A 112,830-nucleotide genomic window follows, 5' to 3' on the forward strand; every position below is an offset into this window, starting at 1 on the left:
CAATGTCGTGGGCGTAGCTGACCTTTTTGCGTGCTTTTGCCAGCGATAACCATTCGAGCGAGGAGATTTCGCCGTTGGGGGTGAACTTGGCGCGCTCAAGAATGTGGTCGTTCACTTCGGCAGCCCAGTAGTGCACATACTTGTCGCGGCCGTTGGCGAGCGTGTAATGCACGTTGCCGAGTGGCACCCCGAGATCGACGCTCAACCCGGTCTCTTCTAAGATCTCGCGCACAGCGGTCTCCGGCAGCATCTCACCAGGGTCGAGTTTGCCCTTGGGCAGCGAGACGTCCTTATGAACGGTGCGATGCACGAGCAACACTCGCGGTTTGCCGTCGACGACGCGCCAGCAGACTATGCCTGCGGCGAGGACCGGAGTGTTCGCGGCGCTCACCGGCGAGACCCTCCTCGTTTGCGCTGCGTTATTCGCTTCATAAGAACATTCTGCATGTCATTGAGGGGTTCACCGGTCTCTGAGCGGCCGTGGCGCACCCAATCGCCTGCCGCATCGAGCCACCACGAGGAGGTCTCTTCGTCGACGGCGAGGTCGAACATGTACTCGAGTTCCGCGATGTCGTCGGGTTCGACGATGCGCACAAGGGCTTCAACGCGACGGTCGAGGTTGCGGTGCATCATGTCAGAACTGCCGATGTACACCTGAGGGTCTCCGCTGTTGTGGAACGCAAATACTCGCGAGTGCTCCAAGTAGCGACCGAGGACCGAGCGCACCCGAATGTTTTCGCTGAGGCCGGGAACTCCCGCCCGCAGGGAACAAATCCCGCGCACCACGATGTCGATCGGAACGCCAGCATTGCTCGCCCGGTAGAGCGCGTCAATGATCGCCTCATCCACCATCGAGTTCAATTTGATGCGGATGCCTGATGGCAGGCCTTCGCGAGCGTTGGCGGCTTCGTTCTCAATCTGCTTGATGAGGCCCTTGCGCAGATGGCGCGGAGCCACCAGAAGCCGCTTGAACTTCTTCTCGATCGCGTAGCCCGAGAGCTCGTTGAAGAGTCTCGTGAGGTCTTTTCCGACTTGATCGTCGGCCGTGAGCAGCCCCAGGTCTTCATAGAGGCGGCTGGTCTTCGGGTTGTAGTTTCCCGTGCCGATGTGGGCGTAGTGACGAAGCTTGCCCTCTTCTTGGCGCACCACGAGCGCGAGCTTGCAGTGGGTTTTGAGGCCGACGAGTCCGTACACGACGTGCACTCCGGCTTTCTCTAGCTTGCGAGCCCACGAGATGTTCGCGGTCTCGTCGAAGCGCGCCTTGATCTCGACAAGCGCCAGAACCGCTTTCCCGGCCTCCGCAGCGTCAATGAGCGCCTCGACGATGGGGCTGTCACCACTGGTGCGATACAACGTCTGCTTGATGGCCAGCACGTTGGGGTCAGCGGCAGCCTGCTCGAGAAACGCCTGAACACTCGTGGAGAACGACTCGTAGGGGTGGTGCAGCAGGATGTCTTTGCGTGCGATCGCCCGGAAGATGTCCGCCCGCTCATTGCCCTCGGTCGGCATGAGGCTGCGACTCGTGATCGGCACGTGGCGCGGATACTTCAGCTTGGGGCGGTCGATGCCGGCGAGCTGAAAGAGTCCGCTGAGATTCAGTGGTGCCGGAAGGCGATAGACCTCTTGCTCGGTGATCTTGAGCTCGCGAACGAGCAAGCCGAGCGTGACGTCATCCATGTCGTCGGTGATTTCGAGCCGGATGGGCGGCCCAAAGCGACGGTTGAGAATCTGCTTCTCGAGCGACTTGATGAGATTCTCCGACTCATCTTCGTCAACGTTGACATCTTCGTTGCGGGTAACGCGAAACTCGTGGTGCGCCAGAATCTCCATACCGGGGAACAGGGCGCCCAGGTGATTGGAGATCAGATCTTCGAGCGGGATGTAGCGCAGCTGGTCGCTGCCATCATCCGGCAATTGGATGAAGCGCGGCAGAACGCTCGGCACTTTCAGGCGCGCGAACTCTTCTTTTTGGGTCTTCGGGTTACGCACTCGAATCGACAGGTTGAGCGAGAGCCCCGAAATGTAGGGGAACGGATGCGCGGGGTCGACCGCCAGCGGCATCAGCACGGGAAAAATCTGATTGGAGAAGATGTCGTGAACGCGCTCGCGGTCTTCCGGCCCGAGATCGGCCCACGTTTCGATATGGATGCCCTCGGAATCCAGTGCAGGCTTCACACTGTTGCGAAACTCGGCAGCGTGGCGCTCTTGCAGGGCGTGGGCGGCAGCACTCAGTTCTTCGAGAACCTCTGCCGGCGCCCGGCCGGTGTTGCTTGGCACGGCAAGCCCCGTGTCGATACGGCGCTTGAGGCCAGCAACGCGCACCATGAAAAACTCATCGAGGTTGCTCGCAAAGATGGCCAAGAAGTTGGCGCGTTCGAGCAGGGGCAGAGACTCGTCTTCGGCTAGTTCGAGCACGCGCTGGTTGAAGGCTAGCCAGCTCAATTCCCGATCAAGGTAGCGATCGTAAATCAGCGTTCCATCATCAACACTCGACGACTCGTCATTGTCGTACTCGTCAAGCGAGTCCGTTGCAGAGCTCGGGTCGACGATCGCGGTCTCGTTGTCCATCCCCTCATCCTGCCACTGAGTGATGAACAACTGATTAACTCCGCCCACACTGGGAGGCAGTTGATAGCGCTTTGCTAGACAGCGATACTTTGCTGATCGATGTCGGCGGTGGAACTAGTTACTACATCTACGGCGGGGGCTTTTTCTATCTCTTCCGCGATATTGAAGCAGTAACCAACGTTGCGTACGGTGCCGATGAGCGATTCGAGATCCCCGAGCTTGGCGCGCAAGCGACGCACGTGCACGTCTACCGTGCGGGTTCCACCGAAGTAGTCGTAACCCCAAACTTCGCTCAAGAGCTGCTCACGCGTGAAAACATGCGAGGGGTGTGAGGCCAAGAAGCGCAGCAATTCGAACTCTTTGAAGGTGAGGTCGAGAGAGCGGTCGCGCGCCTTCGCCGAGTAGCTGGCTTCGTCGATGACGATTCCGGATGCGCGAATCTTCGAGGCGGAACTCTCACCTTCGCGGCGGGCCAGTGCCAACCGGATGCGAGCATCCACTTCGGCTGGTCCGGCGCCTGCAACGAGGAAGTCGTCGATATGCCACTGGTGATTGACGGCCGCCAGGCCGCCGTCGGTGACAATGGCGAACAACGGAACTGCAATCCCGCTGGAGTTGAGCACGTTGCACAGCCCTTTGGCTGCCGCAAGATTTGTGGTCGCGTCGACCATGATGAGGTCTGTCGTTGGGGCGGCAACAAGAGTTGCAGGCGCAGCAACGACCACCTCCACCGTATGGCTGAGCAATCCCAGGGCTGGGAGTGGTTCAACGTCGGGCGCAGAGCTAAGCATCAAGATGTGTGCCATATGGCCTCCCCACTGCGTGAAAGGAATTCTACCGCGTGCTTGCGCTCTCCCCTGACGGGGCCCGGCTTCGCACATTCGTCGATACGATGGGGAGCATGACTTGGCAAAAGTGGAGCGTCGTGCCCGTATGGGCGTTAAGCCTTATTGGTGCCGTCATTGTTGGTGTCTTCGAGGCACCGGAGCTGCGAGTGACGTGGCTGGCGATTGTGCTGGCGGCCTGCGTAATCCTTACTTTCGTTATCCAGTTGATAATTCACCGTAAAGAGGGATTCGTGGCGCGAGCCACCGCCAGCATGGTTGGCGCGCTTGGCATCGTCGCGGCCTCTACCGCGATTTTCGCTCTGATTTAGTGCGGTTCGGCTGCACAGGGATAGGATTAGTACATGCTTCTCGCACTTGAGCTCTTCTTCGTTGGCCTTCTTGGTCTCGCGACGCTGTCAATCGGCTACGTGTCGGTTGTCGTTGTCTACAACCTCTTTCGCGGCCAGCGCTAACCGCGCCGCATCGTGATTGAGCTAGACACCTCCGGCCCCGCTGAACTCGCGCCACTTTCGTGGCTCGTTGGACTGTGGGAAGGCACTGGCATCGTCGACTATAAGTTCGGCGAAGAGTCACGCAGCGTCGAATTTGGGCAGCGCATCAGCTTCACTCACGACGGTCTTCCGCACCTCAACTACAACTCGTACACGTGGTTGCTTGACGACAAGCAAACTCCGCACGTCACCGAAACCGGGTACTGGCGACTTCGCCGTCCCGCCACCGAGGGAGACCCCGGTCCCGGCCTGTTGCCCGCGATCGGCGAACGACCCTACGGCACGGCTGACGACGTCGAAACGCTGCGCACAGCCGACGGCGGCTTTGAAATCGAAGTATCGATCGTGCATCCAAGTGGCATCAACGAGTTTTATATCGGCGAAGTGAAAGGGCCACGCATCGATCTGGCTACCGACGCCGTGATGCGCACCGAAAGCGCCAAAGAGTACACGGCAGCTACTCGCATGTACGGCCTCGTGGAAGGCCACTTGCTCTGGGCGTGGGATATTGCCGCGCTCGGCCAAGATCTCCGCACGCACGCTTCAGGAAGACTCGCTCGTGTCGAATAATTCCTTTGCGGCTCGGCCCGGTGCGGTCGGAACCCCTCCCGAGCATTACGGAAACCCGTTTGGCGAGCAACGCGCTCTTGTCGAGGGGCGTTCCATTGTCGAGCTTGCCGACCGCGCAGTCATCACGATCACCGGTCCCGACCGGCTCACGTGGCTCGATTCTCTGACGACACAGTCGCTCAAGGGGCTTCAGCCCGGAGAGAGCGCCGAAACGCTGTTGTTGAACCCCAACGGTCGCGTTGAGCACGCCATGCGCCTTGTTGACGATGGCGAGACCGTCTGGTTGCTTGTCGATGGCTCGCAACGCGAGGCGCTCGCCGCCTGGTTCGATCGCATGCGCTTCATGCTGCGCGTCGAAATTGCCGACCGCAGCGTCGACTTCATGACGATTGGCAGTTTCGGCACCTCGCTTGAGCTTCCCGTTGCCGTCTCGCGCGACACCGCACTTGACTGGCACGATCCGTGGGCAACCGTGACTCGTGGCGGGCACCAGTACTCCACAACTGATGCGCACCCGGCTGCCACCTGGAACTACCGTGAATCACTCGTCGCAGCCGACGCCGACCTCAGCGGTTTCGCCGCCGCAGGATCGCTCGCCGTCGACGCACTCCGCATTGCTGCCTGGCGCCCGGGCTACAGCTCCGAAGTCGACGACCGTACTATCCCGCACGAACTCGACTGGATGCGCTCCGCCGTGCACCTCAACAAGGGTTGCTACCGCGGGCAAGAGACAGTGGCCAAGGTGCACAACCTTGGGCACCCGCCTCGTCGCCTTGTGATGCTGCACCTCGACGGCTCTGAGGGCGCACTGCCCGAAGCGGGTGCCGAAGTGAAACTGGGCGAAAAGACTGTCGGCAGCGTCACCGCTTCCGCACGACACTTTGAGCTGGGACCCATCGCTCTCGCCGTGATCAAACGGGGAGTGAATGCCGCGGAGACTCTGGCTGTTGCCTCCGACATCGGTGAGATCGCCGCAGCGCAAGAAGTGATCGTTCCGCCTGACGCGGGTGCCGAAGCCAACGTGCCGCGCCTGCCTCGGCTCGGAGCCGTCACTCGCGGCTAGCACCATCCATTCGCTGTCCACAGTCCAGGCGACTCTGAACGTTCATTGCGAGTGACCTGTCATGGATGCACGTAACGTCGCTGTTCTCGGTACTCTTGAGATATGACTCACACCCTGATTTTGTTGCGCCACGGCAACTCCGAATGGAACCAAAAGAACCTCTTCACCGGATGGGTGGATGTCGGGCTCACCGATCAAGGCCGCACCGAAGCGAACCGCGCAGGCGAGCTCATCGCCGCGTTCGACAAGCAGCCTGACGTTCAGTACACCTCGCTGTTGAAGCGTGCGATCCACACCGCAAACATCGCGTTGCAGGTTGCTGACCTCGACTGGCTGCCCGTGAAGCGCTCATGGCGACTCAATGAACGCCACTACGGCGCTCTGCAAGGCAAAGACAAGGCGCAGACTCTCGAAGAGTTTGGCGAAGAGAAGTTCATGACCTGGCGCCGTAGCTTTGATGTACCGCCGCCCCCGCTCGACGACGATGCTGAGTACAGCCAGGTTCACGACCGCCGCTACGTCGGCATCGACGGCGAGATCCCTCGCACCGAGAGCCTCAAGCTCGTGATCGACCGCATGTTGCCCTACTGGGAGTCGGACATCACCAAGGACCTCGCCGCCGGCAAGACCGTGCTCGTCACTGCCCACGGCAACTCGCTGCGCGCGCTCGTGAAGCACCTCGATGGCATCTCGGATGACGACATCGCGAGCCTCAACATCCCGACCGGTATCCCGTTGGTGTACGAACTCGACGACAACTTCATGCCGATCAAGCCGGCCTACTACCTCGACCCCGAAGCAGCAGCAGCCGGTGCTGCCGCTGTTGCGTCGCAGGGCAAAAAGTAGCCTTCAGCCCACGCACGCTTAACGCACAAAGCCCCGACGAGAACGAATCTCGTCGGGGCTTTGTCGCGGAGTGACGGGGTTAGTCGTCTGTCGGAACCCAGTCGCCGGTAGCAAGGTACTGAACCTTCTTGGCGATGGAGACCGCGTGGTCTGCGAAGCGCTCGTGGTAGCGAGACGCCAGAGTGGCATCGACGGTATCAACCGCTGCGCCCTTCCACGTCTCACCGAGCACCTTGTCGAAGACGCTCAAGTGCAGCGCGTCGATCCTGTCGTCGTCGTTGCGAATCTCTTCAGCAACGCGCACGTCTTCATGCTTGAGCAGCTCGACCAGCTTGTTGGCAACCGCGACATCGAGTGCACCGAGTTCTGCGAAGGTTCCTCGCAGCGACTTCGGCACAACCTTGTCGGGGAAGCGGTAACGCGCAAGCTGAGCAATGTGCTCAGCCATGTCACCCATGCGCTCGAGTGAAGCGCTGATGCGCAGGGCGCTCACTACAATCCTCAAGTCGCGGGCGACTGGTTGTTGACGAGCGAGGATATTGATCGCAAGCTCATCGAGTTCGGCTGCCGCCGCATCAATCTGGTCGTCGTCTGCGATCACTGCTTCTGCCAGTGATACATCCGACTCATTAAATGCTTTTGTGGCGTTGTCGATCGACACCGCCACCAGGCTGGCAATTTCCACGAGGCGATCTTGCACCTCGCGTAGTTCTTGTTGAAATACTTCGCGCACGCTATCTACGTCCCTTCGATACGGGCATGACGAAGCCCGCACGGCTTAGGCCACCCTGCCCGCGTTAGGTTAACAGCAGGTGTTGGCGGCCTGAACTTTATCTGAAGTGAGCCCCCGTCGCGAACTTGCGGCAAGTGAACGCCTCAGATGTAACTAACCTAGTGGCTATGGACTCTGCGTGGCTCGTGCCGGCCGCCCTCGCTTTCGGGGTATTTCTTGGCAGCGGTATGTCCTTCATCATTTATGCGGCAGCTAAACGCGGTCAGCGGGCTGCCCACGTGGTGTCTTCTGCGGTGCCGGATGGCGTCGATCAGGTCATCGATGCGCTCGAATCCGCGGGTATCGTGCTCGATCCGTCGAACAACATCATGAAGGCGTCTAATGCGGCGCTGACCTACGGTCTCGTGTGGAATCACGCGCTCGTTCATCCCGAGCTCGTGGAGTTCGTCGACCAGGTTCGCCGCACTGGGGTGCCCATTGCGCAAGAAGTTCACCTTTCTCGTGGCCCCTTCGGCGACGCGAACATTTATCTTTTTGTTCGTGTTGCTCGCTTGGGCACGCGATACGTTTTACTGTTGGCCGAAGATCGAACCGAGTCGTACCGGCTGGACGACGTACGGCGCGACTTCGTTGCGAACATCAGCCACGAGCTGAAGACACCAATCGGCGCTGTTGGATTGCTGGCAGAAGCGCTCGTGAGCGCTTCTGATGAACCGGATCAAGTGAAGCGATTCGCAAAACGGCTCACCAAGGAGTCACATCGTCTCGCTCGCATCACGCAAGAGATCATCGAACTCTCACGACTGCAGTCTGCTGACGGGCTTGCCGAGGCGGCTCCTGTCGACATCGACACCGTCGTGTCAATCGCGATTGATCAGAACCGTGCGGTGGCGGAGTTCAACAAGGTCACGCTCGTGAGCGGCGGGCTGACCGGGTTCGAGACGTTCGGCGATGAAACCCTTCTTGTGCTCGCCCTTGACAACCTCATCTCCAATGCCGTGCAGTACTCGCCCGAGAACACTCGAGTCGGCATTGGGGTACGGCACCGTGATGGTGCCGTGGAAATTTCCGTCACTGACCAGGGTGTCGGAATTCCGGAAGAGGAACTCGACCGTGTCTTCGAACGCTTCTATCGCAGTGACCCCGCCCGCAGCAGGCACACGGGCGGTAGTGGACTTGGTCTCAGCATCGCTAAACACGTTGTGCAAAACCACGGTGGCGACATCCGTGTGTGGTCTCAGCTTGGCCACGGTTCAACTTTCACGATTCGACTGCCCGAGATCGATCCCGACGTAATCAACGCACCAGGAGAAAAACAATGACTCGCATTTTGATCGTCGAAGACGAACCGTCGTTGAGCGAGCCCCTTGCGTTTCTTCTTGAGCGCGAAGGCTACGAAACAACCATCGCCGAAGATGGACTTGCCGGCCTCGCGGAATTCGACCGCAATGGTGCCGATCTGATCCTGCTCGACCTCATGTTGCCTGGACTTGCCGGCACTGAGGTTTGTCGCGAGATTCGCACGCGTTCCAGCGTTCCGATCATCATGCTCACGGCCAAAGACAGCGAAGTGGATATCGTGGTCGGTCTCGAGCTGGGAGCGGACGACTACGTAACGAAGCCGTATTCGAGCCGCGAGCTCTTGGCCCGCATCCGTGCCGTTTCTCGCCGTCGTGCGGAAGACATCGACGACACCGATTCGGTTCTCGAAGCCGGCGGAGTGCGCATGGATGTCGAGCGCCACACGGTGTCGGTGGATGGCAAAGATGTCACTATGCCCCTGAAGGAATTTGAGCTGCTTGAGCTCTTGTTGCGCAACGGTGGACGCGTACTGACGCGTGGCCAGTTGATCGATCGAGTGTGGGGTGCTGATTACTTCGGCGACACGAAGACCCTTGATGTGCACATTAAGCGCATCCGCTCGAAGATCGAGACGACGCCATCGCAGCCGACGATGCTCGTGACGGTTCGAGGTCTCGGGTACCGCTTCGAAGACTAGAGATCAGCGGGGGTGCATGCCGGGCACGCTGAGCCGGTGTGCGCAGCTAGCTGCCCCTCTGTGTCGCTGGGGTGAACGAACGCTAGTGCGGGTTATTCGCCGAGCGCGCTTGCCGGAGCGAGGTCGCTGTAGATCGGGTTGTCGCCGGAGATGACCGGAACGAGAAGTTCTTGGCCGCCCTCGTCGCCGAACTGCATGTAGATCGGGAACAGCGCGCCAGCCTTGACGCCGGCATCGGTGATGACGATCGTGTCGCCGTCTACCTCGGTGCCGTAGGTTTTGACTGCGTTGGAGGTGATCGGCTTCGAGATGTCGATGCGCTCACCGTCGGCCGATTCGTACTGAAGGCGCAGGCTGCCGCTCGTGGTGGTCGTGTTGACGACCGTGATCATGAGGCTTACAGCGCTGTTGTCGTCGTTGCTGATGGCAAGAACGTTGCGCACCTTGACCTCGCCAACCTCGGCTCCGATGCCGTCGCTGGGGTCATAGTGGTTCAATGTCGCCGTAGGCGTGATGAACGAACAACCGGCGGTGCCCACTAAAAGAGCGCCGGCAATAAGGGCGGAGGCTGCAGCGCGTGCTGCGCGAGTGCGTACTGTCACAGATCCATACTATAGATAGCCGAGCCGAGGGGTTTACTTAGGCAAGCCTTACCATGTGTTTACTGTGATAAACTGGGTTTTCTTCGAGAGGACCACTATTCATGTTGTTTGAGGTCGGCGAGACAGTCGTTTATCCCCACCACGGTGCTGCAACCATCACCGAGGTTAAGAAGCGCACCATCAAGGGTGAAGAGAAAGTTTATTTAAAGCTCAATGTAACCCAGGGTGATCTCACCATCGAAGTGCCTGCAGAGAATGTTGATCTCGTGGGTGTTCGCGACGTTATCGGTCGCGAGGGACTCGACGCAGTATTCGAGGTGCTCCGCGCGCCGTTTACTGAAGAGCCCACTAACTGGTCGCGCCGCTATAAGGCCAACCTGGAGAAGCTTGCTTCTGGCGATGTCATCAAGGTTTCCGAAGTTGTTCGCGACTTGTGGCGCCGTGACCAAGACCGCGGGCTTTCAGCCGGCGAGAAGCGCATGCTTGCCAAGGCACGTCAGATTCTTATCTCCGAGCTCGCTCTTGCTGAGAAGACTGACGAAGACAAGGCATCGCTGGTTCTCGACGAGGTTCTGGCTTCCTAAGCCTCGAATAGCTGGCCGTATTCACAGGTGAGCATGGGTAGGCTGATTCGCTACGTCTTTCTGGCGGAGGAGTATTTCCTCGCCCATCGATTTGGAGATACCCGCCCCCTATGAGTCAACAGAATGCTCCGCGCATTGCAGTAATCCTGCTCGGCGCCGGAAACGGTACCCGCCTCGGCCGCAACGAGCCAAAAGCTTTCGTTCATCTCGCTGGCCGTCCGACCCTGAGCCGTGCTCTTGAATCCGTGTTCGCAATGGTCGATCCGATTCAAGTCATCATTACGGTGCCTAAGTCGTACGCTCCCATCGCCAAGCAGCTTGCGCGCTCGGTTCCGGGTGGTCGCGACCACGAGCCAACGATTATTGTCGGTGGCGCTACTCGCCAAGAGTCCGTGGCAGCCGCGCTCGACTTCCTTGAGCCCAGCGTCGACGTTGTTCTTGTGCACGATGCCGCGCGCCCGCTAACCCCGAGCGTTGTCTTCGACTCTGTTGCTGCTGAAGTTCGCAGCTCCGGCGCTGGCGTTGTTCCCGGCCTCCCGGTTGCCGACACCATCAAACGCACGGATGACAGCGGCCTGATTGTTGAGACCGTTGATCGCTCGGTGCTCATGGCCGTCCAGACCCCGCAGGGCTTTCCCCGCGACCAGCTCGTCGCGTCGCACGCCGCTGCTCAAGAAGAGCACACCGATGATTCCGCGCTGGTAGCCGCCGCTGGCTATCCCGTCTCGATCATTGCTGGCGACCCTCTCGCGTTCAAGATCACCACGGCATGGGAGCTTCGTCGCGCCGAACAGTTGTTCACCGAGTCCGCGGCCACCGGCATCCGGGTCGGCACGGGCACCGATGTGCACGCCTACGATGAAACCAAGCCGCTCTGGCTTGCGGGTCTTCACTGGCCAGACGAGGTCGGCCTTCGCGGTCACAGCGATGGTGACGTCGTTGCGCACGCAATCTGCGACGCAATGTTGTCCGCAGCGAAGCTCGGTGACCTCGGCAGCGTCTTCGGCACGAGCGATCCCAAATTCGAAGACGCTCACGGTGATGTGTTCCTGCGTGAAACTCTCTTCCTCCTTCGGGATGCGGGTTTCGAGGTTGGCAACGTTTCCGTTCAGCTCATCGGCAATCATCCGATGGTGTCGCGCCGGCGCGTTGAGGCAGAGGAGTTCCTCAGCGGAATCCTTGGTGCTTCGGTGAGTATCGCGGGCACGACATCCGATGCTCTCGGCTTTACGGGCCGCGGCGAAGGAATGGCGGCGATCGCTACAGCGCTCGTGCACGTGCGCACTGTCGCCGAAGCGGCGCACAGCAAGGGGTAGCTTCCCGCGTCGCCCCTGGCGCTGGAGTTTTTCTGGTTCCCGTCGCTTGGTCGTCGTTTTCCGAGCCTCGTTTCGCGAGTTCTAGCGGTGTGGGGCGCTCTGTCGCGCCCCGAACAAAATCTGAGTACTACTTTTTTTCGGTTCTGCCTTGGTTCAATGCTTGTCGGACTGCTATACCTGTTATTACACGACTGTGAGCCCAATGCTCACATATGTGCAAATGCAGTACCAGGGTCGATGGGGACACGCACCTCACGTCTACGCCGCCGGCCCTGACAGGCGCCGACAACGAAGTTGCGGCTGGAGAAAGGTGTGAGATGCAATCTGTTCTGGACACGATAATCTGGGCGGCTGATTCGCCGCCAGTGCCGGCCAGCGATAACCCGTTCATTCAGGCCCTGACCTGGGGTGCTACGCACTTCATCGGCCTCTTCAACGCCTCGGGTGAAGCCCTTGTTGGTTTGGCTACCGGCATCCTGCCGACACTGATCGTGCTCCTCACGTTCATGTACGCAATCACCACCTGGGTGGGCGAAGCGCGCATGACTCGTGCGGTGCAGTGGTCAGCTCGTTGGGCCATCACTCGCTACACGCTTATGCCCATCATCGCGGTCATTGTGTTGACCAACCCGATGGCGTACTCCTTCGGCATCTATCTACCCGAACGACAGAAGCCGGCGTTCTACGACTCAGCAGTATCGTTCGTGCACCCCGTTACGGCTTTCTTCCCGCACGCTAACGCCGGCGAGATCTTCGTCTGGGCTGGTGTCTCGGCTGGAGTGCTCTCCATCGCTCCTGAAAAGTACCCGCTGCTCGCGCTGCTGTACTTCGGAACCGGCATCGTCGTTATCTTCATTCGTGGCATCGTCACCGAATGGATCACGAACCTGCTCATCCGTCGCCAGGGTCTGACCGCCGTCTTTGACGAGTACGACCGCGAATTTGCTTTGGCCAGTGAACGCTTCATCGAGGCAAAGTCGACCAAGAAAACCGGATCCTCGGTTGCCACTGAAGGGACGGTGTGATCATGACTGAGAACACCTACAACAAAGTATTCGTCAAGCCTGGTAACGGCGGCTGGGGCAAGGGCCTCCTGCTCGAGCCCAGCGAGACCAAGAACGTCGTTCTCTCGGTTACCGGTGGTGGAATCCACCCGGTTGCCGCTCGCATCGCTGAACTGACTGGCGCAGAAGCTGTGGATGGCTTCACCAACAGCATTCCCGAAGAGCGCGTTGTCGCTGTCGTGATCAACTGTGGTGGAACCGCTCGCATCGGCGTTTACCCCAAGAAGCGCATGATGACAGTGGATGTCTTCCCGGGGGAGCCATCGGGCCCCCTCGCGAAGTACATCACCGACGATGTCTTCGTCTCCGCAGTGGGAACCGAAGATGTTGAACTGGCCGGAGGCTCAGCAGCGTTCGCAACTCACGCCGCTGAGGCATCCGCTGCATCCGAAGCTGCCATTGGTAGCCCGGCACCCTCGGGAGCCTTCGGTACGAGCAACGTTCAGCACTTCACGGCTCAGACCACAACCGGTGGCGGTTTCATCGGTTTCTTCTCGAACATCGCGACGCGCTTCGGTTCGGTCATCGGAAACATCATCAACACGCTTCTGTCGTCTGGTCGCCAGACTGTTCAGCTCGTGCTGCAGACGATCCTCCCGTTCATGGCGTACGTGAGCCTCTTGATCGGTTTCGTCACCTACTCCGGGCTGTCGGACCTGATTGCGCAAGCCGTCACGCCGCTGGCCTCGAACCCGATCGGCCTGATCCTGCTTGGTGTGATCACGGGACTACCGTTCCTGTCGCCCATCCTGGGGCCGGGTGCGGCTATCGCTCAGGTCGTCGGTGTACTCATGGGTACACAGATCGCCGCTGGCGCTCTGCCCGTGCAGTACGCACTGCCGACGCTGTTCGCCATCAACGGTCAGGTTGGTTGTGACTTCGTTCCCGTGGGTCTTGCCCTCGGAGAAGCCAAGCCGGAGACGGTCGCAGTGGGTGTTCCCGCTGTACTCTTCTCTCGCCTGATCACATCGCCGCTGGCAGTCTTGATCGCGTGGGGCGCAAGCTTCGCACTGATCTAACCAGCACAACCACCACACGTAACAGCAGAGAAAAGCGAGACAGCAATGACTACCTACTACCGCAGCGAGGTCACGTCCATCGGAACGGACGCCACCGAAATGTTCGAAGGAGGAGTGGTGATCTTCTTCGGAGAACCCTGCCCCACTGAACTGGCTGAGGTAAGCGTGGTCCACACTGTCGCGCACCACCACCCGCAGCGCGACCCCCAGCCGGGAGACGTGCTGCGGGTGGGGGACTCTGAAGTCACCATTACGGAGGTCGGCGAAATTGCCGGACACAATCTCCGCACGCTTGGCCACTTCGTGGTCTACAGCGACCCAGAAGACAGCCAGAAAGTTCTCCCCGGCGCCATTCACGCGAAGGGCACACTCTCGTTGCCCAACGCAGGCGTCACCATTGAGCTCATCGAAGGTAGTTGACATGGACACCGGCTTCGCATTGCTGCTGATGGCAGCGCTCGTTCTGAGCGTTGTATTCAGCCTTCTTCAACAGCGCACGTACTCGCGTGCAACCAAGCGCCTGGGAACCAGCTTCCTCGGCGTCAAAGATCACTTCCTCGTCTCCGGACGAGGCAAGAACTTCCTCCGGGGAGCGATCGTGCTTCTCGTCGTCGACGCATCAACGTCGCGCATCGTGGCCGCTGAGGCCATGGTGGGCAGCACCGTGATGGCGCACTTCAAGCCGCGGCCCGAGCTGATCGGTGATCTCGATACCGCCGTGCTTCGCACGAAGGAAAAGATGATGACCGCAGCCGTGGACTACGCGACCAAGCAGTACTGGGTCACGTACAAGCGCAACGTCGCAGCGGCAGCCCGCAAGTAGCGACCGTGCATGCTCGGGTGCTTCGGCATCCGGCATTGCATCGTCGTTCCTATCGGGGCATACTAAATACACATACTTGATTAACTAACGCACATAAGTGCATACAACGTGGTTTCAAAGGGGTAGTCATGGGTTACACAAACAAACTGCTTGCGCGTCAGCGTGAGGTCGGTCGTCCCGTCCGCATCGGACTCGTGGGAGCAGGCCAGATGGGCTCCGGCTTCATCGCCCAGATCGCACGTCAAAAGGGCGTCGATATCACTGCCGTCGCCGACATCGCGATCGACCGTGCCGTAGGCGCTCTCGCCAACGCCGGCATCACCGACGTCGACCAGTCGTCCGATCTTGACACTCTCGCCGCCACGATCGAAGCGGGCGGCCACGTTGTCGTCAACGACGCTCTTACGCTCCCCAAACTCCCCATCGACATGGTTATCGAGTGCTCGGGCGTTCCCGAGATCGCAGCCAAGGTCGCGCTGGCATCGCTGCTCGGCGGCAAGGACGTCGCCCTCATGACGGTGGAAGCAGACGTCACCGTCGGTCTCCTCCTGGCTCGCATCGCCGCCCAGACCGGCAACATCTACACGGTCTGCCGCGGCGACGAGCCTGTTGAGTGCCTCAAGCTCGTCGAGTACGTCGAAGACATCGGTCTCGACGTTGTTCTCGCCGGTAAGGGCAAGAACAACCCGCTCAACGAAACCGCTACCCCCAGCAGCCTCGAAGCAGAAGCAAAAGCCAAGGGCATGAACCCGCGGATGCTGTGCAGCTTCGTCGACGGAACCAAGACGATGATCGAGATGGCTGCCCTCGCTAACGCGGCAGACCTCGAGCTCACGAAGCGTTCGATGCACGGGCCGGCCGCAACAGTGCCGACCCTGCAGGACATCTTCAAGCCCATCGAAGACGGCGGAATTCTCGACCGCAGCGGTGTTGTTGACTACGCCACTGGCCCGGTTGCTCCCGGGGTGTTCGTCGTGGCCAAGGCAACCGACCCCGTTGTTCATGAGGAACTCAGCTACCTCAAGCTCGGTGAAGGCCCCTACTTCGCGTTCTACCGCCCGTACCACCTCGCCAGCGTCGAGGCAGTGCTGTCGATCGGCGAGGTCATGATCGACCGCCAGCCGTCGCTTGCTCCGATCGCCTGGAACGCAGATGTTTCGGCCATGGCTAAGCGCGACCTCAAGGTCGGCGAAAAGATCGACGGAATCGGTGGCGAGCACGTTTACGGTGACGCTGTTCCGGCAGCCGAGGCCAAGGCTGGGCGCGAACTGCCCATCGGTCTCGCATCGGCGGGCACGCTCATCCGTGACGTTGCCCAGGGCACCGCGGTGACCTACGACGACGTTCAGCTCGACGAAACAAAAACCATTGTCATCTTGCGCAAGCTGCAGGATGCCCTTCTCGCCGATGGCCAGTTGCAGGTTCCTGCACTCGCGTCGTTGCTCTCCGCCTAAGAAAGGTGACCTCTATGAACACGCAGATCGTTGCGGACCGCGAACTCGCGGCAGCCAGCCTCGCCACCATGTGGAAGATCCGCCGCTTTGAAGAAGCAGTGGAAGACCTCTACGGCCGTGGGCTCATGCACGGCACCATGCACCTGTCGATCGGCCAAGAGGCCGTACCGACCGGTGCCTGCCTCGCTCTCAACAAGGACGACTACATCACCTCGACGCACCGTGGCCACGGTCACTGCATCGCCAAGGGCGCCGACATGGAGCGCATGATGGCCGAACTTCTCGCCAAGGAAACCGGCTACTGCCGCGGACGTGGCGGCTCGATGCACATTGCGGATACCGAAACCGGAAACCTCGGTGCTAACGGCATCGTTGCCGGTGGAATCCCGATCGCGACCGGCGCAGCGCTGTCGGCAAAGATGCGCGGCACCAAGCAGGTTGCGGTGAGCTTCCACGGCGACGGCGCGATGGGCGAAGGCGCCTGGCACGAGGGCGTTGTGCTCGCGGCCATGTGGCAGCTTCCCGTTGTGTTCCTGTGCGAAAACAACCTCTACGGAATGTCGATGTCGTCAGAGAAGGCCTTCAATCTCGACCAGCTTTCTGACCGCGCCAAGGGCTACGGCATCCCCGGAGTCACCGTTGACGGTAACGACGTTCAGGCTGTCTACGATGCCACGAAGGAAGCGGTTGACCGCGCTCGTGCCGGCGGCGGACCGACCTTCATCGAAGCTAAGACGTACCGCTGGCGCGGACACTCGAAGTCAGATAAGAACCTGTACCGCACGCGCGACGAGATCGATGAGTGGCGCGGCAAGGACCCGATCCCTCACTTCGAAGCTCTTGCTCTCGCCGCCGGTGGCCTCACGCAGGCTGACATCGACGCTGTGCGCGACAACGTGCGCACCGAGCTGCGCAGTGCCGTTCAGCGCGCCAACGCTGCGCCGGACGCCACTGCTGACGATCTTCTTTCCGCCGTCTACGCAAGGTAACAACGATGACTATTGAGACGACCGCGGCCCAGCCCGCAGCGGCCCCCGCAACGGCCGAGACAGTGACAATGACCTACTCTGAGGCCATTCGCGACGCTATGCGCATCGCCATGGCTAAGGACCCCGCCGTCTTCATCATGGGTGAAGACGTCGGAACCTACGGTGGCGCCTTCGGAGTGACCGGCGAGCTGATCAACGAGATCGGCCCCGACCGCATCCGCGACACCACCATCAGCGAGCTCGGCATCATGGGTGCCGGTGTCGGTGCAGCGATGACGGGCATGCGCCCGATCGTGGAAATCCAGTTCTCCGACTTCACGGCTCAGGCCATGGACCAGATCGCGAACCAGGCAGCGAAGATCCACTTCATGCTCGGCGGCGCGGTGAGCGTGCCGATGGTTATTCGCGCTCCCGGCGGTTCGGGAACGGGTGCTGCCGCGCAGCACTCGCAGAGCCTCGAAGCGTGGTTCGTGCACATTCCTGGACTCAAAGTTGTCATGCCAGCGACGGCGGATGACGCCAAGGGCCTGCTGCTGTCGGCCATCGACGACCCCAACCCGGTCATGGTTATCGAGCACAAGCTGCTCTACAAGACCTCGGGAGAGGTGCGCACGGGAGACATCCGCACTCCGCTCGGTGTCGCTGCTGTTCCTCGCGAGGGCAAGGATCTCACGATCATCGCCACCGGTGTCGAGGTGAGCCGCGCGCTCGAGGCTGCCGAGATTCTCGCCGCCGACGGTATCGAAGCAACCGTGGTCGACCCGCGCACACTCAAGCCGCTCGACAGCGACACCATCCTGCGCACCGTCAAGGCCACCGGTCGTGTCCTGCTTGTGCAAGAGGCTGTGCGTACACTCGGCTTCATGTCCGAAGTGTCTGCGATCATCTCCGAGTCGGATGCCTTCGGCTACCTTCGTGCGCCGATCAAGCGTCTTGCTGGCCTCGACATTCCCATCCCGTACGCACCCAAGCTCGAACGCGCTTCGGTTCCTCAGGTTGAAGACATCGTCGCGGCAGCCACTGATCTCGTTCGGAAGTGGTGACATGTCTGAGCTGCCACTGACAATGCCCAAAATGTCCATGACCATGGAAGAGGGCACGATGGTCGCGTGGCTCAAGCAGGAAGGTGACTCGGTTCGATCCGGGGAACCGATCTGTGAGGTCGCGACCGACAAAGTTGACATGGAGGTGGAGTCGCCGTTCGATGGCGTTCTGGCTCGCATCATTGGCCAGCCCGACGAGGTGTTCGCCGTGGGCGACACCATCGCGTTCATTACGACCGAGGCCGATGACCTGCTCGGCGGACTCTTCGATGAGCCCGCCATTGACGCTCCTGCTGCTGCTCCGGCTGCGGCGGAAGTAGCTCCGGCTGCCGTACCCGCCCCCATCGCAACCGGATGGATCCCTGCCGTTCCTGCCGCCCGGGGCGCAGCAGACGCCGCCGGAATTAACATCGCGACAGTCACCCCGACGGGCCCGGATAACACTGTGCGCCTCGCGGATGTTGAAGCGGCTGTTGCGGGAACGTCGACCGCGCTGGCTGCCGCCGCGCCCATCGGGGCTCCTGTTGCGCCGGTTGTGCCCGCAACCCCCGCTCCCGTCGCTGCGCCTGCTGCAGCTGCTGCACCGGTAGCGGCACCCGCTGTCGCGCAGGCCGCTCCTGCCGCTCCCGCCGCTCCTGCCGCTGCGGTGGACCCGGTAGAAGCTCGCCGTCTGCGCACCCGCAAGCAAGTTGCCAAGGTGATGTCGGCATCCGCTCTCGTTCCGCAGTTCACTGCCTACGTTGATCTCGATTTGTCAGCTTTGGCTGCCGTGCGCAAAACCACGCTCGGCGGCGCAAGCTGGACTGCACTCTTCGTGCGGGCTCAAGCAATCGCTCTGGCCGAGAACGCTGCGCTCAACGGCACCTGGACTGATGGGGGAGTCGCTGCCAACGAGCACATCGGAATCGCGCTCGCGATTGACTCACCATCGGGGCTCATCGCGCCGGTGCTGACGAACTCGCACGAGGGAACGCTCGCTGAGCTGGTAGCCGAAATCGCCACCGTCGTAGACGAGACGCGTAACGGCACACTACCGCCAGCGCGCCTCGGCGGCGGAACAAGCGTATTCTCGAACCTGGGGGGATTCGGCGTGGAATCGTTCAACGCACTACTGACACCACCGCAGTCGACGGCTCTGTCGTCGGGGGCCGTCAAGCCACGCATGCGCGTGTTCGCTGATGGAACCTTCGGTGTTCGTTTGAGCTGCACGATCGGCCTCACCGTCGATCACCGTGTAGCTGATGGTGCGGATGCCGCACGCATGCTCGCGACCATCACCAACCTCGTCGCGACCCCGGAGCGCTTGCTCTAGAGCCGCAACCCGCTCGCGGGTTCCACCCCAGCGCTCCGTACGGGCGCTGTCCACCACGTTTCGAAATAGGTACACCATGTCAGAACGCACAGCCACAATCGTTTCGCCGTCCGGACTTCACGCCCGCCCCGCTGCACTGTTCACGCAGGCCGTCAGCAAGAGCGGTTTCAAGATCACCGTCGCTAAGGGTGAGAAGGCTGTCAACGCAGCTAGCATCCTCGCCGTTATCTCGCTCGGTGTCTCGCAGGGCGAAACCGTCACGATTGCCTCCGATGATGAGGGCGCTGACAGCGTTCTCGACCAGCTCGTAGAACTGCTCTCCACCGTCGAATAGCAACTAACGCAGAAGGCCCGCACCGGCATGGTGCGGGCCTTCTGTGCGTTAAGAGCCGGTTCGACGGTGGGCGATTCTCTTTCAGGGCCGCCAGGGCCGTCTAGGGCCGACTAGTGCCGTCTAGTGCGCGCACAAAAGCCCCGCTCCTTCCTGGGGGAGCGGGGCTTTCGGCGGCGAGGCCAGGCCTAATTAGGCCTTGGCTGCTTCTTCGTCGGATGCTGCAACAGCATCCGCTTCGACCTGAGCACGAACGATGTCGCGCTTCTTTTCGAGGCGGCTCACCCAGTAGGCGAATCCGAGGGAGAGAACGGCGAGGACCGCAATGGTCCAGCCGCCGAGGTTAGCTACTCCGAAGAACAGGCCGGTCAGAGGGTTAGCTCCGTCGACGAGCGACGAGATGAGCTGTGATCCCTGGTTGTCGCTAAAGCCGGACGCTTCGGCGATGGCCGTGAACTGCGGTGCCGTTGCGGTGGCGATGAACAGGCCGATCGCAATAACGATGGCGCCACCGATGACGGAGCGCACGATGTTGCCACGGAAGATCGGAACCATCATGGCCACGATGAACGGCAGGGTCGCAAGGTCAACGAGCGGCAGCACCTGGTTGCCCAGGGGAGCAAGCGCAATAGCGATCAACACGGTAACCGGCACGAGCACGAGCGACGTCGCGAGCACAGCAGGCTGGCCTACCGCGATTGCGGTGTCGAGTCCGATGTAGAACTTACGGCCGGGGAAACGCTTCTGCACGAACTCGCGAGCGGAGTCGGAGACGGGGATGAGGCCTTCCATGAGGATCGACACCATGCGCGGCAGTAGCAGCAGAACGGCAGCGAGGCTGATGGCGAGAACGAGAATTGCGATCGAGTCTTCACGCGGGTCGTCGAAGCCGAAGCCAGCGAGCCCGATGATGATTCCGAGCACGAGACCGAGGATCATCGATTCGCCGAAGACACCGAAACGCTTCTCGATGGACTGCGGGTCCGCCTTCAGGTTGCGGAAGCCGGGGATGCGGTCGAAGATCCAGTTGAAGGGGATCGCGAACAGAATGTACGGCGCGCTGGTGCCGTGCGGGAACGAGATGTCGGGGAAGTTGAAGTACTTCTGAATCAGCGGCGCAGAGAGGTCGGCAAGGGCCAGAACGATCACCATGTGCACGGCGGCCGCGGCGATACCGATCCAGAAGTTGTCGGTGACGGCACCGACGAGAGCGCCGACGAGGGCGAAGTGCCAGAAGTTCCACAGGTCGATGTTGAACGTGCGGGTAAGGCCTGACCACAGCAGCAGCATGTTGACGAGGATGCCGACAGGGATAATCACCGCCCCGATGGTTGATCCGAAGGCGATGGCGGCACTTGCGGGCCAGCCAACGTCGAGAACGGTGAGGTTCACGCCGAGGTTCACGGCGAGAGCCTGCGCGGCGGGGCCAACGGTGCCGGCCATGAGGCCGATGACGAGGTTGATTCCGATGAAGCCGATACCGATGAGGACACCGGCGCGGAGGGCTTGGCTAAACTTTTGGCCAAGAATCATGCCGAAGATGGTGATGAGGATCGGCAGGGTGACCGCGGCACCGAGTGCCGTGAGATAGCTGGTGATATTCGTCAGAATATCTTCAATGATGTTCAACGTTGAACGTCCATTTCTCTGTCTGAAGTGAGTGGTGTGGGTGCGCTAGAGCGCGCTGTAATGCACCGCAATGGTTAACTGCGGTGCGCGACGTAGGGGTGAATTAGGCGAACTGCTTCTCGATTTCGGCATACACCTTGTCGAGGCCCATTCCGGTAAGGAACGGGAGTCCGGCGATAACGGGGATTCCGACCGAGTCGGGCACTTGGGTAGTGGCGACGATGAAGTCTGCAGCGAGGTCGCCGCGCAGAGTGTCGGTTACTTTGCCTTGCGAGATTGTGGCGTCGAGGCCCTTGGAGGCGCAGAAATCCTTAATCTTGGTTGCAACCACGGTGGATGTTGCTACTCCGGTGCCGCAGATCACGAGGATGCGTTTTGAGGCCAATTTCGATACTCCAATGTATTCGCGAAGGACTGTTGTGACACAATTATGCACGTTTGATGTACAAATGTGTACAAGTGGTTCTTGTTTTGACTATGACAGTCGCCAAGAGCCCGACAGGCACGAGACTTAACCACCGCCAATGAAGGATGAGGGTTCATGAGCGACACGACCAACGCAGCTGCGGCAGACACCAACCACGACGGCGCGACCGCGGCCGTGGTGCCCCGCGCCGATCTCAGTTTTGTGGGGCTGCGCGCCAATTCGAGCGCGGAAGTTCTCACGGCTTTCGCGACCCAGGCACTCGCCGTCGGAGCCGTGCATCCCACCTATGAGGTGGCACTTCTCGAACGCGAAAGCGCGTACCCCACCGGGCTGCCGACCGTCATCCCTGTCGCTATCCCGCACGCGGATGTCGAGCATGCCATCGAATCAGGCCTCGGGATTGCGATGCTGGCAGAGCCAGTTCACTTCGGCGAGATGGGCGGAGCTGACTCCACTGTCGCAGCCAGAGTCGCGGTGCTCATTTTGGTCACCGAGCCGCACGTGCAAACGGAGATGCTCACGCAACTCATCGCCGTGTTTCAACTCGATGGCTGGCACGAGGCTCTGAGCGCCGCCACGACTCCCGAGGAACTCGCCTCAGCGTTCGCGGGCCTGCTGGCCTCAACCGCCGCTCAATAACGACGAAGGGCCGCACCATCACGGTGCGGCCCGACTGTCGTGTCGGCTCCTACTTCATTCCGCTGAGGGCGACGCCTTTCACGAGGAAACGCTGAAGAGTGACAAACAGAATGATCGTCGGGATCATGCTGATCATCGTTGCGGCATTGATGAGGTTCCACTGGTTGAATTCTGATCCCGCGAAGTTCACGAGCCCTACTGTCACCGTGTACATCGCTTCGTCTTGAGCGACGAGCAGTGGCCAGAGGAACGTGTTCCAGGTGAACATGAACTTGATGATCACGAAAACTACGATCGCGGGAGCGACCATGGGCGTGATGACGCGAGTGAGAATGCGAAGCTCGCTTGCGCCATCCACTCTGGCAGCTTCGACGTAGCTGAAGGGGATCCCCTCCATGAACTGCCGGAGCAAGTAGACGCCGAGAACAGTGAAGAGGTCGGGTAGCGCCATGCCGATGTAGGTGTTGGTGAGTCCCGCTTCAGAGACCATGAGGAACATCGGGATGACGAGGGCCTCTTGGGGCACCATGAACAGTGCGAGCACTAAGAGAAAGATGGGCTCTTTGAACGGGAACTGGTAGTACGCGAAGGCATACGCCGCCAGCAGGGCGATGACCAAGCTCGTGACGATACCGATGCCGGTCACGATAAAAGAGTTCGCGATGTATTGCCCGAAGTTGTACTGAGCGAAGAGCTGCACATAGTTGTCAAAATTGAAGAAGTTGTCTGGCAGCCAGCGCACAGGAACTTCGAGAATTTCTGACGGTTTCTTGAGTGACGACAGCGCTACCCAGACCAGTGGCAGCGTCATGAGGATGCCGCCAAGAGCCAGAGCAGTAAAGATTCCTGCTTGCTTCAGATTATGAAGCGAGCGCCACGACCTCTTGCGAGCGCGCACTGGTGCGGGGCGCACAGCCGGGGATGAGTCGGCAGCGGTCGACGGGCGGTCCTTGATCGATGACGTACTCATTCTGAGATGTCCTTTGTAAAGATTTTGCGGATAACGGCGGTGATCGCTACTAAGAACACGAAGAAGATTACGACGTAGACAGCCGCTTCGCCCCATCGGTCAAGGCGGAATGCCAGCTCGTAAATTTCCATCACCATCGAGCGGCTTGATCCCACCGGCCCGCCCTTGGTGGCGACGAAGGGGAGCTCGAAGAGCTTGAACGCATTCATGACTTCGACGCTGATGACGAGTACTAGTTGCTTATTGAGCAGCGGCAGGGTGATCGACCACAGCATGCGAAGCGGCCCGGCACCATCGAGACGGGCCGCTTCGTAGTAGGAACGATCAATTCCATTGAGCCCTGCCACCAGAATGATCACATTGAATCCGAGACGTGCCCAGATGTACATGATCGCGAGCGAGGGAATCACTTGCCCATCGCTCGTGAGCCAGTCCTGCCCAGGGATGCCAAAGAATCCGAGGATGCTATTGGCAAGCCCATAGGCAGGATTGAAGATCCACAGCCATACAAATGCCACCGCGGTGAGCGAGGCGACGACGGGCGCAAAATACAGCGCCCGTATCAGTCCAGATCCACGTTTCCACAGCAGGGCATTGAATCCGAGCGCGACGATCAACGAGAGGACCACACCGATTGGCACTCCGAGGAGTGTGAAGTACAGGGTGTTGCCTGCGGCGTTGATGAAACGTTCGCTGGTTACTACAGACACGTAGTTGTCAATGCCGATGAACTCGCGTCGTCCGATAACGGACCAGTCAAAGAAACTGATGACGATGTTGTAACCCAAGGGAATGAGGAACAACAGAATGACGAAGAACAGCGCGGGGGCGAGGAAGAGGAACGCTCGAATGGTGGTGCGCCGAGAGAACGTCTTCTGGGGCCCGAGAGTGGGGACTGTCATGGTGTGAAGCCTTTCGAACTAGCTGCGGTGGTTACTTGCCTCGTTCGAGCAATTCGTTGACTTCGGTTACCGCACCGTCGAGTGACTCGCGGACGTCGGCGCCTTGGAGCGCGCTTTCGATTGCGGCACCGACGGCAGTTGCGATCTGATTGGTGTACGGCGCGTTGTAAACCGGGCCTGCACCTTCATTGAGTTGCTTCTCAACAGCGACGTAGTCGGTGCGGTCGAGAACATAGGGATCTTCGAAGTTCTCGCTCCATACCGGCATGTAGCCCTCGAGCTGGGCGAGTTCGAGATCGAGTTCGGGGTCAGAAATCGCCCGCATCCAATCCCAGGCGAGGTCACTGTTTTCGCTGTTGGCATTGACCATCCAAGCCCAGTTGAATAGCAGGCTCACTTTGGGGTAGCCGGCGTCACCAGTCGGATAAGGAACGACTCCGAAATTGACGTCGGGGGCGTTTTGCTTGAGCCAGCCCTCGTACCAGCCCTCACGGAAGGTCATCGAGGAGAGTCCCTGCGCAAAGGTGTCATCAGGGGTGCCAAGCTGCAAGCTTGAAACGCCGTCGGTCACCATGTCTTGCATGTACTGAATCCCCGCCACCGTTTCGTCGCTGTTGAGGTAGCCATCGGCGGTTGAGTTGTCTTCTGCATAGAGGCGGCCGCCGAAAGCGTGGATGTAGGGAAGCGCCTTGTCGACGATGCCAGTGGGGTTGCCCGAGTAACGAAGTGCCATTCCGTTGCGGGTGACGGTGCCCGATGAATCCTGTGTCGCGAGAAGGTCGGCGTATTCGCGAAGTTCTTCGAAGGTCTCGGGCGGGCTGTCGGGGTCAAGGCCAACCTCGACGAACTGGTCGATGTTGTAGAAGAGTTCCATGCCCAGGTCAGAGCTGACCGGGTAGCCGCTCCATTCGCCATCGACCTTGAAGTTGCCGGCAGTGAGAGGAGTCAGGTTCTCTTCCCACAATTCCTGCAGGTCATCCGGAGCCTGGTCGGCGACGCCAAGCGCGCCGCCGTAGTAGGAGACTTGACCCATGAAGATATCGGGAGCGTCGCTCTTGCTCGCGAACCCTGCGGTGTAGCGGGCTTCGTACTGGCCGTAAGGAATGTCGACGTACTTGACGGTGACGTTGGGGTGTTCTTTTTCGAAGTCTGCGATCTTGTCTTTGTAAAAATCTGTTGTTTGGCGCCAGTTGTCCTGGGGGTTCCAAATCGTCAACGTCGCCTCCCTGTCGGGATCGGTCGATGCCGTCGAACATGACGACAAACTGACCGCGGCCACTACTGCGAGTGCCAGCGTTCGCCTAATGCTGTGTTTCATTCGGTCCTCCTTGACTGATGAGCATTTCCGCGCCGTTTGCTTGTGCAACATACGCACGCATTGTGCATCTTATGGGCGCCCCGCGAGGGCTGTCAAGCGAAAAACAAGTTCTCTGATATACCAATATCTGTGCGTAGAATGCACAGTGTGTGCGCTGTGTGTGACATTCATCTTCGGGTGATGCCGTGCTGCGCAGCACTCTAACGAGAAGGAAGAGGGCACGAAATGGGAAACACTTTGCAGGGTGCATCCGCGCTGGTCACGGGAGGCGGCGTAGGAATCGGACGAGCGATTGCTGCTGGATTGGTGGCAGAGGGCGCGCGCGTTGCCCTCACCTATCGTTCGCACGCGCCGGAGGACAGTTTCTTGAGCGAGCTCGAGAGAGTGTCAGGGCACAGGCCGCTGGCTATTCAGCTCGACGCCACGAACGAGGCTGAGGTCGAATCCGCGACCGCGCAGGTCGCTGCAAAGTTCGGTGCGATCAATATTCTTGTCAACAACGTTGGTGGGCTCGTTGAGCGGTCACCGATCGCAGAGATGAGTGCCAGCCTCTGGGATCACGTTGTCGCGGTGAATCTCGATAGCCTTTTTTTGGCCACCAGATACGCACTGCCATTCCTAGCGGCGGATGGCGGCAGAATCATTAACATCGCGTCACTGGCCGGTCGCAATGGCGGCCATGCGGGCGCGACCGCCTACGCCACTACAAAAGCCGGCATCTTTGGGTTCACTCGCGGGCTGGCGAAAGAGCTGGGGCCGACCGGAACGACGGTGAATGCAATTGCCCCAGGATTCATCGAAGCAACACCATTTCACGACCGGTTCACCTCGGCCGCTTCCAAAGCAGCAACCATCGAGACCATTCCGGTTGGTCGCGCCGGCACCCCAGAAGACGTCGCCTCGGCGGCGACGTGGTTGGCCAGCCCCTCAGCCAGCTTCGTCAGCGGCATCGTTCTCGATGTCAACGGCGCACAGTACTTCGGCTAGCGCGTGATTACAGCACCGATCATTCATCCACCTATTCTGGGCGCGCTCGCTGCTGCGGGACATAAGTCCACCATCATGATTGCGGATGCGCACTTCGCTGCAGCGACGACGTCGGGCAGCCGGGCAACGGTGGCTTATTTGAACTTCACGGCGGGCACCCCGCTCACCACTGATGTGCTCGCCACTCTGGCACAAATGGTTCCGTTCGAGCGCTACACGAGCATGCTGACGCCAGAGGCGATCGAGAGCCCGGTCTGCGACGAGGTCAAACAGATTCTGGATGCCGACGTGCCCCATGACGTGTTGGAGCGAGAAGCTTTCTACGATCTCATTCGCAGCGACAATCTCATCTTGTGCATCGTGACCGGTGATACTCGGCGATTCGCCAACATCCTGGTCACCGTTGGGGTGAATACTCAAACGGCGGTATCGTGACAGAACTAGTCAAACCACTGCACAGGGTGTGCGGATGATGCAACGGAGTGAACCATGTCACAGACTGTGAGCAGGGCGATCGACATCCTCGAGTACTGCAGCGAGCACCCTCGTGAACTTCGGGAGATCGCCGCCGAGCTTGGCGTGCATCGAACGACAGCTCTCAGGATTCTGCAAACGATGTCGGCGGCAGGGTTCGTTCGCAAAGATGACTTCGGCCGCTACGGAGTGGGATTTCGCCTCGCTGGGCTTGCGCAGTCCGCCATCAATCAGTTCGATTTGCGCACCGTGGTTCATCCCTACATTGTTCGACTCTCTGAAGCAACGAATCACACGATCCAGTTCGCTGTTCCCCAAGAGGGACATATTGTTTATGTCGATAAGATCGAGCCGGTTCAAAGCATCAGTCTTAACACCACAATCGGGGGATTCGTGGTGCTGCACACCGCCGGCGTCAGCAAGGCGATTCTTGCAAACCTTGATATCCCGGCCCGCGATCACATCTTGGCTAATGCAACCTTCACGAGCTACACGCCGAACACCATCACGACTAAGCGCGAGTTTCTCGAACGACTAACCACCGTCAAAGAGCGCGGTTGGGCGACTGATGAGGGAGAATTCGATGTCGTTTCGAATTGCATCGCGGCGCCGGTGTGGGATCACAACGAGCGCGTCACTGGTGCTATCTCGATCACATCTTTCCGAGAGAAGGCCGATATCACTGAACTCGTCAAGAACATTGACGACCTCTTGGACACGACCACCGCGATCTCGCGGGAACTCGGGTGGCGCCCACGAAACGAAGACGCCACCACTGAGGCCTAGTGCGCGCTTAGCGCTGGCCGAGCAGTGCAAGAGCCAATTCGGAGTCGACCACCAGCACATCGAAGAGCCCGCCCGTGAGCGCCGCTTGGGTGCCCTCGAGCTTCTGCGCTCCAGCGGCGACGCCGACGACGGTGGGAATGTTGCCGAGCTCTTCGAGGTCGATCGCGATGACGCGGTCATTGACGACTGACTCGACGGTTTTTCCGTCGCTGTCGAAGAAGCGTGTGCAACAGTCACCAACGGCTCCGGATGCCGCGAACTCAGCGCGCTCAGTCTTACTGAGGTTCATTGACTCGATGATGGCGCCAGAAGCTCCAACACCGACGTTGCCGACACCAACGATCGCGATCTTGGCCCGCTTGGATGCGTTCAATACACCGGTGATGGACGGTTCGCGCAGGAATGCTTCGCGGGATTCGCGGGACTCGACGACGGCGGGTGCGTAAAGGCGGCGGTGTTGCGCTCCCAGTTTGGTGGCGAGCAGGCGCACGAGAACGTTGCCGTCGCGAGCGGAGTCCACGATGGAAAGCCCGCCGACGAGGGGGAGCACTTCGATGTTTTCGTGGGAGGAGTCATCCGGAATTTCATCGACAACGGCCTGCACGCTTGAACCCCAGGAAAGGGCGATGCCGCCGTCGCGGGGCAGATTGTCGATGAGCCATTGGGCGCCGAGTGCCCCCACGCGAGTGAGTTGGTTGTCGGCGCCGGTGCTAGGCGCGACGCGGCATTCGCGGAGTCCGTAGCGGGCGACGAGCTGGGCTTCGAGGTCTTGAGCGCGACCGAAAGGATCGTTGATGCGGATCTCGACGATGCCGTTCTTGCGGGCGTCAGCAAGAACGCGCGAGACGTTCGATCGCGAGACGCCAATCTCTTGGGCGACTTCGGCTTGTGATTTGCCCTCGAGGTAATAGAGAGTGGCTGCCTTCACAAGCATGGCCTGATTGCGTGGACTGGGTATCGGTCCATTCCTCTCTCATGCTTCATTGCTGATTTGCACTGATTCTACTTCGGTCTTCACACCCGTGCGCGTGATTTGCAGGGTTCTGCTAGCTAGAAGTGTCGAAGGCGTGCAGTCCAACGCGCTTGTCTCCACAGGAAACATCCGAGATTTATGCGGTCCAAACCCGGCTGGCTCACTTCTGGGGCACAGCCTAGGTTCAGGCGATCGGGAGTAAATTGGGAGGATCGGATCAGGTTACAAACCGAAGAGAAGAGAACACAATGACAAACATTCAGCGTGTAACGGTTCTAGGCACTGGAGTGCTCGGATCGCAGATCGCCTACCAAACCGCGTTCAGTGGATTTGAGGTCGTGGCATACGACATCAACGACGAGGTGCTAGAGAAGGCTCGCACTCGTTTCGACGGACTCGCGAAAACGTACGTTGAAGACAGCGTCGCTGGCGCGGCAGACGGCAAGGCACAAGAAGCTCTCGGACGCGTACGATTCTCGTCCGACCTCGCCGACGCCGTCAAGGATGCTGACCTCGTCATCGAGGCCATCCCCGAGATTTTAGACCTCAAGAAGACCACGTACGCCGAGCTGGGAAAGCTCGCTCCCGAACACACGATTTTCGCCACGAACTCGTCGACTCTGTTGCCGAGCGACATGAAGGACTCCACCGGTCGTCCTGACAAGTTCTTGGCGCTGCACTTTGCCAACCAGATCTGGAAGTTCAACACTGCCGAGATCATGGGCACGAGCGACACCGATCCCGCAGTCTTCACTGCAGTGGTCGAATTCGCTTCGTCCATCGGAATGGTTCCCATTCCGATCCACAAGGAGAAGGCCGGCTACGTTCTCAACTCCTTGCTCGTTCCGTTCCTTAACGCTGCGGCAGAGCTCGCGGCCGATGGTTACGCAGAGCCTGCTGACGTTGACAACACGTGGCGGATTGCCACCGGCGCCCCCATGGGACCGTTCCAGATCCTTGACGTTATTGGGCTCACGACTCCGTACAACATCATGTCCCACGGCGACGAGAACACGAAGCGGTTTGCCGAGTGGATGAAGGCCGAATACATCGACAAGGGCTACCTCGGTATTTCCACCGGTCGAGGCTTCTACACCTACACGAAGTAGTGCTGAGAGGCACGGGGGTGCTCACCTTCCCCCGTGCTCTCTACCCGACCGTGTAACGTCCAGCGTTGGTCGCTAAACTTGCTTAGTGACTATTCGCCTTTATGACACTCGCAGTGCCAGCCTTCTCGACCTCGATCCCCGTGAGCCGGGCAAGGTAGGCATCTACGTGTGCGGCCCCACCGTGCAGTCATCCCCGCATATCGGCCACCTGCGTTCAGCGCTCGTGTACGACATTTGGCGTCGTTGGCTCACCTATCGGGGGCTCGATGTCACGCTCGTGCGCAACGTCACCGACATCGACGACAAGATTTTGACCCGAGCAGCGGATGCCGCAGCCGAAGGCTCGACCGAACAGTGGTGGGCCTTGGCCTACCGTGTCGAACTCGAGTTCACCGCGGGCTACAACGAGCTCGGCATTCTGCCGCCGACCTACGAGCCCCGCGCCACTGGCAACATCGGTGAGATGCGCGAGTTGATCGCCACCCTTATCGAGCGTGGCCATGCTTATGCCGCAAGCGACGACTCCGGCGACGTCTACTTCGACACCCAGTCGTGGCCCTCCTACGGTGAACTCACTCGCCAAAAGCTCGACGACATGGTCGCCGCAGCCGATGCCGACCCTCGTTCCAAGCGTGACCCCCGCGACTTTGCCCTCTGGAAGGGCAGCAAGCCGACCGAGCCTGAGTCGGCGTCATGGTCATCGCCTTGGGGCAATGGGCGTCCAGGGTGGCACATTGAGTGCTCTGCCATGTCTCGCCGCTATCTGGGTGGGGCCTTCGACATCCACGGTGGCGGCCTCGATCTGCGGTTCCCTCACCACGAGAACGAACTCGCTCAATCGACTGCGGCTGGCGACGAGTTCGCTCGCCACTGGGTGCACAACGGTATGGTCAACGTCAACGGGCAGAAGATGTCGAAATCACTCGGCAACTCGGTGTTCGCTCGCGACCTTTTGGACGCCGCTCGGCCCATCGTGGTGCGCTATTTATTGGGAGCGGCCCATTACCGCTCCACAATCGACTACACTGACACGTCACTTGCTGAAGCGGAAGCAGCCTTTGAACGCCTCGAGGTGTTCATTGAGCGGGCCTCGCGTCGACTGCGAGACACTCGCTTCGACGTCGCGAACACCACAGAGGTGCCCGAGGCATTCGGCGAGGCTATGGATGACGACCTCGCAGTGCCTCAGGCGCTCGCGGTCGTGCACGAGACGATTCGTTCGGGCAACGCTGCCCTCGACGACGGAGATCTTGCGGCGGTTGCCACCGCGCGGTCACACGTGATCGCTATGGCACAGGTTTTGGGTATCAACCCACTTGATCCACGATGGGGTTCTGAGCGTTCAGAGCCAGCCGTTGCTGCTTTGTCAGTACTGGTTGAACAGCTCATTGAGGATCGCAATACGGCCCGCGCAGCAAAGGATTTTGCTGCCGCAGACCGAATCCGTGATGAACTATCAGCGGCGGGCATCGCACTAGAAGATGACTCGACCGGATCGCATTGGAGCTTGCCGTGACTGATCGGCGCTTCCGACAGGAGCAACACTCGTGAAAAACCCAGGTAACACACCCCGCGCAGGAGCGGTACGCAAGGGCCGCAAGGGCCCCCAGGTCGGCTCGGGAGGCCAGGGGCGTCAGGCTCTCGAAGGTCGCAAGCCCACCCCTAAGGCAGAAGACCGCCCGTACCACCCCGCGGGCAAGCGCAAGGCTGCTGCCGAGCGCTACGAAGCAGCCGGTGGAACTCGCCGCAACGGTGGCAAGCCCTCCGAGGGTGGCCAGCGTCCGAACCAGCCCAGCCGGTCACGGGTAGCGAAGTCTGCCGACGAGTCCGAAATGGTCACCGGCCGTAACTCGGTGCTCGAGGCTCTTCGCGCCAAGATCCCCGCCCACACTCTCTACATGGCTGCACGCATCGAATACGATGACCGCGTCAAGGAGATCCTCAAGCTCGCGACCTCGCGCGGCATTGCCGTGCTCGAAGTGATGCGTCCAGAACTTGACCGCCTTGCTGGTTTCGACTCCGTGCACCAGGGCTTCGCCCTCAAGGTGCCGCCGTACGAGTACGCGCATCCCATGGAACTGCTCGACAAGGTAGAAGCACGCGGCCAGGTTCCGCTGCTCGTTGCTCTTGACGGCATCACCGACCCGCGCAACCTTGGCGCCATCGTGCGCTCGGTTGCCGCGTTTGGTGGACAGGGTGTCATCGTTCCGCAGCGTCGCTCAGTCGGCATGACGGCATCCGCGTGGAAGACCTCCGCCGGTGCTGCCGCCCGCACGCCCGTTGCTATGGCTAACAACCTCACGCAGATGATCAAGGAATACAAGAAGCGCGGTGTCTTCGTGCTCGGACTTGATGGGGATGGCGACGTGTCGCTTCCCTCCTTGCCGCTGGCGAAAGAGCCCGTGCTGATCGTTGTCGGTAGCGAAGGCAAGGGCCTCTCTCGACTCGTTACCGAAAACTGTGACGCCATCGTCTCGATCCCGATCAGCGCATCGACCGAGTCGCTCAACGCCGGTATCGCCGCGAGTGTCACGCTCTACGAAATCTCGAAGCTGCGTTCAGCAGCTCGCAAAAAGAAGTAGCGTGCCGCAGGAGTGATCCTGCGCCGCAACGCAGAGAGCCGCTGCCCCGAGGGGACAGCGGCTCTCTGCGTTTAAGGCTGCTGTTAGCTGGCGCTGACCGCGTCAAGCGCAGCCGTGATGTCGTTCATGAGGTCATCGACGTGCTCGAGCCCGACCGAGACGCGCACAATTCCCGCTCCGGGCTTCGCTTCCGACGCAACCGGGCGGTGCGTGAGTGATGCCGGATGCTGCACGAGGGTGTCGATTCCGCCGAGCGATACCGCGTGCGTGATGAGCTTTACCGACTCCGTGAACTTCGCTGCAGCGTCGTAGCCACCGGCGAGGTCAAGGGCGATGAGCGAGCCGGCACCGTCGGATTGCGTGCCGATGAGGCCTGACGGGTCCTGGCCGGGAAGGCCGGGGTAGAGCACGCGAGCGAGTGCGGGGTGGCCGTCGAGGCGACGAGCAAGCTCCCCAGCGGTCTCCTGCTGGGCGCGTACGCGCAGGGGAAGTGTGCGAAGTCCGCGGTGCAGCAGGTAGGCCGCAAAGGGGTGCAGAACGCCACCGGTAAGGGCGCGAACGTTGCGCAGGGCCTTGGCGTGCTCTTCGCTTGTCGCGATAACGCCGCCCATGACATCCCCGTGGCCGCCGAGGTACTTGGTGGCGCTGTGCAGCACCATGGCTGCACCGAGTTCGATGGGGCGCTGCAGAACGGGGGTCGCGAAGGTATTGTCCACGAGAACGGGCACGGTGCCGGCGGCTTCGACGACCTTCTTGATGTCGACGAGTTCGAGAGTGGGGTTCGCGGGCGACTCAATGATGACGAGGCCCGTGTTGGGCTGAATAGCGTTGACGATCGAGTCGGCATCCGCCCAGGTCACAGTCGTGCCGAGCAGTCCGTTGTCGAGCACGTGGTCGGTTCCGCCGTAGAGCGGGCGAACGCCCACAACGTGCGGGCGGCCGGCGGAAGCGATAGCGATGAGCACCGCGGAGAGTGCTGCCATGCCGCTGGCGTAAGCGACGGCTGCTTCAGCGCCTTCGAGGGCCGCGAGGCTGTCTTCGAAGCGAGCAACTCCGGGCTGCCACAAACGCTGGTACACCGCAGAGTGGCCATCGATGAGGGGATTTCCCGTGGCGAGGTTCTCGTAGGAGTCGCCACCCACTTCGACGCTGGGCAGCGGATTGGTCGTGGAGAGGTCAATAGAGGGAACGTGTTGACCAGATTCCTGCACGCCCTCCATTCCCGCGTGAACAGCAAGGGTTTCGAGATGGATGTCGTGAGGCAGCATTACTTGATAACAGCAGAAACTTCGACGCTAATCAACTCTCCTGCAGAATCTTCACGAATTGTGTCGTTTTTCGCATAAGCTGCGACGCAGGAGGCGACCGTGAGAGAGAACACTAGTTTGCCGATCGACTCAATCGATCAAAAAATCTTAGCGAGCTTGGCCGGCAATGCTCGGATGTCCGGATCGGCGCTCTCTGCAGCAGCGGGAGTTTCCGAGTCAACAGTCTCCCAACGTCTTCGCCGGCTGCATGATGAAGGCTATTTGCGAGGCTTTCACGCTGATATCGATGTTGCCAAGCTCGGCGTGAGCGTGCAAGCTCTCATCTCGATCAAGCTCGTCAAGCACGTGCGCGAGGACGTGGACGCCTTCCGAACCGCCGCTCCCCACTGGCCTGGGGTGCTGGCCTTCTTCCACACCGGCGGTGGCGACGACTATCTCCTCCACGTTGCGGCTCACACTGCGGCAGAGCTCAGAGACTTCGTGCTCACCTATTTGGCCGGTCATCCGGCCGTGGCGCACTCCGAGACCAATCTGGTCTTTGAGCATGTGACCGGGCGCGGACTCGAGCAGCTCTTGTCGTAGCGCCTGAGGCGGCGCTAGACCTTGAGGCGCCAGTCCTCTTCGTCATCGCCACCGTCATCCGCCGCGGCTAGCTCGCCCTGAATCGAGATGGGCATCGTGAACGAGCCCGTTGGCGGGTTGATCATCGTTGCCTCATCGCGCCGGAACTGCAGAACGTTTTCTACATAGCTGCCAACCGCTTCAGCCAACGGGATGTCGTGACCGGAATCCTGCGCGAGCTGACGACGGTGATCCAACAGCTGGTGGAATGCCTCAGCAGGTTCAAGCTTGCCGCGCATCTCTTTCGGTATCGCGCGAATGACAGGTTCGAAGACGCGTGCTGCCCACTCGTGGGCAAGCATCTCTTCGTCCATGTCTTGCTTGTCGAACGCGGCGCGGTAGGAATCCATGTCATTGAGCAAGCGGCGAGCTTGGTTTTCTTGAGCATCGAGACCGGTCAACCGCAGCAGACGACGTGAGTGGTGTCCAGCATCCACAACCTTCGGCTGAATGCGCACGCGGGTGCCCGAGTCTTCCGTCTTGATGGCGAGTTCTTCGATGTCAAAGCCGAGAGCGTTGAGACGCTCAACGCGCTGGTTGATGCGCCAGCGTTCTGACTGGTCGAAGCGTTCGGAACCCGTGAGTTCCTGCCACAGCGTGCGGTACTGGGCGACGATGCCATTGCTGATCTCGACGGGGTCAATGTCTTGTTCGAGTCGTCCGCCGGCCTGCAGGTCGAGCAGTTCGCCCGCAATGTTGACGCGACCGATTTCAAGGTCGTTCTCGCGTTGACCATTCGACAGCCGGTCATACAACTGCCCGGTCTCGGCATCCACGAGGTAGGCCGCGAACGCGCCGGCGTCACGGCGGAAAAGAGTGTTGGAGAGCGAAACATCGCCCCAGAAAAAGCCGACAATGTGCAGACGAACCAGCAGCACCGCCAGAGCATCGACGAGGCGGCGAGCGGTCTCTGGACGAAGGCTCTGGGAGTACACGGCCCGGTAGGGGAGTGAGAAGCGCAAGTGTCGGGTAACAAGAACCGACTTCAGTTCTTCGCCATCGGCCGCCGTGCGGTTCGTGATGATCGCGAGCGGGTCAACACAGGGCACGTCGAGTTTCTGCAGCGTGCGCAGCATCTCGTACTCGCGCTTGGCGAGCTCGCTCGAGGTCTCTTTGATCGCCACGACGTAGCCGCTGAGATTGGCAAAGCGCACAAGGTGTCGCGAAATACCCTTCGGCAGGATCGCGATGGAATCATCGGGCCACAGCTCAAGCGGCAACTCCCACGGCAGATCCAGCAGGGCCGGATCGACGGTGGCGGCGGTGATGTTGACAGAACCAGTCATTCACGTGTCCTTGAAAATAGAACGAGCCCGCCAAACATCCGAACTGGGTTCGACGTCGACGGGCTCGATCGTAAAGCGGAAGTTAGCTTGCGACTACAGGCTTCTTGGTGAGGCGCAGGCCCGACTCGGTGTCGAACACGTGCACGTGGTGAGGCTCAGGGGTCAAGAAGACCTTGTCGCCAGCGTTCGGGTGCGAGCGGCCATCAACGCGAGCAACGATGTCAACACGCTCACCCTTGATTTCTGCGTGACCGTAGAGGTAACCGTCAGCACCGAGTTCTTCAACCAGGTCAACATCAACGGGAAGGCCGTTGCCCGTCGTCGAAACAATGACGTCTTCAGGACGGATGCCGATGGTGACGGTCTTAGCGTCGGTTTCGCCGAGGGTCTCAGCGTCAACCGCAACAACTGCGTCGCCGAACTGCAAGCCACCGTCGACAATGTCAACGCTGAAGAGGTTCATGGCGGGGCTGCCGATGAAGCCAGCAACGAAGATGTTCTGCGGTGCTTCGTAAAGGTCGCGAGGAGTGCCAACCTGCTGGAGAATGCCATCCTTGAGCACAGCGATGCGGTCACCCATGGTGAGCGCTTCGGTCTGGTCGTGAGTCACGTAAACCGTGGTGACTCCGAGGCGACGCTGCAGGCTAGCGATCTGCGTACGAGTCTGAACGCGAAGCTTGGCGTCCAAGTTCGACAGCGGCTCATCCATGAGGAAGACCTGAGGCTGGCGAACGATGGCGCGACCCATGGCAACGCGCTGACGCTGACCACCCGAGAGTGCCTTGGGCTTGCGGCTCAAGTAGGGCTCGAGGTCAAGAAGCTTCGCTGCTTCGAGTACGCGAGCGGCGCGCTCTTCCTTGTTGATGCCAGCGATCTTGAGCGCGAAGCCCATGTTCTCGGCAACCGTCATGTGCGGGTAAAGCGCGTAGTTCTGAAAGACCATGGCGATGTCGCGGTCTTTCGGCGGAACGTCGGTGACGTCGCGGTCGCCGATGAGGATGCTGCCATCGTTGACCTCTTCAAGGCCAGCGAGCATGCGAAGGCTGGTGGACTTACCGCAACCCGATGGGCCGACAAGTACGAGGAATTCGCCGTCTTCTACGTGAAGATTCAGCTTGTCTACAGCGGGGATCGTTGATCCCGGGTAGAGACGTGTTGCATTGTCAAAAGTTACAGACGCCATTGTTCTAGTTTTCTCCTTCACCGGCAGGTACGTGCCGGACGATCCGTTGTGATGGACAGCGATCGAAATCGCGTTTCGTCATTATTGCACTCTTTTGGGGGGTGGATGACAGAGTGGTCCACCCTAGAACAGTGCGCATCTTAGGATTCGGTTGGGCATTTCCCAGAGATTTCTCCTAGGATTCGAGAGGTGCGCCGTCATTTCTGGGCGCCCCACACAGCGATATACACGGCAGATGAGGTTCGATTGAGCAACGGCAACCCCGGCGACAGCCGACTCAGCAAGAATGAGCGTCGCGAAGCAGCGCGCGAAAAGGCTCGCATTCAGCGTGACGAACAGAAGAAGAAAGATCGCCGCACGAAGTGGATTCTTCAGGGCAGCGTTGGCCTCGCGCTCGTCGCCATCGTCGCAGTAATCGCGCTCGTACTCGTGAACTCGAACCAGCCAGCAGGCCCAGGCCCGCAGAACTTTGCTAGCGACGGAATCCAGCTCAATCAAGGCTTCATCGCGACGACATCCGACGCTCAAGCAGCAGACGCTGAGCCCATCGCGAACGATCGCGACGAGGAATCCGGTGTTCTCGACATCCAGATGTATGTCGACTACCTGTGCCCGATTTGTGGCTCTTTCGAGCAGACTAACGGTGCCTACATCGAGAGCCTCGTTGCCAACGGTGCGGCAACTCTCGAAGTGCACCCGATCACGATTCTCGACCGTCTGTCACAGGGTCAGCGTTACTCGTCACGCGCGGTCAACGCCGTTGCGTGTGTTGCAGACACTTCGCCGAACGACTTCTACGCGTACCACTCGCTGCTTCTCACCGAAGAGGTGCAGCCTGAAGAGAACACGAGCGGTCTCAGCAACGAAGAGCTCATTGAACTCTTGGGTGTCGCCGGTGTCGAAAGCACCGACGCGATCGCCGAGTGCATCACTGATGAGAGCTTCGAGTCGTGGGTGAGCAACTCAACTGCGCGCGCTCTTTCGGACCCCATCCCCAACTCTGACGTCGGAGCGGTCACGGGAACCCCGACCGTTCTCGTCAACGGAATCAAGTACGAGGGTGCAGTAAACGACCTCGTCAGCTTCCAGGCATTCGTTACTCAAGCTGCCGGTGACGACTTCATCGAAAGCTCAACACCGACGCCTACGCCGACACCTACTCCGTAGCTCGCGCCAGCGCACGAAACAGGCCCCCGATCCGGTTGGATCGGGGGCCCCTTTCGTTGTGCAGAGGAATCCTGGTTAACCGAACGTGTACGATTACGCTTCGACGGGAAGCTGTAGATATTGGTGCCCGATGAACACTTCTCGTGGCCGCCATAGTTCACGAACGAGCTTTTCGGTGGTCTGGTAGCTATCTTCACCGAACTTGATGTGACGGCCAACGACCTCAGCGCCAGCCTTGACGTTGGCCGGAACCTTCTCAAGGCGTACTTGGGGGAGTGGGCGTCGTTGACGTTTAGGCCGAGGTCCTTGTTCTGCACTCTGTGCTGAATTGCTGAACTGGTCTTTCAGTGCGCTCGGGTATTCGGGAACGAGGCCGAGAGCGAGAGCGTTCACACCGCAAACGCAACCGTTTACCTCATCGATGGTGTCCTCACCCCCGGTGCGTAATTTGTAGCAAACTTCACGGGGATCCGCGCCTAGCGCGGGTCCCCGTTTTGTGCGTTAAGGCCCGTAGTTGCAGGGTTTCTGGCGCACCGCCACGGGGTAGACGCAGGGCTCTAGGGGCGTGAGGGCGATGCGCTTTCGTTACCTCGAGGCTTGACTTTCTCCCTTCGACGGAGTTATTTTCTCTAAGTGAGCAATGAAGCCGTAAGCCGATTCGATGAGGCGACCTCCGTACGTGCGCAGGTCTTGACCATGCTGCGCGACAGCGGACCGTTGCCCCGAATTGAACTCGCCCGCCGCGCTCACCTCAGCCCCACCACCATCACCCGCGCCGTCAGCCAGCTCGTTGACGAAGGCGTGATCGTCGAGGGCAACTCGATCTCACCGACCAAGCTCGGTCGGCCCGCCACCGAGATTTCGATCGTCCGCGACGCGTTCGTCGTCGTCGGCGTTCAAGTGGGCGTCGGCTTCGTTCAGCTCGGTCTTATCGACCTGCTGGGCGGCACTGTGGCATCCGGCTCGCTCAGCTACGACATTGAGACCCCCGCCACGGAGGTCATGGTGGAGGCCGCGACCGCGATTAATGAACTTATAGCGGCATCGGAATATGACCAGTCGATGGTCATCGGCGTTGGAGTGGCCGTTCCTGGTCCCGTGGATGTCGCGGGCCGAAGAATCCTGCTCCCCATCAACCTGGACTGGCGCGATGTTCCCGTCGCCGACATCCTCGAACCGCTCACCGGGCTTCCTGTCACCGTCGAGCACAACGTTCGCTCGATGGCGCTCGCCGAAGCCCGCTTCGGTGTCGCCAAAGACCTCGGCAGCGTTGCGTTCATCTACTTGCGCACCGGCCTCGGCGCCGGCCTCGTCGTTGAGGGGCAGCCCTTCGCTGGCGGCGTGCGTGGGGCCATTGAACTCGGTCACTTGCACGTTATCGACAACGGCATCGACTGCGTCTGCGGCGGAAACGGATGCCTCGAAACGATCGTGAGCGAAGGTGCCCTGCAGCGCCAGCTCGCCGAAGCCGGGCTCTCGAGCAACGGCGGGGGAGCGCTCACCGCGCTGTACGCCGCGGCGGACACGAACGAGACGGCGCGAGCATCCATCGACTCGATCATCACCCAGTTGGCTACCGCAACATCGGCCATCGTCAACCTACTCAACCCCGACGTGATTCTGCTGGGGGGCGCGCTCGCCGAGGTGCCCGAGGCTTTCTTCGAGCGCCTGACCGAACAGACCCGCCAGCAAGTGTTTCCGCTCATCCGCCCTCTCGTTCGCATCGAGCCATCGTCGCTCGGCATGTACGCGGGAGTGCTCGGAGGCGGAACCGCTGCGCTTGAACGCTATTTCTACATCTAAACCACAACTTCTCCATCGAACCAAGAGGACCGGACAATGACGTCGAACAGGAACGTGACATGACAGATCGAAAGGCCGAACCAGAGGCCCTGACCATGGCAACACCGACAGCTATCGCTGAGGACACCGAAAAGGGCGAGCGTTCCCTCAAAGGGCTGTACGTCATCACGTTCTTCCTGGGCATTGGAATCTGGACGCTGAGCGCCGTACTCTCGCGCAACGCGCTCATCCCGACGCCCATCGATGTAGTTGCCAGCTTTGCGGAGCTCATCGCCAACGGAACCCTGTGGGGCCATACCGTGACGAGCCTCAGCCGAGTTACGACTGGCTTCCTGCTCGGAGTGGCTTTGGCGATTCCGGCCGGCTTCCTCATGGGCTGGTACTGGCTCGCGCGTGGATTGCTCGAGCCGTGGATTCAGTTCTTCCGCACCATCCCGCCGCTCGCGCTCATCCCGCTGGTCATCGTGATCCTCGGAATCGGTGAGACCGCGAAGATCTTCGTGATCTTTCTCGCCGCCTTCCTCTCCTGCGTGCTTGCGACCTTCCAGGGCGTGCGCAACGTGGACATCACGCTCATCAACGCAGCGAGAGTGCTCGGCGCTAAAGACTTCACGATCTTCACCCGGGTAGTTATTCCGGCATCCACCCCGTTCATTTTCGTCGGAATGCGCGTCGCACTCGGTGCCTCGTGGGCGACCCTCGTGGCCTCGGAGCTGATCGCCGCCCCCACGGGTCTTGGACGGATGATGCAGCAAGCCGCCCAGTTCTTGCAGACCGATCGCATCGTTGTCGGCATCATCATGATCGGTGCGCTCGGCTTCATCATGGACCGTCTGCTTCTTCTCGCCGAACGGCGACTTACTCGCTGGCAGGAGACTCGCTAATGCCCCTCATCTCGATCAAAGACGTCACCAAGATTTACAACACGGAGCGCGGCCGCACGGTCAGCCTCGATAACGTGAGCCTCGACGTAGAGCAGGGCGAGTTCATCACTCTCGTCGGGCCAAGTGGCTGCGGCAAGTCCACGATGCTGAACCTCGTCGGCGGCTTACTCATGCCGACCTCTGGCCAAGTGCTCGTTAACGACGAACCCGTCAAGGGCCCCGGCCCCGACCGCGGAGTGATTTTTCAGCAGTACGCGCTGTTCCCATGGCTCACCGCTCAAGAAAACGTTGAGTTTGGGCTTCGCTTACAGAAGGTGCCCAAGAAGGAGCGGGCCGAGCGGGCCATGCACTACTTGAGCCTCGTTGGTCTACAGGACTTCGCCAACGCTCTGCCCAAGGAACTCTCGGGCGGAATGAAGCAGCGTGCGGCAATCGCGCGGGCCTACGCCGTGCATCCATCAGTACTGCTCATGGACGAGCCGTTCGGTGCCCTCGATGCCCTCACCCGGGTGCAGATGCAAGACGATCTGCTCGAGACCTGGGAAAAAGAAAAGCGCACCGTCGTGTTCATCACCCACGACGTTGACGAGGCCGTGTACCTCGCCAGCCGCGTAGTGGTCATGAGCCCACGCCCCGGTCGCATCAGCGAAATTATCGACGTTCCCCTCGCGTATCCACGCGGGGAGGAGATTCGGCTCTCTCCCGAGTTTGCCGAGATCCGCGCCAGAGTGTGGCGCGGAGTGCACCACCACGAATGACCCAACCACGAATGACCCAACCAATCATCTCCAATCACAGGCAAGGACGCCCCATGAAGAAGAAAATGCTCGGCGCGGCAGCAGTCGCCGCAACATTTGCTCTCGCATTGACCGGTTGCACGACGGATGCCGGTAGCAACGAGAGCGGCGAAGAACTCGTCGCCATCAACGTCGGTTACATCGACACCAGCATCAACGGTGTGGGCATTATCGCCGTCGCCAACGAACAGGACCTGTGGACCAAGGCTGGCCTCGACGTCAACCTCGTTCCCTTCACCAACGGTCCGACCCAGATTCAGGCCATGGCCAGTGGATCGCTCGACGTTGGTTACATCGGTGGCGGCGCCATGTGGATGCCCGCCTCAGGACAGGGCACCGTGATCACGCCCAACGAGAGCACCTTTGGTGACTTCCTCATTGCTTCGCCCGAGTCGGGCGCAACCGAAATGGCCGACCTCAAGGGACTCAAGATTGGTGTTCCGGATGGCGGATCGGGCGAAATGATTCTCGCGCTCGCCCTTGAAGAAGCTGGCCTCACCGAAGCTGACATCGAGCGCATCCCGCTGGACCCGCCGAGCGTCGTTTCGGCGTTCGTTGCCGGCCAGATCGATGTCGCAGCAATCTTCTCGCCGCTGAGCGACCAGATCTTCGAGTCGGTTCCTGACGCTCAGGTCATTGCTAACAACGTCGACTTCCCCGAAACCGAGTTCCTCGGCGCCTGGGTTGCCTCGAACGACGCGATTGCCGACAAGAGCGAAGCGCTTACCCGCTTCCTCGAGGTATTCATCGAAGCGAATGACTACCGCATCTCCGACACCGAAGACACCGTCGCTCTCTCTGCTGCGCTCTCGGGTGCTCCCGCAGAACAGCTCCAGAGCCAGGCCGATGGCCTCGAATGGTGGACGTCTGACCAGATCTTGGCTGACAATGCCGACGGATCAACCTACGAGCGTTTCGGTTCCTTCACGCAGCTGTTCCTTGATGTCGGTCGTCTGACGGCAGATGAAGCTGCAGCACCAGAGGACTTCATCAACGTCGACCTCTTCGCCGCAGCAAAAGACAACCTCAAGTGACCGGTCGGCTAGGGACCGGTGCTCCGGTCCGAATAGGGATCGTGGGCGCCGGCTTCGTAGCCGACTTCTACCTTCGAGCACTCGGCAGCATCCGCGGGCATGACGTAACGGTTGTTGCTGCACGCTCGGCGGAGTCGGGGGCAGCATTCGCGGAACGCTTTGGCATTCCGGTTGTCGTCTCCACTGTCGCTGAGCTCGTGGAGCGCGACGATGTCGATATCGTCATCGTCGCGCTCCCTCAAGACCAACACGTGGCGGTTGTTGCCGCAGCGGCGGCAGCAGGCAAGGGCATCATTTGCACCAAGCCGCTCGGCCGCAACTCTGCCGAAGCAGCGGAATGCTTGCGCCTCGTGCGCGAAGCCGGCGTCTGGCACGCCTACGCCGAAACCGAAGTATTTGCTCCGGGCCTCGTGAAAGCGAAAGAACTCGTGGATGCCGGGGCCGTTGGCCGAGTGACCTCGGTTCGGGCGCGGGAATCTCACGGGCATCCGCACAAGCACGCTCGCGATGTATCGCGTTCGGGCGGCGGACCACTGCGGGCTCTCGGCTGCCACTGCGTAGCCATCGGCCGCTGGTTCATCGGCTACGAGACTGCTCCCAAAGAGGTCTTCGCGTGGGGTGCACGACTCTCGCGCGACGACGTTGACACGGAAGACACCGCTGTGGCGCTCATCCGTTTCGAGGACGACCGTATGGCTCAGGTCGAAGTGAGCTGGGGCCACATTGCAGGATTGGATGTGCGCAACGAGATTCACGGCACCGCGGGCTGGATCGGCACCGATGAAACTGGCGAGACGGGCATTCGTGCCTTCGCCGGAAACCCCGCTGACTATGTCGTCGAAAAAGCAGGAGCCGCAACCGGCTGGATCACTCCTGTGCCCGACGAGCCCTGGGTGTATGGCTACCACGGAGAACTCACCCACTTTGTGGAGTGCTACCGCGCTGGCACCACGCCGCGCCAAACCTTTGTTGATGGCTACATCGACAACGCAATCATTGATGCCGCGTATCGCTCCATGGAGGTCGGAACCTGGGTTCCGATCGACATGTCCGCGGTCTAACGCAGCACGCTGAACGACGAAAGAACACTAATGACTGAGAACGCTAAGCGCCGCCCCAACATCGTGATGATCCTCACCGATGATCACGCCTCGCACGCCATCGGTGCGTATGGGTCGGTAGTGAACCAGACTCCGCGCATCGACGAGATCGCGCAGCGGGGATGGAAGCTCGACAACTGCTTCGCGACCAACTCACTGTGTTCGCCGAGTCGGGCATCCATTCTCACCGGGACATATAGTCACATCAACGGTGTCAGCACCCTTGTGACGCCGATCGATGCGAGCCAGCCGACCTTCGTCTCTCAGCTGAAAGAGGCCGGCTACCGCACCGCCATCGTCGGCAAGTGGCACATGGGCGATGGCGGAGAAGCTGACCCCCAGAACTTTGACTACTGGGATGTGCTCATTGAGCAGGGCGAGTACCACGATCCAAAATTCTTGAACCCGGATGGGCTGCGCACCGTTCCCGGTTATGCGACTGACATCATCACCGACCTGTCGCTCAAGTGGGTCGATGAGCTCGAGGGTGACGACCCGTGGTGCGTTCTGATTTACCACAAGGCACCGCACCGCCCGTGGGAGCCCGACGAAAAGCACGCCGGAATGTACTCCGACCCCATCCCGGTGCCGGCGACGTTCACCGATGACTACGAAACCCGCACGTCGTCGGCTCGCCGGGCCGCGATGCGCATCGCCGAAAATCTCAACGAAGACGACCTCAAGCAGACACCACCTGAGGGACTCAGCTATGACGAACTCGCGCTGTGGAAGTACCAGCGCTTCATGGAGGACTACCTTGCCTGCGTCGCCTCGGTCGACGACAACGTTGGCCGCGTCACCGACTGGCTCACAGAGCGCGGCGACTTCGACGACACCCTTCTCATGTACAGCTCAGACCAAGGCTTCTTCTTGGGCGACCACGGTTGGTTCGACAAGCGCTTCATGTACGAAGAATCGTTGCGGATGCCGTTCGTGCTCAGCTATCCAGCTCAGCTGGCGGCCGGCAAGTCGTACGAGGGCATCGTGACCAATGTTGACCTCGCGCAGACGATTCTCGACGCCGCCGGGGTCGAACACCACCCGCGGATGCAGGGCCGCAGCCTCTGGCCCGACCTCATCGAAACTCCGGATGTCGAACCCGCCGAGGGCATGTACTACCGCTACTGGGAGAACGACGATGTCTTCCATCGCGCGCCCGCCCACTATGGCTACCGCACCGACCGTTACAAGCTGATCTTCTTCTACAACGACGGATTGGGTGTGCCAGGAACTGGGCCGTTCTCGTACCCCTCCGAGTGGGAAATGTACGACCTCGAAACCGATCCCGACGAACTCAACAACGTCTACGGAACGGCCGAATACGCCGAAGTCGAAGCAGATATGAAAGTCAAAATGTGGAAGGCGCAGGCGTCATTCAAGGATGAGCCGCACCCCAGCCAGCCGAAACCGGTTGGCATCTAAAGAACTTTTCGAAAGTTTTTCCAGGGCACGTGTCGATTCGGCACGTGCCCTGCGTCATGTCAGTGAAGGGCAGGGAAATCCCCGGCCCCGAAAGGACATGATGACGCTGAACTTTCTGGCAATCGCGGTAGCCACGGTGGCAGGGATGCTCGTCGGGTGGGCCTGGTTTTCACCAGCGCTTCTCGGCAAGCCGTGGGCGGCGCGAGCCGGGATAGATCTGGCTGCGAAAACTTCCGGGTGGGCGTATCTATTGGCGCTTGTGGCCACGGCCATAACGACAACGGTGCTGGCGCTTGCAGTAGCGATCGCCCACGACCAGTTTGGTGGCTCGTTTCTGACCGTGACGCTGGCTGTGGCATCCATTGGCTGGCTCGGTTTTACCGCGTCGCGGAACGCTGTCGAGTATCTTTTTGAGAAGAAGTCCCCGACGCTGTTTGCGATCGATATGGGTCATCAGCTCGCAGTTCTCATCGTCATATCCGTTGTTATTGGCCTTTTTGGCGACACTTCACAAATCGGTTAGGGAGAAAAACATGCAGTACATGATCCTGATTCATTCTGAACCCATGGACGGCCCGAACCCGGGAGAGCCCGGATTCGACGAGATGATGGCGCCCTGGATGGCCTACAACCAGAAGCTCATCGATGGCGGCCACTATGTTGCGGCCGACCAGCTGCAGGGCGTCGAGACCGCGACCACGATTCGCCGGGCCTATGGTGCCGGCGACACGATCGTCGATGGTCCGTTCGCTGAAACCAAGGAGCACTTCGGTGGCTTCTACATTGTGGAAGCCACCGACTTGGATGAGGCGCTTGCCCTCGCTGCCGAGGTTCCGCTTCCGGCCGGCTCGCTCGAGGTTCGTCCGGTGGTGCCCTCGTAGCGTGCCTGACAACTCAGAGGCGGTCACCCGCCTGGCGCGTGAGGAGACTGGGCATGTGCTCGCTCTCCTCACGCACCGCTTTGGGCTCGACGTTGCCGATGACGCGGTGCAGGATGCGCTCGTTGAAGCGCTGAACTGGGCCGTAGTGCCTGACAACCCCGCCGCGTGGCTCTATACGGTCGCGCGTAATCGTGCGGTTGACCGTGTGCGACGAGAGGCTGCCGCCGCGCGTCGTCTCGCGCGCTCGGCCCCGGATCTCCTGGCGGCCGCCGAGCACCACAACAGCGTCCGCGACCCCGCTAGCAGTGACGAGGAGGTGCCCGACATGATTGACGATGCCCACTATTCGGGCGACGAACACCTGCGGTTGTTGCTGCTCTGTTGTCACCCGGCACTGGGGCGAGACACCCAAGTGGCGTTGACTCTTCGGCTTGTCGGAGGCCTCACGACCGCCGAAATCGCCGCAGCGTTCTTGCTACCAGAGCAGACGCTCGCGCAGCGGATCGTGCGGGCCAAGCGCAAGATTCGCGACGCGGGCATCCCGCTCAGCATTCCCCAAGACCTTACGCAGCGAGTGGATGCCCTGCTCACGGTTCTCTACCTGATTTTCAACGAGGGCTATCTCTCGCGGGGCAGCACCGCTGGCGCGCGGATCGACCTCGTGGAAGAAGCGATTCGTCTCACGATCACGGCGCGCGAACTGCTCCCGGGCGATCCCGAGGTCGAAGGCCTGCTGGCGCTGGAGCTCTACGCTCGCGCCCGCCACAACACTCGCTTTCGCGGTGACGAACTCGTTCTGCTCGAGCACCAGGATCGCACCCGCTGGGACGGCGAGCTCATCGAACAGGCAAACGGGCTCCTGCGCAGTGCGCTCGCACGGCTGCAGCCAGGGCCTTTTCAAACCCAAGCGGTCATTGCGCGTCACCATGCCACCGCGCGCACCGCCGCCGACACCGACTGGCCGGCCATCGCATCCGCCTATACGGTGCTGCTGGCCATGACGGGCGGCTCGCCCGTCGTCGCTCTCAATCGTGCCGTCGCCGTGTCAATGGCCGACGGGCCCGACGCTGGATTGCGATTGCTCAGCGGTATCACCGGCCTCGAGTACTATCACCTGTATTGGGCCACTCGCGCCGAGCTGTCGCTGCGTGCGGGTGATGCGGATGCCGCCGCCGATGCATTCGCGCGGGCACGCGAACTGGCCACGAATGCCGCTGAGCAGCAGCATCTCGATCGGCGTATCGCGCAGCTGCCCGAGTACCTCTAGCGGGCCGAGCGAACCCAGTTACTCCGGCATTCGGCTGGCCGGGCCGCCCAGCGAGGCTGATCAACTAACCACAGCGCTACGGCCGCGGCTTTGGCGCGGCGTAGTGGTGCTCGCCCACGGCGCCTTTCTCGACCACGTCGCGGATGCGCGCTGCCCGCACGGCCGGCGTCTTGATGCCGGTGAGGCGCGCATAAATCTGAAAGCGCATACTTCGGGTGAGGCTGGCGTGGAACGCGGCGGACGCGGGGTTGGCGTCGAGGGCAGCCTGCAAGTCTGGGGGAGTCGTCATGTTCTTCTGGCTGTAGGCGGCATCCCAGCGGCCATCCGCTTGGGCGCGTTCGACTTCGGCGAGACCGCCGGGGCGCATCGTTCCCTCCTCGATGAGGCGAGCAACATGGTCGCGGTTCACTTGTGACCAGGGGCTGTTCTTGCGGCGCGGAGTGAACGCTTGCAGCGTGTAGTCGTCGTCGAGGCGTGCCATTTGACCATCGATCCATCCGAAGCACAGGGCAACGTCGAGCGCTTCGCTCCAGGTGATCCCAGTGGCCTTCGATAGTTTCTTGCGCAGTTTGAGGCGCACGCCCTCGAGCGAGGGCTCGCTTTCAAGGTAAGCCGTCCACTCGGCGATGGTGACGTCGAGGATGGTTTTGTCGACAAAACTGGCCACGGTCTGGTCCTCCTTGGGTGCTCCGCGTTCAAGCATCGCACCATCCACTGACGGCTACTCCTGCTCGCTGAACAAACACTGATTCGTTGCTGGGCGCGAATCGGGCGTTGAATAGACTCATGCGAGCTACTTACATTTACGGCGCCGGCGATGTCCGCGTCATCACTGCCCCTGACCCCAAGCTCATCGAGAGCACCGACGCAGTCGTTCGCATTACGCGGGCGTGCGTGTGCGGCAGCGATCTGCACCCCTTCCATTCGATGCCAGTGGATGCGGATGCTCGCCCCATCGGCCACGAATTCATCGGCGTTGTCGAAGAGCTCGGCAAAGACGTTTCTACGCTCAAGGTCGGCGACTTCGTCATCGCGCCGTTCGCGTACTCCGACGGAACCTGCGAGTTCTGCCTCGAAGGGCTCCAGACCTCGTGCATCCACGGTGGCTACTGGGGCAACGGCGGCATCACGGGCGGCCAGGCCGAAGCCGTGCGCGTGCCCTTCGCTGACGGCACCCTCGTGAAGGTTCCCGGCACCGTTGACGAGTCGCAGTACGCCGGCCTCCTGTCTCTCTCTGACGTCTATGCCACCGGCTGGCACGCCGCCTACAAGGCTCGCGTCGCTCCCGGCCAGACTGTTACCGTCATCGGTGACGGCGCTGTCGGCCTCCTGGCCGTGCTCTCCGCCAAGCAGATGGGTGCCGAGCGCATCATCCTCATGGGCCGTCACAAGGCGCGTACTGACCTTGGCATCCACTTCGGAGCCACGGATGTCGTCGCCGAGCGAGGCGAAGAAGGCATCGCCATGGTGCGCGAACTCACCGGCGGCTCCGGAAGCCACGCGGTTCTCGAAGCTGTCGGCTTTATGCCCGCCTACGAGCAGGCCCTCGGGGTCGTTCGTGCCGGCGGGGTAATCAGCCGTGTCGGCGTTCCCCAGTATGAGGATGCCCCGGTCGGCCGCGGCAGTCTCTTCGGCAAGAACGTCGGCCTTGTCGGCGGTGTGGCCCCGGCTCGCGCCTACATCGAACAACTGCTTCCCGCCGTGCTCGACGGAACGGTGAACCCCGGACTCGTCTTCGACCAGACCGTGAAACTCGAGCAGACCCCCGACGGCTACACCGCGATGGACGAGCGCACCGCTCTCAAGGTGATGGTCGACCCGACTTAGCAGTCGCACGGCATCCCGCCGGCTCGGAGAGGGCTCAATGCCGCCTACTGACGACGTGGATGCTCTGCCAGAAATCGAAAATCGTGCCGTGTAGGGTTGTTTTGTCATCTGGTCGCGCCTTCACGGATCCACGGGGAGAACGACTTCAGCCGCAGGCTTATAGTGCGAGGAAACCCTATGAAGGCAACATTTCTTTACGGCGCGGGCGACGTCCGAGTGGAGACAGTAGCGGACCCGGTGATCCAGCTTCCGACAGACGCTATCGTCCGGGTGGTTCGTGCGTGTGTTTGCGGCTCAGACTTACACCCGTATCACACGCGTAAGCCAGGCCTGGTTGGTGCTCCGATGGGCCACGAGATGGTCGGGGTAGTCGAAGAAATCGGCTCTGAGGTTTTTACCGTGAAGCGAGGGGACCTCGTCGTCGCCACGTTTACGTACCAAGACAACACCTGCGTTTTTTGCCAAGAAGGATTCCACACATCGTGCCTCCACGGCGGCTTTTACAACAAGCCCGAAGTCGGCGGCTTCCAAGCGGAATACGCACGGGTGCCGCAGGCAGACGGCAGCCTGGTGACGGTGCCGGGCGTCGACGAGAACAGTGAACTGATTCCGTCGCTTCTCGCCCTGTCCGATGTTTACCTCACTGGCTATCACGCCGCGCACATGGGGCGGGTCGGTGCGGGCAAGACTGTGACAGTGATCGGCGACGGCGCGGTCGGGTTGTCGGCCGTACTGGCGTCAAAGAAGCTCGGTGCCGAGCGGGTCATCCTCATGGGGCGGCATCAGTCGCGCACCGACCTCGGTGTCGAGTTCGGGGCAGACGAGATCGTGGCCGAGCGCGGAGAAGAAGGAGTCGCCCGGGTGCGCGAACTCACCCGCGGCGAGGGTAGCCACGTCGTTATCGAGGCGGTTGGCCACTTCCCGGCATACCAGCAAGCTTTGGGATCCGTCCGTGCGGGCGGCACCATCTCGCGCGTAGGCGTTCCCCAGTATTCCGAGGCTCCGATCGGATGGGGTTCACTCTTCAGCCGCAACATTACGCTCACGGGTGGCCCTGCCCCCGTGCGCGCCTACATCGAATCCGCGCTCCAGGACGTGCTCGACGGCTCGATCGCCCCGGGTCGCGTCTTCGACCGCGTCGTTGGTATCGACGAGGTTGCACTGGGATACGCCGCCATGGACTCGCGCGAGAGCCTCAAGGTGATGGTCGCCTTCTAAGCCCTGAGCTGGTTTCTCGTCAGCGGGACCACGAGCTGTGGTCTCGTCAGCGGGACCATGACTGGAGCGCGGTGATAGCCCGGTCGAGGTATTCATCGCGAACCGTCACGGCAAAGCGCACGAATTGCGTGCCGCTCGGACCGTAAAACTCGCCGGGCGAGACAAGCACGCCGATGTCGGCGAGCGCCATCGCGGTATCAATTCCGCTTTCGCCCCGCGTGGCCCAGAGGTACAGGCCGCTTTCCGAGCCGTGAATCTGGAGTCCGGCTGCCTCGACGGCAACTCGGAGACGCTCGAGGCGGGAGGTGTAGAGGGCGCGCTGCTCGGCCACGTGCTCATCATCTGACAGGACTGCGCTGAGCACCTGCTGCACGGGCGCGGGGACCATGAGACCTAGGCTGCGGCGCTTCGACGCGATCTTTCCGATCAGTTGCTCGTCTCCGGCGATCATGCCGCCTCGGTACCCAGCCATGTTGGACTGCTTGCTGACCGAATAGCAGGCGAGAACCTGGCTCATGTCGTCGCCAACCACTCTCGGGTCGAGGATGGAGGGGATCCGCTGCCCGTCGACCTCATTCAACACGGCGTAGCACTCGTCGCCGACGATCACCGCACCGAGCTCACGAGCTCGGGCGACAGCACGACGCAACTCCTCAACGGTCAAGGTCTGACCGTCGGGGTTGCGAGGGGAGTTCAGCCAAATGAGTTTGGTCGCTTCAGGCCACTGGGCCGGATCGTCCTCCGCGACGACGCTGGCGCCCACGGCGAGCGCCCCCGCTTCGTAGGCGGGATAAGCCAGTGCGGGGCGTACCACGACGTCATCCGCGCCCAGCCCGAGCAAAAATGGCAGTAGACCCAACAGCTCTTTGGACCCGATCGTGGGTAGGACACCCTCTCGATTGAGAGGGACGCCACGTACGCGGTCGAACCAGTTCACCATCGCGTCACGCAACTCGACGACCCCAATGGTCAAGGGATAGCCAGGTGCGCCGCCCGCTGAAGCCAGCGCATCAATAAAGACTTGCGGCGTCGGGTCGACAGGGGACGCGGTCGCGAGGTCGGCAAACCCGCCCGGGTGGGCGACTGCGCGACGGCGGAGCTCGGCCGACACCTCCATTGCTGAAGGGCTCACAGGAGCCGAAGACCCCACGGGGGCGCTCACGCGGCTACTCCGGAGCAGCGAATCGAGCGAATCGATACCGCCAGGGGAAGGGGCGATCGGGCTCCGGTGTGGTTAAAGAAAGCATCCATGTCATCCATAAAATCAGCGCTTCCTATGAATCTCATGGACGTGAACAGCCCATTGGTGTTGTGGGCACCGCTTTGAGGGAGATGAATGACCCGACGTAATAGACGCGTGGCACTCCGCCGACGGCCACTGGTTAAACAGCGATGTCGAGGACAGCTAGGGTTAAAATAACCCCGACTGCCCTCGACATCTTTGCTGGGCCTCCTGTCGGATTCGAACCGACGACCCCCGCTTTACAAGAGCGGTGCTCTAGCCAGCTGAGCTAAGGAGGCTTGGGCCAACGCCCTATTTTAGACATGACTTCACCTATGCTCCCAACCAACCCGCGCAGTCGCCGTCGCGCGCTCGCCGGAATCATTGCTGCAATCGTCGCTGGAGCCCTTGTTGCAGGCCAAAGTCGCATCAATGGGGAGCTTGCGGTAGAACTTCACGATTCGACTCTCGCGGCGCTCATTTCGTTCGGATCAGGGCTCGTTATTCTTACTCTGATCGTTCCTTTTGTGCCGAGCGCACGCGCTGGATTCCGTACTCTGGGCACCGAAGTCAGAAGCAAGCGCTTGCCCTGGTGGTATCTCACCGGCGGAACCTTTGGCGCGTTTTTCGTGCTCACTCAGGGGCTCGCAGCAACTGCCCTCGGCGTAGCGCTGTTCACGGTCGCCGTGGTGGCGAGTCAAACGATCAGTTCCGCGGTCATCGACCGGGTGGGAATCGGCAGTCTGCAAAAGCGCCCCGTTACTCCGCTGCGGGTGGCGGCATCCGCCCTCGCTGTGGGCGCGGTCATTTTTTCGGGGCTGTCCGATCTGCGCCTCGATGGGCCATTCCTGCTGGTCTTCTTACCGCTCATCGCGGGCTTCGGGATCGGATGGCAGCAAGCCATCAACGGTCACGTGCGGCATGTGACGCGTTCGCCGCTCACCGCGACCTACGTCAACTTCATTGCGGGCACCTCGGTGCTGGCCATCGCGGCAATCGTGTTTGGCTTCATCGGCGGCTGGCAGCACGAGTTCCCCACCGACCTGACGCTGTATCTCGGGGGAGCGATCGGCGTGATCTTCATCATCGTTGCCGCAGTGCTCGTGCCCATCACCGGAGTGCTGTTCTTTGCGCTTGGCTCGATCGCCGGGCAATTGCTCGGAGCGCTCGCTCTCGAACTTCTTTTGCCCACAGACAGCGATGGGGTGGCACCAACCACCATAATCGGCGTGGTACTCACCCTCATCGCAGTGGCGATCGCTTCGCTCTCCGGCAAGCGACCGCCCAAAACGCTGCTGTCGAACTAGTCCTGCTCGTCGAACTCCAGCGAGCTCGAGTTCAAGCAGAAACGGTCACCGGTCGGTGTCTGGCTGGCGTCGTCAAAAAGATGTCCGAGGTGCGAGCCGCAGGTTGCACAGACAACCTCGGTGCGCACCATCCCGAGTGAGCGGTCTTCACGCAGCTCAACCGCATCCGGGTTGATTGCTTCGTAGAAGCTTGGCCATCCCGAACCGGAGTCGAACTTGGTGTCGCTCTTGAACAGCTCTGCGCTGCACGCACCGCAACGGTAGGTTCCCGCACGCTTTTCGTCGAGAAGGGCGCCAGACCACGGACGGTCGGTGCCGGCTTCACGCAGCACTGAAAACTTGATTCCGAGCTCTTCGCGCCATTGCTCGTCTGTCTTAGTCACCTTGTACGTCATGTGGTCTCCTCTATTCGTGAGCTTTCTCTGCTCAGTACATTAAACTCGGGGACGTGCCTATTGATTCCGTGATCGCCAAGTCTTGGGGCGAATTAACAACATCCGAGCTCTACTCGATCATGAAACTGCGCACTGACGTATTTTTTGTTGAGCAAAAAGTCGACGAGACCGAACTCGATGACCGTGATCAAGAGGATGCCACCCGCCACTATTGGCTCGCCGACGGTGCTGACGTCGTCGCCTACATCCGCGTCCTGTTCAACGAGACAGCCGAACACCTCGACGGTCACCGTGTCATCGGTCGCGTTGTCGTGCGCGACGACCACCGCGGTGAAGGCCTCGCCCAGATCATCATGAAGCGCATCGTCGAAGATTTTGGTGGCGAAGGGATGATGTTGCACGCCCAGGACTACATCGTGCCGCTCTACGCCAAATTCGGATTCGAATCCTTTGGTGAACTATACGAAGAGGCCACCATTATGCATCAGTCGATGTACCGCGCAGGTCACTAATGCGCGGCCTCAGCGTCTGCGTACTCGGCCCCGCCGCGCTTATCGTCACCGCTGTTCTTATTGCGCTGACGCCGATGACCAGCAATGCTGCGGTTCTGGATGCCGCGGGCACCCCTTCTGCGCCGGCAGACGTCACCCTCGCGGCCGACTCTGACAGCTGTGACGTGATGGATGCCGCCATCACCTGGGGCCTCAAAGAGTCGCTGCGGTCATACATCAGCGGCACCATCGCCAACGGCGAATGGGCGGTGAGCGACGGCGCCACCTACGAAACTCCCAACTTCGGTTGGACGGCAGGCTCCGGCCAACTCGACGCGGGCAGCGGCACTCTGGCTTTTGACGGCAGCCTTCGCCTCACGGGCCACGACGACATCCTCGATACCACCCTCACGGGCCTTGAGATCGTCTTCGACGGCAGCACCACCGCCAACCTCGTTTTCGATGTCTTTGGAACGACCCAAGAAGGGCTCCCCGTAAACGAGAGTGCTGTCGGGTTCGCCACGATTGATGTCTCAGGCATCACCGTCGCCGATGGCGTAGCAACGCTCGCGGGCGCACCCGTCGTGCTCACTGAAGCAGGATCCGAAGCCTTCGGCACCTATCCGGCTGGGGAAGAATTCGACCCCATCACCGTCACTTTCAGCGCCAACCCCGAGTGCATGCCGCAACCTCAGGATGGCAACCAAGCCCTGCTAAGCGCTCTCATCATCGTCGGCGCCATCATCGCAATCCTCGTAGCGATCGCCATCGTTCTGATTCTGGGACGCCGGCGCCGCAGCAAGCGCGCTGCGGCAATGTAGCTGACGCTCTACGAACCTGATGTTGGCGCGTAAATCGCCCGAGCGAGAGCATCAAGCACCGTGACCGTGCGCGGGCCGAAGCTCAAAATTTCGCCGTCATCCATCTCGACGAAGCGCTGGTTCTTGCCCGCTTCGGTGAGCGCCACCGCGGGGCGGGCTTCGAGCAATCCACTCACGCCGCCAACACTGTCGAGACCGCCCGTCATCACCAGAATGAGATCAGGGTTCGCCGCGACCATTGCCTCGTCGGTCATGGGGCGCATGCCTTCGAGACCGATCTCGGCTGCGACATCCACGCCGCCGAGCGCATCGATCAGCACATCTGAGCCCGACTCCTGACCGAACAAGTAGTAGATCCCTGACGTGCCCCGCAAGTAGAGGAACATCATCCGCAGCCGGTCACCCGAGGGAACGATCTGGGCGATCTCCGCAACCTTCGCCTCGATCGTGGCGCTGAGCTCCGCAGCCAAGGCATCGCCGGCGGCGGAAACCCCCAGCGCAGCTGCCGTTTGACGTGCCAACTCGGCGATGCCCTCAAGAGAAGGATCCGTGTCAACGAAAACCACCGGAATGCCCGCATCGCGCAGTTGCAGCACCACATCGATCGGGCCAATCGAGCCATCCGTCAATACAAGATCAGGGCGCAGCGCCAAAATGGCCTCGCTATTGACGGTGTGCGCGTTAGACGTGATCACCGGCAAGCCGGATGCTTCATCAAACGTCGTTGAAATATCCCGCGCCACCAGCGAATCCAGCATTCCCAGACCGGCAATTGTCGCCGCAATAGACCCCGAAATGTCCATCGAAATCACACGGTCAGTCGATGACACCGTGACGGGCACATCGCCAGCCAAATCGTGCGAAACCACCGTCACTGGCAACGACTGGGCGGGAGCGCTCGGGGGAGCGAGGATTCCGGATGACGGCAGTGCCGCCTGCACCAGCCCGCTGTAATCCTTCGCATCATCCAGCACCGTCAACGCCGTGAGGGGAGAAGCGAGATCAGCCGTGACCGTCACCGTCGGAGTCTCCGCAATAGTGGCAGCCGAACATCCACTGGCTGCGAGCACAACACCAGACAACACCGCCGCAGCAGTGAACAGTCGAATGCGCATGACAACCAATCAGAAATATCGGGTACTAAGGCAATCCTAACCTCGACTCGTTCCAATTGGTCCACGAAGCCGCGTCGTTCGGCGGGCGCGCAGCCCCAACGCCCTAGGCTTGCCAGCACAGTGGAGGTATTGCCGTGTCCGAAAACGAAGCCGCATCGCATCCCTCTACACGCCTGTCCGAACGCGACAGCCTCATCCTCGACTTTGAGCGCGAATGGACCCGACACGTGGGCGCCAAAGAAGAGGCCATTAGCTCCCAGTTTCAGGTGTCAAGCGCACGCTATTATCAAATGCTCAATGCGGTAATCGACTCACCGGCAGCCGTGCGCTACGACCCCATGTTGGTCTCGCGACTGCGCCGCACTCGAGACAACCGGATGCGCAACCGATCAGTGCGCACCCCCGACCACAACGAAGAATTGACAGACTAAGCAATGGCGAGTTACCCGAAAGACCGATTCGACGAACTACCCGACGACGTCGACCGCATTGGAGCCCACCGTGGCCCCAGACGACGCGGACGCGGCTGGATCGGCTTCGCCTGGGCACTGCTCGCCACCGGCGTGCTTGTCTTCGGTGGTCTCTTCGCCCTCAGCCAGTACCTCGATGACGACCTCGGCATCCCCTTCTTCGCCACACCCGAAGAGGCTGTCGTCACCCCCGAACCCACCGAGACCGTCCCGCCCGTCACCGACCCCGCCGCAATAGACCCCGAACGCGCGCTCACCATCGACGTGCTCAACGGAACACCGGAAAGCGGACTCCAAACCACCGTCTTTGACGAACTCACCGCAGCAGGATGGCCGACAGGCAGCGCCGCCCCCGCCTCCGCGCGAGACATCGAAGACACCTACATTTATTACAGCAATCCCGATGACGAAGACGTCGCTGCCGGCCTTGTTGCCGCCATCGGCCGCGGCGAAATTCGCCTCGTGGAAGAAGACATCTTCCCCGGCGCAGAACTCACCGTCGTACTCGGCACCGACTACATCACCCCCGCAGCAGAAGCCACAGACGAGCCCACAGAATAAAGGGAAGCCCGCACTGCGGGCTGACGCATGCTCACCCTGATCGGGTGCGCTGCGTCGACTTCTGGTTGCCCCCTCCGAGTGCGCTGCGCCGTCTTGCACTCGCCCCTGTCGAGTGCGCTGCGCCGTCTTGCACTCGCCCCTGTCGAGTGCGCTGCGCCGTCTTGCACTCGCCCCTGTCGAGTGCGCTGCGCCGTCTTGCACTCGCCCCTGTCGAGTGCTAATTTTGACCTTGGCACTCGCACAGTTCGAGTGCCAACTTATTCGCTTGTACGACGTCCGGGAGGGACGAGAAACACACATGGCAAAGATCATTGCTTTCAACGAAGAGGCCCGTCGCGGCCTTGAGCGCGGCCTGAACATTCTCGCTGACGCCGTAAAGGTCACGCTCGGCCCACGTGGCCGCAACGTAGTTCTTGAGAAGAAGTGGGGCGCTCCCACCATCACGAACGACGGTGTATCCATCGCCAAAGAAATCGAGCTCGACGATCCTTTCGAAAAGATCGGTGCTGAACTCGTCAAAGAGGTAGCAAAGAAGACGGATGACGTTGCCGGAGACGGTACGACCACTTCTGTTGTTCTTGCTCAGGCTCTCGTTCGCGAAGGCCTCCGTAACGTTGCTGCGGGTGCAGACCCCATCAGCCTCAAGCGCGGTATCGAAAAGGCAACCAACTCAGTCATCGAGGCACTCATTGCGAGCGCCAAGGAGATCGAAACCAAGGAAGAGATCGCGGCTACCGCATCCATTTCTGCTGGTGACCCCGAGATCGGTGCACTTATCGCTGAGGCGATCGACAAGGTCGGCAAGGAAGGTGTTGTCACCGTTGAGGAGTCGAACACGTTCGGCACCGAGCTTGAGCTCACCGAAGGTATGCGCTTCGACAAGGGATTCCTGTCGGCATACTTCGTCACCGACCAGGAGCGCCAGGAAGCGGTCTTCGAAGACCCCTACGTTCTTATCGTCAACGGCAAGATCTCGAACATCAAGGATCTGCTCCCCATTGTCGACAAGGTAATCCAGAGCGGCAAGCAGCTGCTCATCATTGCTGAAGACGTTGACGGAGAAGCACTCGCAACTCTCGTTGTGAACAAGATCCGTGGCATCTTCAAGTCGGTTGCTGTCAAGGCTCCTGGCTTCGGAGACCGTCGCAAGGCTCAGCTCGCTGACATCGCCATCCTCACCGGTGGCCAGGTCATCTCTGAAGAAGTTGGACTCAAGCTCGAGAACGCAACTCTCGAACTCCTCGGTCGCGCCCGCAAGGTCGTTATCACCAAGGACGAGACCACGATCATCGAAGGTGCTGGTGAAGAAGAGGCGATCGCAGGTCGCGTCAAGCAGATCCGTGCCGAGATCGACAACACTGACAGCGACTACGACCGTGAGAAGCTCCAAGAGCGTCTCGCCAAGCTCGCCGGTGGTGTTGCAGTTATCAAGGCTGGTGCCGCAACTGAGGTTGAACTCAAGGAGCGCAAGCACCGCATTGAGGACGCAGTCCGCAACGCCAAGGCTGCTGTTGAAGAGGGAATCGTCGCCGGTGGTGGCGTGGCCCTGATTCAGGCTGGCAAGATCGCTTTCGACAGCCAGGCAATGGCTGACTTGGTCGGCGACGAAGCAACCGGAGCGAACATCGTTCGCGTTGCTATCGACGCACCGCTCAAGCAGATCGCACTCAACGCAGGCATGGAGCCCGGTGTTGTTGCTGACAAGGTCCGCAACCTCCCCATCGGTCACGGCCTTAACGCAGCAACCGGCGAATACGTCGACATGCTCGCTGCAGGCATCAATGACCCGGTAAAGGTAACGCGTTCGGCTCTGCTCAACGCATCGTCGATCGCCGGTCTGTTCTTGACGACCGAAGCCGTCGTTGCTGACAAGCCTGAGAAGAACCCGGCACCCATGGGTGACCCGTCGGGCGGAATGGACTTCTAAGTCCCACCGCTCTGCACAGCTTCACTGCACTACACAGAATGGGCGTCTCCTTCGGGAGGCGCCCATTCTGTCGTTAACGAGAGTTTCTGTGGGAGGGGGGGGGGGGGGGGGGGGGGGGGGCTCTAGCGCCTGCAGTGTCCGCACCGCGCTGGGCGTGCGGTGGGTGCTGGGGGGTGAGCTGGCGCGCGTTGTGAGCGTGCCTGGGCGTACCGCTAGCGGGAGAAGAGGCGTGCGTTTGCGGCTTCGATCTCCGCGTACTGCTGCCCAGCCTGGCTGAGGGCGGTATTGATCGCGGCGAGATTCTCTTCTACGCGCTGTTGAGTGGCCTTCCAATCGGTGACGACCGTGGAGAAGGCTGTCGCTGCCTGCCCGGTCCACGAGCCCTGCAGGTTCGTGAGTTGACCGTGAAGGCCAGCAACTTCCGCTTGGATGCGGCCAATGGAATTCTGAACCGCTCCGGTGGCGCTGAGAACGGCTTCGCTATCTACTTGGTATCGAGTCATAACTCGACGGTAGATTCCCGGTCCGCGTTGCGGTGGTCGCTATTCCGCTTCGGTGTCGTCTGACGGGCTCGGAGTGCTGGGGAGGAGTGGAAGCTCCACACGGAAGGTTGCGCCACCTCCGGGTGTCTCAAGCGCCTGAACGGTGCCGTGGTGGGCTGTGACAATGGCCGCAACGATGGCGAGCCCTAGGCCGCTTCCGCCGGTGTCACGGTTGCGCGAGCTGTCGGCACGCCAGAAGCGTTCGAAGACCTTGGCGCGAATCTGTTCCGGGATGCCCTCGCCGTGGTCGATAACCGACAACACAGCCAGCTGGCGCTCATGGTCAACACCAACGCCGATCTCAACAGGAGTGTCTGTCGTGAAGCGCAGAGCGTTGGTGACCAGGTTGGTGAGTACCTGGCGAATCTTGTTCTCTTCGGCCATCACAACGGCGTTGAGATCCTTCGGCACGGGCGCAATGGCCTGAGTGAGACGAGCAGTCGTCTTAGCGACGGCGGCAGACTTCTTGCGGGATGCCAAGCGTGAGAGGCGAGCGCCTGCGGCAGCAATGGGGCCGGTGGCGAGCGCGGCAACTCCGCGAGAGGGCGTGCTGGGATCGGGGTGTGAGCTCTCGGGGAGAGTGATCATCTTCGTGTCGGTGTCAGCATCCGCGGTGAGGTCTGCCTTGACGATCGCGTCGGAGTCAATGCGGGGGTTGGTGTTGATGACGGTGACGACGCGGCCGGTAGAGGCACGGGCATCCATCGCTGCATCATTGGCCAACGGCAAAAGATCGACTTCGGTGAACTGCACCGGCTTGCTGCCATCAATGCGCGCCAACTCGAGCAGGTCTTCAACGAGACCACCCATGCGGATAGCTTCCTTTTCGATGCGCTCCATGGCCTGAGCAACGTCATCCCGTTTGGTAATGGCGCCCATGCGATAAAGCTCGGCATAACCGCGCACGGTGACGAGCGGGGTGCGAAGTTCGTGGCTGGCGTCACCGACGAAGCGGCGCATCTGGTCGATCGTGCGCGCACGGTCGGCGAAGGCGCGATCAATTCGACCAAGCATGGAGTTGAGGGAACGATTGAGGCGCCCCACTTCCGTGTTGGGGGTAGCAACAGACAGCCGCTGGTCGAAGTCTCCGTCGGCAAAGCGGGCTGCAGTGGCTTCCACTTCGCGGAGCGGCGCAAACGTCGAGGTGACCAAAAGGCGGGTGAGCGCTCCACCGACGATGACAACAGTGAGGCCGAAGAACAGGAAGATGGCGGCGTAGCGAGCCACAATGGCGTTGGAGTCGCTCAAGTCGCGGGCGATGACGATGGTCACGAAGTCAGGGCCGATGGTGCTGATCGCGGGGTAGGCAATCACTCGCCATTGCCCTCCGATAGCTGTGCTGGGAAGAGTGAACGGGGCCGTCTGTGAGTTAGCAACGGCGATCGTGAGACCGTCGAGAACGGGGCGCGAGGCATCCTCTTCCCGGCTGTTGCAGCGCATGCTGCCGTCGTGGTTGAGCACCGCGAAATAGAGGTCATTGGGCAGGCGAGAAACACTGCACTGAGGATCACGGGTTGTGCCGGTGTATTGGATGCGGCCATCGAGCCCATCGGCGGCGGCGGTGATCTTGTCGTCGGTTTGTTCGATCAGGTAGTCGCGCAATACTGCGGCGGTTCCGACACCGGCAACGAGGAGCCCCATGGTGAGCAGAAGCACCGTGACTCCGGTGACCTTGGTGCGCAGAGAGATGCGGCTCCAGGCGTCGGGGATGTTCTCCTGCATGATAGTGAACGGTACCTTGCGTGGCTGGGAATCGGGAACGAGTATGGCCAGCCGAACATGAACAATTACATGTCAGCTGGCCATCACGGGTGGTTACGGCTTTGCTGCCTTCAGCATGTAGCCGAATCCGCGCTTCGTTTGAATGATCGGCTCTTCGGTGTGCTGATCGAGCTTGCGGCGCAGGTAGGAGATGTAGCTCTCTACGATGCCCGCATCGCCGTTGAAGTCGTACTCCCACACGTGATCGAGGATCTGAGCCTTCGAGAGAACACGGTTGGGGTTGAGCATGAGGTAGCGCAGCAGCTTGAACTCGGTCGGGCTGAGCTCGATCTGTTCGCTGCCGATCGACACCTCGTGGGTGTCTTGATCCATGGTGAGGTCGCCGGCGCGGATGATCGTTTCTTCGTCGTCCTGCATCGTGCGGCGAAGAATCGCCTTGATGCGAGCAACGATCTCGTCGAGGCTAAATGGCTTCGTGACGTAGTCGTCGCCACCGACGGTGAGGCCGGTGATCTTGTCTTCGGTGTCGTCTTTTGCCGTGAGGAAAAGAATGGGAGACGTGTAACCGGAGGCACGGAGGCGTTTGGTCACACCAAACCCGTTCATGTCTGGCAGCATCACGTCGAGGATGATTAAGTCGGGTTCTTCTTCGAGAACAGCCGAGATTGTCTGGGCGCCGCTTCCTACCGCGCGCACCGCAAATCCCGCGAAGCGCAAGCTCGTCGTGAGCAGATCGCGAATGTTCGGTTCGTCGTCAACAATGAGAATTTTCGGTCCGTCAGCCATGCGCCCAGTATCTGCGTGTTTCCTGAATGTGACCTGATAGCTCAGGGCGTGTCGGCAAGTTGTTCACCAGATCGTTCATTGAGTATTTGTTAATTTTAAGCATAGGGTGGCCATATCGGGATCAGGCGAAGGGGAATCAACTGATGAAGAGATTGATCGTAGGAACGCTTATTGCGTTTGGCGTGGGGGCCATCGCGCTCGCCGCCATCACGCTTCTCTCCAACCTCGCTCGGTCGCAAGATATTGCCTGGTGGAGCGTCAATGGGGTCACCCCGATGTGGCCACTCAGCGTCGGATTCGGCGCTCTCTGGCTGATGGCTTTGAGCTTCGCTTTTCTCGTTGTGCTTTCGGTGGTCGGCTTGGCGAAAGACTTCATGATCAAGCGTCGAGCTCGCCTCGAGGGCGAACCGGTCTAAACGAAGTCGGTTATCCGGTGAGTTGAAACAGGTACGCGAACGCAGTTTTTGTGTAACCGACGCCTCGACCGCTGGCGCGAATGAGATCGGCGTTGGCCTGTTCTGGTTTCTTCGGAATCAGATAGCGATCGAGATCGCTGCTGTCGATTCTGTAGCGTCCGTCGCGGTGGTGGATGGCACCCACCAGGGTCAGACGTGGATCTAGGGCGGCGAGGCTTGCATCCCCGTGGCTGCTGTTAGCAAGGAAGAGCCCGCGCGGCGCTAGATACCGCGCGCAGGAATCCCACGCGGGGCCGGTGAACAGGGCAATGATCAGGTCGAAAGATGCGTCGGCCAGCGCAAGCGGCTTCAGGAAATCGGCCTTGAGGAAAGTGATCTCGGCCGCGGCTCCCGGCAACGTGGCGCCTTCCAGTTCACTCCGGACCCGCTCGGCGTCGGCGAAGAACGCGGCGGCCCGGCGGTCGGTATCGACGTAGGTGACGGCGGGGATGCTGGTCGAGGGAGACAGATCGAGGTAGCTGCCCACATTGAGGGCAGCGACCGGCGCCCAGTGCTCGAGCAGCGCGCGGTACATGCCTGACCGATCACCGATCGACTCTCGATAGCTCAGCCACGATGGGCTCGACTGCGATGGCGTGGACGATGGCGACTGTGGCATAGAAGGGGCCCCTGGGCTCTGTGGTGGGCGGTGAGCAACCAGAAGCGACCTACGCCGTCAGGTCTGCGGCATCCAGAATCGTGTAGCTGTAGCCCTGCTCGGCCAGGAACCGTTGGCGGTTCTGCGCGAAATCTTGATCGACAGTGTCGCGTGCCACGAGCGTGTAGAAGTTGGCGGGAAGCCCGCTCTCTTTGGGGCGCAGCAGGCGGCCCAGACGCTGAGCTTCTTCTTGGCGGGAACCGAATGAGCCACTGACCTGGACAGCGACGGTCGCCTCGGGCAGGTCGACCGAGAAGTTGGCAACCTTCGACACAATCAGCACCTTCGTAACGCCGTCGCGGAACTCTTGATACAGACGCTCGCGTTCCGGAACGGAGGTGGCACCGGTCAGCTTGGGAGCGTTCAGCTGCTCTGAGAGGTCATCGATCTGATCGAGGTACTGCCCGATAACGAGAATGCGCTCGCCGGCGTGCTTCTTTACGAGCGCGCGCACCACCTCAGTTTTAGCGGGTGCGGTTGCGGCCAATCTGTAACGTTCATCATCAGCGGATGCCGCGTACTCAAGCCGCTCGCTCTCGGGGAGGTCAACGCGCACCTCGAAGCAGCTAGCGGGGGAGATGAAGCCCTGAGCCTCAATCTCTTTCCACGGGGCATCGAAACGTTTGGGGCCGATGAGGGAGAACACGTCACCCTCGCGCCCATCTTCGCGAACAAGCGTCGCGGTGAGGCCGAGGCGACGGCGTGCTTGCAGATCAGCGGTGAGCTTGAACACGGGCGCAGGCAACAAGTGCACTTCGTCATAAATGACAAGGCCCCAGTCGAGAGCATCCAGCAACGCAAGATGGGCGTACTCGCCCTTACGCTTCGCCGTCAGGATTTGGTAGGTCGCGATTGTGACGGGCAAAATCTCTTTCACTTGCCCCGAATACTCACCCACTTCGTCCTCAGTGAGGGTGGTTCGCTTCAAGATTTCGGCTCGCCACTGGCGCGCAGAAACCGTATTGGTGACCAAAATCAGTGTCGTGGTCTTGCTTTGCGCCATGGCGCCGAGGCCCACCAAGGTTTTGCCGGCGCCACAGGGCAGCACTACGACGCCTGAACCGTGGTCGAAGAAATTGTCGATGGCGTGCTGCTGGTACTCGCGCAACCCCCAGCCCGAGGCATCCAGATCAATCTCGTGAGGGGTGCCTGGCGTGTAGCCGGCGTTGTCTTCAGCCGGCCAACCGAGTTTCAACAACTCTTGCTTGAGCTGCCCGCGGGCCCATGGCTGGACCACAAAAGTGTGGTCGCCGCGACGTTCGAACAGCAGGCTTGCGACCTTCTTGGCGCGCGTGATCTCGCGCAGCACCGCCGGATCAGTGGCAGTCAGGGTCAACGCGCCGTCGTCATCACGATCAATGACGAGGCGGCCATAGCGGCCAACCGTCTCAGCAATATCTACGCTGACACTCTGCGGGATAGGAAACTTCGAATACTTCTCGAGCGTCTCCAGCATCGCGGGAGCGTCGTGACCTGCGGCCCGAGCGTTCCACAGTCCCAAACGCGTGATGCGGTAGGTGTGGATGTGCTCGGGGGCTCGCTCCAGCTCCGCGAAAACGGCCAAATCATGGCGCGCGTCTTCGGCCAAAGGGTGCGCTACCTCAAGCAGAACCGTGCGGTCAGACTGCACGATCAGAGGTCCGTCGGGTGCTGTGTTCATCCGACCTAGACTACGCCCGGATGCTTAGCGTTCGTTGGTGGCTTCCACCCCGACGATGCTCTTCAGCGGCAGCGTTCGCTCAATATCGGCTGCGCGGTCGAGGCCGCGCATGCGACCAGCTGCCACGCTGGAAGGTTCGAGCGTGTACTGCACGAGATGGCCATCTGGCATTTTTACCGTGACGAACAGCAGCAGTTTGTTGCGAATCGCGACCTCGATTTGTCGCGACAACCACGCCTGATCTTCATCGCCGGTGGCGCCACCCTGGCCACTGCGCAGCTTCGCCAGCAACTTGTCTGGGCCGTCATCTTGAGGCGCTTCTGTGCTTGCAGCACTAACTTGATCGCGTCGCAGCGACAAGATCGCGCCCTCCGAGGTCTCGGCGGCAACCGGGTAACGGGCATCGCTCAGTGCCCAAAAGAGCTGCTCGACTCCGAATCGCGAGACCAAACGGTCGCCCTCGAGGCGCAATCCGAAGGCACCAAAGTTGGGATCAACCGCGATCGACTGCAGAAGCACTGAGTCAGGAGAAATGACGTAACTGCCGGCCGCCCCTTGCTGGCCAACCCGCACTAGGCCGTGGCGGCCTGCAGCCTCCGTTAGCAAATACTCGACGGGCTGGGGAACCCCCGTCAATGAGATGTCAGTCAAGAAGCTTCGAATGCTGTCAAGCGTCTCGCCGAGCGTCATGGCATGGTGCAGGCTCGATCGCGAGATGCGATAGGTGGATGCCAGGGCGCGGGTCTCGACGTCGGCAATGACGCGCAGCCGAGCATCCAATTGCGGCGCCAACGGTCCTGGCGAAATCACGCTGAGGTCGGGCTGCACATAAACCTGGTGCACTTCGTTGGGAAAGACCGCGGCCATGGCGGCCGTTGCTTCTGTCGTTGTGCGGGTGAGCAGGGCAACGCCTGCGCTGCTGGGGAGGCGATTGGCAGTGACGCCCAGGAGGCCAGCGTCGCGGGCGTAGCGACGCACCTTCTCGAGCATCGACTCAACCCCTGCTGGGAATAACCAGCGCGTGTAGTCCTCGACGCCGTCGCCCCAGAAGCTGTGAGTGCGGTCGGCCAAGATGGTGCGGATGTCGTCAGGAATTCCCTGATGCCACGCCTCAGCCAGGTGCACCCAGCGTTCAACCGCGCCGCGCGACATCCACTCGGTGGCATCGGCGGTTGGCATCCATTGGGCATTCGTGGTGGCGATGAGGCCGGCACGTTGTGCGATGTCGACGAGGCCGGCGATCTTGTCGAGAGGTACCGACATCGCTGCCGCCAGCCGCTTTGAGTCGGGGAGGGAGACTCCGCCGCGCGCCAAATCGCGCACGGGACTTGAACGCAGCTGATTGATGAGTTCGGTGACTTCGTTGGTGGTCGCGAACGCGTTCTCGGCGGCGATGCTGTCGATACTGTCGCGCTCGGAGGGTTCAACCGACGTGAGAGTGGACGGCGCGGGAGTGTCGAGCAGTTCGCCGGTGGAGGGCAAGCCATCGAATGGCCAACCTGCCAACTGGTCGGTTACGCCGTCAGGGGCGCTGTAGCGACCGCCACGATGAATGAGCAGGGCCAAGCTCACGAGCCGATCGAGCCGACGCTGAACGGCAACCTCGTCGTCACCAAAGTGCCCGACGGCAGAGGCGACTTCCTGCGCGGTAAGGGACGCAGTGTCGGCGACCACAGCGAGAGTGGCAAGCGTGGGGCGGTCGAGATCGCGCAGCACGCGTTCAACCGAAGTGGACTGCTGCAGGGCATCCGCAAGGTCAAAGAAGTCGCTTACAGAGTTGCCGCGCACCGTGCGTGAGCGCAACAACTCAAGAAGTTGATCGTCGTCTAGTGCCCGCAGTTGAGCGGCGAGCAGAAGAGCCGCATCGCTAATTGTGGCCATTCCTATATTCACGTTGGCGACGGCGGCCATTCAACACGAGAAGGGTGATGATGAAAACGACGCCCAAAGGCAAAGCAAAGTAGGGCATAGTGATCACTACGGGCCACGCACCGTAATCGAATACGGTTTGGCCCACTGCGGTAGCAACGACTACGGCGACAAAGCTAAGCACAGCGAGTGCGATCGAGATGGCGACCAGGTAGGCGAGCACACGCTCGATGCGAAGGTCGCGTTCAGTTGAGTGATTTGTCACGTTGACAAGGATACGCGCCCGTTTACGTTCTAAGCTTGAGTCACGACTACAAAGGAGCATGCCCATGCCTACCGGCAAGGTTAAGTTTTACGACGACGAGAAGGGTTTTGGCTTCATCATGAGTGATGAAGGCCAAGAGGTCTTCTTGCACGCCTCAGCGCTGCCTGCGGGCACGACTGGGATCAAGGCGGGTACACGCCTCGAATTCGGCATTGCTGACGGCAAGAAGGGCGCTCAGGCGCTCTCCGTGCGCGTCATGGATGCTCCTGCAAGCATGGCCAAGATCAACCGCAAGCCAGCCGATGACATGGCTGTGATCATTGAAGATCTCGTCAAGCTCATGGACGGCATCGGTTCTGGCCTCAAGCGCGGTCGTTACCCTGATAAAGCCCACGGCGCCAAGATCGCCTCCATGCTACGTAAAGTTGCGGACGAACTAGATGCCTAATAGCCAGTACGAAAAGCTTGCTCGGGGAGCACTCCTCGAGATCACCACTGATGCGTCGATTGGTGCGCTCGTCGGTGAGCAGATCGAAAGCGAAGGCACCGTTTCGGTACTCTTCGCTTCGGCTCTGCCGGGCTATCCGGGCTGGAATTGGACCGTCAGCGTTGCTCACGTTGAGGGTCAGGACCCCACGGTTCTCGAAGCAGAACTCATGCCGGCCGAGGGCGCACTGCTCTCGCCCGACTGGGTGCCGTGGTCTGAGCGTCTTGCAGAGTACAAGGCCGCGCAGGCCGCTACTGAAGCGGCGGATGCCGAAAAGGCTGCTGCAGAAGAAGCCGACGACGATCTTGATGACGACGATGACGATGACGAGTTCGGCTCGTCCGTCTTGCACGGCGGTGACCTCGACGGCGTTGACATTGATGCATCGGATGATGATGAGTCAGACGATGACGACGAAGAGTCAGACGACGACTACGACACTGGTGCGTTTCGCGGCGGTGACCACGAGGGCGTGAGCGTTGATGACCTCGACGAGTCAGATGACGACGACGACGACGATGACGATTCAGACGATGCTGAACTCGACGACGATGATGACGAGTCAGATGATGACGACGACGACGATTCGGACGAAGAAGACTAGCGAGTTCGCTTTCCGCGCTGTGCGTGCGTGTAGATCAGGCCGATAAGGCCGAGCACGAGGCCCGCAACGGCAGTCCAGAGCCACCACAGGTTTCCGGATGCATTGAGCGGTTCGATAAAAAGCAGCAGCAGTGCAAGACCGATGATCCACAACACCATGCCCACGAGCATGGCTTTGCGGTCGTCGGTCTGCACCGGCTCAGGATCTGGCCGGCGTTCTGAGTCTTTCAACCAGATACGCACGGTTTCAGATTAGTGGCTGTTGGCGATCACATACTCAATCGATGACACCAATTTGCGGATGTCATCCGGTTCGATGGCAACGAAGGTGGCGACCCGCAGTTGGTTGCGGCCCAGTTTGCGGTACGGATCGGTGTCGACAATTCCGTTGGCGCGGAGCGTCTTAGAGATTGCCGCGGCGTCGATTGCATCGTCGAAGTCGATCGTTGCGATGACCTGCGAGCGGTGCTCAGGGTTGGTGACGAATGGCGTGGCGACATCGCTGGCGGCAGCCCAGTCGTAGAGCACCGACGAGGATTCGCGCGTGCGAGCATCCGCCCAGGCCAGTCCACCGTTGCCATTGATCCAGTCGATCTGGTTCTCGAGCAGCAGCAGGGTGCTGAGTGCGGGAGTGTTGAGGGTCTGGTTGAGGCGCGAGTTGTCGATTGCGTTCTTGAGCGACAAGAACTCGGGGATGTAGCGACCCGACGCGGCGATGCGCTCGACGCGCTCGATTGCCTCGGGGGAGAAGAGAGCGATCCACAGGCCGCCGTCTGATGCAAAGTTCTTCTGCGGTGCAAAGTAGTAGACATCTGCTTGGTCGGCGTCGAAGTTCACGCCGCCGGCTGCGCTCGTGGCGTCGACAACAGTGAGTACGTTTGCGTCGTCGAAGCGGCGCACGGGGGCCATCACGCCGGTAGAGGTCTCGTTTTGGGGGAACGCAAAGACGTCAGCGCCGTCGATGTCGTCGAGTTCGGCGAGCGACCCGCCCGGGGCGGTGACGACATGAGGCGATTCAAGGTGGGGTGCTGCGGCCGCTTTCGCGAACTTGGAACCGAATTCTCCGAAGGAGAGGTGCGCGCTGCGACGCTCGATAAGAGCGAAGGCGGCGGCATCCCAGAACGCGGTAGAGCCTCCATTGCCGAGTACTACTTCGTAGCCCTCCGGGATCTGGAAAAGCTCTCCGAGGCCCGAACGTACGCGGCCAACGAGGTCACGAACCGGTGCTTGGCGGTGGGACGTGCCGAGGATGTTTCGCGCGCTAGAAACGAGATGCTCGATCTGTTCGGGGCGCACTTTGGAAGGGCCAGCTCCGAATCGTCCATCGGAGGGAAGGAGGTCAGTAGGAATCGTCAGGCTCGGCATGCGTCCAATTCTATTGGCCAGTTCGGGCTAGTCTGGTTTCATGACCGATCTCGTTGACACCACCGAGATGTACCTGCGCACGATTCTTGATCTCGAAGAAGAGAACATTGTCCCGTTGCGGGCCCGCATCTCTGAGCGGCTCGGCCACTCTGGCCCGACCGTCTCGCAAACCATCGGCCGCATGGAACGTGACGGCCTCGTCGTCGTAGAAGGCGACCGCCACCTCGAATTCACTGTTGAGGGCCGGCGTCGTGCCACGCATGTCATGCGCAAGCACCGTCTTGCTGAGCGGCTCCTCGCCGATGTTATTGGTCTCGACTGGGCGCTCGTTCACGACGAAGCCTGCCGGTGGGAGCACGTGATGAGCGAGCAGGTAGAGCGCAAGCTCATCGAAATTCTTGATCACCCCACCGAGTCGCCTTACGGCAACCCCATTCCTGGCTTGGAAGAGCTGGGTGGTGTTGCTGCGGCATCTTTCAGCGACGGCATGGTTAACATCGTTGAGCTTGTCGCTGAAACAACCACCCCGGTGACCGGACTCATCCGTCGATTGGGTGAACCCGTGCAGTTCGAACCTGAACTGTTGCAGCAGCTGTTTGGTGCTGGCGTTATGCCAGGCAAGACAGCCACATTCGCTGCTGCAGACTCCTACGTTGCGGTCACCGTTGAAGGGTTTGGCGAAGGTCTCGAGCTGCCCAACGAGGTTGCCGTTCATATCTTTGTGGAGAAGCCGAGCGCGTAGCTTTCGGATTCCGGCGTTCACCGAGGCGTAACCGTCTCGTCATCCAGTTCGGCGCGCCCGCGTGCAATGTGCCCCAAAAACTGGGTTAGCCTGTAGCCCTTGGAGTTCACGAATGAACCGGAGAATCGCATGTTAAGTAGGTGCAGCATCCAAACCGTGGATGCGCGTGCCCACTTCGACATACGACACAGCAGTACTGTGCGCAGCAGTTTTTGCGCGCTGAATCACTAGGCATCGTCTTTCGACGGTGCCTTTTTGTGTTTCTGCCTCCTTTTCGCTGAATTTCGGGGAAGTCGATTGCCTGCAAGCCGTGCAGGCTCTTTCGAGAGGATGACAATGCGCACTTTGGTCCTGAACGCCGGCTATGAGCCGCTCGCGGTCGTGTCCTTCAAACGAGCCGTTGTGCTCGTGATGAATCAGAAAGCGACAGTTATCGCTGCCGACCCGGATCATCCGGTGTGGAGCGCGAGTGAATCGTGGGAGCGACCGTCGGTCATCATCCTTCGAAATTATGTGCGTATTCCCTCTACGCGCAGGTTGCCGGTTTCTCGTCGTGGAGTGCTGCGACGTGACGGTCACCGGTGTGGCTATTGCGGGGCTTCCGCAAACACCATCGACCACGTGATGCCTCGCTCTCGCGGTGGCGAAGATTCGTGGGAAAACCTGGTGGCGTGCTGCTTGCGTTGCAACAACGTGAAGAGCAATCGCACTCCCGCGGAGATGAACTGGCGCCTGCTAATCAAGCCGCGTCCGCCGCACACCAGCGCGTGGTTGGTGCGGGGTATTGAAAGGGGACTCCCAGATTGGGAAGAATATTTGGCTCCAGCGGCGTAACTGTTATGCTGTTGTGATTATTCCTGTGTTCAAGGATTTCCCTAGTTTTCTTTGAGCGCGCTCCACCTGAAGGTTCCCGATTGTCCCGTATCTCAACTGATGGCCCGGACGTTTCCGGCGTGCCCTCGGCGGAACCTTCGAGTGAAGCTCCTGTCTTTCTTTCGCGTCGCGAAGCACGTGCCGCACGAGATGCTGCGACTATCGGCAAGCCTGTAGCGGCGCCGCAGATTCCTCGTGCTCCCGCTGCGGTCGCTCACGATGAGGCACCGGTTGTGTACACCCCGGCAGCCCCCGCGCTGAATAACCGTGTTGCGCCGATCGTTGCTCAGGCACCTCGTGCCCACTCGGCTCCGAAAGCCACAGCCAAGCGTGTTCGCAAGAGCCCGCTTCGTGCTGTGGCTTCGATGGCTGTTATTGGCGGGCTGTTTGCTGTGGCAGGGTTGCCGGCCTACGGCCAAGGCGGTTTGATCTCAGACGAGGGAACGCTCGTGTCAGTTTCTGCTGTCGCGGATGCCGCTCAAGCGAGAGTCCAGTCGGTGACGGTTAGCGCTGAGCTGGAATTGCCGGAGCTCACGCGTGATCAGTTCGAGGCGACATCGCCCGAAGATCTGGCAGCGATTCAGCAACAGGATGCGATTGCCTCGGCAAACGCGCTCTACGCTTCATCGGGCGCTCAAGCATTGGGCGATGACTACCCATGGCCGACTGCAGGCAGCAGCCTTTCACCTTTGAATTACTATTACCGCCAGTGCACCGACTTTGTAGCGTGGCGGCTGAACCGCGACGTTGGTTCCTTCGCGGCACCGTTCCGCTGGGCCTGGGCAGATCTCACGCCGAATGGTGGAGACGCGTACCAGTGGAAGTCGGCTTGGGAGACCCACGGCTGGACCGTGAGCGCGACTCCCGTTGTCGGTTCTGTGGCGTGGTTTGGCTGGGACAACCACGTTTCATACGTGAAGCAAGTCAATTCCGACGGTTCAGTTCTGCTTGAGGAATACAACTACGTCTACCTCTCCTATGGTCAGCGCACCATCCCGGCCAGCGAGGTCGAGTCGTTCCTCTACCCGCCAGGCCAGTAACTGTTTGGTGTGACCGCGCGCTGGCGAGCATGAAGCCTGCGAGAGTAACTGTGTGGAGTGATTGATCATGACTGACGACGAACTCATGACAACGTTCGAAAACAACACCATCGCTCCTGCCGCGTTTTCACACGAACGTCATGTTCGCGTGGCGTGGTTGCTTGCTCGTGCGTATGGCGCTATTGACGGCTTCGAACGTCTCGCGGTCGGCATTAAGAGCATGGCCGTGCGGGCGGGCAAACCGGATGCTTTTCACATCACGCTCACTCGCGCCTGGTTCGACCTCATTGCGCTGGTAGATGACGTGGATGACGCACCGGAGATGCTCGACAAGTCCATCATCAAACGTTTCTACTCACCCGAGCGCATCGCTGAGGGTCGCACGCAGTGGCTGGAGCCCGACCTGCAGCCACTGCAGTATCCGCTGCCCGCCGCGATCGATGGTGCAGCACCGCCGAGCTCGTAACTCCGGCCCTTTGGTTGAGGGCTCTTCGTGCTGCGCTCGGCTACACTCGAACCGCTGGCCTCTGTAGCTCAACGGAAGAGCAACTCCGTCCTAAGGAGCAGGTTGGGGGTTCGAATCCCTCCAGGGGCACACTTACCGTTGCGTTCCTTCGCGTTCAGGTCATGCTCACGAACGACCATCACCATGGAAGACTCTGGTGATACGTAGTGCAGCGTTTCGCCGTTCTTAGATAGAGAGGGCGAGTTATATGTGGTTCGATTCATGGCCTGACCTGATCCGTATTGCGATTGTCGGAGCGGCCGGATATTCAACGCTCCTGATCGTCTTGCGAATCTCCGGCAAGCGCACGCTCGCGCAGCTGAACGTTTTTGATTTCGTTGTGACGGTGGCGTTGGGATCGATCTTCGCGACTCTTTTGCTCAACACCGATGTTTCGTGGTCCGAGGGGCTTGCAGCGTTCGCTGTTATCGCGGCGCTGCAATTTGTTGTCGCGGCGGTAACGGCTCGTTGGCCGGCCGCTCGAAAGGTAGTAACTTCCAGCCCAATCCTGCTCCTGAGCGACGGTGAGATGCGGCACGATGCTCTGAAACGCAGCCGTCTTACTGAGTCTGAGGTGCGTCAGGCAATTCGTGGGAGCGGGTCGGGGGGAGTCTCGGAGATCAAATGCGTAGTTCTCGAGACAAATGGAAAGCTCAGCGTGATCTCTGTCGATAAGTATGGCGACGGTTCCGCGCTCGCCGACGTAGAACTGTGACCAGGACTCAGCGTTTGCCGTTCACCTGAGCGTTACCGCCGGGCTAACCGCGGTGTTTAGCGTGGGCACCAACATGAGCGAGTTGAGATGGCGTGGCACAGCGGCGGGGGAGTTCCCTCTCATCGCTTCTGTGCAAGAACACGGCATGCTCGACGACGCACTTGAGAGCGATGTGGCGCGGATAAACCTGCTGGTGGGAGACATCAACTGTCTCGCGGGCATGGTTTCGCGCATCCATGACGCCGGAAAAACCGCACATGTTCATCTCGAACTTGTGGGCGGAATCAGCCGCGACGGTGCTGCGGTGCAGTTCCTTGTCGAACACGTGGGCGTCGACGGAATTATCACCACCAAGAGCGCTGCTGTCGCCGCCGCCCGAAAACTCGGCATCGCATCGGTACAACGATTTTTTGCTGTCGATACCCACGCCGTCGAGAATGCCATGCGCCAAGTGCATGCCAGCCGGCCCACCGAGGTCGAAGTGATGCCAGGGCTCATGCCACGAATCATTCGCGATCTGCGTGCCAGCATCCAGCAACCCCTCATCGTGGGCGGACTCATCCGCAACCCTGAAGAAATTGACGCCGTGCTTGAGTGCGGCGCCGACTATGTTTCCACCGGAAACCCCGCACTGTGGCGGCGTCGACGGTCAAGAATTCACACCCGCGTCGCCTAAACCCGATGCGTGCCGAGACGGGTAACCGCCTCACTAGAACAACCAGCAGCACCCACAATCGAATAACAACCCCAGGGCAGAGTCACTAGAGAGCACCCGGAGGGTCAGCACGTTTAGCGCGCACCGCAACAGCGGTGTCGAGCGTTGAGCGTGCTGACTCCCCGGGTTTTTTTATGCCACGAACTCATCGAAAGAAGCACACATGACCGCCACACCACTCATACTCGGCCACCGAGGTGCCATGGCCTACGCGCCCGAGAACACGCTCGAAGCCTACGAACTCGGTGCTGATCAGGGAGCCGGCGGCATGGAGATCGACATCCACGCCACCCGCGACGGCATGATCGTGGCCATCCACGACGACACCATCGATCGCACCTCCAACGGCACAGGCCGTGTGTCGGAGCACCTCTTCGACGAGCTGCGCCGACTCGACTTCGGCACGGGGCTGCCGGGGGACTTCGCTGGGGCGCGCATCCCGACCTTGGATGAGATCTTCGACCTTGTTGAGCGCCGCGACCTCGTGCTCAACATCGAAGTCAAAGACATCTACCGTCACGATGACTCCTATGGCGAATTAGCCCGACGTGCCGCCGACGAAGTGCTGCGCCGAGGTCTCGTCGAGCAAGTCTTCTTCTCGTCGTTCAACCACACGTCAATGGCTGAGCTCAAGCTCAGCCACCCCGACGTGCGAACCGGTCTGCTTCACATGATGTCACTGCACGAGATCGGCAACTACGCTGCCACGACCGGTGCGGATGCCATCCATCCCGCTCATCTGGCCCTCACGCCCGAGACCATGAGGCAGGCGCGCGCGGCGAACCTTGCCGTGAATGCCTGGACTATGCCAGCGCCATTCTCCAGCCGGAGTGAGGCGGAACAGATCGACGACCTCATCGCCGCCGGTGTTGATTCGATCATCACGAACACGCCGGATATCGCTGTCGTGCGGCGAGCAGCGCTCGCGAAAGTAGAGGCGCTCGTATGACTCTCGTTTTTGCGCGTCGAGGTGCCGCCGATGTCGCACCGGAGAATTCTCTCGCCGCGATTGAGCAGTCGCTTCGCCGTGGGGCTGACGGGGTCGAAATCGACGTTCGACTCTCGCGGGATGCTGAACTTATCGCGCTTCGCGGCGCAAGCGTTCTCTACGATGGTCAGCCAAAGGCGCTTGTCGAAGAGCTCACCTTGGCTGAGTTGAAGACGGTCGACATTGGCGTTGGGCGCGAGGGATTCGCTGGCACCCGAATTCCGACGCTTGCTGAAGTGGTCGAGTTGCTGGCCGGTTCCGATGCCCATCTCATCCTTGATGTGAAGGAAGACCCGCAGCACGGTGAGGGAGCCAGCCCCGCCGCTGTTGCGGTCGCAGAGCTCGTGCACAAGCGTCGTATGCACGAGCGCGTGACAATCACCTCCACTAATCATGTGTCGATGGCGGCGCTTGCTGTCGCGCATCCGTCTCTCAAGATTGGTCTTCGCCACCTTGTCGTGATGGAAGAGGCCGCATCGTATGCCGCTGCGGTCGGAGCGATCGCCCTTCACCCGATCGCTGTCGGCGCCGCCACCGGCGACGTGCATGGTGCGCGAGCTCTCGGTGTGATGGTGTGTGCATCCACCCTGGTTGCCGAGTTCTGGCCCGTCACCGAAGAGGAGCAGCTCGATCAACTCTTCGCTCTCGGGGTCGACGCTGTGGTCACCGATTCGTACCAATCCGCTCTCAACCGTCGAGGAGTATCCGCATGAACCGGTCTGCATTGAGCAGCGGCGATCGACCGACCATCGATAGCCGCATCATCGCCCACCGCGGTGCCAGCAGCTACGCGCCGGAGAACACTCTTGCCGCGTTCGAGCTTGCCGCCGAAATGGGAGCGACCAAGATCGAATTGGATGTTGACGTTACGAGCGACGGACATCTGGTCGTCTTGCATGACCCCCGTGTCGATCGAACGTCAGACGGCATGGGCTGGGCGCGGGATTTCACTCTCGCCGAGTTGCGCGTGCTCAACTTCGATCGCGGGTTTGAGGGCCAGTTCGCTCGCGCGGTTACTCGCATCCCGACGCTCAGTGAAGTGTTGTCGTTCGCGGCCGAGCGAGGCGTCTGGGTCAACATCGAGACGAAAGATTTCACCAACTCGTGGGGTGCTGTCAACGATCTCGTTGCCGCCGAAGTTCGCGCGCATGATGGGGTTGGCTCGACCCTGATTTCGTCGATAAACCATCGCGCTATCGCTGGTTTCGCTCGCTCCTACCCAGAGTTCACGACGGCGATCGCATTCGTCGAAACCTTCGCCGATCTGCCCGGCTATGCGCGCCGCTGCGGCGCGAACGTGTTGCACCCCCATTTCTCCCTCATCAACGAGCGATTTGTTGCGGAAGCGCGAGAGCACGGGCTGGGCATCAACGCCTGGACTATCGACGACGACGCAGCCGCTGACCGCATCCTCGAGTTCGATATCGATGGTCTGATGTCGAATCGACCCGATGTCGGCAACGTCCAGAACCGCGGCGTCGATAACTGCGGTGACCAGCACCCACCACACAGCACATCCCACAACACGGAGGCACGCGCATGAGTCAGATTGAACTGCGAAACATTGGTAAGTCGTATGGCGACAAGGAGATCATCCCGAGCCTTGATCTCACGATCGAAGCCGGCAGCTTCTCGGTTCTCGTTGGCCCGTCGGGGTGCGGAAAATCGACAACGCTGCGCATGATTGCCGGTCTCGAGAAGCCAACCACTGGCACGATCTCGATTGGCGGAAAGACGGTCGACAATGTGACTCCCGGTCAGCGTGGTGTCGCCATGGTCTTTCAGAACTACGCCATCTACCCGACGATGACGGTGGAAGAGAACATCGAGTTTGGCCTGCGCAACAACAAGGTCCCCAAGCTGGAGCGCCGCGAACTCGTGCACGAGATTGCCGAGACCGTTGGCCTCACGCCGCACCTGCGCAAAAATCCTGATGCACTGTCGGGCGGCGAACGCCAGCGGGTTGCGTTGGCGCGCGCCATGGTCAAAAAGCCTGCCGTCTTTCTCATGGATGAACCGCTCTCCAACCTCGATGCGAAGCTGCGCCAGCACATGCGCATTGAGCTCATCGAACTTCACGAACGCCTGGGGGCAACCTTCGTCTACGTCACTCACGACCAGGTCGAAGCGATGAGTATGGGCACCTCGATTGTGCTCATGGACGCGGGCCGCATCCAACAGCAATCGGCACCGACCGAGCTGTACGCGAAACCGCAGAACGTGTTCACGAGTCGCTTCATCGGAACCCCGCCCATGAACGTCGTGCCCATTGCTGCATTCGGTGCGGATGTCGCCGCCGATGCTCCCGAGGGCGCCGAGTGGCTCGGAGTGCGCCCTGAGCGACTCACGTTTGCCGACACCAGCCGCCCCGTGGTGCCAGGCGAAACTGAGCTCACGGTCACCATCATCGCCCTCGAGAACCTTGGAGCGGAGCTCGTGTACCGCGCCGTGCTGCCCGACGGCTCGCGCATTGCGATTAAGCGCTTCGACGAGATCGCGCGCCCCCTCGGTGACGCTCTCGTGCGAGTTGAGACCAACGACATCCACTGGTTTGATGCTAACGAAGAGCGCATCGCCGAACCCGCTATCTCCGGCCAGGTCCGCGAGGTCGTCTCCGCATGAAAACCTCGCTACTGAGAGATCGACGGCTGTTGCCGTACGCGCTCATCGCGCCAGCGCTCGTGATTCTCGCTGTCTTCTATCTGTATCCGATCGGCTACAACGCCGTACTGAGTGTCTTTTCCTGGGACCTCCGTGGTCCTATGAAGTTCGTCGGTTTCGGAAACTTCGCCGAGCTCTTCACTGACCCTGACTTCGGCAAGGTCATCCAGAACACACTCGTGTATATGGGCATGGAAGTGTCACTCGTCATGATCTTCGGTCTGATCTTGGCACTGTTTCTTAATCGCCAAGGCTGGCTCAGCGAATTCTTGCAAGGCGTCAGCTTTGCTCCCAACGTGATCGCGCTGGTCTCGGTCTCGCTCATCTTTGTGTGGTTGATGGATGACGATATCGGGCTGTTCAACCAAATCTTGAGCGCAGTCGGGCTTGAGCCTGTTGGCTGGCTCTCCGATACCGAAGTCGCCCTGTTCTCGCTGGTTCTTGTGTCGGTCTGGAAGTCGGTCGGGCTGAACGCCTTGATTATCCTCTCGGCGTTGCAGTCGATTCCGCGGTACCTGTTCGAAGCCGCGGACCTCGACAATGCTTCGGCGTGGACCCGCTTTCGCAAGATCACCATCCCGATGATCTCGCCCACGCTGTTCTTTCTCGTTCTCGTCAACGTCATCGGGTCGTTTCAGGCCTTCGACACAATCAACGTCATGACGCAGGGCGGACCGCAAAGCTCAACCAACACACTCATCTTCGCCGTCTACCGCGAAGGCTTCGAGTACTACCGAGTTGGTTATGCCGCTGCGATCGCCGTCGTGCTGATGGTGCTCGTGGGCCTCATCACCGTGCTTTATTTCCGCGCGTTCCAGAAAAGAGTGCACTACCGATGACTACGACGATTGCCCCTCCCACGCCACCCACGGCTGCCGGTTCTTCGCGCGGCCCCGCGTCGTCACCGCCACCGCCCGTTACACCGAGCGCTCGCACGGCCCGAAGCGGCACGATTCTGTGGAAAGCGGTGCGCGTCATCGCACGCATCGTGGTGTCGCTCCTGCTCGTGTTGGTGTTCGCCGGTCCGTTCTACTGGATGGTGCTCACCGCCTTTCAGACAGCATCCGAAGCGCTCTCCATTCCTCCGCAGTTCTGGGTGGATGCCGTGCGCTGGGATAACTTCATTGCAGCGTTCGACCGGGTGAACTTTGGCCACTTCGCGTTGAACTCGGCAATCGTCACGGGCGGCACCCTGCTCGGTCAGTTTCTGATCATCGTGCCGGCCGCTTATGCCTTCGCACGTTTCCATTTCAAAGGCCGCGACGTGCTCTTCGGCGTCGTGTTGGCGACGATGATGATCCCTGGCCAACTGATCTTCCTTCCGGTGTTCGCGATGTACGCCAAGATGGGGCTGCTCAACACACACCTCTCGCTGATCTTGCCCTTCATCGCGAGTGGGTTCGGCATCTTCTTGCTGCGTCAAACTTTCATGCGAGTGCCCGACAGCTTGATCGAAGCAGCGCGACTTGATCACGCGAGTGAGTTCACGATCATCCGTCGCATCATGTTGCCGCTGGCCAAACCGACCATCGTGACCATCGGGCTGATCACGTTCATTGGCACCTGGAATAACTATTTCTTCCCGCTGGTCTGGACCACCACGGATGCGGCCCGCACGCTTCCGGTGGCCGTGCCGCGACTCGAAGCGCTCGATGAGATCGCGCCGACCATTGTGATGGCCGGAAACATGCTCCTCGTCGTGCCGATCCTCATCGTGTTCCTGTTTGCGCGCCGTCACATCATCTCGGCGTTCACCTATACCGGCGTCAAATGATGCCCTTCGATTTCCTCGTCCGCATCAACCAACAACGCACCACCTCAACACGCACCACCTCAACCACATCAAAGAAAGGCACCACCATGTCCTCTACCCGTTTCTCGCGAGGTCGGGCACGCGCCGGCGTGCTCGCTTCGATTGCCCTCGGCTCGGTTCTGCTCTCTGGCTGCACCGCAGCCAATGCGGATGCCGCTAGCTACACCTACGAGCCCGGTGAAGAGACCGTCGAGCTTGAGTTCTGGACCGCAGCCGTTGAAGACGTGAACCAGGAGCTCGTTGATATGTTCAACGAGACCCGTGGTGACGAGCTCAACATCCAGGTCACCGCCAACTACCAGGGCGACTACGTTGAGACCGAGCAGAAGGTCAACGCCGCAGCGCTCGCTGACACTCTTCCCAACATGTTTGTGGATGAGGTCGGCATGACTGACCGGTTCGCTCGCGCCACCACCACGCTCAACCTCGAGCCGTACATGGCGGCTGTCGGGATGGACGACGCGGACTTCCAGATGGGCGAAACCGACAACCTCTACGTTGATGGCGACATGTACGCCTTCCCGCACATGCGCAGCATTCCCGTCATGTATGTGAACCAGGACATGATGCGTGAACTCGGTCTCAAGGAGACCGGCCCCGAGACCTTCGATGAGTTCGAGGAATATCTTGAAGCAGCTCACGACTATGTCGGCGGCCCCGCGATGATCTTCTGCGACTACGACTTCTGGGTCATGGAAGCACTCTTCTACTCGTACGGCGGAACTGCTGTGCTCAACGACGACGAGACCGCGTCGATGTATGACACCGAGGGTGCCATCAAGACGATCGAGTGGATCGCCGACCTCGAAGACCGCGACCTCATCAAGGTCACCGGTGCTGCAGACGTGAGCGCGTTCTTCGCGGCAGCCGGCAGCGCAGATACAGCATTCACCTTCTTGAGCTCGGGCGGCATCCAGTCGATCCTTGGGCTTGCTGCCGGTAACGGAGTGGATGTTGGTGTCTCGCTGATTCCCGCCGGTGACAACGGCCAGCGTGGTGTCTCAGTCGGTGGATCGAACATCTACCTCGCCAACACCGGTACGGACCAGGAGAAGGCCGCAGCATTCGAGTTCATGAAGTGGACAAGCGACACCGAGCAGGCTGCCTACTCCTCGTCGCGCACCGGGTACCTGCCCGTGCGTCTTTCGGCTCTCGAAACCGACCTGATCAAGGACCTCATGGAGACCACTCCTGGCTATGCGGTTGCTGCTGAGCAGATCACCTACGGCAAGCCTCGCCCGATGACGAAGGCCTACAGCGAGCTCGAAGACCTCATGACCGAGCGCATCCACGCCATCTACTTCGACGACCTCGACGCGTCAGAAGCGATGCCGGCACTCGCTGAAGAAGTCAACGAAGTGCTGAACCGCTAGCGTTCTCCACACGCACGAAAGCAATGGCCGTGAACGGGGAAACCCGCTCGCGGCCGTTGTCGTTGTGCCGTGAGGAGCACGCGCGAACAGCACGTCGCGGACGGAAGGGTCTTTGGGACGGTGCCCATCAGCGCACTGTCGCGTTCGCACGCACACCTCTAGTCGTACCAACGCCACCGTTGTAGCGTGGGGCTATGACAACAGGCGTGTCGGAGGAACCGTGGCACGCGCTCGATTCTGCTGAGGCGTTTGTTCGTCTGAAGTCGAGCGCGCAGGGGCTGAGCACCGCCGAGGCCGCCGAACGGCAAGCCGAGTATGGGCCGAATCGGTTGGAAGTGCGCAAGCCAACGCCCGCCATAGTGGTGGCATTGCGACAGTTTCGCTCGCCGCTAATCGCGATCCTGTTGTTGGCCGCGACGATTACGCTGCTGCAGCAAGATTGGGTCGACTCGACCGCCATTCTCATTGTGCTCGTGCTGAATGCCTCGATTGGTTTTTGGGAAGAGACCCGGGCCGAGCGAGAAATGCGAGCCCTCGCCTCGCTCGCTGTTCCACGGGCACGCGCTCTGCGGGACGGCCACGTCATCCGTCTTCGAGCGGTGGATCTCGTTCGCGGTGATGTTGTCACGCTGGAGAGCGGTGAACAGGTAACCGCAGATGTCAGAATTGTTGATGCTCACGCGCTTCAGGTTGATGAATCGATGCTCACGGGGGAGTCGGAGCAGGTTCACAAAACTCCTGACGCGGTTCCCGTGCATGCGGCGACGGCCGACCGCCGCGGGATGCTCTACAGCGGTACGTTCGTCACATCTGGCCGTGCTCGTGGCGTGGTCGTCGCGACGGGACGCGACACAGAGCTGGGGCGGATAAACGAACTGATCCAAACCCGCCCGGAGAGAACGCCACTCCAGCGGAGCATCAACAGTCTCGAACGCCGCATTGGAGTTTTTGTGGCAGTCGTTGCCATCGCGGTGATCGCCACTGGTCTGTTGCTCGGCGAAGAACTCGAATCAGTCTTACTATCGGCGATCGCCATGGCGGTAGCAACCATCCCTGAGGCGTTGCCCGTCGTGATGACGGTCGCGCTGGCACTCGGAGTGCGCCGGATGGCAACCCAGGGCGCGATCGTGCGCACGCTGCCGGCCGCCGAAACGCTCGGCTCGACGACGGTGATTGCGAGCGACAAGACGGGTACGCTCACCCAAAACCGCCTCGCCGTCGAGCGGGTGTGGGTGCCAGATCGCGGGGTCATTGAGGTCGAGGGCATGCGTTACGAGCCGAGTGGGGTGCTGCACGATCTCATCATGGCGGGTGCCCTCGTGAACGAGGCACACTCGCGCGATGATGACGAAGGCGGTTTCATCGGTGATGCCGTCGATGTTGCGCTTGCAGTGCTCGCTCGCTCGCTTGGCGTCACGAGTGACGATGACGAGCCCGATCAAGTGGCACGGCTGCCGTACGAACCACAGAACCGTTATTCACAGTCGCTGCGCCGTAACGACCAGCGGGAGACGGATGCGGCACTCATGCTTTACGTCAAGGGCGCGCCGGAGCTCGTGCTCTCGATGTGTAGCGAGGAGGCCGGGGGAGGCTCCCTCGATGCGACCGCACGCCAGCGGGTGTACGACGCCCAGGCTGACCTGGCCAGCGATGGTTACCGCGTGTTGGCAATCGCCTGTCGAAGTGTGGAACACAACGAGCTCACGGGTCCGGAACTTCCGCACCCCAGCAAGCTCCAGCTGCTCGGCCTTGTTGCTCTCACCGATCCTCCGCGAGCGGAGGCCCTCGAGTCGATCGCCCTCTGTGTTGGGGCGGGGATCCGCGTCATCATGGTCACGGGTGACCACCCGTTGACGGCCACTACGATCGCACGACGACTCGGTATCGCCGACTGTGACGATGTAATCACGGGGGCCCAACTCGATGACCTCGACGATGCTGCGCTGGCTGACCGGGTAGCCCATGCCGGCGTTGTCGCGCGTGTTTCGCCGTCAGATAAACTTCGCGTTGTTCAGGCGTTGCAAGCCACGGGGGAAACGGTCGCAGTAACGGGGGACGGCGTGAACGACGCCCCCGCGCTGAAAGCGGCCGCTATCGGTGTTGCGATGGGCAAGACGGGCACTGACGTTGCGCGAGAAGCTGCGGATGTCGTGCTCACCGATGACCGTTTTGCCACCGTTGTCGAGGCGGTTCGGCAGGGCCGCATCGTGTTCTCGGCCATCCGCAAATCAACGTTCTTTCTGCTGTCGACTGGCTTCGGAATCATGCTGGCCGTCGCTATCAGCTTCTTTTTCGATCAGCCACTGCTGCTTATCCCGGTGCAGGTGTTGTGGATCAACGTTGTCACGAGCGGCCTGCAAGATGTCGCGCTCGCGTTCGAGCCTGCGGAGGGGGATGAGCTTCGGCGGAGGCCGCGGGCAGCGCACGAGGGGATCCTGTCGCGTGAGTTGTGGGTGCGCACCGTGATGTCGTCGAGCTGGATGGCGACCGTGTTGATCATCACATTCCAGATGGCGCTCGCCGCAGGCTATGAACTGGATCACGTGCGCACGATCACGATGACGGTGTTTGTGCTGATGAGCTTCTTCCAAGCAGGTAGTGCGCGTACCGAGCGACGCTCGCTGTTCACTATCAGTCCGTTCAGCAACCCGTTCCTTGTTGCGACCGCCCTCGGCTCGCTCGGGCTGCAGTGGCTTGTGATGACGTGGCCGGTCAGCGCCAGCGTGCTGCAACTCGTGCCGCTCACGCTCGGGGAGTGGGTGGGCTGCGCAGCCGCCGCGTCGACCGTGCTGATCTTCATCGAGGTCGAAAAGCTTGTGCGCCGGGTTTTGGCGGGGCGAACACGATTGTGAGCGCTACGCCTGGGGCCACTATCGATTTCCCCTCTCCAGATAGAGCAAGAGACGGAAGGCCGAGCAGCCCTCGGGACTCTGCGTAAATACCCGACAGCAAGCACAACGGCTTCGCTGACCTCCTTCCGGGAGTCGCTCGCCTGGGGCTGTTCAGAATTCCTGTTCGCTTCCCTGCCAAGCTTTTTCTGCGCCCGAGAAATTGATACCAAACCATTTAGCTTTGGGCGCCGAATCATCTACATGTCACTCACCAGAACACTTCGGGCACCGAAAGCCACCCTCGCAGGTGCGCTCATCTTGCCTGCACTTCTCATTGCGCTCTCGGGATGTGCAGGTTCTCAACCGTCCGCAACGACGCCGTCCGAGACGAGCGGGAGCGAACAGCCCGCCGAAACCGACGAAAACGTTGTCACGACTATCGGCCTGAAATTCATGCCGAAGGATCTCACCGTCAAGGTCGGTACGACGGTTACGTGGCAGAACGGCGAAACGATCGGTCACACCGTTACCTCCGGAGCTTGGGGCGACGTCAACGAGTCAACCGGTCTCCGCGGGACGCAAACACCAGACGGCCTCTTCGACCACGACCTAGCTCCGAAGGGCCAGGAGGGCGACACGTTCTCCTATACCTTCGACGAACCCGGCGAGTACTCGTACTACTGCCAACCGCACTTGACCATGAACGCAACCGTCACGGTCGAACCGTAAGAACCCGCACGACACAACGCACCACCAACAAAAAAACATCAACAAGGAGAAGAAACAATGCGTAAATTCACAGCAATCACCGGTCTCGGACTCGCAGCGGCACTTACACTCTCGGGCTGCTCGGCAGCTACAGAGGCTCCGGCCACCACTGATGAGAGCAACTCTTCGATGGTCGTCGACACAGTAAACAGTGACGGCTCCGCACTGCGTGCATCGCTAACGGCCCTGCTCGCTGACCACGTCTACCTCGCCGGTGCAGCCATCGACCAGGCGCTCGCCGATGGTGGCGACCTTACGACGGCCGATGTTGCCGGAGCAGTCGAAACGCTCGACACCAACTCGGTCGAGATCGCAGCCCTCGTGGGCTCGGCCTACCCCGATGCCGAGCAGCCGTTCCTCGATTCTTGGCGCTCGCACATCCCGTTCTTCGTGAACTATGCAGTCGCGAAGGCGACGGATGACCAGGCTGGCATCGACCAGGCAATGTCAGATCTCGGCGGCTACGCAGTGTCGTTCGGGCAGCTGATGAATTCGGTTGTTCCTGAGCTCTCGGCTGAAGATGTACAGGCCGGCCTTGAGACGCACGCTTCATCGCTCGTTGCAGCGATTGACGCCAACATCGCCGGTGACCCTGCCTACTTCGCGCTGCTGAAGGAAGCTGCTGGACACATGCCGATGACGGCAACTGCTCTCGCTGGCGGAATTGCAGCCAACAAGGGTATTCAGTAAAACCAATTCACGAGTGAGCCGGCGGGGAGCGATCGAATCGTTCCCCGCCGGTTTCATTGTTTCCGGGAAGTTGTGGAGAGAAAGGGCAAGTACATGAAGATTTTCAGTATTGCGGCACGGATTTGGATCGCACTCGCGTTGCTGGTTAACGCCTACGTGCACTTTATTCTCGCGACTCCGTTCGATGCCATTGTCGGCTCGCTCGTCAGCCAGGGCGCGTTGTTCCGCATCCAGGGCGTGATGAATATCCTCGCGGCCGTTCTGGTCCTGGCGGTGTACCGCTGGTGGACCGGGCTGGTCGTGGCAGTGATCGCGGCGGGCGGCCTTGCACTCTTGGTGGCATCCGTTTATGTTCCATTGGACCTGAGTGCAATTGGGCTTCCCGTCATCTACGAGCCTGTCTGGTATTCCGACAAGGTGATGGCAGTCATCGCTCAGGGCTTCGCGCTAATCGGCGGCGTCGCGGTGGCACTGCTTACTCGTAGCGCAAAGACTCAACCGGGTCGGCCTTAGCGGCGCGGGCCGCGGGCAGGGTGCCCGCGAGGAACGCGATGGCCATGACGACGAAGATGATCACGGTGACCGATAGTGGGTCGAAGGCAATCAGTGTAAGCCCCGGGAGGTCAGCGAGGAGTGCCCCGGCGAGCACCGAACTGATGCCTGTTCCGACGAGCATCCCGATGCCGACACCGATCGCGCTCCCGAGGAAGCCGATGATGACAGCTTCGAGGCTGAAGAGCCCGAAGATCTTGCCGCCGCCCATTCCCATAGCTTTCATGAGACCGATTTCGCGGGTGCGTTCCTGCACTGACATGAAGAGGGTGTTCACGATGCCGAAGCTTGCTGCCAGCAGGGCGATGATGGCGAAGGCGTTCAGCACGAGCACGATGGCGTCGATGATGGTCTTGAACGTTCCGAGCTGGTCGGCCACGGTCGTGCCGGTGTAGCCGGCATCGGTGAGGCGTTCCTTGAGAGCCGTGACATCGGCATCCGTCGCGGCAGCATCGAAGCGGATGCTCGCCTGGGCGTAGCGCTCTTGCTCATCGAGCGCGATTCCGATGTTCTGCGTCGAGTACAGCTCGTCGGTCAGCGCGTCATTCACGACCAGTCCACCGGCACCAGTGGCGGCGATGCTTTCTTCGGCCACGCCTACGATGGTCGCGTCGACGAGATGCTGGGTGCGTTCCGCGTCAGTGATCGCGATCGTCAGGGTCTGGCCCACCGCGGCATCCGCGTCGGCGAAGCCGAGCGATTCCACATAGGAGATCGGCACATTCAGTTCGAAGGCATCCGAATCGGCGGAGGGGGCCGTGCCGGCTGCGAGCTGCACGGTCTGGCCATCAACGAGTCCGCCCACGGAGGTCAGGTACTGGGGGCCGTCGCCTGACTGAATCCAGTTAGGAGAAATCGACTTGGTTGCCTCAACATCGAGCACGCCGTCAATGCTGGCGAGCGTCTCTAGATCGTCGGGGGTGAGGGCCACCACGGTGGAGCCGGGGCGGTTGAAGCCGTCGCTGGCAATCGCATCGGGGTCGTATTCGGCGGGCCCAGAGCTATCTGCGAAGCCGGTGTTGGCGTCTTGGCTTACTGACACGGTCATAACATCTTCCGCGCCGATCGAGGTCACCGTGTCATCGATGTAGCGATTGATGCCCGTGCCGAGGCCGTTGGTGATGGTGAGCGTGAAAGCACCGACGAAGATCGCGAGGATCGTCAGAACGGTGCGGGTCTTCGAGCGGAACGTATTGGATGCGGCGGTGCCGATCAGGTCGAGGGCGTTCATGCGGCCACCTCCGTGGTGTCGTTCACGAGGAGTCCGTCGCGAATGTAAATGCGGCGATCGCAGCGGGCAGCCAACTCATCATCGTGAGTGACGACAATGAGGGTGATGCCCTTGTCGCGGTTGAGTGCGAAGAGAATGTCTTCGACATTGCCTCCCGTCGCGGTGTCCAAGTTTCCGGTGGGTTCATCCGCGAAAATGATGCGCGGGTTGTTCACGAGCGCGCGGGCGATCACCGAACGTTGCTTCTGACCGCCCGACAGGTTGACGGCCTTGTTCGACGCTTTGTCATCCATCTCCAATTGCTCAAGAGCGGTGTGCGCGCGTGCCTTCCGCTCGCTGCGGCGCACCCCGGCAATCTTCATCGGGAGCATCACGTTCTCCAGAACGGAGATGTTGGCGGTGAGAAAGAACTGTTGGAACACAAATCCGAACGTCTTGTTGCGCGCACGATTGAGCTTCTTGCCCTTCAACGTGCTGGTGTCGATCCCTTCAAGCTCGACCGTTCCGGCGGTCGGGGCATCAAGAAGCGCAAGCACGTGCATGAGGGTCGACTTTCCCGATCCGCTCTTGCCGATGATCGCGACGCTCTCGCCCTCGTTGATGTCGAAGGTGACACCTTTGAGGGCGTCAAAGCGGTTAGGGCCTTTGCCGTAGGACTTGTGGACATCCTTGACGCGGATGATGGGGGTAGTCATACGCCCCAGTCTCGCTGACTTTGGTGCTGAGCGAGTCAGCCGAGGGGAGTCACCGGCCTACGGCGAGAGAAGTATCTTCTGCCGTCTACTTCTTGAGCGCTGCTTGGCGTTTCTGCTCAGCAGCACGCTCGAGTCGTTCGATGCGCAGCACGTCGACAAGCAGCAGGGCAATGGGCACCACGGATGCGACGCCCCACCATTCCTGATCTCCGCCAGTGTTTACATAGATGACGTTAAACACCACGGCCCAGATGAGCCCGCCGATGAGCCACACCAGTCGCCACCACGGAGTGGTGAGTTGGCGGATGCGTGCCTTCACGAGGGAGGGCTTCGCTGGGGGAGTGGCGTTGTCGGGCATGCCTGCTGGCGCGTCGTCGTGCATCCGCCAACTCTACGTTCTCTCTGTGCTCGCTGGGAAAAGCATCATGGTCCGATGGAATTGAGGGGATGCTGAGCAATTCTTTTCTACAGTGAGAGTGGCGCCACCGCGCTAGCCACTTGTGAGAAAAGGGAGACCATGGCACACGACCAATACACCTTCGTTGATCCCACCACTCGCTTCGAGAAGGTTTCGCCTCCGAAGCAGCATCAGCCGGAACCCGGTCTTGACTCAGAGTTGAATCCGCTCGCTGACCTTGGCGAAGACAGTTATCGCGGCAGCGGCCGCCTTTCGGGCCGCCGGGCACTCATTACGGGTGCCGACTCGGGAATCGGGGGCGCTGTCGCAATTGCGTTCGCGCGCGAAGGCGCCGATATCGCCCTCTCCTATCTCCCGAGCGAACAGAGCGATGCCGAGCGCATTGCAGCGCTCATTCGGGATGCCGGGCAGCAAGCCCACCTCTTCCCTGGCGATATCTCGAACGCGGAAGCCTGCCGCACCCTCGTCGCAGGCGCTGCTGAAAAATTGGGCGGCCTCGATACTCTCGTGAACAATGCGGGAAAACAGGTCTTTTGCACCAAGCTGGAAGATCTCACCGACGAGGCATTCGATCAGACGTTCAAGACAAATGTCTATGCAATGTTCTGGATCACGAAGGCCGCACTCGAACATTTGCCGGCGGGCTCCACAATTATCAACACCACTTCCGTTCAGGCCTACAAGCCATCACCGGTGCTTGTCGATTACGCCTCGACGAAGGCCGCGATCAATTCGTTCACGAAGGCAACAGCGGCTCAGCTGGCTGAACGCGGTATTCGAGTCAACGCGGTTGCTCCGGGGCCAGTCTGGACACCGTTGCAGGTGTCAGATGGACAGCCTCAGGAGAAAATCGCCAGCTTCGGGCACGATACCCCTCTTGGGCGAGTCGGTCAGCCCGCTGAAATGGCGCCAGCGTACGTGTTCCTAGCGTCAGCTGAATCGAGCTATGTCATCGGCGAAACCCTCAACGCGAATGGTGGAATTCCGACGCCTTAGCCACGTGTGCGGCTGGATTCACCGAATACGTTTGGCTTCTTGAAACCTTTACGTAACACCCAACGGTCACGTTTAACGTTCCCGAAACATAACTGAGGGTCTAACGAAACGCTAAGACGGGATGCTTTGTCGTGCGGGTCAGTGGGAGTGGAATAACCCGACACTCACTGACAATCCGCAAAAGCATCCGTGTGCACAGGGCGCACAAAGCGAAAGAGGTTGAGATGGATACAGTCGTATGGGTACTCATTAGCACTGCATTAGTGCTGCTCATGACCCCCGGTTTGGCATTCTTTTACGGTGGACTCGTAAAAGAGAAGTCAGTAGTCAGCATGATGATGATGAGCTTCGGATCGCTCGGCCTTGTTGCCGTTCTCTGGATCCTCATCGGTGCAAACATGAGCTCGATCGACGGATCGGTCTGGTCGTTCGCCGGCAACCCGTTCAGCAACTTCGGTCAAGAAGGCGTCGCCGGCTCTGACCTCCTCGTTGTTGCATTCGGTGGAACCTTCGCCATCATCACCACCGCACTTATCTCCGGTGCCATCGCAGACCGTGCTCGCTTCGGACCCTGGATGATCTACACCGGTGTGTGGGCAACGCTCGTTTACTTCCCCGTTGCTGCATGGGTATGGGGCGGTGGCTGGATCCAGAACCTCGGAGATAGCCTCGGTGGCCTTCCTGCAGTTATCGACTACGCCGGTGGTACCGCCGTTCACATCAACGCTGGTGCAGCTGCTCTCGGACTCGCCCTGGTGCTCGGCAAGCGTGTTGGTTTCAACAAGAACATCACCCAGCCTCACAACGTTCCTCTCGTCCTTATCGGTGCAGCACTGCTCTGGTTCGGTTGGTTTGGATTTAACGCTGGTGCGTCTAGCGATCCAGACGAGGCCGGCCTGATCGTGTTCAACACGCTCGCCGCTCCTGCCGCAGCAATCCTCGGTTGGATCGTTGTTGAGAAGCTCCGCACGGGTAAGGCCACCGCAGTTGGCGCCGTATCGGGTGTTGTTGCTGGTCTCGTTGCCATCACCCCCGCTTGTGCAAACCTGACGCCTGGTTGGGCCTTGGTTCTCGGTCTTGTCGCCGGTGCCGTGTGTGCTCTCGCTATCGAGCTCAAGTACAACCTCGGCTTCGATGACTCGCTCGACGTAGTGGGACTCCACCTCGTCGCCGGCGTCATCGGAACCATCTACCTTGGCTTCTTCGCCACCGACACCGGACTCTTCACTGGTGGAGATGCAGGACAGCTCGCCGTTCAGACGATCAGCGTGCTCGCCGTAGCAATCTTCTCCTTCGTAATGTCCTGGTTGATCGGAACCGCGATTCAGAAGACCATCGGATTCCGCGTTACTTCGGAAGAAGAAATTGCTGGTATCGACCTCGCCGTCCACGGCGAGTCGGGTTATGCACTGTCGACGCAGGAAACTGTATCGGCTAAGTAGAACCCACAACCTCGGGAGGGGCACAGTTGTTATCGCAACTGTGTCCCTCTTTTGGTGGTTAACGAACAAACCCCGCGCCCTCTGGTCCATGCCAGGGGAAGCGGGGTTTCGTCGTGCGCACGCGTGCGCGTCGTCGAGGCAGGTTAGGGCTGCAACCGCATCCGCTCCCAGTTGCCAGAGGCGGCGCGCGTGAAGCGCACGCGGTCGTGGAGGCGTGAACTGCGACCCTGCCAGAACTCGATCGTGGTGGCGTGCACCATGAAACCGCCCCAGTCATCAGGGCGGGGCACATCGCGGCCCTCGAACTCGGCTTCAAGTTCGATCACACGTTCTTCGAGCAGTGCACGGGATGCGATGGGTTGCGATTGTTCGCTGGCGTGCGCCGCGATCTGGCTGCCTCGCGGTCGCGTGGCGAAGTAGGCGTCTGAGAGGGCTGTGGCGATGGGCCGAGCTATTCCTTGCACGAGCACTTGCCGGTGGATCGAATACCAGGGGAAAACAAGCGCTGCTGCCGGGTTCGCGAGCAGTGCGCGGCCCTTGATAGAGCTGTAGTTCGTAAAGAACTCGAATCCCGTGTTGTCGATGGCGCGCAGCAGCACGGTGCGGCTACTGGGGGAGCCGTCGGCGTCAACGGTCGACAGCACCATCGCATTGGGTTCGTAGACATTCGCTTCGCTGGCATTTGCTAGCCAGAGGCGGAACTGCTCTATGGGGTCAGCGAGCACGTCCGAATCATTGAGCGGCTGTTGACCGTAGTCGGTGTGGGTGCTCAAAGGGTCGGACACGGTGCATCCTTTCGACAGCGTGCGTGAGGCGCGCTGGTTAGTCCTCGTCTTCGATGAGGGCCTTGTTGCGGTCGGGGATGCCGTCCTCGTTCATGTCGCGCTTGCGTGCGAGTCGAGAATCCCAGCGGAGGCTGATCGCGGCGAGGATTGCCGCGAGACCCGTGCCGATGAGAATGGCAAGTTTTGCACCAGTGGTGTGTTCGCTGTCGGGGAAGGAGAGCTCTGCGATGAGCAGGGAGACAGTGAAGCCGATTCCCGTGAGGAATCCGATGGGCAACAGGTCTCGCAACCCGATCGAGTCGGCGAGACGGAACTTTGTCACCTTGGTGATGAGAGCGGTCGTGCCGAGCACTCCGATGATCTTTCCGACCACCAGCCCGACGATGATGGCAGCGACAACGGGCTGCACAATTACGTCGCTGACGCTTTCACCATCACCACCGAGGGAAACTCCGGCGGCGAAGAAGGCGAAGACGGGCAGCGCGATTCCGGATGACGTGGGGCGGACCGCATCGTCGAACGCGTGCGTGCGAGTGTCTTTCTCTCCGTGGATGAGTTTCGCTGGAACAGTGAAGCCGAGAACGACGCCTGCGATAGTCGCGTGAACTCCGGAATCGTGCATGAATGCCCAGGCAACGAGCGCAAGGGGAACCAGCAGCCACCAGCGAGGCTTGCGTGAGCGAACCACGAAGCCGAACAGAACGATCGCGATGAGTGAGAACAGCAGCGAGAGGAGGTCGATGCTCTCTGTGTAGAAGAGGGCAATGATGATGATCGCGAGCAGGTCATCGACGACAGCCATCGTGAGCAGGAAGGTGCGCAGGGCGCGGGGGAGTCCGCGACCGAAGATCGCGAGCACTGCGAGGGCGAACGCAATGTCGGTGGCGGTGGGAATCGCCCAGCCTCCGAGCGCAGTCGAGTCGCCCGAGACGAGGATGATCAGCGTGAAGAGGAGCGCGGGAAAGAGCATCCCGCCGATTGCAGCAAAGACAGGAACGGCGGCTTCGCGCGGTTTGCGCAGGCTGCCAGCAACAAGCTCCTGCTTAAGCTCGACGCCCACCACGAAGAAGAAGATCGCGAGCAGGCCGTCTGCAGCCCAGGTCGCCAGCGAGAGATTCAGGTGAAGAGATTCAGGGCCGATGGTGGTCTCGGCAAGAGCTGCATAGCCGTCACGCCACGGCGAATTGGCCCAGATGAGGGCGATCGCTGCGGCTACCATCAGCAGCACGCCGCTGGTGGTCTCCATGGTGACCCACCGGCGTACTCGCTTGCGGGGGCTCAGTTTCTTGACGGATGTGGTCACAAAATTCCAGACGTTGAGGTTCGTCAGCGGGGTCGCCGACACAATCGCCGACCAGACTTCCCGGCACTCCGCTCGCAATTCTACCGGGTGTGCGCCTGAGGGAGTGCACGGAAAGGCCGCGGGCCTGACCATGCGCTCCACTGACCATGGGAGTTGTCTCAGAATCACGCCTCAGGCTTGCTGACGGCCACTCACTAAGGAAGCGTGGGGGTTTCATCTCGCTGAACCTGGAAGGACGAACATATGCTCACCCTCACCGAAACAGCCACCACGGTCGTCAAGACGATCGTCGAGCAGGACCCCAATACGGAAGCCTCGGGCCTCCGCATTAATGGGGAACCTGGTGCCCCTAACCTCACCGTTGCCGTCGTTGCGGCACCCGAGGCTGGCGACTCTGTCGTCGAAGCTGACGGCGCCCGCGTTTTTCTTGAAGAGAACGCCTCGGTCGCATTGAGCGACAAGACGCTCGATGCCAGCGTGGGCGAGAACGGCGCAGTGAACTTCGCCATTGTCGACAACGCTTGATTAGCCACTACTTCTGTAGCTAAACCAGATTGTAGCTAGACCAGAATTCGTCGGCGCGCGGTCGATTGAATTCTGTACCTAGTAGCGGGCGAGAGCGTCAGCATCGCGAGCATGAGTAACCGACCGGCGAATAGCATCCAATGCTTCAACCGGATCAGTCTCAGCTTCAGCGATCATGAGCTGGCGCTCCGCCTCTGCTAGTCGAGTGCGGGCGCGCGCACTTGCGCCGCTGCGTCCTACAAGCTCGTGCACGACGGAGATCTGACTCCGCGCTGCCACCAGGGTCCCTTGGTAGGCCGCGCGTGCGTGTTCAAACCGCTGTTGCTGGTTACGCGCCGTCGCAAGAGCCGTATCTAACTCAGCAGCAGCATCCCCGAGCAGGGCCAACTGCTCAAACGGATCATGAAGAACTCCGGATGCCGGCGCCGTCTGCTCGAGCGCCCTTTCGTTGGCGGCGATTGCAGTCACAATGCGCGCTCCACTCTCGGGATCGGGAGCAGTCTCTCGTGCCACCCGCGCTTCGAGCAGGTCGCTCGCGCTGTCCGAGCGCATCCGAGTCACCGCAGCGTCGGCTTGGGGTAGTTCGTTGAGGGCGCTCTCGGCAGCAGACACGGCGCGATCAGCGCGATGCAGAGCAGTGGCTGCGGTGTGGAGGGTGTCGGTGACCGCGTTGACTCCGGTGGGGCTGATGCCGGGAGCTGCGGCATCCAGCGCTGTCTCGCTCTCATCGAGGGTGGTGCTCGCTGTATCGAGGTGGTGACGTGCAGCTTTTACCGCTGACTCAGCGTAGGTGGTTGCGAGCTCCGCGACTGTGTCCTGCGCCGCGGTCTGCCGCAACCGCACGGCCGTCAATCGGGCTCGCAATTGCTGTTCTGTCTCCGCTGCGCCCACCTCGCTCTGGCGCCGCTCAGTGAAGGCGGTATCGAAGCGATCGAGCTTCGCGAGTGCCTGTTCGCACAGGGCTGTCATCTGCAGGGTGATGCGGCGGCGCACATGGTCGGCCGTCGCGGAGACGTCGTCACGCTGCTGGCCGAGTCGAAAGGCTTCCGTGAGCTGGCCGCGCGCTTCGGCAAGAGCACTCGCGAAGTCGCGGGAGGCTGCGGCGCCGAACTGGGCCACCGCAAAACCGAGTTCGTAGTCGGCCTCGCGCACCCGATCGTCCAGCGTCACCAACCGACTGGCCGCGCGAGATTCCAAGGCCGACTGCGACGACGTTCCCCGAATGCCGCGGTCGCCTCCGCGACGAAACAAGACGACGAAAGCGATAACCCCGATCGCCAGCACGAGCACGACGACAGTGGCGACGGCGATCGTGGTGCCGCGCACGAGTTCGGCGGTGTCGGTGGCGACGAGGAGGGGCAGGGCGTGAGGCACCATGCACCGTATTCTAGGGCGGTTTGTCGCGAGAACTGGGGGTGGGGCTACCGGGTGAGTCTGGCGAAACTCGTGGTTGTTGCACGCTTTCTGGAGGTAACTCGCTTAAGGTGGCGGTGTGTGGCGTGCAGATAGAGTTTCCGATGATTTCACGGTCGACCCAGATTCGGGCGACCATGACGTTGACGACGGCGAAAACGAGCACGCTCACGCCCACGTTCAAGTAACAGCGCCTCACACGCTGAGTTTTGGTGAGCCGAACATTATGGCCGGAAACGTTGCAGAGCCCACGTGGACGCTGTGGCGTTCACAATTGTCAGAACTGGGTGGGCGTTCGCCGCTCATCCACTTCGTTGATTCGCCTCGCACGCGAGTCGATCTTTCGACGACGCATCCCGGTGGTCTTGCCCAGTTCATCACCGGTAAGCGCACTCTGTTGTCGAGCCTCATCCGCGATGATGTCGCCCTGCGCTCGGCGAAGACAGCCGCTGGGGCTGTTGCCGCCAAGGGCCTCGAGCTGGCAACTGCCCGCGGCATTGACTCGGTGCACCTGGGAATCGGTATCGCTCGCTGGACCCACGATGACGTCGAATTCTGCGGCCCCGTCTTGCTGCGCCCGCTCGCGATTCGCCGTCATGGCCGCGACTTCGAGCTCAAGCTTCGGGGCAGCGCCTTCTTGAACCCTGCGCTTGCTCGCGCTCTTGACGAACAGTTCCATTTGCGGCTCGATGCTGAATCGTTTGTCGCGCTCGCCGATGCCGACGGCACCTTCAAGCCGAACCCGGTTATTGACCGGTTGCGTGGTCTTACCTCGCACCTCGACGCTTTCTCGGTCAGCCCACGCCTCGTGGTGTCGTCCTTTGCGGACGTCGCGCACGGTTTGGCCGATGACGCTGTAGATCTCAAGCACCCCATCCTTGACGCGCTCGCCGGCAACACCGCTGCCGCGTGGACCATCAAGGAAGGTTATGCGCCGGTTCCCGCTCTCTCCGCTGATGAGCGCTCGCCGCAGACCGACAACCTACTGCTGGATGCGGATGCCGAACAAGAGAATGTGATTGCCCAAATCGAGGCAGGCAACTCTCTCGTCGTTCGCACCCTGCCCGGCACCGGTGGCACCCAAACCATCGTGAACGCCGTGGGTGCCCTTGTTGCTCAGAACAAGCGTGTTCTCGTTGTCAGCCCGCGTCGTGCATCGCTGCAATCGATCGCTGACCGCTTCGCCGACATCGGCCTGCCGGGTCTCGCGGTCGCACCGCGCACGCTTCGCCGCGACATCATCCGTTCCATTTCTCGCAGCGAGAAGGCCAGCCGTCCACAGATCGAAGACGTGGATGACGCCCTGCTGCGTTTGCGCAAGATTATGCTCGACTACCGCGAGTCCATGTCGGTTGCCGACGGTGTGCTAGGTGTCTCGGTGCTCGATTGCGTCTCGGAACTCAGCCGTTTGGCACTGCTGCCGACACCGCCGTCCACGACCGCTCGTTTGTCGCGGGAGGCGGTGGAGAAGCTCGCGAAGGATCGCAGCGCTGCTACCGGAGTGATTATCGCGGCCGCCAAGCTCGGCGAATTCAAATACGGTCCCGGAGATTCACCCTGGTATGGCGCTCAGTTCGCCAATGGGGGAGAAGCTCTCAAGGCCCACGGTATTGCTCAGCGTGCGAACGAGCAGTTGTCGTCGCTGCTGGACGTCGCTAACCGTCTTGTCTCGAACACCCGCATGCGTCCGTTCCAGAGCATCGATGAGCTCGGCGTTTACTTGCGGCTGCTCGTTGATCTTCGCGAAACGCTTGACCGCTTCGTGCCGACCGTGTTCGACCGCGCCATCACTGAGCTGATTGCCGCTACTGCTCCGCGTCGCGATTTTCCGGACATGACGAGCGCGAACCGTCGCCGTCTCAAGAAGCTTGCCCTCGAATACGTTCGCCCCGGCGTTCGCGTGCCCGACATGCACGGCGCTCTCAAGCGCATCCAGAAGCAGCGGGTGCTGTGGCACCGTTTCGTGGCCGAAGGCGCGAGCCCAGCCGTTCCCGTGGGAATCGGTGAAGTGCAGCGGTCGTACCAGCAGGTTTCTGACGATCTCGCAGCCCTCGACATCCCGCTGGGCATCGCTGACTCGCACATGAATCTCTCGAGCCTTCCGATCCCGTTCTTGATCGAGAAGGTCGAGTCGCTCGCGGCCGAATCTGATGTGCTCAACAACCTGCAGGAGCGCACCGCTCTCATGGGCAGTTTGCGTGACCTCAAGCTGAACCCGCTGATCGAAGATTTGGCTCAGCGCCATGTTCCTGAAGATCAAGTGGCGGCAGAACTCGAACTGTCGTGGTGGAAGTCGGCCCTCGATTCCATGCTCGAAGTTGACCGTGCGCTGCTCAACGCCAACACGAGTGTTGTCGACCGTCTCGAAGCCGATTTCCGTCTCGTCGATGAAGCTCACGCTTCTGCCAATGCCAAGCAGCTCTCGTGGCAGATCGCCGAAAACTGGAAGATCGGTCTCGTCGACTGGCCCGATGAGGCTAGTGCTCTCAAGCGCGCTCTCGCCAAGGAACGACTCACCTCCTTCGACGTGCAAACCTCGGCACCCCACTTGTCGCGCACCATTGCGCCCGTGTGGCTTGCTTCGCCCTACGAAATCGATTCGGTTGTCGACACCATGCCGTTCGACACCGTCGTGCTGGTTGACGCCGGTGCTGTGACGGTCGCCGAAGCGGCCGGAGCAATCCGCCGCTCGAAGCAAGTCGTCGTTATTGGCGACCCTGTCATCCAATCGCCGACACCGTTCGAGACGGCGGTACGCGATGCGACCGGCGATGCTGCACCGCTCGTTGACGACGAAACGCGCGAAGCACTCGTTGACGACTCTGCTTTCGCGAAACTCAGCGGCTTGCTGCCGACCCTCACTCTCACGCGCAGCTACCGCCCCGGCGGTGAAGAGCTCGCCGAACTGGTCAACCGTCGTTTCTATGACGGCCAGATCGAGTCGCTGCCCTGGGCGGGAAGTTTCCTCGGTCACGGCAGCCTCGCTGTCAGCTACGTCGCTGACGGAATTGGAATGCCCGACCCTGACTCTGGCGCTGTTGAAAGCCCTGACGCCGAAGTCTCTCGCGTTGTCGAACTCGTTCTCGACCACGCCACCAAGCGTCCGCAAGAGTCGCTCATGGTCATCACGGCAAGCCCCGTGCACTCTGTTCGTGTCATGCAGGCGGTCTTGGATGCCGTCAGCCGTCGTCGCCCGGAACTGCTCGATGTCATCATCGGCGATCGTGCCGAACCGTTTACGGTCACCACGATTGATCAGGCTGTGGCGCAAAGCCGCGACCGCGTTATTTTCTCCATCGGATATGGCCGCACACCACACGGTCGCGTGCTCTCCGACTTCGGTTCGCTTGGTGAGCCCGGGGGAGAGCGCCTGCTTGCTGTCGCGATGACGCGGGCACGTCGTTCGCTCGAAATCGTCACATCGTTCCGCTCAGAAGACCTCGACGACGGGCGCATGAAGCACGGCGCTGTTGCTCTGGCTGAAGTGCTCGACGAAGTGGATGCTCGCTTTGCTGAAGTTCCTGTGCCCGACGACAGCGACCCCATGCTCGTTGACCTCGCTCGCCGCCTTGAAGCTCGCGGACTGCGCGTTTCGCTCGGGCACCGTGGCAAGCTCGGCCTCGTCGCTTCGCGCGGTGGTCGCTGCGGCACCATCGAAACCGACGCCATGGTTCACGAATCAAGCCTGCGCGAATCGCTGCGCTTGCGTCCTGAGTTGCTTCGTCGTCTCGGCTGGCACTACTTGCGGGTGCACGCGTTCGAACTCTTCAGCGACCCCGATCAGGTTGCCGACAAGGTAGCCCGGATGCTCGGAGCAGAACCTGCTCCCACGACCGAGCCCATCACGATCATCCCCGCCACCCGTCCGCAGCAGTAATGACAGACGGCACCCATCCCGAGCAGTCGGGCGCACCGGCGAGCGATGGAGCGTCTGAGGGCGAGCAGTGCAGTGCGGCGGGAGCCGAGCAGTCGGGCGAGCCGCGCGCGAAGCCCTCGAAGCGTCGTCGCGTGACGACGGCTCCGCCGGCGGGGTCAGATCCGCATCCGCCTGCTGAACCGGAACGGCATCAGGTTAACGAAAACGACGAGCGGCTCAAGGGCGATAAACCTCCGCATTGGGGGTAAGTGCCTTGGCCGCTCGTCGATAGTTTGTGAGCTACAGCGGTAGCTGCGAGTTGCGGTGCGCTAGCTGTTTTTCTTAGCGAGCAGGTCGCGAATCTGCAGAAGCAATTCTGCTTCGGTGGGGCCGGCTTCAGGTTCAATAACGACTGGCTTGCGCGCGTTCGCGAGCTTGTTGGCGTAGTTCATCGGGGCGACGATGGCGAAGTACACGACGGCTGCGACGAGCACGAACTGGATGATCGCCGCGATGACCGCGCCGAAATAGATCACTGCCCCGCTGGTGCCAACCTCGACCGGGAGTGCTGTCGCCAGTGACTCTGCACTAAACAGGGCGCCGATGAGCGGGTTGAAAACCGCTTCGACAATGGTGTTGACGACTGCCGTGAATGCAGCGCCAATGACGACTGCTACGGCTAAGTCGATGACATTGCCACGCAGAATAAATTCTTTGAATCCGCTTAACATGGGGGCTCCTTTTAGTGGGGGATACGTCAACTATGACGCTTTAGCGGCCGATGATGAAGAAGATGACGAAGAAGTAGCGGAAGAAGTCGACGAGCTCGACGATCCTGAATCACTCGAACTTGAGCTGGATTTCTCCGACGATGACGGCTTTGAGGTGGAGGAGCCGGAGCCCGAGGAGCCGGAGCTTGAGTCGCTCGAACTCGTGGTGGAACGCGAGTCGTTGCGGTAGAAACCAGAGCCGTTGAAGGTGACTCCGACGGCGGAAAAGATCTTGCGCAGTTTGCCTTGGCAGGCGGGGCACACCGTGAGCGAGTCGTCGGTGAACGATTGCTGAATATCGAACGCGTTGTCGCACTCGGTGCAGCGGTAGGAATAGGTAGGCACGAGATCCTTAGTTGTGCTCGGTGATGGTCACAATTCCCGTGGGGGTAACTATGCCGTTTACTGGTTGGTCATGAATTTCAGTGGGAACTTCATCCACAAATTCGCTGTCGAAGATCACGGCGTAGACGGGCGGCTTGGTTTCCATGGAGCCGAGGGTCTTGTCGAAATAGCCGCGTCCCCAGCCCATGCGCATGCCGGAACGATCCACGGATGCCGCAGGCACGATGATGAGGTCGACGTCATTGATGGCGATCGGGCCCAGCACGTCGCTCGTAGGCGCTGGCATCCCGATGAGGTCCTGGTCTTCATCTTCGCCGTCGTAGGGAGCCCAGTCGAGCAGACCGTCGGCGCGCGAGATGGGAAGCAGCACGGTGATGTCGTGTTCGCAGGCCCAGTGCAAGAATCCGCGGGTTTCTGGTTCGTCGGTGGTGGACAGGTAGGCGGCGATCGAGGTAGATCCGAGTCTCTGAGTGAGCTCGATGAGGTGCTCTGTTACACCAGTGTTAAATTCTTCCCGCTCTTTGGCGGTGCAGATGCGTCGGCGTTCGCGTAGTTCGGCCCGGAGTGCACGTTTATCGTGACTGACGTCGTCGGTCATATAAGCATTCTACGAGACTGGCCGACTACGCTGTACCTATGGCTACGAAGATTACTAAAGCGGTTATTCCTGCTGCAGGTCTGGGCACACGATTTCTCCCGGCAACGAAAGCTATGCCGAAGGAGATGTTGCCGGTTGTAGATAAACCGGCCATCCAATATGTCGTAGAGGAGGCGGTTGCCGCTGGCCTCACTGACGTGCTGATGATCACCGGGCGCAACAAAAACGCCCTCGAAAACCATTTCGATCGAATGACCGAGTTGGAGTCCACTCTCCAGCAAAAGGGCGACACTGATCGGCTTTCCAAGGTCGAGTTTTCTAACGATCTCGCCGACATGCACTACGTACGTCAAGGTGACCCGCGCGGTCTCGGCCACGCCGTTCTCCGCGCCAAAATGCACGTGGGTCACGAACCGTTCGCCGTATTGCTCGGTGACGACCTCATCGACGACCGCGACGTTCTGCTCTCCCGCATGCTCGAGGAGCAAGAGGGCCGCAACGCGACCATCATCGCTCTCATGGAGGTCGACCCCGCGCAAAGCCACATGTATGGCATCGCGACGGTGGAACCCACCGACGACCCCGATGTTGTGCACATCACCGGACTCGTCGAGAAGCCGGCTCAGGGCACAGCGCTCTCCAACCTCGCCATCATCGGCCGGTACGTATTGAGGCCAGAAATCTTCGAGGTTCTTGAGCGCACCGATCCCGGCAAGGGCGGCGAAATTCAATTGACGGATGCCCTGCAGGAGATGGCGGAGAACGATATTGCCGGTGGTGTTTACGGCGTCGTGTTCCGCGGCCGTCGTTATGACACTGGTGACCGTCTCGACTACATCAAGGCCATCGTGCAGCTTGCCGTTGAGCGCGACGACCTGGGCCCAGACCTGCGCCCCTGGCTACAGCAGTTCAGCGCAACTCTGGACTAGCTAGTGGCGTTTGGCATTCCGACGCTGAGCGACGGAAATATTAGTATTCGCCCCATTCGGGTGCGAGACGCTCGGGCGTTAGAAACAGAGCTCCGCGACAACCGGGGGTGGCTTCGCAAGTGGGAGGCCACCAGCCCGGTTGGTCCGTCGTCGTTCGACGTGAAGTCGAGCATCCGCGGTCTACTGCAACAGTCTCGCGTGGGCACCGGTTTGCCGTTCGTCATTGAATACGACGGCGTAGTCGCTGGCCAACTCAACGTGTCGTCCATCACGTACGGGTCGCTCGCTTCGGCATCCCTTGGGTACTGGGTGTCAGAACGCTTCGCTGGCAAAGGTCTCACCCCGACCGCGGTAGCGCTCGCCACCGATTACTGTTTTTTTCAGCTCGGTCTTCACCGCATGGAGATCTGTATCCGACCCGAGAACGAGCCGAGCCTTCGTGTGGTTGAGAAGTTGGGGTTCCGTTACGAGCAACTGCGTCGCCGCTTCATCCACATCGATGGCGACTGGCGCGACCACTTCTGTTTCGCGCTCACGGTCGAAGAGCTTCCTCAGGGAGTCTTTCAACGGTGGAAGTCAGGAAACGCCCCCGAGCAGGATGCTCATATTCCTGCCGAGGACCGTGTGCGGGCCGCGCACCCCTTGGCGCTTCCCCAGCGCTAAGTCGCTCTCGCGCAACTCGTCGGCGAGCGCACATCAACGCGCTGTAGTCGTTGTTGCCGGGGGACTCTCAGCAACTTGTCACGTCGCTACCGCGTGCCGACAGCCCGACACGCGCGGATACTCGTAGCGTATAGCCATGGAACTCACCAGCATCGGCGGCGGCGTCATGATCGCGCTCGCTGCGGCGCTGTGGCTCGTGTACCTGGTGCCGAACTGGTTCAAGAATCGCGAGTACTTGGCTACCGAACGAAATGCCGTTCGACTTCAGCAAACAATCCGCATTCTGGCGCAGACCTCAGAGATCCCGGACGAGGTGCGCGCCGAAGCTGTTGCACGGCAAGCGGCGGAACTCGCCAAGGCAAGCGTGAACCAAGGGCCAGTCGCGGTCGGTCGCGCCGTTACCCCACCCACTCGGGAGCAAGCTCTCGCCCTCTCCGCACGACGCTTGCGCCGCACGCGCGCCTTCACGGGAGCAGTCCTCCTCGCGAGCGTTGCGGTTATTGCTGTGCAGGTCGTCATGATCATCACGGCCGGAGCCGCCATCATTTCTGGCACCTGGCTCGTTCTCGCCGCCGCCACGATGGCGGGTATTAGTGCGAGTGCGATGCTGTCGCGGCTAGCAGAACGCTCACGCAGCCGTCGCGAGAGCAGTGCACCACGAGTTCGTACCGCCGCACCACGTCGTCGCGTTGTTCTTTCGTCAGAAGCTCCCATCGAAGACGTCACGTCAAAGGTCAGCTGGACCCCGGTTCCCGTGCCGAAGCCCATGTACTTGACCCGCAGCAACGCACCGGAATCAGCCGTTGCGGCAGCCCGCCACGCTGGGCAGATCGACAGCGAGCTTCGGGCCGCGGCGGAATCCGCCGAACAGGCTCTGCGCGCAAACACTGTCGCGATGGCCTCGGCTACTCGCGAAAGGGAACTTGCGCGTGATGCTGAGCGTGCAGCGACCGCCGCGGCGGAGACTCCGGTTGTGGCATCCGTCCCCAGTCGTTTCGCTGGGATGGGCATCGTCGAAGAATCGGGCAACTCGCTCGACCTCGACGCCGCGCTCGCTCGTCGTCGCGCGAGCTAGCACCTCGCGCTCCTGATTCGCTGCTCGGCACCGGGCAGAACAATAGGGCGTGCCGTGCGGAGATTCTCCGCACAACACGCCCCGTCGCTGTTCTAGTGTGTTGTCGCTGTTTCAGCCCCGTGACCGCTGAGTGAACGCACATCCATCTCGGCGGCAAGCGCCGGATCTTCCTTCTCGCGCGACGTGATCGTCCCCAACCAACCGAGCGCGAACCCGAGTGGAATCGAGACGATGCCGGGGTTCTGAAGGGGGAAGATAGCGAAATTCACGCCTTCACCCAACATTGATGTCGGTGTTCCGCTCATGACGGGCGAGAACACGATCAGCAGAACCGCTGCCGAGAGGCCACCAACCATGCTCCACACGGCGCCGCGAGTGTTGAACCGCTTCCAGTAGAGGGAGTACAAGATTGTAGGCAGGTTCGCGCTTGCCGCAACAGCGAACGCGAGAGCCACGAGGAAGGCGATGTTCTGACCTTGAACACCGATACCTCCCGCGACGGCGAGGACACCGATCACGACGACAGTGCGACGAGCGATCTTGACTTCCGCATCCGGATCTCCCTTGCCCTTCTTGATCACGTTGGAGTAGATGTCGTGAGCGAAGGACGCCGCTGCCGTGATCGTGAGCCCGGCCACCACCGCGAGGATGGTGGCGAACGCGATCGCCGAGACGAACCCCAGCAGCAGTGGCCCGCCCAGTTGCAGCGCCAGTAGTGGAGCCGCAGAGTTCACTCCGCCCGGAGCATCCAGGATCGTTGCGGAACCTACGAGGGCTGCCGCACCGTAACCCAACACGAGGGTGAGGATATAGAAGCCGCCGATGAGCCAAATCGCCCACACGACTGAGCGCCGTGCTTCTTTGGCGGTCGGCACCGTGTAGAAGCGCATGAGCACGTGAGGCAGGCCTGCCGTGCCCAGCACGAGGGCGAGCGACAGTGAGATGAAGTCCAGCGGATTCGCGCCGTACTTGAGCCCCGGCGCCAAAATAGCGTCAGCGGGTGTCGCCACGGAGTTGTCGACCGCGCTCTGCAGCACGCGCGACAGGTCGAACCCATTGAGCACGAGCACCCAGATCGCCATCGCGATTGCGGCGCCCACGAGGAGGAACGCTTTCACGATCTGCACCCACGTGGTGCCCTTCATGCCGCCAATCAGCACGTACAGGATCATGAGTCCACCGACGATGGCGACCACGATGGACTGACCGATCTTGTCGTCAATACCAAGGAGCAGCGAGACGAGACCGCCAGCTCCGGCCATTTGAGCGAGCAAGTAGAAGAAGCAGACGGCGAGCGTCGTTAGTGCTGCTGCCATTCTCACCGGACGCTGCTTCAGGCGGAAGGAAAGTACATCCGCCATCGTGAACTTGCCGGTGTTGCGCATGAGTTCAGCTACGAGGAGCAGGGCGACCAACCACGCCACCAAGAAGCCGATGGAGTACAAGAAACCGTCATAGCCATTGATCGCAATGGCGCCGACAATGCCGAGAAAGGATGCCGCCGAGAGGTAGTCCCCGGTAATGGCGAACCCGTTTTGCGGTCCGGTGAACGAACGACCGCCCGCGTAATAATCTGCCGCCGACGCGTTGTTGCGGCTGGCGCGAATAACGATGAACAGCGTAATTCCGACGAACCCGATGAAGATCGAGATGTTGAGAACCGGATTGCTCTGGGACTCAGCATCAACGGCCGCGGCGGCGAGCATTCCGAGGGTGGTGGCGATCATGCTGCAGACTCCTTTGCTGCGAGATCTTCTCTGATCTGGGCGGCGAGCGGATCCAACCGCCGATTAGCGAACGATACGTACGTCATGGTGATGGCGAACGTGGTGATGAACTGGCCGAAGCCGAGCAGTAATCCAACGTTGATGACGCCGAAGACGGGCGTTGCCATGAAGTCATGCGCGTATGCGGCCAAGATCACGTAGGTGAAATACCAGACGAGGAAGAAGACCGTGAGCGGGAACACAAACGAGCGGTGTCGCCGTTTGAGTTCGATGAACATGGGGTCCTTCTCCTCCTCTTGATAATCGAGCCCCGGCTTCACGCTCGGCGCGTTGCCGGTCTCGCCGGGCGGGGAGAGCACATCTTTCGTGGGGGAACTTTCATCAGACATTTGGGGCCTCCTTGCCACAAACAATTGAGAGGGGAATGGGTGAAGCGGGAACTAGGGGGAGCGAGTGCGGCCGGCAGCGGTGTACAGCGCATCAAGCACGGTGACGTCTTCAATCGTCGGAGGAATGCGCACCTCGTCGCCGTCGAAGATCTGGCGAATAGTTTTGCGAAGAATCTTGCCCGAGCGCGTCTTGGGCAGCCGCTCGACAACCATCACGTCGCGGAAGGCGGCGACCGGGCCGATGACCTCGCGCACCAGCGCCACGAGTTCGATGGCGAGGTCATGCTCTAGGCGATTGCGGCCGTGCTTCATCGTGATGAACCCAGCAGCCCGCTGGCCTTTCAGCTCGTCGTGCAATCCGAGAACCGCGCACTCAGCGACATCCGGATGCTGCGAAAGCACTTCCTCCAGCGACCCTGTCGAGAGGCGATGTCCGGCCACGTTGATGACGTCGTCGGTGCGACCCATGACAAAGAGGTAGCCGTCGTCATCAAAGTAACCCGCGTCGCCCGTGGCGTAGTACCCGGGAAACTCGTCGAGGTAGGAGCTCGCGAACCGCTCCGGACTGCCCCAGAGCCCCATGAGGGCGCCGGGAGGAAGGGGCAACTGGATAGCAATGTTTCCCTCGGTGCCCGGCGTCGTCACATCGTTGCCGTCACCGTCGAGGATGCGGGGTTGGAAGCCCGGCATCGGCACGCCAGTCGATCCCGCCTTAGCCGGTAGCTGCTGAACTCCGCGCGGATTTGCGCAGATTGGCCATCCCGTTTCGGTCTGCCACCAGTGGTCGATGATGGGAACACGGATGCCGTCGTTGGCCCAGTGCCAGGTCTCAGTATCGAGGCGCTCACCCGCGAGATACACCGCTTGCAGGCTGGAGATGTCATATTTTCCCAGCTCATCGAGCGCGGGGTCTTCACGGCGGATAGCGCGGAGCGCCGTCGGGGCCGTATAGAGCACGTCAACTTTGTAGTCCTGGATGATGCGCCAGAAGGTTCCCGCGTCGGGGGTGCCGATAGGTTTGCCCTCGTACAAGACGGTGGCCGCGCCGGCCAGTAATGGGCCGTAGACGATGAAGGAGTGGCCAACGACCCAGCCGACATCCGAAGCGGTAAAGATCGTGCTGTCGTTGCCGACATCGTAGATATGACTCATTGCCCACTGCAATGCCACGGCGTAACCGCCGGTATCGCGAACGACTCCTTTGGGGCTCCCGGTGGTGCCCGAGGTGTAGAGGATGTAGAGCGGGTCTTGAGCGCGCATTTCGACGGCGTCAGCCGGCACAGCGGCGGCCTCAAGCTCATCCCAGTCCAGCCAGGCCACGTCGAGAGAGCCTCCGCCGGTGGAGCCGGTGGCGTATTCGGCGATGTCGCCGTTGATTTGCGGGCGTTCTTTGACCACGACGTAACGCACGCTTCCGGTGCTCAGCGCAATGGCTTGGTGCACGATCGGCAGGTACTCCACGGTGCGGGATGGCTCGAGGCCTCCCGTCGCGGTCACGATCACGGATGGCGTGGCGTCGTTGATTCGAACGGCCAATTCGTTGGCGGCGAACCCTCCAAACACGACGGAGTGGATGGCGCCGATGCGCGCACACGCGAGCATCGCCACAACAGCCTCAGAAATCATCGGCAAGTAGATCAAGACACGATCGCCAACGCCGACTCCGAGCTCCTGCAGTGCGCCGGCGAACGAGCGAACGCGTTCGAGCAGTTCCGCGTAGGTGAGGACTTGTTGCTCGCCCGTCATGGCGGAGTCGGTGATGAGAGCAGGATTGCCCCCTCGACCGGCGGCAACGTGGCGGTCGAGGGCATTGACGCTCATATTGAGCGTGCCGTCGGCGAACCAGCAGCCCTGGTCGGTTCCGGGTTCGTGGGCGTGCGTTGGAATGGAAAGCGTTGGCGGGGTTATCCACTCAACGCGGGAGGCTTGCTGGAGCCAAAACCCGTGCGGGTCGTGAGTGGCGTGTTCCTGAATTTCAGCGAAAGAACCGCTCTGCTGGCGCGAGCGCACAATCGTGCTCTGCGCCGAGACTCGCTCGAGCGAAGGGGCATCTGACATCGATTTCTCCTTTGAAATGCTTGATGTGGATTCCCAGTTGAGGCGGGAGAATCCCGTGCTAGCCTCAGATTACGGAGGGGCGTACAGCACGTAATACCCCCGAAAGTTGGGAATCCGCAATGACGCAGATGTCTGAACCAAGTGACTTCGATTTGATCCAACAGGCCACTCGGGAGATCGCCGCGAGCACTGGTTTCAGCCTGTCGTTTGGCGGGCTCACCTCGGGAATTGAGCTCACCGTCAACGCTTTTAGCGGTGCTCGCACGGGCAAGCTCGATGGTCTAAAAGTGCGAAAAGAGCGCGGCCTTGGTGGGCTAGCTATGGCTCAACGCAGCCCACGTTTTACTCGCGACTACGAGCACTCGCCCGACATTACCCATGACTATGACGGTGCTGTCTTGGGCGAAGGCGTCGTGTCACTTTTGGCGATCCCGATCATTGCCGGGGGAACGCTTCGGGGCCTCATCTACGCCGGCTCGCACTTCCTCGTGGAGCCCGATACTGCGGCGGCACGACCTGCAGTGGCCATTGCTACCGCTCTGGGTAATGAGCTTGCCATTCGCGACGAAGTCACGCGTCGAATGCTGGCGCTGCGCTCGAATCAGGGTGGGGGATTGTCACCGGTCGCGGAGGAACACCTTCGGGAACAGTTCGCTCAGCTTCGCCAACTTGCGGCCACGGTTTCGGATCGGGAGGTGCGGCAAAAGCTTCGCGACATCGGGCGCGGAATGTCTGAAGCGTTGTGCAGTGGAGCTGACGCTGCGCAGGCTCGCCCGACCGTGCAGCTGTCGCCGCGAGAGACGGATGTGCTTTCATGTGTCGCGCTTGGCTACAGCAACGCGCGCACCGCTGCACTCCTCTCGCTCACGGAACAAACGGTTAAGGGATACCTGGGGAGCGCCATGAAGAAGCTCGATGCGTCGTCGCGCTTCACTGCCGTCTCCACTGCACGCAAGCTCGGGTTGATGCCCTAGGGCTGGCCGAGTGCCACAGCAGTCGATTTCAGGTGTCGAACGTTCGTTGCTGAGTGATATCGTTGGTTCTGTAGTACGGGCCCTTGGCGCAGTTGGTAGCGCGCCTCGTTCGCATCGAGGAGGTCAGGAGTTCAAATCTCCTAGGGTCCACCACCGTGCGCAATCGCAACAAGGTCGGTAGTTGTGTGCGCTATCGCCTTTCTTCGCGCGGCTTCGAGCGCTCTGAGCTAGCTGTCAGAGCAACCGCGCCAACATCGCGGCTGCTCGCGCCGCGCCATCCGTCTCGACATCGCGATAGTTGATCGGGCGATCGATCTCTTCGACCATTGCTGCGGCAAGGGCATCCGGGCTGAGCTCGTCGTAGTTCATGAGGCGGCCCGCGCGATGGTGATCGAGGCGCGCCCGCACGTGGAACTGCTGCTCGAAGTGCTGCTGCAGGGGCACGTAGATAAACGGGACTTTCGCGGCAGTGAGTTCCATTGTTGTTGTCAGGCCACCCTGCACGATCGCGAGATCGCATGCGGCGAGGTGATGGTGTAACTGGGGTACGTAGGCGCGGTACTCGACCCCAGCAACCTGCGGCAGGCTTGCCGGGTCGATGCGGGGGCCGGTGACGACGATCAGGCGCAGCCCGGGAATCGCGCGGTGTGCGGCCGGGGCAGCCTCAATGATGCGACGTAATAGAGCTGCCCCCACCCCGGAGCCACCCACCGCGGCAATACATATTCGTTCGTCGTCGTCGTCGTCGTAGTAGCCGAGCCGGGCGCGTAACTCGGGTTTAGTGCCGAGGGCTGCAGGGGCAAACCCGCTGATGTATCCGGAGAAATCGAAGTGTTCTTCGGTCCAGTCGCGAATCTCGGGTAGTCCCGGGCCGAAGGTGTCAGCGACGATGTCGTTTGGGCTGCCCACGAAGATGGCCGCATCGCGCAGTTGCGTGTTGTGCTCGACGCGCTCGATCATCTCAAGGTTGTAGTCGGAGGTCACGAGTGCTTCTCGTGGGCCGCGCGACGGGATCGGCAAAAAGCCGACAAAGTCGGTGAGCCAGGCGAGAGCACCGCGTTTGAGGTGGGGGTTTTCGAAGAGGAAGTGATCAACATCCCACGCCTCATCGGCGATGATTAGGTCGTACTCACCCGTGGCGGCGACCTCATCGAACACCATGAAATTGTGGATGAGGATCTCGTCCATGGTGCGCAGCGCTTGAAAGACGGCGAGATCATGATCGGCACTCTCGTGCTCGATGTGAGCCGACTCACTCGCGAGGGCTGCGGAGGCGGGGTGGAGTTTCTCTCCTGCGGCGTCGAGCACGCGCGTAACGGGATCTTGAGCAAGCCATTCGATGCGAGCATCCGGATGCAGCATCCGCAGTTCATCGGTAATTGCGAGATCACGGCGGGCGTGGCCAAGACCGATGGGCGAGGAGAGATAGAGCACCTTCTTCGCCCGCGTTGGAATCACCAATGGGGTGTGTTCAAGGGCGGTGGCAGGCAAGCGGGCTTCCGTAACTGAACTGCCAAACACCCGATCTGCGAAGTCGCGGATCGCGTGATTGATGCGCACGGGGTACCGCACGTGGGGAGCGTGCCCGGCGTTCTCGATCTCCAGAAGTTGCGCGTCGGAAATCATGTTCTGAATTATTCGAGACGATTCGAACGAGGTAATGCGGTCGTCAGTGCCGTGGATGAACAGTGCGGGAACGGTCAGAGCTTTGACCCGAGCGCGCAAGTATTCAACTTCATTGGGGCCATATTCGTCGTTGATTGTCCACCACAGTACGCCGGGCTCTTGATCGAGTCCCCACTCGACGAGGTCATCGATCGCCTTCGTGGAGTGCGGGTCTGATGCCACCTCGGCCATAAAAAAGTTGATGAAGTCGGGCCAGTGACGATTCCAATACTCCGGATCGAACTTGGCCCAGCCTGTGGGTTGGGGGTTTGATTCGGGGTCGAATGGGTCCCCGGTGGAGCGCCCGGGAACGGGTGCGCGCCAGGGATGACTTCCGCCGATGGAGATGAGGCCGAGCACGCGGTCGGGATGCCGCGCTGCAAGGTTGATGGCCGTCTCGCCGCCCATAGAGAATCCGACGAGGAGCGCGGCATCCGTGTGCGTGGCATCGAGCACTGCAACCGCATCGGCCACGCGATTGCGGAAGGTGTATCGACCGGGGTCGAGCGGGCGCGTCGACTTTCCGGTCCCTACTGCGTCATAGCTGATTACGCGATAGTGCCTTGCCAGAAAGGGGAGCTGCATCTTCCACGCGCGCTGATGCACGATTTCCCAGGTGGGAAGCAAAAGAATCGTGGGCCCGGTTGTGCCAAAAACGTCGTAGCTCACGGTCGCGCCGGCACGCTTTACCGAACCTGTCGTCGTGGCGCTCAGCGAATTAGTCTCGGTCACGAGTCGGCTCCCTGCGCTGTGTGGTGCTCTCCGGCTTCGATCACCGCGCCGATTGCTCGCAGTGCCTCCCGGAGGGGTAGTTCTTTCTCGTGGCCGGCGAGGATGAGCAATTCCGCCCCGATGAACGCTGCGCATGTGAGGGCGACGACCTGCTCGATGGTCAACGGCGCGAACGAAAAGCCGCGCGCAGCGTGGCGCGTGGCTGCTTCGGTGAGTACTAGTGACCAGCCCTGAATCATGGAGCGAACGCGCTCTCCCACTACTGCGCTCGACAACCCAGCGGCTAACATCTCATGCAAAATTCGCACGTAGCCAGAGTTGAGATCCTCCTCGAGGTAGTCGCAGGCCGTTGCCCACTGCTGAGAAAGAGGTTCGTCTGCGGCGTACAGCGCGCTCTGACGCTCCAAGAGTTGCTCGTTCTCGGCGTCGAGCATCCGCAAGACGAGTTGTTCTTTCGATCCGAAATGGTAATGGATTTGGGAGAGTGGAACGCGGGCGCGTGCGGCAACTTTGCGAGTCGATAGCGACGCGTAGCCGAGTTCGAGGACGAGGGCCCGGGTGGCTTCGAGGATGGACGTAACGGTGGTGCTTGCTGACATACCGCCCCTCACTCCGTCTGATTCGGTCGTTCGACCGAAACTACCGGCCAAGTTAGCGGGTCCACGAGCGGGCGTCAAGGGGGGNGGGGGGGGGGGGGGGGGGGGGGCGCAAAAAAGTTCAGGCCCCGCCGAAGCGGAGCCTGAAATGTGGATCGGCGTGCTGAGTTCCTAGTCGGCGATGTTCAGGAGCAAATGACCCGAGGACACCGTGAGGCCGACACTGGCGTTCATCGTCGCGATAACGCCATCTTTGTGAGCGACGAGTGGCTGCTCCATCTTCATGGCTTCAAGCACGAGGATGAGGTCGCCCTTGACGACCTTGTCGCCCTCGGCAACCGCGACCTTCACGATCGTTGCCTGCATCGGGGCCTTGACCGAGTCGCCCGTGATGGTGTTGACGCTGGATGCTGCACGACGTTTCGGAGCGGCTGAGAGCGTTGCGCCGGTCGAGGTGCTCGGTACCAGTTTCGAGGGGAGGTTCACTTCGACACGCTTGCCGTTGACCTCAACGACCACGTTGTGGCGAGCTACAGCAGGCGTCTCGTCAGCGAGTGATCCGGTCCACGGCTCAATGTCGTTGTCGAACTCGGTCTCGATCCAGCGTGTGTAGATGGTAAACGGTTCGCTCGTGAACGCAGGATCGCGAACGATCTTGCGGTGGAACGGAAGCACCGTCGGGAGACCAGCAACCTCGAACTCGTCGAGGGCGCGGCGTGAACGCTCGAGAGCATCCTCGCGGCTGGAGCCGGTAACGATGAGCTTGGCGAGCAGGGAGTCGAAGGCTCCACTGATCTCGTCGCCGGTCGTGACACCGCTGTCGACGCGGATGCCAGGGCCGCCAGGCATGCGCAGAACGTGCACGGGGCCGGGGGAGGGCATGAAGTTGAGTCCGGCATCCTCACCATTGATGCGGAACTCGAAGGAGTGACCGCGCGGGATGGGATCGTCGTAGTCGAGAACTCCGCCTTCAGCGATGCGGAACTGCTCCCGCACGAGGTCGATGCCCGTCACTTCTTCGGAGACGGGGTGTTCGACCTGGAGGCGAGTGTTCACTTCGAGGAACGAGATTGTGCCGTCCTTGGCGACCAAGAACTCACACGTGCCGGCACCGAGGTAGCCGACCTCGCGCAGGATCGCTTTGGACGATTCGTAGAGGGCTTTATTCTGCTCATCGCTCAGGAACGGGGCCGGCGCTTCTTCCACAAGCTTCTGGTGGCGACGCTGCAGCGAGCAGTCGCGAGTCGAGATCACGACGACGTTGCCGTGAGCATCCGCAAGACACTGAGTTTCAACGTGGCGCGGCTGGTCGAGGTACTTCTCGACGAAGCACTCGCCGCGACCGAACGCGGCGACAGCCTCGCGGGTAGCGGAATCGAACAGTTCGGGGATCTCTTCGCGAGTGCGGGCAACCTTGAGGCCACGACCGCCGCCGCCGAATGCTGCCTTGATGGCAACGGGAAGGCCGTGAAGATCGACAAAGTCGAGAACCTCAGCTGCGCCCGTCACCGGGTTCAGCGTTCCGGGAGCGAGCGGTGCGCCGACCTTCTCCGCAATGTGGCGGGCGGAAACCTTGTCGCCCAGCTTCTCGATGGCATCGGGTGAGGGGCCGATCCAAATGATGCCAGCGTCGATGACGGCGCGAGCAAACTCGGCGTTCTCGGCCAAGAAGCCATAGCCGGGGTGAATGGCGTCCGCACCAGAACGGCGAGCGATCGATAAAATCTTGTCGATCACGAGATACGTCTCAGCGCTCGTGGAGCCCTCGAGGGCATACGCCTCGTCGGCGAGCTTCACGTGCCGAGCATCCCGGTCCTGATCGGCGTAGACCGCCACTGAACCGATGCCACTGTCTTTAGCCGCGCGGATAACGCGAACGGCGATCTCTCCGCGGTTGGCGATGAGAACCTTCGTAATACGAGCCATAGTGACCTAGCTTATGGGGATGACGGCCGAAGCCTTGGGGTGAAGCGCACAAAAATATGGGACAAGCACTGTGAATGCCTACAGAGAAGGCCGATCGATGTTCCAGAGATCCGTCCACTCGGCGTCAAACTCACGCATGAGCTGGCGCACCAACGACACCGAGAGTCCCACGACAGCGTGCGGATCACCCTCGATGCTCTCGATGAAAGCGGCGCCGAGGCTGTCGATAGTGAACGAGCCGGCAACTTTCAGCGGCTCTCCGGTAGCGACGTAGGCATCGATTTCGGCATCCGAAATATTGGCGGCGAAGCTCACGCTTGCGCTGGAGACAGCACCGGTTGCGCGACCAAGCTGGCCTCCACGGTGATCAATGAGCCAGTGCCCGGAATGCAATACTCCGGTGCGGCCGCGCTGAGCGAGCCACCGTTGTCGAGCAATCTCGGGTTCATGTGGCTTTCCGAATAATTCGCCATCCAATTCAAAAGCAGAATCTCCGCCAAGAATGAAGCCATCGATAGGGGCG

At 60.8% G+C, this 112,830-nt stretch carries 116 protein-coding genes, 3 tRNA genes and 1 pseudogene (2 of these 120 only partly in view); 75 read left to right on the forward strand and 45 right to left on the reverse strand.

The window, feature by feature from the left end; all coding sequences use genetic code 11:
- The 3 genes from I6E73_RS14845 to I6E73_RS04535 form a co-directional block, all read right to left on the reverse strand.
- A protein-coding gene (locus tag I6E73_RS14845) for an NUDIX domain-containing protein (RefSeq protein WP_197123441.1) crosses the window boundary here: on the reverse strand, positions 1-391 show its start. It extends 548 nt beyond the left edge of the window; 391 of the gene's 939 nt are visible here — the first part of the coding sequence; its start codon is at positions 389-391; its stop codon lies off the left edge, out of view.
- Positions 388-2,568 (reverse strand): RNA degradosome polyphosphate kinase, encoded by a 2,181-nt coding sequence (locus tag I6E73_RS04530; protein ID WP_197106320.1) that lies wholly within the window; start codon positions 2,566-2,568, stop codon positions 388-390. Before I6E73_RS04530 ends, I6E73_RS14845 begins: the two co-directional genes overlap by 4 nt.
- Before the next feature lie 74 nt (positions 2,569-2,642).
- On the reverse strand, positions 2,643-3,374 hold the full coding sequence (locus tag I6E73_RS04535; protein WP_197123443.1) for a response regulator transcription factor: 732 nt from the start codon (positions 3,372-3,374) through the stop codon (positions 2,643-2,645).
- Between the two features lie 95 nt (positions 3,375-3,469).
- On the opposite strand from I6E73_RS04535, the gene I6E73_RS04540 reads away from it, so the two are divergent.
- The 4 genes from I6E73_RS04540 to I6E73_RS04555 all read left to right on the forward strand — a co-directional run bounded on the left by I6E73_RS04540 (position 3,470) and on the right by I6E73_RS04555 (position 6,386).
- The gene (locus tag I6E73_RS04540; protein WP_197123445.1) at positions 3,470-3,724 is read left to right on the forward strand and encodes a hypothetical protein; all 255 of its coding nucleotides are present in this window, start codon (positions 3,470-3,472) and stop codon (positions 3,722-3,724) included.
- A 156-nt stretch (positions 3,725-3,880) separates the two neighbouring features.
- Positions 3,881-4,477 carry an FABP family protein gene (locus I6E73_RS04545; protein ID WP_197106317.1) on the forward strand — a complete coding sequence of 199 codons (597 nt, stop codon included), beginning with the start codon at positions 3,881-3,883 and terminating at the stop codon, positions 4,475-4,477.
- Entirely contained in the window at positions 4,467-5,540 is a 1,074-nt protein-coding gene (locus I6E73_RS04550; protein ID WP_197123447.1) for a folate-binding protein YgfZ, read from the forward strand. Before I6E73_RS04545 ends, I6E73_RS04550 begins: the two co-directional genes overlap by 11 nt.
- Before the next feature lie 102 nt (positions 5,541-5,642).
- Positions 5,643-6,386 carry a phosphoglyceromutase gene (locus tag I6E73_RS04555; RefSeq protein WP_197106315.1) on the forward strand — a complete coding sequence of 248 codons (744 nt, stop codon included), beginning with the start codon at positions 5,643-5,645 and terminating at the stop codon, positions 6,384-6,386.
- Between the two features lie 79 nt (positions 6,387-6,465).
- On the opposite strand, the gene phoU is transcribed toward I6E73_RS04555, so the two are convergent.
- A complete protein-coding gene (gene phoU / locus I6E73_RS04560; protein ID WP_197123449.1) occupies positions 6,466-7,119 on the reverse strand; it encodes a phosphate signaling complex protein PhoU in 654 nt (217 codons plus the stop codon).
- 167 nt (positions 7,120-7,286) lie between these two features.
- Between phoU and I6E73_RS04565 the strand changes: the two genes are divergently transcribed.
- Both I6E73_RS04565 and I6E73_RS04570 read left to right on the forward strand, forming a co-directional pair.
- Positions 7,287-8,441 carry a cell wall metabolism sensor histidine kinase WalK gene (locus I6E73_RS04565; RefSeq protein ID WP_197123451.1) on the forward strand — a complete coding sequence of 385 codons (1,155 nt, stop codon included), beginning with the start codon at positions 7,287-7,289 and terminating at the stop codon, positions 8,439-8,441.
- Positions 8,438-9,118: a response regulator transcription factor gene (locus tag I6E73_RS04570; protein WP_197123453.1), complete on the forward strand. Its 681-nt coding sequence runs from the start codon at positions 8,438-8,440 to the stop codon at positions 9,116-9,118. Before I6E73_RS04565 ends, I6E73_RS04570 begins: the two co-directional genes overlap by 4 nt.
- Before the next feature lie 92 nt (positions 9,119-9,210).
- Here I6E73_RS04570 and I6E73_RS04575 read toward each other — a convergent pair whose 3' ends face one another.
- Positions 9,211-9,720, reverse strand: coding sequence for a hypothetical protein (locus I6E73_RS04575; protein ID WP_197123455.1), 510 nt, complete (start codon positions 9,718-9,720; stop codon positions 9,211-9,213).
- Between the two features lie 101 nt (positions 9,721-9,821).
- Here I6E73_RS04575 and I6E73_RS04580 point away from each other — a divergent pair, with 101 nt between their 5' ends.
- The 11 genes from I6E73_RS04580 to I6E73_RS04630 all read left to right on the forward strand — a co-directional run bounded on the left by I6E73_RS04580 (position 9,822) and on the right by I6E73_RS04630 (position 19,658).
- Positions 9,822-10,304: a CarD family transcriptional regulator gene (locus I6E73_RS04580; protein ID WP_129072070.1), complete on the forward strand. Its 483-nt coding sequence runs from the start codon at positions 9,822-9,824 to the stop codon at positions 10,302-10,304.
- 110 nt (positions 10,305-10,414) lie between these two features.
- Positions 10,415-11,620, forward strand: coding sequence for a 2-C-methyl-D-erythritol 4-phosphate cytidylyltransferase (gene ispD, locus I6E73_RS04585; RefSeq protein ID WP_197123457.1), 1,206 nt, complete (start codon positions 10,415-10,417; stop codon positions 11,618-11,620).
- 317 nt (positions 11,621-11,937) lie between these two features.
- Positions 11,938-12,645, forward strand: a complete 708-nt coding sequence (locus tag I6E73_RS04590; protein ID WP_197106309.1) for a PTS glucitol/sorbitol transporter subunit IIC — start codon at positions 11,938-11,940, stop codon at positions 12,643-12,645.
- A gap of 2 nt (positions 12,646-12,647) precedes the next feature.
- Positions 12,648-13,703: a PTS glucitol/sorbitol transporter subunit IIB gene (locus I6E73_RS04595; RefSeq protein ID WP_197123459.1), complete on the forward strand. Its 1,056-nt coding sequence runs from the start codon at positions 12,648-12,650 to the stop codon at positions 13,701-13,703.
- Positions 13,704-13,748: 45 nt separating this feature from the next.
- Positions 13,749-14,123 (forward strand): PTS glucitol/sorbitol transporter subunit IIA, encoded by a 375-nt coding sequence (locus I6E73_RS04600; RefSeq protein WP_197106307.1) that lies wholly within the window; start codon positions 13,749-13,751, stop codon positions 14,121-14,123.
- 1 nt (position 14,124) lies between these two features.
- Complete coding sequence (locus I6E73_RS04605) at positions 14,125-14,526, forward strand: transcriptional regulator GutM (RefSeq protein ID WP_197106306.1); 402 nt, start codon at positions 14,125-14,127, stop codon at positions 14,524-14,526.
- 128 nt (positions 14,527-14,654) lie between these two features.
- Complete coding sequence (locus I6E73_RS04610) at positions 14,655-15,980, forward strand: NAD(P)H-dependent oxidoreductase (protein WP_197123461.1); 1,326 nt, start codon at positions 14,655-14,657, stop codon at positions 15,978-15,980.
- 14 nt (positions 15,981-15,994) lie between these two features.
- The gene (locus I6E73_RS04615; protein ID WP_197106304.1) at positions 15,995-16,969 is read left to right on the forward strand and encodes a thiamine pyrophosphate-dependent dehydrogenase E1 component subunit alpha; all 975 of its coding nucleotides are present in this window, start codon (positions 15,995-15,997) and stop codon (positions 16,967-16,969) included.
- A 5-nt stretch (positions 16,970-16,974) separates the two neighbouring features.
- A complete protein-coding gene (locus I6E73_RS04620; protein WP_231599651.1) occupies positions 16,975-18,012 on the forward strand; it encodes an alpha-ketoacid dehydrogenase subunit beta in 1,038 nt (345 codons plus the stop codon).
- Position 18,013: 1 nt separating this feature from the next.
- Positions 18,014-19,324: a dihydrolipoamide acetyltransferase family protein gene (locus tag I6E73_RS04625; protein ID WP_197123463.1), complete on the forward strand. Its 1,311-nt coding sequence runs from the start codon at positions 18,014-18,016 to the stop codon at positions 19,322-19,324.
- A gap of 76 nt (positions 19,325-19,400) precedes the next feature.
- On the forward strand, positions 19,401-19,658 hold the full coding sequence (locus I6E73_RS04630; RefSeq protein ID WP_197123370.1) for an HPr family phosphocarrier protein: 258 nt from the start codon (positions 19,401-19,403) through the stop codon (positions 19,656-19,658).
- Between the two features lie 189 nt (positions 19,659-19,847).
- Here the strand turns inward: I6E73_RS04630 and I6E73_RS04635 are convergent, their stop codons facing one another.
- Both I6E73_RS04635 and I6E73_RS04640 read right to left on the reverse strand, forming a co-directional pair.
- Positions 19,848-21,284: a PTS galactitol transporter subunit IIC gene (locus I6E73_RS04635; RefSeq protein ID WP_197106301.1), complete on the reverse strand. Its 1,437-nt coding sequence runs from the start codon at positions 21,282-21,284 to the stop codon at positions 19,848-19,850.
- Positions 21,285-21,387: 103 nt separating this feature from the next.
- Positions 21,388-21,669 (reverse strand): PTS sugar transporter subunit IIB, encoded by a 282-nt coding sequence (locus tag I6E73_RS04640; RefSeq protein ID WP_197106300.1) that lies wholly within the window; start codon positions 21,667-21,669, stop codon positions 21,388-21,390.
- Between the two features lie 156 nt (positions 21,670-21,825).
- Here I6E73_RS04640 and I6E73_RS04645 point away from each other — a divergent pair, with 156 nt between their 5' ends.
- Positions 21,826-22,350, forward strand: coding sequence for a PTS sugar transporter subunit IIA (locus I6E73_RS04645; RefSeq protein ID WP_197123465.1), 525 nt, complete (start codon positions 21,826-21,828; stop codon positions 22,348-22,350).
- A gap of 49 nt (positions 22,351-22,399) precedes the next feature.
- Here I6E73_RS04645 and I6E73_RS04650 read toward each other — a convergent pair whose 3' ends face one another.
- Genes I6E73_RS04650 through I6E73_RS04660 form a run of 3 tightly spaced genes read right to left on the reverse strand, consistent with a single transcriptional unit; the run spans position 22,400 to position 25,540 of the window.
- Positions 22,400-23,320, reverse strand: coding sequence for a carbohydrate ABC transporter permease (locus tag I6E73_RS04650; RefSeq protein WP_197123467.1), 921 nt, complete (start codon positions 23,318-23,320; stop codon positions 22,400-22,402).
- Positions 23,317-24,222 (reverse strand): carbohydrate ABC transporter permease, encoded by a 906-nt coding sequence (locus tag I6E73_RS04655; RefSeq protein WP_197123469.1) that lies wholly within the window; start codon positions 24,220-24,222, stop codon positions 23,317-23,319. The genes I6E73_RS04650 and I6E73_RS04655 overlap by 4 nt, the downstream gene beginning before the upstream one ends.
- A 31-nt stretch (positions 24,223-24,253) precedes the next feature.
- Entirely contained in the window at positions 24,254-25,540 is a 1,287-nt protein-coding gene (locus I6E73_RS04660; RefSeq protein WP_197123470.1) for an ABC transporter substrate-binding protein, read from the reverse strand.
- Between the two features lie 225 nt (positions 25,541-25,765).
- Between I6E73_RS04660 and I6E73_RS04665 the strand changes: the two genes are divergently transcribed.
- The 3 genes from I6E73_RS04665 to I6E73_RS04675 are packed head-to-tail and all read left to right on the forward strand — an operon-like array spanning position 25,766 to position 27,787.
- Positions 25,766-26,527: an SDR family NAD(P)-dependent oxidoreductase gene (locus tag I6E73_RS04665; RefSeq protein ID WP_197123473.1), complete on the forward strand. Its 762-nt coding sequence runs from the start codon at positions 25,766-25,768 to the stop codon at positions 26,525-26,527.
- Positions 26,528-26,530: 3 nt separating this feature from the next.
- A complete protein-coding gene (locus I6E73_RS04670) occupies positions 26,531-26,962 on the forward strand; it encodes an RbsD/FucU domain-containing protein (protein WP_197123476.1) in 432 nt (143 codons plus the stop codon).
- A 54-nt stretch (positions 26,963-27,016) separates the two neighbouring features.
- Positions 27,017-27,787 carry an IclR family transcriptional regulator gene (locus I6E73_RS04675; RefSeq protein WP_197123478.1) on the forward strand — a complete coding sequence of 257 codons (771 nt, stop codon included), beginning with the start codon at positions 27,017-27,019 and terminating at the stop codon, positions 27,785-27,787.
- Between the two features lie 7 nt (positions 27,788-27,794).
- On the opposite strand, the gene I6E73_RS04680 is transcribed toward I6E73_RS04675, so the two are convergent.
- Positions 27,795-28,715, reverse strand: coding sequence for a sugar-binding transcriptional regulator (locus I6E73_RS04680; protein ID WP_197123480.1), 921 nt, complete (start codon positions 28,713-28,715; stop codon positions 27,795-27,797).
- Positions 28,716-29,008: 293 nt separating this feature from the next.
- Here I6E73_RS04680 and I6E73_RS04685 point away from each other — a divergent pair, with 293 nt between their 5' ends.
- The 3 genes from I6E73_RS04685 (at position 29,009) to rlmB (ending at position 32,451) form a co-directional block, all read left to right on the forward strand.
- The gene (locus I6E73_RS04685) at positions 29,009-29,869 is read left to right on the forward strand and encodes a 3-hydroxyacyl-CoA dehydrogenase (protein WP_197106297.1); all 861 of its coding nucleotides are present in this window, start codon (positions 29,009-29,011) and stop codon (positions 29,867-29,869) included.
- 85 nt (positions 29,870-29,954) lie between these two features.
- Complete coding sequence (cysS, locus tag I6E73_RS04690; protein ID WP_197109556.1) at positions 29,955-31,385, forward strand: cysteine--tRNA ligase; 1,431 nt, start codon at positions 29,955-29,957, stop codon at positions 31,383-31,385.
- Between the two features lie 31 nt (positions 31,386-31,416).
- Entirely contained in the window at positions 31,417-32,451 is a 1,035-nt protein-coding gene (gene rlmB / locus I6E73_RS04695; RefSeq protein ID WP_197123482.1) for a 23S rRNA (guanosine(2251)-2'-O)-methyltransferase RlmB, read from the forward strand.
- An 83-nt stretch (positions 32,452-32,534) separates the two neighbouring features.
- Here rlmB and I6E73_RS04700 read toward each other — a convergent pair whose 3' ends face one another.
- Positions 32,535-33,719 (reverse strand): PLP-dependent aspartate aminotransferase family protein, encoded by a 1,185-nt coding sequence (locus I6E73_RS04700; protein WP_197106294.1) that lies wholly within the window; start codon positions 33,717-33,719, stop codon positions 32,535-32,537.
- Between the two features lie 99 nt (positions 33,720-33,818).
- Between I6E73_RS04700 and I6E73_RS04705 the strand changes: the two genes are divergently transcribed.
- On the forward strand, positions 33,819-34,301 hold the full coding sequence (locus I6E73_RS04705; RefSeq protein ID WP_197123484.1) for an Lrp/AsnC family transcriptional regulator: 483 nt from the start codon (positions 33,819-33,821) through the stop codon (positions 34,299-34,301).
- Between the two features lie 14 nt (positions 34,302-34,315).
- Here the strand turns inward: I6E73_RS04705 and I6E73_RS04710 are convergent, their stop codons facing one another.
- Both I6E73_RS04710 and I6E73_RS04715 read right to left on the reverse strand, forming a co-directional pair.
- Entirely contained in the window at positions 34,316-35,626 is a 1,311-nt protein-coding gene (locus I6E73_RS04710; RefSeq protein WP_197106292.1) for a DUF4032 domain-containing protein, read from the reverse strand.
- Between the two features lie 82 nt (positions 35,627-35,708).
- Positions 35,709-36,809: an ABC transporter ATP-binding protein gene (locus tag I6E73_RS04715; protein WP_197123486.1), complete on the reverse strand. Its 1,101-nt coding sequence runs from the start codon at positions 36,807-36,809 to the stop codon at positions 35,709-35,711.
- A 246-nt stretch (positions 36,810-37,055) separates the two neighbouring features.
- Here I6E73_RS04715 and I6E73_RS04720 point away from each other — a divergent pair, with 246 nt between their 5' ends.
- A complete protein-coding gene (locus I6E73_RS04720; RefSeq protein ID WP_231600554.1) occupies positions 37,056-37,976 on the forward strand; it encodes a thioredoxin domain-containing protein in 921 nt (306 codons plus the stop codon).
- A 93-nt stretch (positions 37,977-38,069) separates the two neighbouring features.
- Here I6E73_RS04720 and I6E73_RS04725 read toward each other — a convergent pair whose 3' ends face one another.
- Positions 38,070-38,369 (reverse strand): hypothetical protein, encoded by a 300-nt coding sequence (locus I6E73_RS04725; protein ID WP_197123489.1) that lies wholly within the window; start codon positions 38,367-38,369, stop codon positions 38,070-38,072.
- A gap of 240 nt (positions 38,370-38,609) precedes the next feature.
- Between I6E73_RS04725 and I6E73_RS04730 the strand changes: the two genes are divergently transcribed.
- From I6E73_RS04730 to I6E73_RS04770, 9 genes are all read left to right on the forward strand, one after another.
- Entirely contained in the window at positions 38,610-39,779 is a 1,170-nt protein-coding gene (locus tag I6E73_RS04730) for an ROK family transcriptional regulator (RefSeq protein WP_197123491.1), read from the forward strand.
- Positions 39,780-39,838: 59 nt separating this feature from the next.
- A complete protein-coding gene (locus I6E73_RS04735; protein WP_231599653.1) occupies positions 39,839-40,663 on the forward strand; it encodes an ABC transporter permease in 825 nt (274 codons plus the stop codon).
- Positions 40,663-41,421 (forward strand): ABC transporter ATP-binding protein, encoded by a 759-nt coding sequence (locus tag I6E73_RS04740; protein WP_129072057.1) that lies wholly within the window; start codon positions 40,663-40,665, stop codon positions 41,419-41,421. The genes I6E73_RS04735 and I6E73_RS04740 overlap by 1 nt, the downstream gene beginning before the upstream one ends.
- 53 nt (positions 41,422-41,474) lie before the next feature.
- A complete protein-coding gene (locus I6E73_RS04745) occupies positions 41,475-42,494 on the forward strand; it encodes an ABC transporter substrate-binding protein (RefSeq protein ID WP_197106287.1) in 1,020 nt (339 codons plus the stop codon).
- On the forward strand, positions 42,491-43,555 hold the full coding sequence (locus I6E73_RS04750; protein WP_307784221.1) for a Gfo/Idh/MocA family oxidoreductase: 1,065 nt from the start codon (positions 42,491-42,493) through the stop codon (positions 43,553-43,555). Before I6E73_RS04745 ends, I6E73_RS04750 begins: the two co-directional genes overlap by 4 nt.
- A gap of 30 nt (positions 43,556-43,585) precedes the next feature.
- On the forward strand, positions 43,586-45,016 hold the full coding sequence (locus tag I6E73_RS04755; protein WP_197123495.1) for a sulfatase: 1,431 nt from the start codon (positions 43,586-43,588) through the stop codon (positions 45,014-45,016).
- A gap of 97 nt (positions 45,017-45,113) precedes the next feature.
- Positions 45,114-45,539: a DUF1761 domain-containing protein gene (locus tag I6E73_RS04760; RefSeq protein ID WP_197123497.1), complete on the forward strand. Its 426-nt coding sequence runs from the start codon at positions 45,114-45,116 to the stop codon at positions 45,537-45,539.
- A 10-nt stretch (positions 45,540-45,549) separates the two neighbouring features.
- A complete protein-coding gene (locus I6E73_RS04765) occupies positions 45,550-45,897 on the forward strand; it encodes a YciI family protein (RefSeq protein ID WP_197123498.1) in 348 nt (115 codons plus the stop codon).
- A gap of 1 nt (position 45,898) precedes the next feature.
- On the forward strand, positions 45,899-47,164 hold the full coding sequence (locus I6E73_RS04770) for an RNA polymerase sigma factor (protein ID WP_197123500.1): 1,266 nt from the start codon (positions 45,899-45,901) through the stop codon (positions 47,162-47,164).
- 76 nt (positions 47,165-47,240) lie between these two features.
- Here the strand turns inward: I6E73_RS04770 and I6E73_RS04775 are convergent, their stop codons facing one another.
- Positions 47,241-47,867: a YdeI family protein gene (locus I6E73_RS04775; protein WP_231600555.1), complete on the reverse strand. Its 627-nt coding sequence runs from the start codon at positions 47,865-47,867 to the stop codon at positions 47,241-47,243.
- 83 nt (positions 47,868-47,950) lie between these two features.
- On the opposite strand from I6E73_RS04775, the gene I6E73_RS04780 reads away from it, so the two are divergent.
- Positions 47,951-48,991: an alcohol dehydrogenase catalytic domain-containing protein gene (locus I6E73_RS04780; RefSeq protein ID WP_197123502.1), complete on the forward strand. Its 1,041-nt coding sequence runs from the start codon at positions 47,951-47,953 to the stop codon at positions 48,989-48,991.
- Between the two features lie 177 nt (positions 48,992-49,168).
- Positions 49,169-50,209, forward strand: a complete 1,041-nt coding sequence (locus tag I6E73_RS04785) for a zinc-binding dehydrogenase (protein WP_197123504.1) — start codon at positions 49,169-49,171, stop codon at positions 50,207-50,209.
- Positions 50,210-50,255: 46 nt separating this feature from the next.
- On the opposite strand, the gene dapC is transcribed toward I6E73_RS04785, so the two are convergent.
- Both dapC and I6E73_RS04795 read right to left on the reverse strand, forming a co-directional pair.
- Entirely contained in the window at positions 50,256-51,341 is a 1,086-nt protein-coding gene (dapC, locus tag I6E73_RS04790) for a succinyldiaminopimelate transaminase (RefSeq protein WP_307784222.1), read from the reverse strand.
- 315 nt (positions 51,342-51,656) lie between these two features.
- Positions 51,657-51,730, reverse strand: a tRNA-Thr gene (locus tag I6E73_RS04795).
- 36 nt (positions 51,731-51,766) lie between these two features.
- Between I6E73_RS04795 and I6E73_RS04800 the strand changes: the two genes are divergently transcribed.
- Positions 51,767-52,738 carry a DMT family transporter gene (locus tag I6E73_RS04800; protein ID WP_197123506.1) on the forward strand — a complete coding sequence of 324 codons (972 nt, stop codon included), beginning with the start codon at positions 51,767-51,769 and terminating at the stop codon, positions 52,736-52,738.
- On the opposite strand, the gene msrB is transcribed toward I6E73_RS04800, so the two are convergent.
- Positions 52,735-53,133 carry a peptide-methionine (R)-S-oxide reductase MsrB gene (gene msrB, locus I6E73_RS04805; protein ID WP_197106278.1) on the reverse strand — a complete coding sequence of 133 codons (399 nt, stop codon included), beginning with the start codon at positions 53,131-53,133 and terminating at the stop codon, positions 52,735-52,737. The genes I6E73_RS04800 and msrB overlap by 4 nt on opposite strands.
- A gap of 53 nt (positions 53,134-53,186) precedes the next feature.
- On the opposite strand from msrB, the gene I6E73_RS04810 reads away from it, so the two are divergent.
- Complete coding sequence (locus I6E73_RS04810) at positions 53,187-53,645, forward strand: GNAT family N-acetyltransferase (RefSeq protein ID WP_307784223.1); 459 nt, start codon at positions 53,187-53,189, stop codon at positions 53,643-53,645.
- On the forward strand, positions 53,645-54,445 hold the full coding sequence (locus tag I6E73_RS04815) for an HtaA domain-containing protein (RefSeq protein WP_197123508.1): 801 nt from the start codon (positions 53,645-53,647) through the stop codon (positions 54,443-54,445). The genes I6E73_RS04810 and I6E73_RS04815 overlap by 1 nt, the downstream gene beginning before the upstream one ends.
- Before the next feature lie 8 nt (positions 54,446-54,453).
- Here I6E73_RS04815 and I6E73_RS04820 read toward each other — a convergent pair whose 3' ends face one another.
- Entirely contained in the window at positions 54,454-55,560 is a 1,107-nt protein-coding gene (locus I6E73_RS04820) for a hemin ABC transporter substrate-binding protein (protein WP_197123510.1), read from the reverse strand.
- Between the two features lie 134 nt (positions 55,561-55,694).
- Between I6E73_RS04820 and I6E73_RS04825 the strand changes: the two genes are divergently transcribed.
- The 3 genes from I6E73_RS04825 to groL all read left to right on the forward strand — a co-directional run bounded on the left by I6E73_RS04825 (position 55,695) and on the right by groL (position 58,518).
- Positions 55,695-55,991 carry a DUF3263 domain-containing protein gene (locus I6E73_RS04825; RefSeq protein WP_197123512.1) on the forward strand — a complete coding sequence of 99 codons (297 nt, stop codon included), beginning with the start codon at positions 55,695-55,697 and terminating at the stop codon, positions 55,989-55,991.
- A gap of 3 nt (positions 55,992-55,994) precedes the next feature.
- A complete protein-coding gene (locus I6E73_RS04830; protein ID WP_197123514.1) occupies positions 55,995-56,591 on the forward strand; it encodes a LytR C-terminal domain-containing protein in 597 nt (198 codons plus the stop codon).
- 298 nt (positions 56,592-56,889) lie between these two features.
- Positions 56,890-58,518: a chaperonin GroEL gene (gene groL, locus I6E73_RS04835; RefSeq protein WP_197106273.1), complete on the forward strand. Its 1,629-nt coding sequence runs from the start codon at positions 56,890-56,892 to the stop codon at positions 58,516-58,518.
- Between the two features lie 212 nt (positions 58,519-58,730).
- Here the strand turns inward: groL and I6E73_RS04840 are convergent, their stop codons facing one another.
- The 3 genes from I6E73_RS04840 to I6E73_RS04850 all read right to left on the reverse strand — a co-directional run bounded on the left by I6E73_RS04840 (position 58,731) and on the right by I6E73_RS04850 (position 61,568).
- Positions 58,731-59,021 carry a WXG100 family type VII secretion target gene (locus I6E73_RS04840; protein WP_197109571.1) on the reverse strand — a complete coding sequence of 97 codons (291 nt, stop codon included), beginning with the start codon at positions 59,019-59,021 and terminating at the stop codon, positions 58,731-58,733.
- Positions 59,022-59,060: 39 nt separating this feature from the next.
- Positions 59,061-60,782: a HAMP domain-containing sensor histidine kinase gene (locus I6E73_RS14825; protein WP_197123516.1), complete on the reverse strand. Its 1,722-nt coding sequence runs from the start codon at positions 60,780-60,782 to the stop codon at positions 59,061-59,063.
- 93 nt (positions 60,783-60,875) lie between these two features.
- On the reverse strand, positions 60,876-61,568 hold the full coding sequence (locus I6E73_RS04850) for a response regulator transcription factor (RefSeq protein ID WP_197109572.1): 693 nt from the start codon (positions 61,566-61,568) through the stop codon (positions 60,876-60,878).
- Between the two features lie 143 nt (positions 61,569-61,711).
- Between I6E73_RS04850 and I6E73_RS04855 the strand changes: the two genes are divergently transcribed.
- Entirely contained in the window at positions 61,712-61,984 is a 273-nt protein-coding gene (locus I6E73_RS04855) for a hypothetical protein (RefSeq protein WP_197123518.1), read from the forward strand.
- A 10-nt stretch (positions 61,985-61,994) separates the two neighbouring features.
- Here I6E73_RS04855 and I6E73_RS04860 read toward each other — a convergent pair whose 3' ends face one another.
- The 4 genes from I6E73_RS04860 to I6E73_RS04875 form a co-directional block, all read right to left on the reverse strand.
- Positions 61,995-62,558 (reverse strand): hypothetical protein, encoded by a 564-nt coding sequence (locus tag I6E73_RS04860; protein WP_197123520.1) that lies wholly within the window; start codon positions 62,556-62,558, stop codon positions 61,995-61,997.
- Positions 62,559-62,691: 133 nt separating this feature from the next.
- On the reverse strand, positions 62,692-64,341 hold the full coding sequence (locus I6E73_RS04865) for a DNA repair helicase XPB (protein ID WP_197123522.1): 1,650 nt from the start codon (positions 64,339-64,341) through the stop codon (positions 62,692-62,694).
- Between the two features lie 24 nt (positions 64,342-64,365).
- Positions 64,366-66,222 carry a helicase-associated domain-containing protein gene (locus tag I6E73_RS04870; RefSeq protein WP_197123524.1) on the reverse strand — a complete coding sequence of 619 codons (1,857 nt, stop codon included), beginning with the start codon at positions 66,220-66,222 and terminating at the stop codon, positions 64,366-64,368.
- Positions 66,209-66,475: a hypothetical protein gene (locus tag I6E73_RS04875; protein WP_307784224.1), complete on the reverse strand. Its 267-nt coding sequence runs from the start codon at positions 66,473-66,475 to the stop codon at positions 66,209-66,211. Before I6E73_RS04875 ends, I6E73_RS04870 begins: the two co-directional genes overlap by 14 nt.
- A gap of 64 nt (positions 66,476-66,539) precedes the next feature.
- On the opposite strand from I6E73_RS04875, the gene I6E73_RS04880 reads away from it, so the two are divergent.
- Positions 66,540-66,923, forward strand: coding sequence for a cold-shock protein (locus tag I6E73_RS04880; RefSeq protein ID WP_197123460.1), 384 nt, complete (start codon positions 66,540-66,542; stop codon positions 66,921-66,923).
- Complete coding sequence (locus I6E73_RS04885; protein ID WP_197123528.1) at positions 66,916-67,566, forward strand: DUF3027 domain-containing protein; 651 nt, start codon at positions 66,916-66,918, stop codon at positions 67,564-67,566. Before I6E73_RS04880 ends, I6E73_RS04885 begins: the two co-directional genes overlap by 8 nt.
- Here the strand turns inward: I6E73_RS04885 and I6E73_RS04890 are convergent.
- Positions 67,563-67,808, reverse strand: a complete 246-nt coding sequence (locus tag I6E73_RS04890; protein ID WP_197106260.1) for a DUF2530 domain-containing protein — start codon at positions 67,806-67,808, stop codon at positions 67,563-67,565. The two genes, I6E73_RS04885 and I6E73_RS04890, sit on opposite strands and share 4 nt — an antisense overlap.
- A gap of 9 nt (positions 67,809-67,817) precedes the next feature.
- A complete protein-coding gene (gene serC, locus I6E73_RS04895) occupies positions 67,818-68,930 on the reverse strand; it encodes a phosphoserine transaminase (protein WP_197123530.1) in 1,113 nt (370 codons plus the stop codon).
- A gap of 40 nt (positions 68,931-68,970) precedes the next feature.
- On the opposite strand from serC, the gene I6E73_RS04900 reads away from it, so the two are divergent.
- The 18 genes from I6E73_RS04900 to I6E73_RS04985 all read left to right on the forward strand — a co-directional run bounded on the left by I6E73_RS04900 (position 68,971) and on the right by I6E73_RS04985 (position 85,157).
- The gene (locus I6E73_RS04900; RefSeq protein WP_197109577.1) at positions 68,971-69,672 is read left to right on the forward strand and encodes a metal-dependent transcriptional regulator; all 702 of its coding nucleotides are present in this window, start codon (positions 68,971-68,973) and stop codon (positions 69,670-69,672) included.
- A 336-nt stretch (positions 69,673-70,008) separates the two neighbouring features.
- Positions 70,009-70,506, forward strand: a complete 498-nt coding sequence (locus I6E73_RS04905; protein WP_197106257.1) for an HNH endonuclease — start codon at positions 70,009-70,011, stop codon at positions 70,504-70,506.
- Between the two features lie 80 nt (positions 70,507-70,586).
- A complete protein-coding gene (locus I6E73_RS04910; RefSeq protein ID WP_197123532.1) occupies positions 70,587-71,585 on the forward strand; it encodes a CHAP domain-containing protein in 999 nt (332 codons plus the stop codon).
- A 67-nt stretch (positions 71,586-71,652) separates the two neighbouring features.
- Positions 71,653-72,051, forward strand: a complete 399-nt coding sequence (locus I6E73_RS04915; RefSeq protein WP_197123534.1) for a hypothetical protein — start codon at positions 71,653-71,655, stop codon at positions 72,049-72,051.
- Between the two features lie 57 nt (positions 72,052-72,108).
- Positions 72,109-72,180: transfer RNA gene (locus I6E73_RS04920), tRNA-Arg, on the forward strand.
- A gap of 118 nt (positions 72,181-72,298) precedes the next feature.
- Entirely contained in the window at positions 72,299-72,805 is a 507-nt protein-coding gene (locus I6E73_RS04925) for a DUF421 domain-containing protein (protein WP_197123536.1), read from the forward strand.
- A gap of 73 nt (positions 72,806-72,878) precedes the next feature.
- Complete coding sequence (locus tag I6E73_RS04930) at positions 72,879-73,481, forward strand: glycerol-3-phosphate responsive antiterminator (RefSeq protein ID WP_197123538.1); 603 nt, start codon at positions 72,879-72,881, stop codon at positions 73,479-73,481.
- Positions 73,482-73,683: 202 nt separating this feature from the next.
- The gene (locus I6E73_RS04935; protein WP_197123540.1) at positions 73,684-74,469 is read left to right on the forward strand and encodes a glycerophosphodiester phosphodiesterase family protein; all 786 of its coding nucleotides are present in this window, start codon (positions 73,684-73,686) and stop codon (positions 74,467-74,469) included.
- Positions 74,466-75,221 (forward strand): glycerophosphodiester phosphodiesterase family protein, encoded by a 756-nt coding sequence (locus I6E73_RS04940; protein ID WP_197123542.1) that lies wholly within the window; start codon positions 74,466-74,468, stop codon positions 75,219-75,221. The genes I6E73_RS04935 and I6E73_RS04940 overlap by 4 nt, the downstream gene beginning before the upstream one ends.
- Entirely contained in the window at positions 75,218-76,051 is an 834-nt protein-coding gene (locus I6E73_RS04945; protein WP_197123544.1) for a glycerophosphodiester phosphodiesterase family protein, read from the forward strand. The genes I6E73_RS04940 and I6E73_RS04945 overlap by 4 nt, the downstream gene beginning before the upstream one ends.
- Positions 76,048-77,130: an ABC transporter ATP-binding protein gene (locus I6E73_RS04950; RefSeq protein WP_197106249.1), complete on the forward strand. Its 1,083-nt coding sequence runs from the start codon at positions 76,048-76,050 to the stop codon at positions 77,128-77,130. The genes I6E73_RS04945 and I6E73_RS04950 overlap by 4 nt, the downstream gene beginning before the upstream one ends.
- Positions 77,127-78,008, forward strand: a complete 882-nt coding sequence (locus tag I6E73_RS04955) for a carbohydrate ABC transporter permease (RefSeq protein ID WP_197106248.1) — start codon at positions 77,127-77,129, stop codon at positions 78,006-78,008. Before I6E73_RS04950 ends, I6E73_RS04955 begins: the two co-directional genes overlap by 4 nt.
- The gene (locus I6E73_RS04960) at positions 78,005-78,943 is read left to right on the forward strand and encodes a carbohydrate ABC transporter permease (RefSeq protein WP_197123546.1); all 939 of its coding nucleotides are present in this window, start codon (positions 78,005-78,007) and stop codon (positions 78,941-78,943) included. Before I6E73_RS04955 ends, I6E73_RS04960 begins: the two co-directional genes overlap by 4 nt.
- 86 nt (positions 78,944-79,029) lie before the next feature.
- Positions 79,030-80,355, forward strand: coding sequence for an extracellular solute-binding protein (locus tag I6E73_RS04965; RefSeq protein ID WP_197123548.1), 1,326 nt, complete (start codon positions 79,030-79,032; stop codon positions 80,353-80,355).
- Between the two features lie 194 nt (positions 80,356-80,549).
- Complete coding sequence (locus I6E73_RS04970; RefSeq protein ID WP_197123550.1) at positions 80,550-83,207, forward strand: HAD-IC family P-type ATPase; 2,658 nt, start codon at positions 80,550-80,552, stop codon at positions 83,205-83,207.
- Positions 83,208-83,447: 240 nt separating this feature from the next.
- Complete coding sequence (locus tag I6E73_RS04975) at positions 83,448-83,915, forward strand: plastocyanin/azurin family copper-binding protein (RefSeq protein ID WP_197109586.1); 468 nt, start codon at positions 83,448-83,450, stop codon at positions 83,913-83,915.
- 57 nt (positions 83,916-83,972) lie between these two features.
- Positions 83,973-84,644, forward strand: coding sequence for a hypothetical protein (locus I6E73_RS04980; RefSeq protein ID WP_197123552.1), 672 nt, complete (start codon positions 83,973-83,975; stop codon positions 84,642-84,644).
- A gap of 93 nt (positions 84,645-84,737) precedes the next feature.
- On the forward strand, positions 84,738-85,157 hold the full coding sequence (locus tag I6E73_RS04985) for a hypothetical protein (protein WP_197123554.1): 420 nt from the start codon (positions 84,738-84,740) through the stop codon (positions 85,155-85,157).
- Here I6E73_RS04985 and I6E73_RS04990 read toward each other — a convergent pair.
- The 3 genes from I6E73_RS04990 to I6E73_RS05000 form a co-directional block, all read right to left on the reverse strand.
- A complete protein-coding gene (locus I6E73_RS04990) occupies positions 85,120-86,427 on the reverse strand; it encodes an ABC transporter permease (protein WP_197123556.1) in 1,308 nt (435 codons plus the stop codon). The genes I6E73_RS04985 and I6E73_RS04990 overlap by 38 nt on opposite strands.
- A complete protein-coding gene (locus I6E73_RS04995; protein WP_197123558.1) occupies positions 86,424-87,122 on the reverse strand; it encodes an ABC transporter ATP-binding protein in 699 nt (232 codons plus the stop codon). The genes I6E73_RS04990 and I6E73_RS04995 overlap by 4 nt, the downstream gene beginning before the upstream one ends.
- An 85-nt stretch (positions 87,123-87,207) precedes the next feature.
- Entirely contained in the window at positions 87,208-87,504 is a 297-nt protein-coding gene (locus I6E73_RS05000) for a hypothetical protein (RefSeq protein ID WP_197109590.1), read from the reverse strand.
- 135 nt (positions 87,505-87,639) lie between these two features.
- On the opposite strand from I6E73_RS05000, the gene I6E73_RS05005 reads away from it, so the two are divergent.
- Positions 87,640-88,536, forward strand: a complete 897-nt coding sequence (locus I6E73_RS05005) for an SDR family oxidoreductase (protein WP_197123560.1) — start codon at positions 87,640-87,642, stop codon at positions 88,534-88,536.
- A 224-nt stretch (positions 88,537-88,760) separates the two neighbouring features.
- Positions 88,761-89,978, forward strand: coding sequence for an ammonium transporter (locus tag I6E73_RS05010; protein WP_197106237.1), 1,218 nt, complete (start codon positions 88,761-88,763; stop codon positions 89,976-89,978).
- A gap of 143 nt (positions 89,979-90,121) precedes the next feature.
- Here the strand turns inward: I6E73_RS05010 and pdxH are convergent, their stop codons facing one another.
- Entirely contained in the window at positions 90,122-90,763 is a 642-nt protein-coding gene (pdxH, locus tag I6E73_RS05015) for a pyridoxamine 5'-phosphate oxidase (RefSeq protein ID WP_197123562.1), read from the reverse strand.
- Between the two features lie 37 nt (positions 90,764-90,800).
- Positions 90,801-92,108, reverse strand: coding sequence for a Na+/H+ antiporter NhaA (gene nhaA / locus I6E73_RS05020; protein ID WP_307784225.1), 1,308 nt, complete (start codon positions 92,106-92,108; stop codon positions 90,801-90,803).
- A 201-nt stretch (positions 92,109-92,309) separates the two neighbouring features.
- On the opposite strand from nhaA, the gene I6E73_RS05025 reads away from it, so the two are divergent.
- Positions 92,310-92,591 carry an iron-sulfur cluster assembly accessory protein gene (locus tag I6E73_RS05025; RefSeq protein WP_197106235.1) on the forward strand — a complete coding sequence of 94 codons (282 nt, stop codon included), beginning with the start codon at positions 92,310-92,312 and terminating at the stop codon, positions 92,589-92,591.
- 78 nt (positions 92,592-92,669) lie between these two features.
- Here I6E73_RS05025 and I6E73_RS05030 read toward each other — a convergent pair whose 3' ends face one another.
- Positions 92,670-93,968: a hypothetical protein gene (locus I6E73_RS05030; RefSeq protein WP_197123564.1), complete on the reverse strand. Its 1,299-nt coding sequence runs from the start codon at positions 93,966-93,968 to the stop codon at positions 92,670-92,672.
- Between the two features lie 115 nt (positions 93,969-94,083).
- Between I6E73_RS05030 and I6E73_RS05035 the strand changes: the two genes are divergently transcribed.
- Both I6E73_RS05035 and I6E73_RS05040 read left to right on the forward strand, forming a co-directional pair.
- On the forward strand, positions 94,084-97,881 hold the full coding sequence (locus tag I6E73_RS05035) for an AAA family ATPase (protein ID WP_197123566.1): 3,798 nt from the start codon (positions 94,084-94,086) through the stop codon (positions 97,879-97,881).
- Positions 97,881-98,129: a hypothetical protein gene (locus tag I6E73_RS05040; RefSeq protein WP_197123568.1), complete on the forward strand. Its 249-nt coding sequence runs from the start codon at positions 97,881-97,883 to the stop codon at positions 98,127-98,129. The genes I6E73_RS05035 and I6E73_RS05040 overlap by 1 nt, the downstream gene beginning before the upstream one ends.
- Before the next feature lie 60 nt (positions 98,130-98,189).
- On the opposite strand, the gene mscL is transcribed toward I6E73_RS05040, so the two are convergent.
- Positions 98,190-98,591 (reverse strand): large conductance mechanosensitive channel protein MscL, encoded by a 402-nt coding sequence (mscL, locus tag I6E73_RS05045; protein ID WP_197123570.1) that lies wholly within the window; start codon positions 98,589-98,591, stop codon positions 98,190-98,192.
- Here mscL and I6E73_RS14850 point away from each other — a divergent pair.
- Positions 98,590-98,820 (forward strand): hypothetical protein, encoded by a 231-nt coding sequence (locus tag I6E73_RS14850; protein WP_307784284.1) that lies wholly within the window; start codon positions 98,590-98,592, stop codon positions 98,818-98,820. The two genes, mscL and I6E73_RS14850, sit on opposite strands and share 2 nt — an antisense overlap.
- A gap of 14 nt (positions 98,821-98,834) precedes the next feature.
- Here the strand turns inward: I6E73_RS14850 and I6E73_RS14855 are convergent.
- Together I6E73_RS14855 and I6E73_RS05055 are read right to left on the reverse strand one after the other, a co-directional pair.
- A pseudogene (locus I6E73_RS14855) lies at positions 98,835-98,975 on the reverse strand (FmdB family zinc ribbon protein); the annotation flags it as partial.
- Between the two features lie 7 nt (positions 98,976-98,982).
- Positions 98,983-99,573 (reverse strand): 5-formyltetrahydrofolate cyclo-ligase, encoded by a 591-nt coding sequence (locus tag I6E73_RS05055; protein ID WP_197106229.1) that lies wholly within the window; start codon positions 99,571-99,573, stop codon positions 98,983-98,985.
- Between the two features lie 38 nt (positions 99,574-99,611).
- Between I6E73_RS05055 and galU the strand changes: the two genes are divergently transcribed.
- The 3 genes from galU to I6E73_RS05070 all read left to right on the forward strand — a co-directional run bounded on the left by galU (position 99,612) and on the right by I6E73_RS05070 (position 102,240).
- Positions 99,612-100,502 (forward strand): UTP--glucose-1-phosphate uridylyltransferase GalU, encoded by an 891-nt coding sequence (gene galU, locus I6E73_RS05060; protein ID WP_197123574.1) that lies wholly within the window; start codon positions 99,612-99,614, stop codon positions 100,500-100,502.
- A gap of 3 nt (positions 100,503-100,505) precedes the next feature.
- Positions 100,506-101,165, forward strand: a complete 660-nt coding sequence (locus I6E73_RS05065; RefSeq protein WP_197123576.1) for a GNAT family N-acetyltransferase — start codon at positions 100,506-100,508, stop codon at positions 101,163-101,165.
- A gap of 136 nt (positions 101,166-101,301) precedes the next feature.
- Positions 101,302-102,240 (forward strand): hypothetical protein, encoded by a 939-nt coding sequence (locus I6E73_RS05070; RefSeq protein WP_197123578.1) that lies wholly within the window; start codon positions 101,302-101,304, stop codon positions 102,238-102,240.
- Between the two features lie 92 nt (positions 102,241-102,332).
- Here I6E73_RS05070 and I6E73_RS05075 read toward each other — a convergent pair whose 3' ends face one another.
- Genes I6E73_RS05075 through I6E73_RS05085 form a run of 3 tightly spaced genes read right to left on the reverse strand, consistent with a single transcriptional unit; the run spans position 102,333 to position 106,414 of the window.
- Positions 102,333-103,967, reverse strand: coding sequence for a cation acetate symporter (locus I6E73_RS05075; protein ID WP_231600557.1), 1,635 nt, complete (start codon positions 103,965-103,967; stop codon positions 102,333-102,335).
- Positions 103,964-104,356, reverse strand: a complete 393-nt coding sequence (locus I6E73_RS05080; protein ID WP_197123581.1) for a DUF485 domain-containing protein — start codon at positions 104,354-104,356, stop codon at positions 103,964-103,966. The genes I6E73_RS05075 and I6E73_RS05080 overlap by 4 nt, the downstream gene beginning before the upstream one ends.
- Before the next feature lie 51 nt (positions 104,357-104,407).
- Entirely contained in the window at positions 104,408-106,414 is a 2,007-nt protein-coding gene (locus tag I6E73_RS05085; RefSeq protein ID WP_197123583.1) for an AMP-binding protein, read from the reverse strand.
- Positions 106,415-106,542: 128 nt separating this feature from the next.
- On the opposite strand from I6E73_RS05085, the gene I6E73_RS05090 reads away from it, so the two are divergent.
- Positions 106,543-107,388, forward strand: a complete 846-nt coding sequence (locus I6E73_RS05090; RefSeq protein WP_197123585.1) for a LuxR C-terminal-related transcriptional regulator — start codon at positions 106,543-106,545, stop codon at positions 107,386-107,388.
- Between the two features lie 77 nt (positions 107,389-107,465).
- Positions 107,466-107,541 (forward strand) — tRNA-Ala (locus tag I6E73_RS05095).
- Between the two features lie 81 nt (positions 107,542-107,622).
- Here the strand turns inward: I6E73_RS05095 and I6E73_RS05100 are convergent.
- The 4 genes from I6E73_RS05100 to I6E73_RS05115 form a co-directional block, all read right to left on the reverse strand.
- Positions 107,623-109,785 carry an alpha/beta fold hydrolase gene (locus I6E73_RS05100; RefSeq protein WP_307784226.1) on the reverse strand — a complete coding sequence of 721 codons (2,163 nt, stop codon included), beginning with the start codon at positions 109,783-109,785 and terminating at the stop codon, positions 107,623-107,625.
- Complete coding sequence (locus tag I6E73_RS05105) at positions 109,782-110,384, reverse strand: TetR/AcrR family transcriptional regulator (RefSeq protein WP_197123587.1); 603 nt, start codon at positions 110,382-110,384, stop codon at positions 109,782-109,784. Before I6E73_RS05105 ends, I6E73_RS05100 begins: the two co-directional genes overlap by 4 nt.
- Before the next feature lie 168 nt (positions 110,385-110,552).
- A complete protein-coding gene (locus I6E73_RS05110; RefSeq protein ID WP_197123589.1) occupies positions 110,553-112,307 on the reverse strand; it encodes a biotin carboxylase N-terminal domain-containing protein in 1,755 nt (584 codons plus the stop codon).
- A 78-nt stretch (positions 112,308-112,385) separates the two neighbouring features.
- Positions 112,386-112,830 carry the 3' portion of a nucleoside triphosphate pyrophosphatase gene (locus I6E73_RS05115; protein ID WP_197123591.1) on the reverse strand. It continues 200 nt past the right edge of the window, so 445 of the gene's 645 nt are visible here — the last part of the coding sequence; the start codon falls outside the window, past its right edge; it ends in the stop codon at positions 112,386-112,388.

Origin of the sequence: Salinibacterium sp. SWN248, assembly GCF_015864575.1 — a bacterium.
In the GTDB taxonomy this organism is placed as follows: Bacteria; Actinomycetota; Actinomycetes; order Actinomycetales; family Microbacteriaceae; genus Rhodoglobus.

Coding starts and splice junctions, on each gene's coding strand:
- I6E73_RS04745 (WP_197106287.1), top strand. CDS start 41,475: ATGAAGAAGAAAATGCTCGGCGCGGCAGCAGTCGCCGCAACATTTGCT.
- I6E73_RS04925 (WP_197123536.1), top strand. CDS start 72,299: ATGTGGTTCGATTCATGGCCTGACCTGATCCGTATTGCGATTGTCGGA.
- I6E73_RS04760 (WP_197123497.1), top strand. CDS start 45,114: ATGATGACGCTGAACTTTCTGGCAATCGCGGTAGCCACGGTGGCAGGG.
- I6E73_RS04625 (WP_197123463.1), top strand. CDS start 18,014: ATGTCTGAGCTGCCACTGACAATGCCCAAAATGTCCATGACCATGGAA.
- I6E73_RS04570 (WP_197123453.1), top strand. CDS start 8,438: ATGACTCGCATTTTGATCGTCGAAGACGAACCGTCGTTGAGCGAGCCC.
- I6E73_RS04855 (WP_197123518.1), top strand. CDS start 61,712: ATGAAGAGATTGATCGTAGGAACGCTTATTGCGTTTGGCGTGGGGGCC.
- I6E73_RS04990 (WP_197123556.1), bottom strand. CDS start 86,427: ATGAACGCCCTCGACCTGATCGGCACCGCCGCATCCAATACGTTCCGC.
- I6E73_RS04620 (WP_231599651.1), top strand. CDS start 16,975: ATGACTATTGAGACGACCGCGGCCCAGCCCGCAGCGGCCCCCGCAACG.
- I6E73_RS04715 (WP_197123486.1), bottom strand. CDS start 36,809: ATGGCGTCTGTAACTTTTGACAATGCAACACGTCTCTACCCGGGATCA.
- I6E73_RS05040 (WP_197123568.1), top strand. CDS start 97,881: ATGACAGACGGCACCCATCCCGAGCAGTCGGGCGCACCGGCGAGCGAT.
- I6E73_RS04935 (WP_197123540.1), top strand. CDS start 73,684: ATGACCGCCACACCACTCATACTCGGCCACCGAGGTGCCATGGCCTAC.
- I6E73_RS04580 (WP_129072070.1), top strand. CDS start 9,822: ATGTTGTTTGAGGTCGGCGAGACAGTCGTTTATCCCCACCACGGTGCT.
- I6E73_RS04605 (WP_197106306.1), top strand. CDS start 14,125: ATGGACACCGGCTTCGCATTGCTGCTGATGGCAGCGCTCGTTCTGAGC.
- I6E73_RS05000 (WP_197109590.1), bottom strand. CDS start 87,504: ATGCACGACGACGCGCCAGCAGGCATGCCCGACAACGCCACTCCCCCA.
- I6E73_RS05105 (WP_197123587.1), bottom strand. CDS start 110,384: ATGTCAGCAAGCACCACCGTTACGTCCATCCTCGAAGCCACCCGGGCC.
- I6E73_RS04820 (WP_197123510.1), bottom strand. CDS start 55,560: ATGCGCATTCGACTGTTCACTGCTGCGGCGGTGTTGTCTGGTGTTGTG.
- I6E73_RS04815 (WP_197123508.1), top strand. CDS start 53,645: ATGCGCGGCCTCAGCGTCTGCGTACTCGGCCCCGCCGCGCTTATCGTC.
- I6E73_RS04885 (WP_197123528.1), top strand. CDS start 66,916: ATGCCTAATAGCCAGTACGAAAAGCTTGCTCGGGGAGCACTCCTCGAG.
- groL (WP_197106273.1), top strand. CDS start 56,890: ATGGCAAAGATCATTGCTTTCAACGAAGAGGCCCGTCGCGGCCTTGAG.
- I6E73_RS04590 (WP_197106309.1), top strand. CDS start 11,938: ATGCAATCTGTTCTGGACACGATAATCTGGGCGGCTGATTCGCCGCCA.
- I6E73_RS04755 (WP_197123495.1), top strand. CDS start 43,586: ATGACTGAGAACGCTAAGCGCCGCCCCAACATCGTGATGATCCTCACC.
- mscL (WP_197123570.1), bottom strand. CDS start 98,591: ATGTTAAGCGGATTCAAAGAATTTATTCTGCGTGGCAATGTCATCGAC.
- I6E73_RS04945 (WP_197123544.1), top strand. CDS start 75,218: ATGAACCGGTCTGCATTGAGCAGCGGCGATCGACCGACCATCGATAGC.
- I6E73_RS04785 (WP_197123504.1), top strand. CDS start 49,169: ATGAAGGCAACATTTCTTTACGGCGCGGGCGACGTCCGAGTGGAGACA.
- I6E73_RS04915 (WP_197123534.1), top strand. CDS start 71,653: ATGACTGACGACGAACTCATGACAACGTTCGAAAACAACACCATCGCT.
- I6E73_RS04765 (WP_197123498.1), top strand. CDS start 45,550: ATGCAGTACATGATCCTGATTCATTCTGAACCCATGGACGGCCCGAAC.
- I6E73_RS04535 (WP_197123443.1), bottom strand. CDS start 3,374: ATGGCACACATCTTGATGCTTAGCTCTGCGCCCGACGTTGAACCACTC.
- I6E73_RS04780 (WP_197123502.1), top strand. CDS start 47,951: ATGCGAGCTACTTACATTTACGGCGCCGGCGATGTCCGCGTCATCACT.
- I6E73_RS05090 (WP_197123585.1), top strand. CDS start 106,543: ATGTCTGAACCAAGTGACTTCGATTTGATCCAACAGGCCACTCGGGAG.
- I6E73_RS04880 (WP_197123460.1), top strand. CDS start 66,540: ATGCCTACCGGCAAGGTTAAGTTTTACGACGACGAGAAGGGTTTTGGC.
- I6E73_RS04610 (WP_197123461.1), top strand. CDS start 14,655: ATGGGTTACACAAACAAACTGCTTGCGCGTCAGCGTGAGGTCGGTCGT.
- I6E73_RS04800 (WP_197123506.1), top strand. CDS start 51,767: ATGCTCCCAACCAACCCGCGCAGTCGCCGTCGCGCGCTCGCCGGAATC.
- I6E73_RS04775 (WP_231600555.1), bottom strand. CDS start 47,867: ATGCTTGAACGCGGAGCACCCAAGGAGGACCAGACCGTGGCCAGTTTT.
- I6E73_RS04840 (WP_197109571.1), bottom strand. CDS start 59,021: ATGACTCGATACCAAGTAGATAGCGAAGCCGTTCTCAGCGCCACCGGA.
- I6E73_RS04950 (WP_197106249.1), top strand. CDS start 76,048: ATGAGTCAGATTGAACTGCGAAACATTGGTAAGTCGTATGGCGACAAG.
- I6E73_RS04865 (WP_197123522.1), bottom strand. CDS start 64,341: ATGAACACAGCACCCGACGGACCTCTGATCGTGCAGTCTGACCGCACG.
- ispD (WP_197123457.1), top strand. CDS start 10,415: ATGAGTCAACAGAATGCTCCGCGCATTGCAGTAATCCTGCTCGGCGCC.
- I6E73_RS04540 (WP_197123445.1), top strand. CDS start 3,470: ATGACTTGGCAAAAGTGGAGCGTCGTGCCCGTATGGGCGTTAAGCCTT.
- I6E73_RS14850 (WP_307784284.1), top strand. CDS start 98,590: ATGGGGGCTCCTTTTAGTGGGGGATACGTCAACTATGACGCTTTAGCG.
- I6E73_RS04660 (WP_197123470.1), bottom strand. CDS start 25,540: ATGAAACACAGCATTAGGCGAACGCTGGCACTCGCAGTAGTGGCCGCG.
- I6E73_RS04675 (WP_197123478.1), top strand. CDS start 27,017: ATGTCACAGACTGTGAGCAGGGCGATCGACATCCTCGAGTACTGCAGC.
- msrB (WP_197106278.1), bottom strand. CDS start 53,133: ATGACGTACAAGGTGACTAAGACAGACGAGCAATGGCGCGAAGAGCTC.
- I6E73_RS05070 (WP_197123578.1), top strand. CDS start 101,302: ATGGAACTCACCAGCATCGGCGGCGGCGTCATGATCGCGCTCGCTGCG.
- I6E73_RS04645 (WP_197123465.1), top strand. CDS start 21,826: ATGAGCGACACGACCAACGCAGCTGCGGCAGACACCAACCACGACGGC.
- serC (WP_197123530.1), bottom strand. CDS start 68,930: ATGCCGAGCCTGACGATTCCTACTGACCTCCTTCCCTCCGATGGACGA.
- I6E73_RS04530 (WP_197106320.1), bottom strand. CDS start 2,568: ATGGACAACGAGACCGCGATCGTCGACCCGAGCTCTGCAACGGACTCG.
- I6E73_RS04850 (WP_197109572.1), bottom strand. CDS start 61,568: ATGGCTGACGGACCGAAAATTCTCATTGTTGACGACGAACCGAACATT.
- I6E73_RS04905 (WP_197106257.1), top strand. CDS start 70,009: ATGCGCACTTTGGTCCTGAACGCCGGCTATGAGCCGCTCGCGGTCGTG.
- I6E73_RS05110 (WP_197123589.1), bottom strand. CDS start 112,307: ATGGCTCGTATTACGAAGGTTCTCATCGCCAACCGCGGAGAGATCGCC.
- I6E73_RS04615 (WP_197106304.1), top strand. CDS start 15,995: ATGAACACGCAGATCGTTGCGGACCGCGAACTCGCGGCAGCCAGCCTC.
- I6E73_RS05030 (WP_197123564.1), bottom strand. CDS start 93,968: ATGGTGCCTCACGCCCTGCCCCTCCTCGTCGCCACCGACACCGCCGAA.
- I6E73_RS04985 (WP_197123554.1), top strand. CDS start 84,738: ATGAAGATTTTCAGTATTGCGGCACGGATTTGGATCGCACTCGCGTTG.
- I6E73_RS04965 (WP_197123548.1), top strand. CDS start 79,030: ATGTCCTCTACCCGTTTCTCGCGAGGTCGGGCACGCGCCGGCGTGCTC.
- I6E73_RS04650 (WP_197123467.1), bottom strand. CDS start 23,320: ATGAGTACGTCATCGATCAAGGACCGCCCGTCGACCGCTGCCGACTCA.
- I6E73_RS05085 (WP_197123583.1), bottom strand. CDS start 106,414: ATGTCAGATGCCCCTTCGCTCGAGCGAGTCTCGGCGCAGAGCACGATT.
- I6E73_RS04565 (WP_197123451.1), top strand. CDS start 7,287: ATGGACTCTGCGTGGCTCGTGCCGGCCGCCCTCGCTTTCGGGGTATTT.
- I6E73_RS04860 (WP_197123520.1), bottom strand. CDS start 62,558: ATGTACCGCGCGCTGCTCGAGCACTGGGCGCCGGTCGCTGCCCTCAAT.
- I6E73_RS04930 (WP_197123538.1), top strand. CDS start 72,879: ATGAGCGAGTTGAGATGGCGTGGCACAGCGGCGGGGGAGTTCCCTCTC.
- I6E73_RS04665 (WP_197123473.1), top strand. CDS start 25,766: ATGGGAAACACTTTGCAGGGTGCATCCGCGCTGGTCACGGGAGGCGGC.
- I6E73_RS04960 (WP_197123546.1), top strand. CDS start 78,005: ATGACTACGACGATTGCCCCTCCCACGCCACCCACGGCTGCCGGTTCT.
- I6E73_RS05080 (WP_197123581.1), bottom strand. CDS start 104,356: ATGTCTGATGAAAGTTCCCCCACGAAAGATGTGCTCTCCCCGCCCGGC.
- I6E73_RS05010 (WP_197106237.1), top strand. CDS start 88,761: ATGGATACAGTCGTATGGGTACTCATTAGCACTGCATTAGTGCTGCTC.
- I6E73_RS04980 (WP_197123552.1), top strand. CDS start 83,973: ATGCGTAAATTCACAGCAATCACCGGTCTCGGACTCGCAGCGGCACTT.
- I6E73_RS04655 (WP_197123469.1), bottom strand. CDS start 24,222: ATGACAGTCCCCACTCTCGGGCCCCAGAAGACGTTCTCTCGGCGCACC.
- galU (WP_197123574.1), top strand. CDS start 99,612: ATGGCTACGAAGATTACTAAAGCGGTTATTCCTGCTGCAGGTCTGGGC.
- I6E73_RS04975 (WP_197109586.1), top strand. CDS start 83,448: ATGTCACTCACCAGAACACTTCGGGCACCGAAAGCCACCCTCGCAGGT.
- I6E73_RS04940 (WP_197123542.1), top strand. CDS start 74,466: ATGACTCTCGTTTTTGCGCGTCGAGGTGCCGCCGATGTCGCACCGGAG.
- I6E73_RS04995 (WP_197123558.1), bottom strand. CDS start 87,122: ATGACTACCCCCATCATCCGCGTCAAGGATGTCCACAAGTCCTACGGC.
- I6E73_RS05075 (WP_231600557.1), bottom strand. CDS start 103,967: ATGATCGCCACCACCCTCGGAATGCTCGCCGCCGCGGCCGTTGATGCT.
- I6E73_RS05055 (WP_197106229.1), bottom strand. CDS start 99,573: ATGACCGACGACGTCAGTCACGATAAACGTGCACTCCGGGCCGAACTA.
- I6E73_RS14825 (WP_197123516.1), bottom strand. CDS start 60,782: ATGCAGGAGAACATCCCCGACGCCTGGAGCCGCATCTCTCTGCGCACC.
- I6E73_RS04600 (WP_197106307.1), top strand. CDS start 13,749: ATGACTACCTACTACCGCAGCGAGGTCACGTCCATCGGAACGGACGCC.
- I6E73_RS04900 (WP_197109577.1), top strand. CDS start 68,971: ATGACCGATCTCGTTGACACCACCGAGATGTACCTGCGCACGATTCTT.
- I6E73_RS04870 (WP_197123524.1), bottom strand. CDS start 66,222: ATGGCCACAATTAGCGATGCGGCTCTTCTGCTCGCCGCTCAACTGCGG.
- I6E73_RS04700 (WP_197106294.1), bottom strand. CDS start 33,719: ATGCTGCCTCACGACATCCATCTCGAAACCCTTGCTGTTCACGCGGGA.
- I6E73_RS05005 (WP_197123560.1), top strand. CDS start 87,640: ATGGCACACGACCAATACACCTTCGTTGATCCCACCACTCGCTTCGAG.
- I6E73_RS04595 (WP_197123459.1), top strand. CDS start 12,648: ATGACTGAGAACACCTACAACAAAGTATTCGTCAAGCCTGGTAACGGC.
- I6E73_RS04735 (WP_231599653.1), top strand. CDS start 39,839: ATGACAGATCGAAAGGCCGAACCAGAGGCCCTGACCATGGCAACACCG.
- I6E73_RS04710 (WP_197106292.1), bottom strand. CDS start 35,626: ATGACTGGTTCTGTCAACATCACCGCCGCCACCGTCGATCCGGCCCTG.
- I6E73_RS04740 (WP_129072057.1), top strand. CDS start 40,663: ATGCCCCTCATCTCGATCAAAGACGTCACCAAGATTTACAACACGGAG.
- I6E73_RS04555 (WP_197106315.1), top strand. CDS start 5,643: ATGACTCACACCCTGATTTTGTTGCGCCACGGCAACTCCGAATGGAAC.
- I6E73_RS04970 (WP_197123550.1), top strand. CDS start 80,550: ATGACAACAGGCGTGTCGGAGGAACCGTGGCACGCGCTCGATTCTGCT.
- I6E73_RS04630 (WP_197123370.1), top strand. CDS start 19,401: ATGTCAGAACGCACAGCCACAATCGTTTCGCCGTCCGGACTTCACGCC.
- I6E73_RS04830 (WP_197123514.1), top strand. CDS start 55,995: ATGGCGAGTTACCCGAAAGACCGATTCGACGAACTACCCGACGACGTC.
- I6E73_RS04955 (WP_197106248.1), top strand. CDS start 77,127: ATGAAAACCTCGCTACTGAGAGATCGACGGCTGTTGCCGTACGCGCTC.
- I6E73_RS04685 (WP_197106297.1), top strand. CDS start 29,009: ATGACAAACATTCAGCGTGTAACGGTTCTAGGCACTGGAGTGCTCGGA.
- I6E73_RS05025 (WP_197106235.1), top strand. CDS start 92,310: ATGCTCACCCTCACCGAAACAGCCACCACGGTCGTCAAGACGATCGTC.